The organism is Brachybacterium hainanense (genome assembly GCF_042434575.1).
Classification (GTDB): Bacteria; Actinomycetota; Actinomycetes; order Actinomycetales; family Dermabacteraceae; genus Brachybacterium; species Brachybacterium hainanense.
The window spans coordinates 1-82,987 of the sequence record NZ_JBHLSV010000017.1 but is presented as its reverse complement, the minus strand read 5'-3'; the positions used below and the strand labels follow the sequence as shown (position 1 = coordinate 82,987).

The following is an 82,987-nucleotide window of genomic DNA, read 5'->3' as shown; positions in this document are numbered from 1 at the left end:
GCAAACATTTTCGATTGAGAAGCGCGTGCCCGTCAGAAACGATTCTCCGAAGCGAGGATCTCTCCCCGTTCCCGTCCCGTTCACCGGGGCACGAGGAAGTACATTACGCCGAAGCGGAACCCCGCGCAAGTCGGAGCCGGGGTCATCCGGCGTGGTCTGCGCCACGTCACCGCTGGTGGCGAGCGGATCCGGTCCGCGGTCCCCGCTTCCGCGCTTCCGCACCCTGTCGTACCGTGCAGGCACCGCCCGCGCCGCGCAGGTCCTGCCGGTGCCGGCGTCGCACGCACCGACCCGAGGAGCCTCCGTGACCCCCAGCCCCGCATCGCTGCTCCTGGAGGACGGCGCCCGACTCGAGAAGGTCGCCTCCGGGGCGCAGTGGGCGGAGGGCCCCCTCTGGATCCCCGGCCGCCGGGCGCTGCGGTACAGCGACATCCCCGGGGACCGCATCCTCGAGTACTCCGAGGAGAGCGGGGAGCTGAGCGTCCACGCCACGGGCGTCGGGTTCACCAACGGCCGCACCCTGGACCTCGACGGCACGGTGCTCGAGTGCTCCCATGGGATGCGCGCTCTTCTGCGCGACGCTGCGGAATCCGCCGGCGGGATCCGGGAAGCGAGCGTCGTCGTCGACCGCTACGGGGACCATCGGCTCAACTCCCCCAACGACGTCATCGTCTCCTCCGACGGGACCATCTGGTTCACCGACCCCTCCTACGGCATCAAGCGGCCCGCCGAAGGGCACCCCGGGGAGGAGGAGTACGGCGATCGGTACGTGTTCCGCCTCGACCCGCGCACCGGAGTCCTCGCCCCGGTCGTCATCGACGTCGAGACGCCCAACGGCCTCGCCCTGTCCCCCGACGAGTCGGTCCTCTACGTCTCCGACTCCTCCCTGCAGCCCTGCGACCTCGCGAACCCGAACCCGGCCCGGCCCCGGGGCCATGCCATCCACGCCTACGACGTGGTCGAGGGCCGGCACGCCAAGAACGGCCGCCTGCTCGTCGAGGTCGACCCCGGCCTGCCCGACGGGATCCGGGTCGACGTCGACGGGAGGCTCTGGAGCTCGAGCGCCTCCGGGGTGCAGGTCTTCTCCGCCGCGGGGGAGAAGCTCCTCGACATCGCCGTCCCCGAGATCGTCGCGAACCTCGCCTTCGGCGGCGAGGACGGCCGCACCCTCTACATCACGGCGACCACGAGCCTCTACCGCATCCGCACCACCACGCGCGACGCCGCGGCCGCTCTGCGCTCCCGCCTGGAGGATTGAGCGGTGCCGACCTGGTCCCGCGCGGTCCATGGCGTCGTCTTCGCGGTCGCCGCCCTGACCCTGATCCTGCAGTTCGCCCTCACCGGCACCGGACCGGCGGACCCGACCCTCCCCGACCCCGGCGTGCTGCCCTCCGTGGTCCGCTTCTTCTCCTTCTTCACGATCCTCTCGAACATCATGGTCGCCGCGATCTCGCTGCTGCTGATGCTGGACCGCCCTCTGAGCCTCCCGGTGCGGGTGCTGCGCGTCGACTCCCTGGTCGCCATCGTCATCACCGCGGTGGTGCACTGGTTCCTGCTGCGGCCGCTCGGCACGCCCGAGGGTTTCCTGGGCATCCTCGACGACTCGCTGCACGTGGTCGTCCCCCTCCTCGCCGTGCTCGCGTGGCTCGTCGCCGGACCGCGCACCGCCGTGGACGCCGCGCCGGGCACGAGCGTCGCGGTCCTGCTGGGCGCCCTCGCCTTCCCTCTCGTCTACGCGGCCTGGACCTTCGCCTACGGTGCGATCTCGAGCTGGTACCCGTACGGCTTCATCGACGTGACGGTGATCGGGTACGGGCCGGCGCTGCGGATGGCAGGGATCATCCTCGCCGTGTTCGTGGGTCTCGCGGCGGCCGTGGAGGGTGTCGAGCAGGTCCGGGCCCGGATGCGCCTCGGGTAACGCACGCCCGGGCTTTTGAAAAAGCGGGCGCTTTTGAAAAACGAACCCCTTCCCTTATGGAATCAGGCTTTCCTTCCTAGCGGAGAGGCGGAACGGGAGTTTATGGTGGGGCATCCGCCGCGGCCCGCCCGGGCCGGATCCCCGAAGGAGGACCCCATGTCCGTCGTCGATATGACCCCCGTGACCGAGTGCACCGTCACCGACTGCTCCTACAACCACGACGGCTGCCACGCCTTCGCCGTCACCGTCGGCCAGGACTCCCGCTGCGCGACCTTCGTGCCCCTGGACGTCAAGGGCGGCCTGTCCAAGGTCGTCTCCCAGGTCGGTGCCTGCCAGCGCACGGCCTGCCTGTTCAACAAGGACCTCGAGTGCAGCGCGGCCTCCGTCCGCATCGGCGGCATCGGCTCCGATGTCGCCAACTGCCTGACCTACACCGAGGCCTGAGCCCCACTCGAGGACCGGCGGAGGCGCGCATCGCCCCCACCCGGCCCGGGAGCGGATACGGTCATCGCCGCCTCCCGGTGCCCGCCTCCCACCAGTCCAGGACCCGGCGAGCGTGGAGAGTGAGCCAGGGCGAGGGCTCGCCCTCGGGGACGTCGACCTCGAACCACACCGCTCCGGGCAGGACGGGCCCCTGCAGCCAGGTGCCGTCCGCCTGCCGCGCGGCACGGACCATCTCGACCGCCTCGGCCGCGCGAGCATCTGGCCGGGTGCCATCCAGCGCCGATGCCCGACGAAGGTGCTCCAGCGCCCGCAGCACACTGTAGGCCCAGCGGAAGGGGTACCGGAAGCGGTCGACGAACGGGCCGACGCTCTCCCCGGTCGAGAGGCGCCGGTGCAGGCGGCGCCGCAGCAGGTACTCCTCCCCTCGGCGGCGCGCCGCCCGGGTGGCCGCCGTCCCGCCGGTCGTCTCCTCGAGCGCCAGCAGCCCGCCCAGCGCGTTCACGGTCGAGTGGAACGATGAGCGCTCCGCCCCCTCGACCCAGTCGCAGTTCCAGCCGCCGTCCTCCAGCTGATGCTCGACGAACCAGTCCGCGATCGCCCCGACCTCCGCGCCGAGCCACAGGCCGTTCGCGAGCGTCATGGCGTTGATGCAGCAGTCCACCTCGCCTCCCCAGTAGGGCAGGTCGTCGTACTCCCAGCGTGCGGTGCGGGCGAGCCGTTCGACGGTGCCGTTCTCCTGCAGAGGCGCAGGGTCCGCGCCCCACTCGCGCAGGGCGGTGAGGCTCCAGGTGGTCGCGGTCCACGGCTGGCCGGGAAGGTCCTGGTTCGCCGGGTCCTCGAAGAAGCCACCGGGGAAGTACGCCCCTCCCGCCCACATGCCGTCCTCGCCCTGCAGACCCAGGAGCCGCGCGCCGAAGCCCTCCAGGACGACACGACGGCGCGTCGCCTGCCACTGCTGCGGCGGAGCGCCGAGCAGGTCGCGCTCGACCTGCCACCTCAGGGCGGGATCGGTCGCCAGGAGCCAGGCGTCCACGTCGTCGGCGGCCATGGGACTCCTCCTGCTCCTGGTCAGGCCCGGTGGACGTAGAGGTCGCGCAGCAGCGCGATCTCGGACAGGTGATGGATGAGCTCGCGGTTGATGTGTGCGACGAGGGTGGCACGCGGCTCCTCGGCGAAGGGTCCCTCCGCGGGCCCGGTGGGCGCCGCGAGGTCCTCCGTGCTCCAGGTGCGGACCCCGCGCATCCAGCGGGCGTACTCCGCGTCGAACTGCGCGAGCGCTCCCGCCGCCGTGCCGGCGTACTCCCAGGTCATGTAGTCGGCAGGAGGCCCGTCGTGGTGCCCGTGGCTGCGGGCCGCGAGCACGCCGACGATCACGTGCCCAAGCCGCCAGGCGATCGTCGTGAACGGGGCCGGTCGCGGCTCCGGGAACTCGACGTCGATCACGAACTCACCGCTGCCGCCCTGGATCGCAGCCCGTGAGGACTCCGCGCGCGGATGCACGCTCCACACCGGGCTCCGGTCGGTGGTGGGGTCGTAGAAGTACTCCTCGTCCGTGAGCCCCTCCAGCCGCGGACGCAGGTGCTCGGTGACGTGCCAGTCGATCTGCTCGATGAGGACCCGGGGGACGTCCAGGGTCTCGTCATGGGTCGTGGTCATCGCCCTCACCATCCTTCCGGCGGCCAGGTGCCGCCCTCTGCCCGTGCGTTCAGCTCGTAGGTGCCCTTGCCGTCGATGCTCTCGCGGATGATGTCCGCGTGCCCCGCGTGGCGGGCGTGCTCCTCGATCTGGTGCAGGGCGTACCAGCGCACGGTCCACGTCTTCCGGCCCTCGAACCAGGGCTGGTCCGGGTACGGGCCGATGGCGTCGAGGTCCGCGGCGCGCAGTACCTCCGCGAGCTTCTCCGCCGCGGCGTGCAGCTCCGCGATGAGGACCGGCGCCGTGTCGTCCTCGCGGACCGCCTCCGGGGCGATGGTCCCCTCCGCCTGGCGCTGCTCGGGCGTGCGCGGCGCCTCCGGGCCGTACTCGGGCGCCGCGGCGATGTGCAGCGCCGCGCCCTCCGCCATCAGGATCGCGTGCCGGGCGAGCGCGCCGAGGCTCATCGCCGAGGCGCTGGGGGTCTCCCGGATCTGCTCCGGGCTCAGCCCGTGGAGGGCCGTGGCGATCTGGACGATCTGCTGCGAGGCGAATGTCGCGAGGGAGTCGTTCTCTCCGGTCGAGACTGCGGTCAGGAAGCCCATCTCGTACTCCTTCATCGGTGTGGTCCTGCGGATGCCACCGATCCTGCCGGAGGATGCGGACAGGATCTGTCCGCTGACTCCGGCACACTGGTCCCATGAGCGACGTGACGAGGCGTGCCCTCCGGCTCCTGTCCCTGCTGCAGTCCCGCAGCGTGTGGACCGGGCCGGAGCTGGCCGACGAGCTGGGAGTGACCACGAGGTCGGTGCGGCGCGACATCGACCGCCTGCGGGAGCTGGGATACCCCGTGCTGGCGTCGAACGGGCACGGCGGCGGCTACCAGCTGGGGGCCGGCAAGGCACTGCCACCGCTCGTGCTCGAGGGGCAGGAGGCCGTCGCCGTCGCCGTGGGACTTCGCCTCGCGGCCGGCTCCGGCATCGACGGGCTCGAGGAGCAGGCGCTGCGGGCGCTCACCGCGATCGACCGGATCCTGCCGCCCACGGTGCGCACCGAGGTCGCGGCCGTCAGCGACGTCCTCGACGTGCTCGACTCGGGTCCCGGCGGGGTCACCTCGCCGACGCTCCTCACCCTCGCCCGCGCCGCCCGCGAGAACCTCGAGGCGCGCATCGACTACGAACGGCGCGACGGCGAGCGCATGACCCGGCGCGTCGAGCCGTACCGGGTGCTGTCCGTGTCGCACCGCTGGTACCTCTTCGCCTGGGACCTCGACCGCGAGGACTGGCGCACCTTCCGCCTGGACCGGATGCATGCGGCGCGCACCACGACGTTCCGCTTCCCACGACGCCCTACCCCCGACATCGCGGCCCACGTGCGGGAGTCCCTCTCCCTCGGCGCCTACCAGACGCAGGCGCGAGTCCGGGTGCTGCGCCCGGCGGAGGAGGTCGCCCCGCACATCCCGGCGATGGTCGGCACGGTCGCGGCCGACGACCCCGATTCCTGCATCCTGCGGATCGGCGCCTGGGATCTGCGCTGGGTCGCCGCACATCTCGCATACCTCGACCTCCCGGTCGAGGTCCTCGATCCGCCCGAGCTCGCCGCGGAGATCGAGAACATCGCGCAGTGGGCAGGACGCGGAGGCAGGGGCCGGTAGCGCGGTCCGGGGTCAGGTGCTCCCCCGGCCCAGCGCGGCACCCAGGAACCCGCGGGCGAGGGCGATGACCTCCTCGGGCCGGTCGTAGGTGACGATATGACCGGCGTCGGGGATCGTGACCAGCCGCGAGCCGGGGACGACGGCGGCCGCCTCCCGCATGACGGCGTCGGCCACCAGCGGATCGTCCCCGCCCCGCACCCACAGCGTGGGCACGGAGAGCCTCGGCAGCAGGGGAAGCAGGTTCAGCCGCATCCGTCGCGGACCGTACGCCTCGACCTGCCAGTCGTCCAGGGCCCGTTCGCCGTGCACGTGCTTCGCGCGCGCCTCCTGCGCCGCGAGCCCGAGGATCTGCTCCAGATCAGGAGTCCGCTCCCCCGCGCTCAGGCTCCCGATCATCGACCGGCGCACCACCCCCGGGAAGCGGGCCAGGATCCAGCTGCAGGCGCGCAGCAGCCCGGGCGTGCGCAGCATCATCCAGGTCGTCAGCTGCGCCGGGCGCCGCTCCTCGATCCCGCCGGGGGCGATCGCGAGCAGCGCGCTCACCCGGTCGGGACGGCGCAGCGCGAAGCTCGTCGCGAGCCCTGCTCCCATCGACAGCCCCAGCAGGCCCACCCGCGGCAGGCCCAGCACGTCCAGGAGCTGCTCGAGGAGCCGGCCCAGACGCTCGTCGTCCAGGACGCCCTTCCAGGGCCTGCTCCCACCATGGCGGGGCAGGTCGATGACGTGCACGTCATACGCCTCGGCGAGCGCCGGCGCGACCCGACGCCACACGCCCTGCCCCGTGTCGAGCATCGCCCCGTGCAGGAGCAGCAGGGGCGGGGCGCCCACGGGACCGCCGCGGAACAGCCGCACCGGGCCTCCCCCCACGTGCAGAACGACCGGGGCGTCGAAGAATCCGGACATCGGGCGTCCTCCAGGGTCGGGGCGGGGCGTCCTGCCGTCCTCGCAGGCTACGCGGCAGACGCGGAGGTGTCGACACCCCGCCGGCACGGGGCCCCGGAGGCGCCTTCGCGGAGCCGCGGGCGTCAGGGCAGCGGACCGCAGCTCTGCCGCAGCAGCACGTCCACGGGCAGGCGAAGCTCGCAGGCATCGGCCCCCGGGTCTGCGAGGCGGCGCAGCAGCAGCTCGATCGCCCGGATCCCCAGATCGACCATCGGCTGACGCACCGTCGTGAGCGTCGGCGTGGCGTACCGCGACTCGTCGATGCCGTCGAAACCGGTCACCACGCAGGTGCCCGGCACCTCCACGCCGCTCTCGCGCAGCGCCGCAAGCGCTCCCAGCGCACTCTGGTCGTTCGCCGCGACGACCGCCGCCGGCACCTCGCGGGCAAGATGCGCGGCCATCACGTCATGGCCCGCACGCCAGGTGAAGTCCCCCAGCAGCGCGCTCCACACGACATCCCTGTCCGCGACCGCGTCCCGGAACCCGGCCTCGCGGGCGGCCGCGTCAGGAGAGTCCGGCGGCCCGGCCAGGTACAGCACGGGCCCGCGAGGCTTGACCGCGAGGACGTGGCGCACGAGCGCGGCCATGCCGCCGCGGTTGTCCGCGCGCACCGCATCGGACCCCGCCCCCGCCTCCCCGGCGATCGTGACCAGGGGGGTCCGCCCTGCGCTGCGCAGGAGCAGGTCCTCCGGCACGGTGCGCGCCACCGCCGCGAGGCCGTCGACCCGGCCGGCCAGATCATGCACGACCACGTCCCGGCTCACGCTCGTGCCCGCCGCGACCAGCAGCGCGTAGCCGGCCTTCCAGGCCGCGGCCTCGGCGCCGCGCACCAGCTGCTCGAAGTACCGGTTGCGGTAGGGATCCGCCTGCCGTCCGTCGCGGTCGTCGAGGAAGGCGACCGTGCCGCCCTCCTCGCCGACCGGTTCGCGCAGGCTGGTCGTGGGGATGTCGTGGCCCGGGATCAGCAGTCCCAGCACGCCCGTCCGGCGGCCCGCGAGGCCGCGCGCGCTCGCGTTGGGGACGTAGCCCAGCTCTTCGACCGAGGCGAGGACCCGGCGCCGCGTCGTCTCGCTCACCTTGTCGGGGTGCCGCAGCACACGGGAGACCGTGGCGATCGACACCTCGGCGTGACGCGCGACGTCGTAGACGGTCGGGGACCTGTCATCGAGCACGGCGAGCCTGGCCTTTCACGGGACACCGGTCGGAGCCGGCCACGGAGGGGACCGTCGCACAGTACCCGACCGCGGCCCGCGCCCGAGGGCGGCCTCAGAAGTGATACGGCCCGAACCGCATCCAGGCGACGAACACGGACAGGACCCCCAGCACGATCGAAGGCAGGGCGGCGCCGATGCCGTCGTCCTCACGACGCAGATGCACGAGAGCCGCGAACACCATCGTCACGCCGAGGCCCGCCGCCGCGAAGGCGCTCAGCCAGGGCGCGATGCCCAGCGCCGCCGGAACGATCAGACCGATCGCCCCGAGCACCTCGAGCGCCCCGATGCCGCGCACCGTCGGATGTGGGAAGTCTTCCACCCAGGGCGTCCGCTCGATCAGACGCTCCCGGGAGTGGACCAGCTTCGTCACCCCCGAGAACGCGAAGACCAGCGCGAGAAGTCCGGCCAGGGTCCACAGCAGGATCTCCATACGACCATCTCCTTCGACGATCCGACGCGGGCGCGCGCCGGTCCTCCCCAGTATCGCCCCCCTCTGCGCCGCTGTCATCGGGACCGCTCCCAGCGGGGGTCGAGCCGGCGGACAGCTCCCGCGGAGGCGTGACCGGGAGGATCACCCTGACCCATCGACGATCGGAAGGACCGTCATGAGCACCCTGAACAGGCTCGTCGGCATGGCGAAGAAGGCCCTCGGCTCCGCGCACGGCGCCTCCTCCCACGGCACCTCCTCCGGGACCGGGGACTGGCGCACGATGGTGCGCTCCGCGGCCGATGCGATCACCGGCGACGGAGGCGGGAGCGGGAGCACGCATCCGGGAGGCCCGACGCGGAGCGCGCCGGCCGCACGGACCTCCTCGACCCGCGGCGGGGCGACCCTGTCCGGCGAGGACCAGCGGGCGATCGCCCGCTACGACTACCTCGTGCGCACCGCGGATCCGCAGCAGCTCGAGCAGGTCCATCGCGAGGCCTTCGACCGCCTGACCCCGCAGCAGCGGGCCCAGGTGCAGGCGCGGATGCGGGAGGAGCTCCCGCCCGCCGAGCAGCCCCGCTCCGATGCGAGCGCGGACCTCGCCCGCAGCGCGACCCGCCTGGGCGCGATGGATCCGCGCCGGCTCACGGGGCTGCTGTCCCGTGCAGGCCGCTCGGGCACGGGCCGCTCGGGGGCGGGGCGCGCGGCGGCGATCGGCATGGCGGGCGCGGCCGGCGGGATGCTGGCCGCGGTCGCGGGCAGCGCCGTCCTCACGAGCATCGGCGGCTCGCTGCTCGCCTCTGCGATCGGGGAGGGGATCGACGTCGATGCGCTCATGCCGGACCTGCAGCTGGACCTCGGCGAGCTGGGCGCTCTCGGCGATCTGAGCGCGAACGACCTGGCCGACGGGGTGTCGGGGCTCGGGGACGTGAGCCTGAACGACGCTCTGGGCACCGACCTCGGCGAGATCGACCTGGGCGACCTGGGCGGCTTCCTCGGCCGCTGAGGGACCTCCCGCCTCCCGCAGGTGGGCTAGGGTTCATCCGTGACACGGGGTGCCGCGGCATGCGGCTGAGATGACACCCGTCGAACCTGATCCAGTTCATGCTGGCGGAGGGAATGTCGCAGCGGCCGCGTGCCGCCATGCCCTCGCGCCACCCGTCGAGAGGCACCCGATGCGCACCGTCCCCCTGTCCGAGCAGATCGTCGTCGTCACCGGCGGCGCCCGCGGTCTGGGCCGCGCGATCACCGAGGCGTTCCACCGCGAGGGCGCCCGCGTCGTCATCGACCATCACCGCAGCACCGAGGCCGCCCGCGCCCTCGCCGAGCACCTGGGCGAGCGGGCCCTCGCCGTGCAGGCCGACGTCCGCGACCGCACCGCTCTCGACGCGCTCATGGCGCGCGCGCAGGAGCACTTCGGAGCACCCGTGACGACGGTCGTCTCCAACGCGCTCCCGGACTTCTCCTTCGACGGGGACGCCCGGGCGAAAGCTCCGGACATCGGCTACGAGGCCTTCGCCGCCCAGTTCGCGGGCACCGTGCAGGGCACCGTGAACCTCGTACAGGCGGCCCTGCCCCATTTCGCGGCCGCGGGCGGCGGGCAGGTCCTCACCATCGGCACGAACCTGTTCCAGAACCCCGTGGTCCCCTACCACGACTACACCGCCGCGAAGGCCGCTCTTCTGTCGCTGACCAGGACGTTCTCTACAGATCTGGGGCCGATGGGCGTGCGGGTGAACATGCTCAGCGGCGGGCTGCTGCGCACCACGGACGCGAGCTCCGCCACCCCGGAAGCGGTGTTCGACGCGATCGCCGCGGGCACACCGCTGGGGACGGTGACCACTCCGGAGGAGTTCGCCGACGCGGTGCTCCTGCTCGCCTCGCCGTGGGCGCGGGCGATCACGGGGCAGAACCTGGTCGTCGACGGCGGGCTGGTGAAGGGGTGATGGCCGCAGAGGGTGATCCGTCCGTGGCTCCCCGCACCGTCACCGCATCGTGATGTCGATCACCATCCGGGAAAGTAGGCTGGTGAGACGCCGCGCAGCTGCTCGGCCGGGGGCGACACACGACGGGATCTGACCATGACGTCTGCGACACGCACTCGACGACCACGGCTCGCCCTCATCACGGTCTGGGGAGCACTTGCCGTGCTCGTCGCCTGCGGCGGCCAGGAGCTGGAGCCGGCCGCTGACATCACCCTCGTCACCTCTCAGCCGCGCGGGCCGGAGGACCTGCACATGGATGCGCTCTGGAGCGGGGTGGTGAGCGAGAACTCAGGTTGCGTGGTCGTCACGGGTGGCGGTGACGTCGCCATTCTCGTCGCCCCCGACGGCTCCGAGGTCGGCAGGGACGAGGACGGGACGCTGTTCCTCGTGGTCGCTGGCGAGGCGTATCCCTTCGACGAGAAGTACGGAGGCGGCGGATTCCATCTATCGGATCTGCCCGCGAACCCCGACGCCCTCCCCGGCGCGAAAGAATGCGTCAGCGCCACGGGGGCGACGGAGCTGACGGTGATCTACGACATCGAACCGGCGTAGCGCGCCACCGGCGCGGGAACATCACGCTCCGGGAGAGGGTGACGAGCCGAGCGCGGCGTCGAGAACAGAGACATATGCGGGGTGCGCCAGCGGAACCGATGGCAGCTCTGCGGCGGTGAACCATCGCAGCCGCAGATGCTCATGAGGCGCACGGTTGCTGATCTCGCCGTGCCACCGCCGGATGCGCCACAGCGACAGGTCGATGCCCAGACCGTCGTCGATCTGGCGCTGCCACGGCTCCTCGAGCACGACATCGACGCCCAGCTCCTCCCGGAGCTCCCGGCGCAGCGCCGCTCGTGGCGACTCGCCCGGCCGGCGAGGGGAACCGTTCCAGAACCGTCCGACCGGAGGTGTCGGTCAGCGTCCACAGCACCTCGCGCACGAGGAACGGCACGTCGAGGCCGCCGCCGCGAAGGTGCTCCCAGCACTCCGGCAGGGAACTCGAGGTGTGCGGGTGGGCGATGGTGGAGTGGAACGGGTATCCGCTGAACCGCTGGGGAGGCAGGAGGATCCGGTCCCTCAGGGTCTCCAGGCCTCCGGTGCGGTCCTCGACCATGGCGAACACCCCGCCGTGACCATCGTCCTCGCAGGCGAAGACGCCGAGCCGGATGGGGAACGCCGACATCTGGTCCGCCTCGCGCGCCACGCGCTCCACCATCCTCGAAGCATATGGACCGCTCTCACCTCGTACGCCGGGCGGGGGCGTAGTGGTCAGGCGCGGTCTCCAGGACGCCCTCGCCGTGGGCGGCGGTGTGCAGGCCGGTGCGCAGCGCGTCGACCTCGGCGGCGGGCACGGTCCCGAGGATCGTGGCGATGCCTCCGGCGGTGCGCGAGGTCTCGGGGACGGCGCCGTGCCGGCCCAGGAGACCGAAGACGCCGGAGAGCGTCGTGTCCGGGGTCTCGAGCTCGAAGCGGTCCACGGGTTCGCACACGATCGTGCCCGCCCGCCGGATCGCCGCGCGGACGACGAGCTCGACGGTGCGCCGGACCTCGACCGCCCGCGGTCCGGCCGGCGGGTAGCCGCTCTCCTGGACCGTGACGCGCAGGTCGGTCACCGGCCAGCCGTGGAGGCCCTCCGTGAGCGGCGCCGCGAGATAGCCCAGGAGGGCCGACCGGTAGCCCTGGGGCGTGCCGTACACGTGCATCGGCAGCGTGAGCAGGGGCGCGGAGACCACCAGGTCGACCCCGCTGCCCGGGGCGGTCGGCTCGACGAGGACGCCCAGGCTGTAGCCCAGCAGGTGCCCGGGATCGCCCATGCGGGCCGCGGCCTCGGCAGCGCGGGCGGGACGTTCCACGCAGACGACTCCCGCGCTGTGGACCTCGACCTCGATGCCGTACTCGGAGGCGAGCGTGTCCACCAGGACCTCCTGCTGCACCACGCCGTAGAGCCGCACGCGCGTCGCCCCGCGATCGGGGCGGACCGCGATCAGCGGGTCGATGTCGGCGAGCTCGGCGAGCGCCCGGTGCAGGTCCGCCTGCTGCTGCGGGTCGGCGGCGACCATCCGGGCCTCGAGCCCCGGCGCGGGCATGCTGGACGCCGCCGGGGACCTCCGTGCCCCGATCCAGTCGCCGATGCGGGCGTCGTCGAGTCCCCGCACCCGCGCGACCTGCCCGGCGGCGACCATCTCGCGGCGCACCGTCCCGCCCGGGGCGAACACCTCGATGCCGGTGACGGTGCCGGCCCGGTCGGTGCCGAGGTCCACGCGGTCGCGCAGGCACAGGGTCCCCTCGCGCATCCGGATCGTGCAGACCCGCTGAGCCGCCGGGGAGCGCTCGATCTTGAACACCTGCGCGACCGCGGGCCCCGCATCGTCCGCGGCCGTGGGCGCCGGCAGGATCTCGGTGATCGTCCCGATCAGGTGCTCCACCCCCTCCCCCGTCCGCGCCGAGCCGCACAGCACGGGGTGGACGGCCCCGGACCGGGTGGCCTCCGCGAGCGAGGACCTCAGGAGCGGCTCGTCCGCGGACCGGGCAGGGTCGACCCATGCCTCCAGGACGGACTCGTCGTGCTCGGCGAGCACGGCCGTGGCCTGCTCGATCCAGTCCGCATCGGCGCCCGTGCACGGCTCCGCCGCGGCTCCCGGGGTGCCGGGGTCCCGCACGCGGGCAAGGGGGACGAGCGCCGGCGTCAGCCTCCCGGCGATCGCGGCGAGCACCCGCTCGGGAGCGGCGCCGGAGCGGTCGATCTTGTTGAGGAAGAGGATCGTCGGGACGCCCAGGCGCCGCAGGGCGCGGAACAGCACGATCGTCTGCGCCTGGACGCCCTCGACGGCGGAGACGACGAGGACGGCACCGTCGAGGACCGCGAGAGAGCGGTCGACCTCGGCGATGAAATCGGGGTGCCCGGGCGTGTCGATCACGGTGACGTCGACGTCGCCGGAGGCGAAGGTCGCCACAGCGGCGCGGATCGTGATCCCGCGCTGCCGCTCGAGGGACATGGTGTCGGTCCGGGTGGTGCCGTCGTCGACGCGGCCCAGGCGGTCGATGGCTCCGCCGCGCAGCAGCAGGGCCTCGGTCAGGCTGGTCTTGCCGGCGTCCACATGGGCGAGGATCCCGAGGTTGACGCGGCGCCGCGGGGCGGCGCCGGAGGGATCAGGTCGTACGGGGGCGGGCTCGTGGGCTGGGTTCATGGCTCCTCATGTGCTGGACGGACCGGGGGTCGCACATGGGTCGGCGCATGATCAGTTCCTTCGTGCTCGGCGGGGACGCGAGGTCCGGGTGCGCCGATGGTCCCGCGCGGCGGCGGGTGGGTCAACCGATTTCCGAGGACGCAGGCGCTGCTCCCGTTGGGGATCGGCGACGCCGCTGCTCCGACGGGTTCCCCGGGGCTAGCGTCCGGGCACGGTCCGCTCCACGATCTCCCGCATGGCCGCGGCTGCGGCGGCCGCCTCCCCGGCGACGACCGCGCGGCACACCTCGGCGTGGAGGGCGACGTCCCGGGCATCGGGAGCGAGGTCGGCGCGCTCGAGCAGGGCCCGGTCGCGCAGGCCCTCCTCGATCACGCGGCGCAGGCGCGCGAACAGGGTGTTCCCGGACAGAGCGAGGACGGCGGCGTGGAGCTCGGCATCGGCTGCGAGGAAGCCCGCGGAATCCGGGGCGCGGCCGAGCGCCTTTCCCGCCGCGACGAGGCGCTCCGCCTCCCCCTCGCGCGCCAGACCTGCGGCGACGGTGCGCGCCGCGGCCGCGGCCGCTTCGGGCTCGACGGCCCGGCGCAGGGCGCGGAGCTCGTCGATCTGGACACGGCGCCCCTCCCCTCCCCGCGCGAGGCGCCAGCGGATCACCCACGGGTCCAGGGTGTCCCAGTGCTCCGCCCCGCGCACCCGCAGGCCGACCCGGCGCCCGGCGCTGAGCATGCCGAGGGAGCCGAGCACCCGGGTGGCCTCGCGGACCACGCTGCGGGAGGCCCCGGTGCGCGCGACCAGGCCCTCCACGGTGTCGGCGTGGCCCTCCGGCAGCTCCCCCGCGACGATCGCGCGGCCCAGCTCGTCGAGCACCCGGTCGAAGGCGGAGGGGCTCATGCCTGCGAGACGGGCGAGATGACCAGCTCGTCGACGCGGACGTGCGCCGGTGCATCGAGCACGAAGCAGGCCGCGCGGCCGATGTCCTCCGGGGTCAGCATGACCGCGCGGGCCTCGGCCCCGGGGACCTCGGGGCGCTGCTGGAGGAAGTCGGTCGCGACGTCGCCCGGGCACAGGTGGCAGGCGCGCACGCCGTGAGGCGCCTCCTGCTGGTTGAGGGTCCTCACCAGGGAGCCGAGCGCCGTCTTGGAGGCGGAGTAGGCGACTCCGGCGCCGGGCTGGAAGGACCATCCCGCGTAGGAGGAGATCACGACGGCGACGCCCCGGCGCGCGCGCAGATGCGGCAGGGCCGCGTCGAGGGTGCTGGCGGTCGCGGTGAGGTTGGTGGCGAGGATGGCGTCGAACTCGGCGAGGTCCTGGTCATCCCACCGGCGGCGCGGCGCGTTCAGGCCCGCGGAGATCACGAGGCCGTCGATGCCGCCGTGCTCGGCGGCGATACGGGCCGCCGCCGCGCGCACGGCCGAGCGGTCCTGCACGTCCAGCGCCACGGCGGAGGCCTCCCCACCCGCGGCCGTCACGAGCGCGACGGTCTCCCGGAGGGCATCGGCCCGCCGCCCGCTGACCACGACGCGCCAGCCGCTTCCCGCGGCGGCGAGCGCGGCGGCGCGCCCCATGCCGCTGCCGCCGCCGGTGATCCAGAGGGTCCGCATGTCATCTCCCGTCCGGCACCCGGTGGTCGAGCGCCCTCCCCAATAGTATGTTTATTGCGGTGCCCGGCGTCGAGTGCACGCCGCATCGAGGAGCGATCGATGGAGCTGGACCTGAGGAGCAGGGTCGTCGTGGTGACGGGAGCGGCGCGCGGCATCGGGGCGGTGATCGCCCAGCGGTTCGCCGCCGAGGGCGCGCGCGTGGTCGCGCTGGACCTCGCCTTCCCCGAGGAGCCGGACGCACGCCCCGTGGACCGCGTGACCTGCGACGTCGCCGATCCCTCCTCGGTCGAGGCGGCGGTCGCGGAGGTCGTCTCCCGCCACGGCACGATCGACGTGCTGGTCAACAACGCGGGCATCAACGTCGAGGGCGCGGTCGCGGACCTCGACTGGGAGCGCTGGCGCACCTGCTTCGACGTCAACGTGGGCGGCGTCTTCCTCATGAGCCAGGCCGTCGCTCCGGTGATGCAGAATGCCGGCCGCGGGCGGATCATCAACGCCGCGTCCTTCGCCGCGATCATCCCCAGCGTGGGCAGCGCCGCGTACGCCGCTTCGAAGGCCGCGGTCGTCCAGCTCACGCGCGTGCTGGCCTCGGAGCTGGGGCCCTTCGACATCACGGTGAACGCCTATGCGCCGGGCATGGTGCCCACCGCGATGAACGGCTTCGCCGACATGCCGCAGGAGGCCCAGGATCGCCTGCTGGACACCCTCTCGCTGCGCCGCTGGGAGAGTCCGGACGACGTCGCGAACCTGCTGCTGTTCCTCGCGAGCGACGCCGCCTCCTACATCACCGGCACGCTCGTGGACGTCTCCGGGGGGAAGCTCGCCACGCAGATCCCCGCTCGCGCGCACGGCCGCTGATCCCGCTACACCGCGGGAGCGAGCATCTCCAGCAGGAGCACCGCCGGGACGTCCGCGCCGTCGCCGCGGCCGGTCAGCGAGCTGATCACGCCGACCGGCCAGTCCGGGGCGGCCGCGCCCGGCAGGGCGATCGTGCGCAGGCTCGCCGCCTGCGGCTTCGCGGCGACGTGCCGCGGGACGATCGCGATGCCCAGGCCCCGCACGACGAGGTCCAGCAGGGTGTGGACGTCGTTGACGCTGCAGCGGATGCGACGGGTGACGCCGTGCGCGGCGAGCAGGTCGTCGTTCAGGGTGCGCACCCCCCAGCTCGACGAGAAGTCGACGAAGTCGCGCCCGTCGAGCATGTCCCAGCGCAGCCTCGGCGCCTGCGCGAGCTCGTGGTCGGAGGGCACGACGAGGACCAAGGGCTCCTCGCCGAGCGGGGTGTGCCGCAGCGAGCCGAGGTGGCGGGTGGTCGCCACGAAGGCGACGTCGAGGCGACCCGTCCGGACGGCGTCGACCAGCTCGTGCGAGCCCGCCTGCGCGAACTCGGTCGCGATCCCCGGGTAGCGCCGATGGAACTGCTCGAGCAGCCGGGTGACGTCCACCAGGCCCAGGCACTGCTCCGCGCCGACGCGCAGGGAGCCGCTGACCGTGCTGCTGACCCGCACCACCGCATCGCGGGCCCGGGCGGCCTCGTCGAGCATCGCGCGGGCGTGCGGGACGAGCGCCTCCCCGGCCGGGGTCAGCTCGACCCGCCGGGTCGTGCGATCGAACAGCGTCGCACCGAGCTCCGCCTCGAGGCTGCGGATCGCGCTCGAGAGGCCGGACTGCGAGATCCCCGCGAGCTCTGCGGCCCGCGTGAAGCTGCGCTCGTCGGCGAGCGCGGTCACGTACTCCATCTGCCGCAGCTCCACTGATCGGCCCTCCTCATGAATTCCATCGCCGTGACATGTTGGACTTATATATCGCGGAGTCCCTAGGCTAGCGGCATGACTGTTCCCACCATCACCCTGAACTCCGGCCACGTCATCCCTCAGCTGGGCTTCGGCGTCTTCCTGGTCCCCGCGGACGAGGCGGAGGCCGCGGTCTCGAGCGCCCTCGAGGTCGGCTACCGCCACATCGACACCGCCGCCATCTACAAGAACGAGGAGGGCGTGGGCGCCGCGATCGCGAAGAGCGGCATCCCGCGCGACGAGCTGTTCATCACCACGAAGCTGTGGAACGACCGCCAGGCCGGCGAGGAGCCGCACGCCGCGATCCGCGAGAGCCTCGACAAGCTGGGCCTGGACCACGTGGACCTCTACCTCACGCACTGGCCGACCCCGGAGAAGGGCACCTTCGTCAACGCCTGGGAGAAGCTCGTCGAGATCCGCGACGCGGGTCTGGCCCGCTCCATCGGCGTGTCGAACCATCTGCCCGAGCATCTCGACGCGGTCGTCGAGGCGACCGGGGTGGTCCCGGCCGTCGACCAGATCGAGCTGCACCCCGCCTACCAGCAGCGCGACGTCCTCGCCTGGGGCGCGGAGCACGGCATGCACATCGAGTCGTGGGGCCCGCTGGGCCAGGGCAAGTACCCCCTGTTCGAGAACCCCGCGGTCGCCGCCGCGGCCGAGGCCCACGGCGTCACCCCCGCCCAGGTCGTCATCCGCTGGCACCTGCAGCGCGGCTTCATCGTGTTCCCGAAGTCCTCGAGCCCGCAGCGCCAGGCCCAGAACTTCGACGTGTTCGGCTTCGAGCTCACCGCCGACGAGGTCGCGGCGATCGATGCCCTCGACACCGGGGACGGCTCCGGCCGCGTGGGCACCCACCCGCTGGAGTTCAACTGATGCGCACCTTCACCCTGCCCGGGACGGACATCACCGTCCCCAACGTGGTCCTGGGCCTCATGCGCATCCAGGACAAGTCCGACGAGGAGGTCCGCACCCTGGTGCGGACGGCCCGCGAGGTGGGAATCGACTTCGTCGACCACGCCGACATCTACGGCTCCGAGCTGCACGGCTGCGAGCGCCGCTTCGCCGAGGCCATGCGGCTGAGCCCCAGCGAGCGCGAGCAGTGGACGATCCAGTCGAAGGCCGGGATCGTCTACGGCAAGGGCTACTTCGACTTCTCCTACGAGCACATCGTCGCCGAGGTCGAGGGCTCCCTGCAGGCGCTGGGCACGGACTACCTGGACATACTCCTGCTGCATCGACCCGATGCGCTCGTGGAGCCGGAGGAGGTGGCCCGCGCCTTCGACGACCTGCACGCGGCCGGGAAGGTGCGCGCCTTCGGCGTCTCCAACCACACCCCGCGGCAGATCGACCTGCTGAAGAAGCACGTGAACCAGCCGCTGGTCGCGAACCAGGTGCAGCTCTCGGTCACCCACTCCCCGCTCATCGCGCAGGGCGTGGCGGCGAACATGCAGGGCCTGGACCAGTCCGTCAGCCGCGACGAGGGCCTGATCGACTACGCGCGCCTGCACGACATCACGCTGCAGGCGTGGTCGCCCTTCCAGGCCGGGTTCTTCGACGGTCCGTTCCTGGGCTCGGAGCGGTTCCCCGAGCTGAACGCCGTGATCGAGCGCCTCGCCGCACAGTACGAGGTCACGCCGACCGCGATCGCGGTCGCCTGGATCACCCGGCACCCGGCGAACATGCAGGTCGTCCTCGGCACCACCACCCCGCAGCGGGTGGCCGACGCGGCCGCCGGCTCCGACCTGCCGCTCACCCGGGCGGAGTGGTACGAGATGTTCCGCGCCGCGGGGTACACGGTCCCCTGAGCGGAGCGGCCCGGGCGACAGTTCCCCGCAGGGGCGCTGTTCGCCCGGGCCCGGCTCAGACCGGCAGGCCGAGCCGCCACGCGCGGACGGAGACTGTCGGCTCGGCCTCGAGGCGATAGGCCTCCCCCTCCGCCGGATAGGCGCGCAGCGTCGTCGCGGGCCCGCCGCCGCGGTGCACCTCGATGATCGAGGCGTCCACGAGCACGCGCACCTCCTCTCCCGGGGTGAGCACGCCCTCCCACACCGCCGGGCCGTCCTCGCCGTGGGGTGCGAGGAGCAGACGCGCGGCGCCGGTGCCGGTCAGGAGGACCTCCGCCTGGTCCGGCAGGGCCGCGGCGTCGCAGGGCTCGGCCCGCAGCGCCGTGAGCTCGCGCGCGGGGGCGAGCCAGGCGATGTCGTCGGTGACGAGGAGCTCGCGCGGGAAGGACATCGCCCCCGACCAGCCGGCCGCGTCGCTCTCCTCCTGCGTCCTGCCGGGGAGCCCCGGGGCCGGCAGCTCCTCGACCCAGCCCCAGACGAGGACCCGCTCGCCCTGGCCATCGGCCCCGGTCGACTGCACCGCCTGCGGCGCGTAGAAGGCGACGCCGTCATCGATGATCCCGGCGCTGCGGGGTGTGAAGACGGGCAGGCCCGTGCCCTCGTCGATCGCGAGGGAGCCCACGAGGCTGCCGACGCCGACATGCGGATCCTCGCCGTACCGCAGGTGCGAGACGAGCACGACCCAGTCCTCACCGCTGCGCACGAGCTGCGGGCACTCCCACACATCGCTCGCGGGCCAGCGGGAGGCGACCTCGTCGCTCGCCTCGAGGAAGACCCCGTGGTACTCCCACTGCTCGAGATCCTCCGCCCCGTAGAGCAGCAGCGCGCCGCGCCCGCCGGTCAGGCCCGCGCCCTGCAGGGCCCAGCGCCGCCCGCCGAGCTCGAACAGGAACGGATCGCGGATCGCGGTCACCGCGGGGTCCTCCGGGATGCCGGCCGCGACCAGGCCCTCCTGCGTCCAGGTCTCGGCATCGGCCGTGCCGCGGGCGAGGAGGACCTCGGCCAGCGGGGCGTGCGGGGCCCGCACGCCGGAGTACACGGCGGTGGGCACGCCCTTCTCGAGGACGCCCACCCCGCTCCAGCATCCCGCCGAGTCCGGGCCGCCCCCCTGGGGCCGCAGCGCGACGGGATGCTCGGTCCAGCCCAGCAGGTCCGGGGAGCTCATGTGCCCCCAGCAGATCCGGTCGTGCCGGGCCGAGTCGGGGTTGTTCTGGAAGAACAGGTGCCAGCGGTCACCGATGCGCATGATCCCGTTGGGATCGTTGACCCAGCCGCGGGCGGGACGGGGATGCAGGCGGGGGAAGCTCCGGTCCGCCTGGCCGATGGCGGCGGGGAGGATGTCGTCGGTCATGAGAGGTCCTCACTGGTCGAGGCGGGGGCATCGCAGCGATGCCGGAGGGAGGTCGGCGGCCACCCGGGACGGATGCCCGGGCGGCCGCCGGCCGATGGCGCGTCGCTCACTTGCCGGAGCCGGCGGTGAGCCCTTCGCGCAGCGGCTTCTGGCCGAAGATGAACACGAGCACCGCCGGGATCATCGAGAGCACGACGCCCGCGAGGACCGTGGAGATCGATCCGGTGCCGAGGTTCCCCTGGAGGGTGACCAGGCCCAGCGGCAGGGTGAAGTTCTCCTCGCTGATCGTCATGATGAGAGGTCGGAAGAACTCGTTCCAGTGGAAGTTGAACGCGAGGATCCCGACGATCGCGAGGCTCGGCGTCGCCAGCGGGAGGTAGACGCCGAAGAACACGCGCCATGGTCCGGCGCCGTCGATCTCCGCCGCCTCGGCCAGCTCATCGGGCAGGCCCGTGAAGTACTGCCGCATGAGGAAGGTGCCGAAGGCGGTGGGGAGCATCGGGACGATCAGGGCGAGCAGCGTGTCCGCCATGCCCAGACCGCGGACGATCATGAACACCGGGATGATCGTGACCTGCATCGGCACCATCATCGTGGCGAGGATGAGGCCGAACATGAGCTTCTTGCCGCGGAAGTCGAAGCGGGCGAACACGTAGCCCGCCATCGCGGCGGTCAGCATCTGGCCGAGGGCGATGATCAGCGTCACGAGCGCGCTGTTCCAGGTGTAGATCCATACCGGGATCTGGGCGAAGACGTCGCGGAAGGCGCCGAGCCCGACCTGGGTCACGCCGGTCTCCGGATCGGAGGGCGCCAGGGCGGTCACGAGCGTCCAGACGACGGGCGCGAGGGTGAAGAAGGCGGCGACGCCGAGGACCGCGAACTTCCCGGCGGTGGCGAGGCCGCCCCGCGAGCTGCGGGGCCTGACTGCGTGGATTGTCATGATCGGAACCTCACCCGTAGAACACGTAGCGCTTGCTGAGCTGGAACTGCAGGGCAGTGACCAGCATGATCAGGATGGTCAGCACGATGCCGATCGCCGAGGCGAGACCGAAGTCGAGCTGCCGGAAGGCCGATTCGTAGATGACCATGATCGCGGTGCGGGTCTCGTCGCCCGGGCCTCCGCGCGTGAGCACGTAGGGCTGGTCGAAGATCTGCAGGGCGCCGATGATCGCCATCACCGAGGCGACCAGCATCGTCGGGCTCACCAGCGGCAGCGTGATCTGGCGGAACTGCGTCCACCCGGCGGCGCCGTCGATCGAGGATGCCTCGTAGACCTCCTTGGGGATCGCGGAGACCCCGCCCAGGAACAGCAGGAAGGTGAAGCCGAAGTTCTGCCAGACGTACACGAACAGCACGACGACCTTGGCGCCGAAGCCCGTGGTCAGCCAGCCGACCGGGGAGATCCCGATCAGGCCGAGGATCTGGTTGACCACGCCGAACTCCTGGTTGAACAGGTAGGACATGACCAGCGAGACCGAGGCCGCGGACAGGACGAGCGGGAAGAACAGCGCGGAGCGGAAGAACGTGCGCACCCAGGTCGGCATCTTCGACTGGACGAGCACCGCGAGGAACAGCGCGACCGCGAGCTGGACCGCGACGGCGACGACCACGAAGCCGATGGTGTTCAGGAAGGAGACGCGCACGGTCGGGTTCGCCGCGAGGGAGACGAAGTTGTCGACGCCGACGAACTGCGGCGGCGTGATGATGTCCCAGCGGAAGAACGCCAGCAGCAGCGATCCGAGGATGGGGATGACGTTGAAGATGCCCAGCCCGATCAGGGTGGGGGCGAGGAAGACCCAGATCAGCAGCTTGCTGCCGCGCCGGCGCTGCGGCACGGGGGTCGTGGTCCGGCCGACGCCGGTCGTGACGGGGGTCGGTGCAGCCATCACAGTCCCTTCAGGGCGAGGTCGAGGTCCCGCTGCATCGTCTCGAGGCCCGGGCGCACGCCGGAGGGGCCGCGGGTGATGGTCGCGGTGACGTTCTTGATGAGGGCGGCTTCCACCTTCGCCTGCTGAGGCGGAGCCGGGATCGCGCCCGTGGTCGGGTGCTGGTCGAGGGTGTCGTAGAAGATCTCCCAGTGGGCGGGGCCCACGCCTGCGCCGTAGAGCTCGGCGTTCAGGGAGCGCCGGGCGACGGAGGAGTCGGGCTTGTTGCGCAGCAGACGCATCCCCTCGGTGGAGACGCAGTACTTGACCCATTCCCAGGCCTCGTCCTTGCGCTCGGAGCTGCCCACGATGCAGTGGCCGGCGGCGCCGAACTGGTGGCGCTGGCTGCGCATCTTCGGGAAGTAGGTGACGTCGTACTCGTCGCCCGCGAACCCGGCCTCCTTCAGGCCGTGGACCCAGAAGCCGCCCGCGGGGGTCATGCCCACGGAGCCCCGGGCGAACAGGGACACCAGCTCGTTGCCGCCGCCCTGGGCGGGGTTCGCCGCAAGGCCCTCGCTGACCATCCGCTCGAGCACCTCGAAGCTCTCGATCGTGTGCTCGTTCAGGGCATCGGCCTGCCGCCACCGGTAGCCGCCGCCGCGGGGCTCGTGGTCCGGGTAGAAGCGCTCCCACAGCCAGTCGCCGCCGGGGAACTTCTCCTCGCGGATGATGTTGGCGTCGTTGACGTAGAGCCAGGGGATCGCCCCGCCCCAGAGCCGGTTGTTCCAGAAGTAGGGCAGGAACGAGCCGTCCGCGGAGGCCTGGAGGCGGCGGCCGATGTCGAAGAAGTCCTCGATGGTCCAGTCGTCGGCGGGACGCTCGATGCCGGCCCGCTCGAAAGCGGCGGTGTTGTAGTAGATGTTCGCGGCGTTGAAGTTGTCCGGGAGCTGGAAGAGGCTGCCCTGGTACATGAAGGACTCGATGAGCGAGGGGTGCACGTCGTCGAAGTACTCCTGCAGCTCCGCGGCGTCGCGGCGCACGTACTCGTCCAGCGGCGCCGCCATCCGCTCGGCGAACAGCTGCGTTCCCTCGGTGGCGAGGTGGACGACATCGGGCGCGTTGCCGGCGGCGACCATCGACAGGATCTTGGCGAAGAAGTCGCCGTCCTGCCCCTGGATCGCGACGACGCGCACCGGGATGTCGGGGTGCCGCTTCTGGAAGCCGTCGACGAGTCCCTGCCGGGCGGCGGCGTCCTGGGCGGTCCCGCCGACGGCGACCGTCAGCGCGTCCTCCCCGCGCCCAGGGATGTCGCCGCCGGTCAGGCGCGGCCATGAGATGGCCGTGCCCACGGCGCCGAGACCGAGCAGGCCGACCATCGCCCTGCGTCTGAGTTCAACCACGGTGTTGCTCCTATCGGGTGGTCCGGCCGCCGAGCCGGGTGACGGCATCGGCGGGAGGCTGGTCTGAGGAGTGCTAAACGCATTCAGCACGGGAACGCTAGCACTGCCCGAGCGCCGACGGCAAGAGATGTGCTGAAATGGTTCAGCGCACCACGACCACCGGCGTCGCCGACCGGTCGGCGCGCATCGCCGACGGGCACGAACCGAGGAGCACACGATGACGCCCACCAGACGCGGAGCACGGCCCACGCTGGCCGATGTCGCGGAGCGCTCGGGTATGTCGAAGGCGGCGGTCAGCCTGATCCTCAACAACCGCCCCGGCTCCCGGCTCTCCGAGGAGGCCGCGGAGCGGGTCCGGGCGGCCGCCGCCGAGCTCGGCTACCGCCCCAACCCCGCCGCACAGAGCCTGCGCCTGGGGCGGACGCGCACCATCGGGCTCGTCTCCGACGAGGTCACGCTCACCCGGCACGCCTCCGGGATGATCAGCGGAGCCCTCGAGTCCGCGAAGCGGCACGACCACACGGTGCTGATCGCCGAGACCGGAGGCGATCCGGCCGGGATCGCGGACGCCTTCGACGCGATGCTGGACCGGCGCGTCGACGGCATGGTGGTGTGCCTGATGGCGGCCCGCATGATCGACGTGCCGGAGACGACCGCGGACATCCCGGTGGTCCTCGTCAACGGGACCTCCCCCGCCGACCATCCGCACGTCCTGCCCGACGAGCGGCCTGCCGGGCACGCCATGGCGCAGATGCTCCTCGACGCAGGGCATCGCCGGATCGGGATCCTCGGCGACCTCCCGGAGGAGATCTGGGGAGATCCCCGCCGCAGCGCCACCATCGCGCTGCGCTTCGCCGGCATCGACCAGGCGCTCGACGCCGCGGGGATCACGCCCGCGCGCTCCCCCATCCCCGAATGGACCCCGGAGGCGGGCCACCGGCAGACCCACCGGCTGCTCGAGGCGAACCCCGACCTCACCGCGATCCTCGCCGGGAACGACGCCGTCGCCTTCGGCGTCTACCAGGCCCTGCACGAGCGGCAGCTGCGGGTGCCGGAGGACATCTCCGTGGTCTCCTTCGACGACGAGGAGCTCGCGACCTACCTGCGCCCCGGCCTCACGACCGCCCGCCTGCCCTACGACACGATGGCCGCGCTCGGGGTGGACATGCTCCTGGGAGACCGGGAGCTGAGCCATGAGCTGGTCCCGATGCCCGTCATCCGCCGCGAGTCCGTGGCGCCCGCCCCCGCTCCCACCGCACACGGAGACACACCATGACCGCCTCTTCCCCCCTGTCCCCCAGCACCGACGTCCATCGCCCCGCGTTCCACCTCACGCCGGTCGCCACCTGGATGAACGACCCCAACGGCCTGATCCGTCACGACGACGTCTGGCACGCGTTCTTCCAGGAGAACCCCTTCGGCAGCACCCATGCGAACCTCTCCTGGGGGCACGCGGTCTCCCGCGATCTCGCGACCTGGGAGAACCTCCCGGTGGCGCTGCCCTGCTCGGAGACGGAGCAGATCTTCTCCGGGAGCGCCGTCCACGACGCGCAGAACTCCTCGGGCCTGGGCGCGGAGGGCGGGCCCGGCCCGCTCGTGGCGATCTACACGAGCGCCTACGCGCCGGACCACGCCACGCATCCCGGCATCCAGGCGCAGTCCCTCGCCTTCTCCGAGGACGGCGGCGCGACCTGGACCTACGCCGCGGACAACCCGGTGCTGGACCGCGGGTCCTCCGACTTCCGCGACCCCAAGGTGTTCCTCCATGCCGAGACGGGCCGCTGGGTCATGATCGCGGTCGAGGCCCTCGACCAGAAGGTCATGATCCACACCTCGGAGAACCTCCGCGATTGGGAGCTCGCCTCCGAGTTCGCCTTCCCGGATATCGACGGCGGGGTCTGGGAATGCCCCGACCTGGTGCGCGTCCCCGGCCCGGACGGCGACCCCGTCTGGGTGCTCATCCTCAGCACCAACCCCGGCGGTCCTGCGGGCGGCTCCGGGACCTGGACCCTGATCGGCGACTTCGACGGCCGCACCTTCACGACCTCGGCCCGGCCGGCGCCGCTGGACCTGGGCCAGGACAACTATGCGGCGGTCTCCTTCTCCGGCGTCGAGGGGCGACCCGTCATCCTGGGCTGGATGAACAACTGGGACTACGCCCAGCACACTCCGACGGGTCCGTGGCGCTCCTCGATGACGCTGCCCCGCGAGCTGGATGTCGTCCCCGGCGCAGACGGCCGCCTCGAGCTGCGAGGACGTCTTCGCGTCCCCGCAGCGATCCCCGCGATCGACGTCTCCGTCCCGGCGGAGCCGGGTCCCGTCGGGGAGGTCCGCGTACCGTCGACGGAGCCGTTCCTCCTGCAGGGCACGCTGCGGACCGATGCCGCGCACCGGATCGTGCTGCGCTTCGGCACGGAACCCGCGGCGCCGGAGCTCGTCGTCGAGGTCGACGGGGAGGGCAGCATCACGCTGGACCGAGGGGCGGCGCATCGGCAGGAGTTCGCTCCCGCCTTCGCGCGCTCCCTCCCGTACCAGCCCGCGGCACCCGGGGATCCCGTCGCGTTCCGCCTGGTCGTGGACCGGTCCACGGTCGAGCTCGAGCTCGAGGACGGGCGTGCGGTCATCTCGCAGCAGATCTTCCCCGGCGGCGGGGAGGTCACGCTCCGGGTGGATCCTCCGCGCTGACGACTCCCGGGCCGGGGAAGACGTCCCCGGCGGAGGTGCGAGCGGCGGAGGAGGGCCAGCGCCGGGAGATCCAGGCGGCCCATCCCTCCGCCGGCTGGGGTTCGGAGTAGATGCCGGAGAGCTCGGCCGCATCGGGCTCCTGCAGCATCGTGCGCCACCGGTCGAGGTCCGCCTGCGTGACCTCCCACGTCTGCTCCGGCGTCTCCTCCCAGCGCCGCGCGACCTGACGGGACTGGGTCTCTCGGTCGACATCCACGTGCTCGGTGCGAACCCGCGCGCCGAGGCGCCCGGCGGCCCAGGCGAGGGCGGCCCGTTCGTCGCGTCCCCAGAATCCGAAGTCGAGGATGACGTCGGTTCCCGCGCGCAGCATCTCGAGCGCCGTCCACACCAGCCGCCCCTCGAGGACATCGCGCATCCCCTCCGGATCGTGGTGCCGGAACAGCGGGCCCATCCATTCGTCCGGGGTCAGGCGCACCGCCCCGGTGTCACGGGCGAGGCGCGTCGCACGGGTGGTCTTCCCGGCGCCGACATGGCCGACCATGAGGATGAGCTGCGTCATCGGACCAGCGTAGCGATCGGGGCGTCGCGGTCGCTGCGGGTGGATCGGGGGTTCAGCGGCCGGCCGGACCCTCGCGCCGTGCCCGGCGATGCCGCTGTGCGCGCAGCGCGCGACGGCGGCGCCTGTTCAGGCCGGGCAAGGGGGCGAACGCCGATGTCCGGGAGGTGCCGGTGACGCCGTAGCGGCTGCGCCACCGGATGCGGGTGCCGGCGGGATCTCGCGGATCACCGACGAGCGTGGTGGTCCAGTCGCCCTCCTCCTTGCCGTGGTTGCTGCGGATGCAGACGCCCTGGGCGTTGCGGTAGCTGGTGGGTCCGCCGTCCGCGTGGCGCTGGACGTGATCGACATGGCGCGTGACGGCGTTGCACCAGGGGGTGCGGCAGACCTGGTCCCGCCAGAAGACGAGACGCCGCAGATTCAGGGGGAAGGCGCGGGAGCGGGACTGCATGGCCATGAGCTCCCCGCTGGCGGGATGCCGGTACAGGACGCGGTAGAAGGTGTTCGCGATCGCGGCTTCTGCCGCCGCGTCCTGCTCCTGCGGAGTGAGGTCCGCATCGTCGATCTGGTGCCCGTAGGGGCGTCCCTCGAGGTGAGCGCGCAGCACGGCGACCGGCAGCTGTCCGTAGCCGGTGAGGGTGGCGAGCTCCCTGTCATCCTCGCGCCCTTCCAGGAAGCGGTCGGTGACGACGATGCCGATCTCCACCCGGGGTCCGAGCGGCGCCCCGTCCGGCACCCGCAGACGGCGCCGCCACCCGCCGGATACGAGGTCGAATCCGGTCGCGGCCCCCAGAGGCCCGAACGCACCGTGCCCCGGCTGACCTGCCGGCCGCCCGACCGGCCGGGTCCCGGTCAGATCAGCCGCGGCGGCGAGCTCCGCCTCGAGACCGGCGGCTGCGTCGGCATCGACTTCGGAGGCGGAGAGAGGAGCGCAGAGCTCATCGGGGTCGAGATGGGCGTGCTGGTCGTAGAAGCGGTGCACGGCCTCGGCGAGGACATCCGCCCGCAGCGCACCCAGGGCGATCCGGCTGCCGGCCGCTCGCTCGGACTCCGCCGCGGCCTGCAGCGTGGCGTCCATCTTCGCCGCGTCCAGGCCCGGCAGGACGGCGCTCAGCCGTGCCATCCCGTGGGGGAGGGGCCGCATCCTCACGTACCGGCCGCGGGCAGCGCGCTCCGCCTGGTCCCGGAGCTCCTGCGGCGGCGTGTGCTGATGAATGATCCCGCGGACCAGCTCGCCGACCTTGGCGGTGCCCAGCCCGTCCAGACGGCTCAGGTCCCGGCCGAGCTCCCGGTCGACCCGCGCGCACGTCTGCGGCGAGGCGTTCGCGACCGCGGCATCGACCGCTGCCACGGTCTCCTCACCCAGGCGCGCCCCGGCCTGCGCCCTGTGCAGGGCGGGCATGGAGGTGTGGCGTCGCCTCGCAGCGGCGAGATCCCTGCCGGTGCGGTGCGCGCTGGTGCGGCGGGCGAGGGCGAGGTTCAGGACCAGGCCATGCTCGAGCCCTCGCCCGGCGGCGCCACGCGCGGCATTGTCCGCCCGCACCAGGTCGCGCGCACGGAGCATCGCCTGGTCCTCGAGAGCCGTGATGCGGGTGCGGAGGTCCGCGAGCGCGGCCACCGCGGCGAACGCCTCGTCCGCGCTGCCGGGTTCCGCGTCCACGAGCGGGCGCTCGGTGGACCGGCTCACCGACATGCTCGCCAGGGTCGCGTCCAGCATTGAAGCCGCGAGCTCCCACGCCTCCGCGTGCACGGCCGACCCCGCCGATGGTCCGGACGAGGACGCCGCGGACCGTGCCGCTCCGGCCAGCCGCTCGAGCTCCACACGGACCGCGTCAATCCGTCCTCGCGCCGCCACCCGGGCGAGATCCGCGGCACGGGCGCCGTGCGGATCCGGTGGGGACGAATGCGAGGAGGACATATCTCGATCATACGTACGAAACGATCGAGAAGAAAGAGGTTCATCGGATCCGAACAATATTGTGGATATCCACGACATGGGGAGGACAAGCGCCTGCGCATCGTCCGTGAAATCACGTTCGATGGGGAGAGCGCATTTCTCCGCTCATCGGGCCTGCGGTCATCTGGCGACACACGGTGCGGCTTCCGGTCCGGGTCGGGCTAGCGTGCAGGGGGAGGTGCCCATGGATGACCAGGCTCGGACGAAGCAGCTGTTCAGCAGCTTCCCCACCGGCATCGCGGTGCTCGCGGCGATCGAGGACGGCGAGCGCTTCGCCATGCCCGTCGCCGCCTTCAGCGTGGGGGTGTCGCTCGATCCCCCGCTGGTCAGCGCGGCCCTCACCCGCACGTCGACGACCTGGCCGCGTCTGCGCTCCGCCGCACGCATCGGCGTGTCGATCCTCGACGAGGCGCAGGCGGGGATCCTGCGGCAGCTCACCGCCCCCGATCGCAGCCGGCGCTGGGACGGCATCGACCCCGTCGTGCGCGAGGGCTCCGCGCTGATCCTGCCGGGGGCCGCGGCCTGGATGGTCGTCGAGCTCGCGGCCGTGCACTCCGCGGGCGACCACGAGCTCGCTCTGCTGCGCCTGCACGACCAGGGCCTGCGCGAGGGTTCGGACCCGCTGGTCTACTACCGCGCTCGCTCCCACGGCCTCGGCGAGAGCCTCGAGCCCCGCTGAATCCACGGCTCCCCGGGCTCTCGGCCCCTCAACCGACAGATCGACCAGGAGGCTCTGCATGTTCGAGGCCGATGTTCTCGATGTGACCCAGGAGGCCCGCACCGGCGACCTTCCCCCACATCTCCGGGTCGACGAGCTCCTGCACGAGGCGTACGGGCGCTATCGCGGTCTGCGCACCGGCACCGTCGCGGACTACATCCCGGCCCTCGCCGGAGCCGATCCCGACCTGTTCGGGCTCTCCCTCATGGCCGTCGACGGGGAGGTCCACGAGGCCGGAGCGGTCGCCGCCCCGTTCTCCCTCCAGTCGATCTCCAAGGCATTCGTCTTCGCGCTCGTGTGCGAGGAACTGGGTCATGAGGAGGTCCACGAGCGGATCGGCGTGAACAACACCGGACTCCCCTTCAACTCCGTGATGGCGATCGAGCTCAACCACGGAAGCCCGATGAACCCCATGGTCAACGCCGGCGCGATCGCGACGACCGCCATGGTGCCGGGGCCCAGCGCGGCCGAGCGCTGGGAGCATGTGCGCCATGGGCTGTCCCGCTTCGCCGGACGTCCCCTCACGCTGGACGGCGCCGTGTACCGCTCGGAGGCGCTGACCAACCAGCGCAACAGGGCGCTCGCCCGGCTGCTCGAGAGCTACGGCCGCCTGGTCGAGGATCCGCTGGAGACCGTCGACATCTACACCCGCCAGTGCTCCCTGTCGGTGACCGCCCGCGACCTCGCGGTGATGGGAGCGACGCTCGCCGCCGGGGGCGTCAACCCGCTCACGGGAGAACAGGTGGTCTCCGCGGAGGTCTCACGGGACACGCTCGCGGTCCTCGCTTCCTGCGGCGTGTACGAGCGCTCGGGCGAGTGGATGTTCGAGATCGGACTGCCCGCCAAGTCCGGGGTCTCCGGCGGTATCGTCGCGGTCGCCCCAGGGAAAGGCGCCCTCGGCGCCTTCTCCCCTCCGCTGGACGACGCCGGGAACAGCGTCCGCGGCGGCCGGGCCTGCGCCTTCCTCTCGAGGGCGCTCGGACTGAACCTCTTCGCCTCCTCCCCGCCGCCGAGCACCGCTCCCGGACCCCGGTGATCGTCCTGTTCCTCGCGCTGACCTGCCCCCGCACGGCCTCCACGAAAGCCTCCCTCGACTTCCGGCGTTCCGGGGACGGCCCGGGATCCGGCGGCGCACGATGGGGGTCTGCGCCGGGATATGGGATGGTCCCGGGCACGCATGCGCTGCCGGCGCAGGGGAAAGGGTGATTCATCATGGCTGTGATCCGTACCCGTCCGCTTGTCCTCCCTCTCATGCTCCCCGCCCTCGCGGCTGTGCTCGCGGGCTGCTCCTTTTCCTTCGGCGGCGACGTGTCGGTCGCGCAGGAGGAGGCCGAGAAGCAGATCATCGACCTCATCGGCCCCCAGCTCCCGGAGGAGATCGAGAGCGCCGACTGCCCCGGTTCCCTCGCGGGCGAGGTCGGGACGACGATGACCTGCACGATCACCGTCGGCGGGGCCAGCTACGACACGATCCTCACCGTGACCTCTGTCGAGGGGAAGCAGGTGAACTTCGACATCGACGTGCCCGAGTACGGGGCCTGAGGGACGCTTCGATCGCGTCGATGGGGACCTGTCCCCATGGACGGGGGCCGGAGACCCCGGGCAGGCTGGCCCGCGAGCGCCCGCCGGCGGGGCACCCGGCCCCATCCTGGACGGTCGCCGCGAGAGGTGATCCGCATGTCCGCACGCCGCATCCGACCCGCCGCCCTGCTCCTGCTGCCGGTCGCGACGCTCGCCCTGGCAGGCTGCTCGATCGGCGGCGCCTCCGCCGTCTCGCAGGCCGATGTCGAGCAGCAGGTGACGGACACGCTGACGCAGCAGGTGGGTCAGGCGCCCGATTCCGTGGACTGCCCGGGCGACCTGCCGGCCGAGGTCGGCGCCTCCCTCACCTGCGTGCTCTCCGCGGGCGGGCAGACGATCGACGTCGCCGTCACGGTCACCGGCGTCGAGGACGGGACCGTGAGCTTCGACGTGCAGGTCGCCGACGCGGTGAACTGATCCCGCCCCCGCTCACGACAGCATGTCGCGCACGAGGGGGACCACCTGCGTGCCGTACAGCTCGATCGAGCGACGGAGGTCGTCGTGGCGGACCCCGCCCTGGTCGTACTTGAGATCGAAGCGGTCCACACCCAGGGTGCGGACGGTCCGGGCGATCTTCCGCGCCACGGTCTCAGGGGAGCCGACGTACTGGGCGCCCTGCTCGACCTCGATCTCGAAGTCGCCCTGGGCGGGCGGCGGCCAGCCGCGCTCGCGGCCCATGCGCTCCCGCATCGCGTACCAGCCGGGACGGACGATGTCGCGGGCCTGCTCATCGGTCCGCGCGATCAGTCCCGGGGAATGGACGGCGACGGGCTGCCGAGGCGTGCCGAGCTCGTCCTGGGCGCGGGCGAAGAGGTCGACATAGGGGGCGAAGCGGGCCGGGGCTCCCCCGATGATCGCGAGGAACAGGCCCATGCCGTGGCGCGCCGTGCGCACCACGGACTCGGGACTCCCACCGACGCCGACCCAGGCGCGGATGCCGTGCGCGGTGCTCGGGAAGACACGCTGCTCGTGCAGGGGCGCGCGGGTGGTCCCGGACCAGGTGACGGGCTCCTCACGCAGGAGCTGGGCGAGCAGCCCCAGCTTCTCCTCGAAGAGCACCTCGTACTGGGAGAGGTCGTAGCCGAACAGGGGGAAGGACTCGGTGAAGGAGCCGCGGCCGGCGACGATCTCCGCACGCCCTCCGGAGACCGCGTCGAGGGTCGCGAAGCGCTCGTAGACGCGGACCGGGTCGTCGGAGCTGAGCACCGTCACGGCCGACCCCAGGCGGATGCGGGTGGTGCATCCGGCGATCGCGGCGAGCACCATCTCCGGACTCGAGACGGCGAAGTCGGGCCGGTGGTGCTCGCCCACCCCGAAGAAGTCCAGACCCGCCTGGTCGGCGAGGACGGCGTCCTCGACGAGGTCGCGGATCACCCGGGGGTGCGGGAGAGGCCTTCCCTGGTCGTCCTCGGTCACGCCGCCGAAGGTGTCCAGGCCGAGCTCGAGGATGCCGGGGTCGCTGTGCGTCATGGCCGCTCGAACGCCGCGGATGCCGGTCCGATTCCCGGCGCATCGGGAGCACCGCGGGCATTGACAGGAGTGTGCGTCGCGTCACAGGCTTGTGCCATGGTGAGCGTGAAGACCTGGCTCTGGTTCAACGGCGGCGTGGATGATGCGGCGGCGTTCTACGTCTCGCTGCTCCCGAACTCCCGCATCGTCGGGACGATGCCGTACACCCCGGCCGAGGGCGATCCCGCGCCGGGCGGCCCCGCGGACGGGCAGTCTCTCGCCGTGGAGATCGAGCTCGCGGGCGTGCCGTACGCCCTGCTGAACGGCGGACCCCACTTCCCGCAGACGGAGGCGGCCTCGATCGAGGTGCGCGTCGACTCGCAGGAGGAGGTGGACCGGCTGTGGGCGGCGCTCACGGCGGACGGCGGCGCGGAGTCGCAGTGCGGCTGGTGCAAGGACCGGTGGGGCGTGTCGTGGCAGATCACCCCGAACCGGCTCTACGAGCTGCTGCAGGGACCGCACGCCTCGGCCGTGACCGCGGAGATGTACACGCAGCAGAAGCTCGACATCGCTCGTCTCGAGGCCGCGGCGCAGCGCTGAGGCGCCGGGACGGTGCGGCCGGGGCCGCGACCGCACCCCGATTTCTTGACTCGTTCAAGATAAGCGGGCAGACTGGTCCCATGCCCACGGCGCCGCACCCCGCGAACCCGCTGGCCGGCTCCTCCCCGGAGGCCGCCGCCCGGCGCGAGCAGGTGCTGCGCGACGCCCGGCTGCGGGTCACCCGCCCGCGCCTCGCCGTGATCGCGGCGCTCGCCCGGCATCCCCACTCCGCCGCGGCGGAGGTCCTCGAGACCGTGCGGGCCTCGCTCCCGCAGACCTCGCACCAGGCGGTCTACGACTCTCTCCACGCCCTCACCGAGGCCGGGATCCTGCAGTGCATCCAGCCCTCCGGATCCCTCGCCCGTTACGAGACGCGGGTCGGCGACAACCACCATCACCTGGTCTGCACCCACTGCGGGACCATCGTCGACGTCGACTGCGCGCTCGGCGAGGCGCCCTGCCTGCGCCCCGACCACGACCACGGATTCCAGGTGGAGACCGCCGAGGTCGTCTATCGAGGTCTGTGCGCGGCCTGCGCCGCGGAACCATCGTCCCCCTCCCCGAACGCTTGCCCCACCACGGAAGGAAACCCCTGATGACCGACACCTCGATCGGCGGCTGCCCCGTCCCCCACGGACAGGCAGGCCAGACCGCGAGCGCCCCGGCCACCCCCGACCTGGCGGTTCCCGCCACCGGCGACGCCAACAGCCACTGGTGGCCCAACCGCCTGAACCTGCGGATCCTCGCCAAGCATCAGCCGGTCCGCTCCCCCATGGACGCGGACTTCGACTACCGGCAGGAGTTCCTCAGCCTGGACCTCGCCGAGGTCAAGGCCGACATCGCCGCCCTCATGACCGAGTCCCAGCCCTGGTGGCCCGCGGACTTCGGCACCTACGCCCCCTTCTTCATCCGCATGGCGTGGCACAGCGCCGGCACCTACCGCGTCCAGGACGGCCGCGGCGGCGGCGGTGCCGGCCAGCAGCGCTTCGCCCCCCTGAACTCCTGGCCGGACAACGTGGGCCTGGACAAGGCCCGCCGCCTCCTGTGGCCCGTGAAGAAGAAGTACGGCAAGAAGCTCTCCTGGGCGGACCTGTTCATCCTCGCCGGCAACGTCGCGCTCGAGCAGATGGGCTTTGCGACCTTCGGCTACGCCGGCGGACGCGAGGACGTCTACGAGCCGGACTCCGACGTCTACTGGGGCTCGGAGACCGAGTGGCTCGGCACGGAGAAGCGGTACGCGGGCAACCGGGAGCTGCAGAAGCCGCTCGCCGCGACCACGATGGGCCTCATCTACGTCAACCCCGAGGGCCCCGAGGGCGTCCCGGACCCGGTCGCGGCCGCGCACGACATCCGCGAGACCTTCGCCCGCATGGCCATGGACGACGAGGAGACCGTCGCCCTCATCGCCGGCGGTCACACCTTCGGCAAGACCCACGGCGCCGGACCGGAGTCCCACAAGGGCCCCGATCCCGAGGCCGCCCCGCTCGAGGACCAGGGCCTGGGCTGGAAGAGCGATTTCGGCACCGGCCACGGCAACGACGCGATCGGCTCCGGCATCGAGGTCACCTGGACCTACCACCCCACCCGCTGGGACAACGAGTTCTTCCACATCCTGTACGCCTACGAGTGGGAGAAGTTCGAGAACGAGGGCGGCCACGTCCAGTGGCGTCCCAAGGACGGCGGCGGCTCCGACATGGTGCCGATGGCGCAGGGCCACGAGCGCCGCGAGCCGCGCATGCTCACCACCGACCTGTCGCTGCGCTTCGACCCCGAGTACGACAAGATCTCCCGGCGGTTCAAGGACGACCAGGCCGCCTTCGCCGATGCCTTCGCCCGCGCGTGGTTCAAGCTGACCCACCGCGACATGGGCCCGCGCGAGCGCTACCTGGGCGCCGAGGTCCCCGCCGAGGAGCTGCTGTGGCAGGATCCCGTCGGTCCGGGCACGCCCCTGTCCGCGGCCCAGCTCGCCGCCGTCAAGCAGGCCGTGCGCGGCTCCGGGCTGAGCGTGGCCCAGCTCGTCTCGACCACCTGGGCCGCCGCCTCCTCGCATCGCGTGAGCGACAAGCGCGGCGGCGTCACCGGTGGGCGTTTGCGCCTGGAGCCCCAGCGCTCCTGGGAGGTCAACGAGCCGGAGAAGCTCGCCCCGGTCATCGCGGTGCTCGAGGGCATCGCCGCGGAGCACGGCGCCTCCTTCGCCGATGTCGTGGCGATCGCCGGCGCGGTCGGCGTGGAGATGGGCGCGCAGGCCGCGGGCTTCGAGGTCACCGTCCCGGTCACCACCGGACGCGGCGACGCGACGCAGGAGCAGACGGACGTCGAGTCCTTCGGCTACCTGGAGCCCACCCATGACGGGCTGCGCAACTACCTGCAGCCGGGCCTGCCGATGCCGGCCGAGTACCTGCTGATGGACAGGGCGAGCCTGCTGGGGCTCAGCCCCGTCGAGCTGACCGTGCTCATCGGCGGTCTGCGCGTGCTGGGCGCGAACTACGGGGACTCGGAGGTGGGCGTGCTCACCGATCGCCCGGGCGCGCTGACGAACGACTTCTTCGTCAATCTGCTCGAGCTGTCCAACACGTGGAAGCCGGTCGACGGCCCCTCGGAGTCCGCGAACACCTACGTGTGCGAGGGCCCCGACGGCCAGCAGCGCTGGACCGGCAGCCGGGTCGACCTCGTGATCGGCGCGAACACCGAGCTGCGCGCGATCGCCGAGGTCTACGCAGGTGATGACGCGCAGGAGAAGTTCATGCGCGACTTCGTGGCCGCCTGGTCCAAGGTCGTCGAGCAGGACCGCTTCGACATCTGACCCTGACCCGGCCCCGGCGGGCCGGGCCCGATTGATATGACCGTGGCGAGCCGAGAACGGAGATTCTCGGCTCGCCACGGTCATCTGTCGTCTCCGGACGGACGGGCGGGGTCGGGCCGCGTCAGGCGCCCGCGGGGAAGGAACCGGAGGCGGTGGAGACGAGCTCCCGCGCCGGATCGGATGCATCCGGCTCTGCCGGAGCCGGCGCGGTCTCGGGGCGAACGGCGGGGTCCTCGACCGGCTCCCGCTCCCCCGCAGCGGGCGCCGGGTCGGAGAGAGCGGGGGACGACGCCTCCCCGGCGAGGGCCGGCACCGCAGGGAACGCCCCGGTCACGGCGGGGACCGCCCCCGTGAGCGCCGGCATCGCACCGGTGATCGCGGGGAAGGACCCGGTGACGGTCGGGAACGATCCCGTGACCGCGGGGATCTGGCCGGTGACGGCGGGGATCTGGCCCGTGACCGCCGGGAAGGAGCCGGTGACCGCGGGGCCGTCCGGCAGCGCGGCGAGCGAGCGGTGGGCGCGCATATAGGCGGGCACGAGCAGCGCCACCGCGCCGGCCCATGCGAGCGGGGTCCCCCACACGACCCCGGCGAACCCGAACATCGCCCCGAGCACGATCGCCGTGCCCAGGCGCATGACCAGCTCGATCACGCCGGTGACCATCGGCACCGCCGGCTGGCCCAGACCCTGCAGGGCCCCTCTCAGCACGAACAGCACGCCCAGCACGCTGTAGAGCGCGGCGTTGATGTGCAGGGGAAGCATGGCCATCTCGACGACCGCATCGGATCCCTCGCCCACGAACAGGCGCACCAGCGGGCGTGCGGCGAGCACGAGCACGAGGCCGATCGCGAGCGAGGACGCGACCGCGAGGCCCAGCGCCTGCACGATGCCGCGGCGGATCCGCCGCCCCTGCCCGGCCCCCAGGTTCTGGGCCGCGAACGTCGTGGCGGCCAGACCCAGGGACTGCAGCAGCGCCACCCCCAGGCCGTCCACGCGCGCGTACGTCGTGTAGGCGGCGACCGCATCGGGCCCCAGCGTGTTGATGCGGATCTGCACGGCGAGGCTGCCGATCGCGATGATCGAAGCCTGGAAGCCCATCGGCAGACCGATCCGCAGATGCTCGGCGAGCGCGGCCCGGTCGATGCGCCAGTCCTCGCGGGCCACGTGCAGGGCCGGGACCTTCGCCCGCACGTGCGCGAGGCACAGCAGGGCGGAGGCGAGCTGGGCGAGGCAGGTCGCGAGCGCCGCGCCGGCGATGCCGAGGCCGGCCCCCATGACGAGCGCGACGACGAGGACGACGTTGAGCACGCAGGCGATGACGAGGTAGCGCAGCGGGGTGCGGGAGTCGCCGATCGCGCGGATGATCGCGGCGAGGTAGTTGAAGAACATGACGGTGCCGGCGCCCAGGAAGCTGACCTGCGCGAACACGGTCGCCTCGGGCAGCAGTTCGGCGGGGGTCCGCAGCAGGGAGAGCATCGGGCCGGCGGCGAGCGCCCCGCCGAGGGAGACGACGATGCTGATCGCGGCGGTGAGGATCGTGCCGGCGACGACGGAGCGGGCGACGCCGCGGCGGTCGCCGGCGCCGAAGGCCTGCGCGGTGGGGACCGCGAAGCCGCTGCTCACGCCGATCGCGAAGCCGAGCAGCAGGAACAGGAGCCCGCCGGTGGCGCCGACGGCGGCCAGGGAGGTGACCCCGAGGTGCCGGCCGATCACGGCCGCATCGGCGAACTGGTACAGCTGCTGGACGATGTTGCCGATCAGCAGCGGCACGGCGAACAGGAGGATGACGCGCCAGGGGGCGCCGCGGGTCAGGACGACGGGCATGGGAAGAACAGCTCCGGAGGGTGGGGGTGGACGATCCGGCGCGCGACGACGGCCCCGGAGCATGCCGGGGCCGCGTCCATCGCGTCGGGAAGTGGTGGGGCGGGCGCTCGCGCCTCTGCCAGAATCTCCATGCTCTCCGATCCCGTGCCCGGGCGGAAGGGGGTCGTGCGCGCCGTTCCCTGTGATGTCCGTCCTGCCGGTCCATGGCACGATGGCGGACGGCCCGCCGATGGCGATCACAGGAGGACTCCGGCATGGCACCGCGCTCCCTCGACGTCTCGGCGCTGCGGCGCGGGGGCGGGCCGCGCACCCGGATGCACGTGCTGCGGACGAACCCGCAGCTGGTGGTCGCCGCGACCATCACCGCGGCGCTGATCCTCGTCTCCGCGATCGCGCTCGTGGCCGTGCCTCTCGCGGAGGGCCCGGCGGATCCGGGCCTTCTCGCTTTCCTCTGCATGCTGCTCCTGATGGGGCTCGCCCTGCTCGTCAGCGTGGTGCGCCGCACCGGGAGCACGGGCGGCCTCGCCGTGTTCGCGCAGGTCAACGACCTGGACTTCCAGCAGTCGGTGCAGGCGAGGGACTATGCCTCCGCGCGCTTCCGCAGCGGCTCGTGGATCGTGCAGCAGAGCGTGCGGACACGGGAGGAGCGCTTCGTCGAGATCGGCGACGCCTGGCCGATGTCACCGGACATGCCGGTCCGGGCGCAGCGTCGGTCGGAGCTGTTCGTGCGGATCCGGCTCAGCCGTCCCGTGCGGGAGGAGGCGCGGGCGGACCCGCGCACGGGGTTCGTGACCCCGGAGGTCGACGAGGCCCTGCGCGGATTCGCCGGCGCATACGTGCTCGAGGCCGAGGGCGCCGAGCTCACCCTCTGGGGGAGGCGGCCCCTGGACCCCTCCCGCCCCGAGCGGGTCGAGGAGGCGTTCTTCCTGGCGGATGCCCTCGCCGCGCGCGCCGAGGAGCTCCTCGTGGACCGGTCCGCGCCGCCCGCGACCCCCTGGGGCACCTCGCTGCTGAACGAGGCCGATGCCCGGAGCCCCCGGCGCGGCGCGAGCGCGCTGCGGGTTGTCGCGGTGGTCCTGGGGCTGCTGATCCTGCTGCCCGTCGGCATCGCCCTGGTCATGTCCGTGCTCGACGACCACCTGAGGGGGAACGCCACGGCGGCGAGGATCGTGGTGGCGGTGATCGTGCTGATCGTCGGGCAGATCGTGGTGCGGGCGATCCGTCGTCTCACGGCGCGCCGCCGCTGACGCCGCCGGCACCCTGGCCGTTCCGCGCAGGCGGGCGCATGATGGACGGACGGGGCCGTGCACGCGGCCGGACGCATCCGCAGGAGGCATCGATGGACGAGGACATCCGCAGCATCGTGATCATCGGAGGCGGCCTCGCCGGGGCCCACGCCGCGCAGGCGCTGCGCGAGCGGAGCTACGACGGCGCGCTCACCCTGCTGGCGGCGGAGCAGCATCCGCCGTACGAGAGGCCGCCGCTGTCCAAGGGGATCCTGCTGGGCGAGGCGACGGCGGACTCCGCCGTCGTGCACCCGCTCTCCTGGTACGACGAGCAGGGCATCGACCTGCGATGCGGGGTGCGGGCGGAGTCGATCGATCGCGAGGCGCGCGAGGTGCTCCTCGCGGGCGGGGAGCGCCTCGGCTACGACCGGCTGCTGCTGGCGCCGGGCGCGAATCCCCGACGTCTGCGGTCCCTCGAGGTCGAGGGCGCCGATGTGCGGTATCTGCGGACCCTGGATGACTCGGTCGCCCTGAAGGAGCGGCTCTCCGGCCGGCTGCTGATCATCGGAGGCGGGTGGATCGGTCTCGAGGTCGCCGCCGCGGCGAGGGCCGCCGGCGGGACCGTGACGGTCGCGGTGCGCGGGGAGCTTCCGCTGGTGCAGGTGCTGGGCCGGGAGGTGGCGGAGGTGTTCGCGGGGCTGCACCGCGAGCACGGCGTGGACCTGCGCACGCAGGTGGAGGTGAAGGCGGTGCGCCGCGAAGGCGAGGTGACCATCGCGGAGCTGTCCGACGGATCCGTCCTCGAGGTCGACACGATCCTGGTCGGCATCGGCGCCGCGCCCGCGATCGAGCTCGCCGCGGCGGCGGGCCTTCCCGGGACGGAAGGGATCGAGGTCGACGCCGCCCTGCGCACCGTGGATCCGCGGGTCTGCGCCGCCGGCGATGTCGCCCTGCACGATCATCCGCGGCTGGGGAGGATGCGAGTCGACCACTGGGATGCCGCGATCGAGCAGGGCAAGCACGTGGCGGGGACCCTGCTGGGGTCTGAGGAGCCCTACGAGCGCCTGCCCTACTTCTTCACCGACCAGTACGACCTGGGCATGGAGTACGTGGGACACCCCGGGGAGCGGGCCTGCGAGGAGGTCCGTCTGCTGGGTGATGTGCCCGGGCGGGTGTTCCGGGCGTACTGGCTGCGCGACGGGACGGTCGTCGCCGGCATGCACGTCAACGACTGGGATGCGATCGAGGAGGTCCGGAGGCTGGTCGGCGGGGACGCCGCGGACCTTCCGGGGTGAGGCGCGGATCGTCTCCTCCGAGAAGGTGGGCCGCGTCCGCACCTGCCAGCTGGTGCCCGATGCGATGGTCCCGGCGAACACCTGGATCACCGCCCGGCGCCGCGACCGGAAAGCGGTCCGCCGTGCTCAGGACGCGGCGGCCCGCGCCACCCCGGTGAGCGAGCGCAGATACCGGTCCGTGTAGATGCGCTGCATCAGGAGCACGGCCGGGTACCCGAGCCGGAAGATCCAGCTCGCAGGGCGGGAGAACGCCCGGATCCGCAGCCAGACGGACCCGTCCGGCTCGTGCTCGAGGAGGAACACCTCCTCGCCGCGCTCCGGATGCCCCGGAAGCGTTCCGTAGGCGAAGCCGCGCACCGCGGTCCCTCCGGGGCCGGGCTCCTCATCGACGGTCAGCACCACGCGGCACGGGACGTCGCGCGGCCACAGCGGGACGCGCATCACCACGTCGTCCCCCAGCTCGAGCGCACCCGGGCGCGCCGGGGCGACTCGGATCCCCGAGCGCCGCTGGATCCCCCAGCGCAGCGCCTCCTCCGCGGCGGCACGCCAGGCCGCCTCGCCCTCGCCGATGCGGACCCGCCGCTCGACCGCCCGGCAGCCGGGCGGCGGCCGGTCGACCAGGTCGGCGCGGAGAGTCCCGCCGACCTCGGGATAGGTGAGGGGCTCCCGCGGCTGCATGGACGCATCGTGCCATCCGGACCTGCGGTCCGCACGGCATCGGCGCTCCCCGGGACGGACGCGCCGGCTCGCGGACAGGCGGGTAGGGTCGAGGGACCTCTGCCCAGGAGCTGCCCGGTGGTCCTCAAAGTCCTCGCCCTCACCCTGATCGTCCTGCTGCTCGCGCTGCGCCTGCTGCGCGGGCGCTTCGGCAGCGCGCTCCTCGGCGTGTCCGAGACGGTGCTGGACCTCACCTACGTCGGGCTGCTCGCGATCACGCTGGGCGTGTCGATCTGGGCCGAGCAGTGGCTGCTCGTCGTGGTCTGCGGGGTGCTCCTGGTCCTGCGGGGCATCGAGGAGCTCCGCAGGCGGGGCCGCGAGCGGCGGGCCTGAGCCCGGCGGGAGGCTCCGCCTCCGTGCGTCACGGCCCGTTCCAGGGGACACTGACGCCATGCGATCCACGCTCACGCAGACCCTGGCGGGCATCGTCGCCGTCGCCGCCGTCCTCGCCGCGTCCTCCTGCACAGCCGTCCCCGGGAACCTCCTCGGCGCCGGCGGAAGCGCGCTCGAGACAGCCCTTGCACACGTCCCTGCAGGCCAGGGCGCCGAGGCCGAGCTGCTCTTCTCCGACATGGCGGCAACCCGGACCCTGCAGGAACTCCCCGCGAACGAGGATCCGAACCCCTTCTCGCAGCTCGCCGGCATCGGGCTCGGCCCGCTGCGCGCGGAGGCGGCCTCATCGCCGGGTCTCGTGCCGGCGGTCGGCGCCGAGGACGCGGTCGCGCTCTCGATCGGCATGCCGCCGCAGACGTCGTTCCGCTTCACGGGGATGGACGAGGGCGCCGTGGTCGCCGCCTTCGGCGAGGGCGGCGAGCGCAGCACGGTCGGCGAGGGGGAGCTGGTGGAGCGCCGCGGCGCGCACGAGCTCGACCCGGACGACGAGCTCGGCCACGCCGCGAGCCTGGGCAGCCTCAACACGGTTTGGTACCACGACGACGTCCTCGTGGGCAGCTCGGACCCGGCGACAGTCCGCGCCTGGGCGCAGCCGGAGCAGACCCTCGCGGAGACCGGAACCTACGACGCCCTCGCCTCGTGCCTGGGTCCCGATGCGGTCAGCGCCTACCTGACCGCCGAGGGCGCCGCCGACCTGCCGGGGGGCGCGACCGGCCTCGCCATCGCGACGACGGGCACGAGCATCGAGGACTGGTCCGAGGTGCTGTGCGTCGAGACCGGGGACGAACAGGAGGCCCGCGACCTCGCCGCGGCCGCGGAGGCGCAGATCGCCGACGGCACCGATCCGTGGACCCTCGAGGCCTGGACCGAGATCCTGGGGCCGGCGGAGGTCACGACGGACGGAGCGATGGTCCGGATCACCTCGACCCAGCGCGGCGGGATCTTCCTGGACATCCATCAGAAGCGGTCGCTGCCCGGGCTCCTGGGCGCCTCCGGCTGACCGGGCGCAGCCAGCACCCTCAGCCCGTCCCGGCTCGCGGGGCGCGACGCTGCAGACGGACGCAGGCGAGCGTCATGATCACCTCGAGCACGGTCGCGATGGTCGCCAGCAGCGGGATCTCCAGCGCCATCCCGACCCCGATCGCGACGGCTCCCAGCACCAGCAGCGGCGTGAGCAGCACGACGATCCGGTTGCGGCCCAGATGCTCGGGCGCGTCGTCGAGGCCCGCCTCCCGCACGGCCTGCGCAGGCCGCAGCAGCGCCTGCAGGGGGAGCAGGACGAGCACGAAGAACGTCAGGGCCAGCAGGAGACCGGCGACGTAGCCCAGCAGCGCGAAGGGGAGGAACGGGGCGGCCGGACCGTCGACGGGGAACCAGTAGTGGTACGGATCCGCAGCGCGCGCGGCGGGCAGCGCGCCGCTGGCGCGCGCGGCGAGCTCCGCGGCGCCCAGGGTCATCAGCGCGCCGATCGCGCCGATCACGGGGAACAGGAACCAGCGCCGTGCGACCCGTTCCAGGGATTGGTCATGACGCGGGTCCCAGGCGAGCTCGAGGGTGGGGAAGGCACCGGCGAGCGCGGGACCGGCGAACATGAGGGCGCTCCACGGGTTCTCGCCGTCCGGGTCGCCCACGGCGACCACGAATCCGACGGCGCCCAGCAGAGCACCGAGCACCGCGACGATCCGCGCGGGCAGGCTCCAGCTGCGCGCGGATCCCGCACGGGGACGGTCCGGCGACGGCAGGATCGGGGTGGACGGGTCGGGGGTCATGCGCGGGCTCCGCTCGTCGGGGCGAGGAGGGATCCCCGAGCCTAGACCAGCCGGATCGCGCGGCGGTCGACATCGGGACGGACCCGGTGCGCACCCGAGGGATCTGATTCTGTATTTCATCATCCAAAAATAGGGTAGGGTGCCTCCCATGGCCCGACCCCGCGCATTCGACGAGACCGCCGTCCTCGACGCCGCCGCCCGCGAGTTCCGGGTGCACGGCTTCGCCGGGACGTCCACCGAACAGCTGTGCGGGGCCGCCGGGGTGCGGCGCAGCAGCCTCTACAACACCTTCGTCTCGAAGGAGGAGCTGTTCCTCCGCGCCCTGCGGCGCTACGTGGAGGTCACGGGGGCGCGCCAGCGCTCGGTCCTCGCCGACGAGTCGGTCTCCGGGGCACAGCGCCTGCGCGACCTGCTCGAGCTGATCATCGGCGAGGAGCAGGAGGCGCGGTCCCGCGGTCATGCGGCGGGCTGCATGGTCGTGCAGTCCCTCATGGACCCGGATCTGCGCGGGCGCGACCCGCGCGTGGCCGACATCCTCGAGGGCGACCTGCGGGCACGGATCTCGCAGCTCGAGGGCGCGATCCGGGCCGGACAGTCGGACGGCTCCGTCTCGAGGCGCATCGATCCGGCCGAGGGGGCACTGCTGGTGACCACCGTCATCTCCGGTCTGCGGGTCACCGCCCAGACCGGCACCCCTCCCGAGGCCCTGCGCAGCATCGCCCTCGCAGGCCTCGCCGCCCTCCTCCTCCCGAGGGCGTGAGCAGAAGGCCGCGCAGCGGCACCTGACGCGCCCCTGCGCATGCGAGGTGCCGCTGCAGCACCGTCTGCTCCCGCCCCACAGCCGATCGCACCCTCGGCCCCCGCGCGCCCAGATTTTGGATCTCCCGATACAGAAAGAAGTCCATGACCCTCCCCGTCGCCCGCACCGCACCGATCCCTCCCGCCGTCCTCATCCTCGCCGCCGGGGTCTTCGCCATGGTGACCAGCGAGTTCACCGTCGCCGGGCTCATGCCGCAGCTCGCCGCCGGCCTCGGCACCGGGATCGAGCAGATCGGCTACCTCGTGACCGTCTTCGCCGCCGCGATGGCGATCGGCGGCCCCCTGCTCGCCCTCGCCCTCCGACGCGTCCCGCCGCGGGCCGCCCTCATGGTCGTGTTCGCGATCTTCCTCGGCGGCAACGTGCTGGCGGCCCTCGCGACCGGATACCCGATGATGGTCCTCGCACGGGTGATCGGCGGCGCCGCCTCGCAGGCGTTCTTCGGGATCGCCGTCTCCCTCGCCGTCCAGCTCGTCGACGAGCGGACCCGCGGCCGGGCCGTCGCCGTCGTGATGAACGGATTGATGCTCGGCACCCTGCTCGGCCTGCCGCTCGCGACCTTCGTCGGCGGCCAGCTGGGATGGCGTGCCGCCTTCTGGGCGATCTCCGCGATCACGGCGGCCGCCGCCGCGCTGACCCTCGCCCTCGTACGCCTGCCCGCCGCACCGGCCGATGCCGCCCCCGCCCCCGCCCTCGGCTCGGAGCTCGCCGTCCTGCGTCGTCCCCAGCTGCTGCTCGCCCTGGCCTCCAGCACCCTCATCATCGGCGCCACGTTCTCCGTGTTCAGCTTCCTGACCCCGATCCTCACCGACGTGACCGGGCTCCCGGCATCCGCCGTGCCGGTCCTCCTTCTGGCCTACGGGGCGGCGACGCTGCTGGGGAACATCGTCGTCGGACGGCTCGCCGACCGGCACACCGTCTCGACGCTGCTGCTGGGCACGGGCCTGAACGCGCTCTTCCTGACCGGGTTCGCCGTCTTCGCGGACGCGCCTCCGCTCGCGCTCGCGGCGATGCTCGGCATCGGCCTGGTCGGGGTCACGATGAATCCGGCGATGGCCGTCCGGGTCCAGCGCGCCGGGAGCACCGCGCCGATGGTCAACACCATCCACGGATCCTTCATCACGCTCGGGGTGATGATCGGCTCCGCCGCCGGAGCCGCCCTCATCCCGCTGCACGGCCTGCGCGCCCCGATCGTGCTGGGCATCGGCCTGGCGGTCCTCGCCCTGGTCACCATCGTCCCGGCTCTGCGCAGCCCGTACCTGCGCCGCGGCATGCACGATCCCGATCCGACCGTGCAGGACCCCGACCGGACCGCCCTCTCCCCCACCGCCCGCTGAGACCCCAGGAGCACATCATGATCCACCGTCCTCTCTCCGACCTCGCCGCACGCCGGGCCGGGATCGTCCGCGAGTACTTCCGGATGGTCGATGCCGGCGACCCCGCTCTGCTCGATCTGTACACCGAGGACGTGGAGCTGTTCTTCCCCAAGTTCGGATCCAGCCGCGGGAAGGAGGCGATGGCCGAGTTCGCCCGTCGGCTGTGGCTGGACCTCGGGAGCATCGGCCATGACATCGACGGCCTGGACATCATGGTCAGCGGCGACCGGATCATCGTCGAAGGACGGGAATGGGGGACGAGCGCGGACGGGACCCCATGGCCCGACGGCCGGGTCTCCACCGGACGGTTCTGCAACGTGTTCACCTTCCGGGGGATGTCGATCAGCGCCGTGCACATCTACGCGGACCCGGACATCATGAGCGAGCACGCGGGAAAGGTGCGCCAGCTGCACGAGGGCCTGCCCTCATGACGCGGCGCGGCAGACGGCGCCCGCGGGGTTCATCCGACCCGGGCGCACGGCCAGGGCGATCCCGCCGGCGAGCGCGATGGCGAGCACCGCCGGCACCAGGGCCCAGCCCGGGAGGTCGCCCGGACGGGTCCCGGCCGTGAGGAGCGCCCCGCCGAGGGCCGCGCCGACGGCGGAGCCGAGGTACATGGCCGCCATCTGGAGGGCGATGATCGGCATCGCCCGGTCGGATCGGTCCGCAGTGAGCGCCTGCTGGAGCGTGGGGACGACGGCCCATCCGGAGGCTCCCCACACGGCGGCGGCGAGCAGCCACACCGGAGGGGAGGCCGCGGCCCAGACGACGGCGAACGCCGCCGCGAGCAGGAGGGGCAGGACGGTCAGCAGCGGTGCGGGGCCCCAGCGGTCCAGCGGCCGGCCGATGAGCGCGGAGCCCGCGACCCCGCCGATGCCCCAGGCCCAGACGAGCGCGAAGCCCCAGGCGCCGAGCCCGCGGTCCTCCGCCATGGGCAGCAGGTAGGTGTACAGGCCCAGGCTGGCGACACCCAGGAGGAAGGCGGCCAGCACTCCGACGGCGGTGCGCCCGCTGCGCAGCGCCGCGAACGCCGAGCCGCCGCCTCCCGCATCGAGCAGGGGCAGGGTGCGGCCGCGGACGGCCACCGCGATCATGCTGACCAGGCCGATGACGACGACGAGCCCCATCGTCCAGCGCCATCCGGCGGCGTGTCCGATGAGCATGCCCAGCGGCACGCCGGCCACGGTCCCGGTCGACAGTCCGAAGGTCACGAGCGACATGGCCCGGCCGCGCTCGTGATCGGCCGCCATGGCGGCGGCGGTCGCGGTCGCGACAGCGGTCAGCACCCCGGCCCCGGCTCCGGCGAGGATGCGGGCGCCCAGGAAGATCTCGATCCCCGGCGCGAGCGTCGTGATCAGGTTGCCCAGGTTGAACAGGCCGAGGGCGAGGAGCAGGGCACGACCCGTGCCGCCGCGGCTCAGCCGCCCGGACAGGAACGGTCCGGAGATCGCGTACGCGGCGGTGAAGGCCGTGACGCCGAGCCCGATCATCGCGAGCGTCGTCGTGAGGGAAGCGGCGATCTGCGGGAGGACCCCCGCGAGGACGTAGGCGTCGATCCCCAGCGCGACCGCGGCGAGGACCAGGGGCCACAGCCGCCGGATCATGCGTCCTCCTCCGGGGCGTAGCCGGCGAGCACCGACCCCAGCAGACCGGGGAAGCGATGCTCGAGGTCGTCCTCGCGCAGCCGGATCATGCACTTGCGTCCCTCGGCGCGGACGAACACGATCCCGGACTCGCGCAGCAGGCTCGTGTGATGCGTGAGGGTCGATCGCGGCAGGTCCGGGCCGAGCTCCAGGCTGTCGAGCTCGCCGCGCTCCGCGAGCAGGCGCACCATGTCCAGGCGCAGCGGCTCGCTGAGGGCGAAGAGGACGCGGGGGATCGCGATCCGGTCCGCATCGGGGTGCTCGTAGGTCCGCGGGGTCACGGGGGCTCCTATCGTTCGAGAATAGTTGCACATTGACTGTGCGAACATTGTTGCACGAACGCTGCCGCTCCGGAGGCTGCCCCGCCCAGCAGGCCGCGAGAGCGCGTCATGCCTGGTCGGTGACGGCTTCCGGATCGCTCGTGGGGCGTCTGGTGCACACCGGTCGCAGACGACGCCGCACGCATCGGCGGGATCCGCCCCCGAGCCGGGACAGCACGAAGGCCCCGCCGCATCCGGCGAGGCCTTCGTCACGAGTCACTGTCTCACGGTTTCTCGAGTGGAGACTAGGGGGGTCGAACCCCTGACCTGAAGCTTGCAAAGCTACCGCTCTACCAACTGAGCTAAGTCCCCGTATTGAGTTGTGCCCCGGAGGGCGATCCTCACTTCTGCGAGGCGGACTGCGCATCCTGCTGGGCGGAGATCGCCTCGGCTTCGCTCCAGAGGTCGTTCTCGAGGCGATCCGCCTCGATCTTCCGCCAGACGAGGAGGCCGGCCGCCGTGGCACCGAGCAGGAATGCGGTGGTCTTGACGAGCTTCTTCACGGATCCTCCCAACCTCGAAGTGGGCCTAACTGGACTTGAACCAGTGACCTCTGTCTTATCAGGACAGCGCTCTAACCGACTGAGCTATAGGCCCGAGGGGCGTGCGATCCGCGGGAACCGCGAACCTCTGCCGACGCACAACTGTACAGCGATCCCCGTCCCGGGCCAAACCCAGGGGGCGCACTGTCCCGCAGGTCACAGCCCGTCGTCGTCGCGCCAGTGCTCCTGCCAGCGCCAGTCGATCGGCTCGGAGGCCCGCTGGTACCGGATGTCGGTGGACAGGCGCATGACCCCGCCGGCATCGACGTTGTCGAGCGCGGCATGGATGATGTGCGCCGAGTGCACGACGACGTCGCCGGCCGCGTAGTCCGTCACGAGCCAGCGCGCGTCGTGCTCCTCGGCGAGGCCGGGCAGATCCGCGGTGATCGAGGCGGCGGGCCGCCGCAGCCGCCCCTCGGCCTCCTCCCGCATCACGCGGCGATGGCTGCCCTCGAGGTAGGTGAGACCGCCTCGGCTCCTCGGGCAGTCCCCCAGCGGGATCCAGATCGACAGCACCCGATCCGTGCCCTCGCGCAGGTAGACGAGGTCGTAGTGCGCCTGGGTCGCGGTGCCGATGCCGGTCTGTCCGGGGCGCGTGTGCCGGATGATCCGTCGCCGGTGCAGATGCACCTCATCCGCCAGCAGCCAGGCGAACCAGCCGCGGATCCGGGGGTGGGTGCACAGACGCTCGTACTCGGGCGAGGGGACGATCTCGTCGAACAGCCGACGTCGCAGCAGGGCCCGGTCGATCTCTCCGCCGCCGGCGACGCCCGGCTCGCCCTCCGCCGGGATGCTCGGCTCCGCCACGACCCCGGTGCCGCGCAGGCGCGCGAAGTAGAAGCGACGGAAGTCCTGCACGACCTGCGGCTCGAGGTGGCCGGGCAGGAACAGGTAGCCGTCCCGCCGCAGCCGTCGCCACAGCGCGCCCCGGTCGCCGCGCTCCGCATCCGGCACGGGGTCGAGGGCGCCCAGCCGATGCGGCCGATCATCGAGGGTGTAGCCGTTGGAGGTCAGCGCGGCCGAGGGAGCGTCGAGAGACATGCCCCCAGCCTCCCGGCCGTGCTCCGGTCCGACCAAGGACTTGTCGCTCGCGGATACCAGGATTATTCTTCCCCACATGCCTGACGAGGACCGCAGGTCATGGGCTCACTATCCTCCGCTCTCGCACTCTCTCCGGGACGCGGCGCTGTGCTGCCGCGGTGCCGGCGAGCAGTCCGGCCCCCTTCCCGAGGTGCGGGGACGGCGTCTCTCGCAGCATGCGCTGGTCCTCGTCACGGCTGGATCCGGCACCCTGCGCATCGGGCCTGCGACGGCGCCCCCGCAGCCGATCCGCGAGCCCTCCTGGTTCTGGCTCGATCCCGGCACCGTGCACTCCTACGGTCCCGATCCCGGCGGATGGTCCGAGCACTGGGTGCTCTTCGAGGGGATCTCGACGCGCGCGTACCGACCTCACGCCCCGGGCTCGGGGGCGGACGGCTGCGAGGTCCGTCCCCTCGAACCCGGGCCCGGCATCGCGCGCATCGGGACGATCTTCTCCGAGCTGCGCGCCGCGACCGCCAGGCCAGGGCCGCGCGCGCAGCTGCATGCCGCGAGCCTGGTTCACCGGCTGCTCGGCGAGCTCATCGGCCTGGGCGGCCCGGAGCCGGAGGAGACGAGCCTGGCCGATCTCCTGGTGCGCACCGCCGCGGAGGACATCACGATCCCGCAGCGCGCGCGTCGGGCCGGGGTGCGCGAGGCGGAGCTGCGCGCCGAGGTGCGCTCGAGCACAGGCCTGACCCCGCACGAGCTCGTGCTCACCACCCGCCTCGCGCAGGCGCAGTCCCTGCTGGCCGGAACGGACCTGCCGATAGCCCGCGTCGCGGAGCAGACCGGCTTCGCGGACCCCTCCTACTTCACCCGTCTCTTCTCCCAGCGCATCGGCCTGGCCCCGCGGGACTTCCGCGCCCAGCAGCGCCGCGGCACGCACGCCCGGTGACGCGCACGGGCCCCGTGGAGCGATTCCACGGGGCCCGTGACGGACGGCGTCGAGCTCAGTCGTCCGTGAAGGTCATGGTCAGTCCGCCCAGCAGGGCCGCGACGATGTTGTACAGGAACGCGAGGAGCGTCCCCAGCGCGGTGATGATGACGACGTTGACCGCCGCGATCACGGTGCCGTAGCTGACGAACTTGGAGAAGGTGAAGAACTCCATGAACGGCAGCGGGTCCCCGCCGGTGAGGTCGCGTCCCAGCGAGTCGATCGACGCCCAGATGCCCATCGTGTTCACGATGTTCCACAGCAGCACGATCGCGACGACGGTCGCGATGCCGATCGCGATCGCGATGAGGAAGCTCAGCTTCATCACCGAGAACGGGTCGATGCTCGCCAGGGTCAGACGCACCCGCCGCACGGTGCGGCCGGCGTCGTCGTCCTCGGCCGGCTTCACCTTCGGGCTGCGGCTGGACCCCTTGGAGGCGTCGCCCTTCCCCTGGACGGGCAGCGTGTGGTCGGCCTGCGCCTCATCGGGGCTCGCCGGCGCCTCCGGCTGCTGCGTCTGCTGGTCATTGCTCGCCACGGGTCACTCCTCGGGATCGTCGTCGCCTGCGGGCAGGGCGTCGGACTCGTCCGAGCCTAGAGCATCCGCCTGGCCGTCCGGCACGGCCTCCACGGCCGCGTCGGCACTCGCCCCCCGCGCGGCCTCATCGCCCTCCTCGCCGGCCGCGTCCACGTCCTCCTCCGACTCGGCGGAGGTCGTCACCAGCATGATGTGGTCGCCCTTGTCGGGCTTGGCGAAGATGACGCCCATGGTCGTGCGGCCCTTCACGGGGACCTCCGACACCTTCGAGCGGACGACCTTGCCCTTCTCCATGACCACGAGCAGCTCGTCGGACTCGGCGACGACGGCCGCACCGACCAGATGACCGCGGTCGTCGGGCAGCTTCGCGACCCGGATGCCCAGGCCGCCGCGGCCCTGCACGCGGTACTCGTCGATGTCGGAGCGCTTGGCGTAGCCTCCGTCGGTCACCGTGACCACGAAGGTGTCGGGTCGGATCACGTCCAGGGCGAGCAGCTCGTCCTCGCCCCGGAACTTCATGCCGGTGACGCCGCTGGTGGCGCGGCCCATCGGCCGCAGGACCGCGTCCTCGGCCGGGAAGCGGACGGACTGGCCGCCGCGGGAGACGAGCAGCAGGTGATCGTCGCTGTTCACGACGCGCGCCCCCACGACCTCGTCGGTGCCGACCCCGTCCGGGCCCTCCACCTCGCGCAGGTTGATCGCGATGATGCCGCCCTGGCGGTTGGAGTCGAAGGCGGTCAGCGCCGTCTTCTTCACGAGCCCGGAGCGGGTCGCGAGGACGAGGTACTCGGCGTCCTCGTAGGACGAGATCGCGAGCACGGAGGCGATGCCCTCGTCGGGCTGGAAGGCCATGAGGTTCGCGACGTGCTGGCCCTTCGCGTCGCGCGGCGCCTCGGGAAGCTCGTATCCCTTGGCCCGGTAGACGCGGCCCTGGGTGGTGAAGAACAGCAGCCACTGATGCGTCGTCGTGGTGAAGAAGTGCTCGACCACGTCGTCGGCGCGCAGGCTCGCCCCGCGCACACCCTTGCCGCCGCGCTTCTGAGCACGGTACTGGTCGGTGCGGGTGCGCTTGACGTACCCGCCCTTGGTGATGGTGACGACCACGTCCTCCTCGGGGATGAGGTCCTCCATCGACATGTCGCCGTCGAAGGGGAGGATCGTGGTGCGGCGCTCGTCGCCGTACCGCTCGACGATCTCGCCGAGCTCCTCGGAGACGATCTGCCGCTGCCGCTCCGGGGAGGCGAGGATCGCCTGGTACTCCTCGATCAGGGCCTGGAGCCGGTCGTGCTCCTCGATGATCTTCTGCCGCTCGAGGGCCGCCAGGCGCCGCAGCTGCATGGCGAGGATGGCGCCCGCCTGGACCTCGTCGATCTCCAGCAGCTCCATGAGGCCGGTGCGGGCCTGGTCGGCGTCCGGGGAGCGGCGGATCAGCGCGATGACCTCGTCGAGCGCGTCGAGCGCCTTGAGGTACCCGCGGTAGATGTGGATCTGCTCCTCCGCCTTGCGCAGCCGGAAGCGGGTCCGTCGCACGATGACGTCCACCTGGTGCCGGGTCCACTCGCGGATGAACGAGTCGATCGACAGGGTGCGCGGCACCCCGCCGGCGAGGGCGAGCATGTTGGCGGAGAAGTTCTCCTGCAGCTGGGTGTGCTTGAACAGGTTGTTCAGCACGACCTTGGCGACCGCATCGCGCTTGAGGGTGAGCACGAGGCGCTGGCCCGTCTTGCCGGAGGTCTCGTCGTTGATGTCCGCGATCCCCTGCAGCTTGCCGAGCTTCACGAGCTCCGCGATCTTGCGGGCCAGGGTGTCGGGGTTGACCTGGTACGGAAGCTCGGTGACGACGAGCGCCATGCGTCCGCCGATCTCCTCGGTGGAGACGACGGCGCGCTGGGTGATGGAGCCGCGCCCGGTGCGGTACGCCTCCTCGATGCCCTTGGTCCCCACGATCGTGGCGCCCGAGGGGAAGTCCGGGCCCTTGATGCGCGCCAGGCACGCCTCCAGCAGCTCCTCCTTCGTGGCCTCGTAGTTGGTCAGCAGCCACTGGACCGCGTCCGCCACCTCGCGCAGGTTGTGCGGGGGGATGTTCGTGGCCATGCCGACGGCGATGCCGGCGGAACCGTTGACCAGCAGGTTCGGGAAGCGAGCCGGGAGCACGACGGGCTCGGCGATGGTGCCGTCGTAGTTGTCCTGCATGTCGACCGTGTCCTGGTCGATGTCGCGGACGAGCTCCATCGCGAGCGGCGCCATCTTGCACTCGGTGTACCGAGGGGCGGCCGCGCCGTCGTCGCCGGCGGAGCCGAAGTTGCCCTGTCCCAGGATCAGCGGGTAGCGCATCGACCAGGGCTGCACGAGGCGGACCATGGCGTCGTAGATCGCGGAGTCGCCATGGGGGTGGTAGTTGCCCATGACGTCGCCGACGACCTTCGCGCACTTGGAGAAGGAGCGCTCGGGGCGGTAGCCGCCGTCGTACATGGCGTAGATGATGCGGCGGTGGACGGGCTTCATGCCGTCGCGGACGTCGGGCAGGGCGCGGCCCACGATCACGCTCATCGCGTAGTCGAGGTACGACTTCTGCATCTCCTGGTTGAGATCGACCTGGGTGATGTGGTCGCCTTCGCCCGGGGCGAGGGGATCGACCAGGGTCTGCTCGGCGCTGATCGCCGCGGAGCCGTTCAGCTCGGGGTCCTGCGGGGTGCTGGGGGTGTCGCTCATGGCGCCGCCTTCCGGGATGTGGGGCGTGGTGGCCGATGGATCAGATGTCGAGGAAGCGGACGTCCTTGGCGTTCTCCTGGATGAAGCGGCGCCGGGCCTCGACGTCGTCGCCCATCAGCACGGAGAAGATCGCGTCGGCATCGGCCGCCTCGTCGACGGTCACCTGCTTCAGCGTGCGGGTGCCGCGGTCCATCGTGGTGGTCTGCAGCTCGCGCCAGTCCATCTCGCCCAGGCCCTTGTAGCGCTGGATGCCGTTGTCCTTGGGGATCCGCTTGCCGCTCGCGCGGCCGGCGGTGAGGTGCGCGTCGCGCTCCTCGTCGCTGAACACGTACTCGTGCGGGGCGTTGGACCACTTCAGCCGGTACAGCGGCGGCATGGCGATGAAGACGTGGCCCAGCTCGATGAGGGGACGCATGTAGCGGAACAGCAGGGTCAGCAGCAGGGTGCAGATGTGCTGGCCGTCGACGTCCGCGTCCGCCATCAGGATGATCTTGTGGTAGCGCAGCTTCGCGGCGTCGAAGTCGTCGCCGATCCCGGTGCCGAAGGCGGTGATCAGCGAGCGGACCTCCTGGTTGTCCAGGGCCCGGTCCAGCCGCGCCTTCTCGACGTTGAGGATCTTGCCGCGGATCGGGAGGATCGCCTGGGTGCGGGGGTCGCGCCCGGAGACGGCGGAGCCGCCGGCGCTGTCGCCCTCGACGATGAAGATCTCCGACTCCGCGGGGTTGCGCGAGGAGCAGTCGCGCAGCTTGCCGGGCATGCCGCCGCTCTCGAGCGGGGACTTGCGGCGGGTCGCGTCGCGGGCCTTGCGCGCGGCCTCGCGGGCGAGAGCGGCCGATTGCGCCTTGCGGATGATGTCTCGGGCCTCGTTCGGGTGGGACTCGAACCAGGCGCCGAGCTCCTCCGTCATCACCTTGGAGACGAAGGTGCGCGCGATGGTGTTGCCGAGCTTGGTCTTGGTCTGCCCCTCGAACTGGGGCTCGCCAAGCTTCACGGAGACCACGGCGGTCAGGCCCTCGCGGATGTCCTCGCCGGTGAGGTTCGCCTCCTTCTCCTTCAGGACCCCGTTGGCGCGTCCGTAGCGGTTGACGATGCCGGTCAGCGCGGAGCGGAAGCCCTCCTCGTGGGTGCCGCCCTCATGCGTGTTGATCGTGTTGGCGTAGGTGTGCACGGACTCGGAGTAGGCGCCCGTCCACTGCATCGCGATCTCGACGGAGATCATGGAGGAGGTGTCCTCGGACTCGAAGCCGATGATCTCGGGGTGGATGACCTCGGCCCGCTTGGCCTTGTTGAGGAACTCGACGTAGTCGGCGAGGCCGCGCTCGTAGCGGTAGGAGACCGTCTTCGGACCCACGGGCTCGGCGGCCTTCTCCGCGGCGAGCTCGACGTCGAGGGCCTCGTCCTCCTCGACCTCGGGCGCGCGCTCGTCGGTGAGGCTGATGCGCAGGCCCTTGTTGAGGAAGGCCATCTGCTGGAAGCGCTTGCGGAGGATCTCGAAGTCGTAGACGGTCGACTCGAAGATCTCCGGGTCCGCCCAGAAGGTGATGGTGGTGCCGGTGCGGTCGGTCTCCTCGCCCTGGGCCAGAGGTGCCTCGGGCACGCCGCGCAGGTAGGCCTGTCGCCACACGTGGCCGTCGCGGCCGATCTCGACCTCCATGCGCGTGGACAGGGCGTTGACCACGGAGGAGCCCACGCCGTGCAGGCCACCGGAGACCGCGTAGCCGCCGCCGCCGAACTTGCCGCCCGCGTGCAGCACGGTGAGCACCAGCTCGACCGCGGGCTTGTTCTCGGTGGGGTGCATGGCCACGGGGATGCCGCGGGCATGGTCGACCACGCGCACGCCGCCGTCCTCGAGCAGGCTCACCTCGATCGAGTCGCCGTAGCCGGCCATCGCCTCGTCCACGGAGTTGTCGACGATCTCCTGGACCATGTGGTGCAGGCCCCGCTCCCCGGTGGAGCCGATGTACATGCCGGGCCTCTTGCGCACCGCCTCGAGGCCCTCGAGGACGGTGATGTCCGATGCCTCGTAATGCTCGGGGGAATGGGCGGCTGACTGGGATGCGCTCTCGCTCACGGAAGAATCCGCTCCTCGGGGGTCCGACGTCCCCGTGCGGAATGCCGCAGGGGGTGGTCCGCACCTGCCGAGCGCACAGGTCGCGCCCGCGCGGGCGAGCGAACCGGGGCCGCTCGAGGACGGTGACCGAACCTGGTCCAGGATACCGGAAACCGATCCCGATTACACCTTCCCGCGCCGCCGTTCTGGACCCTCTGCGCCGCGTCAGATGCCCCTGGGAGCCTCGGGAGGGCCGCTGCGAGCGATTCGGGGAGCGGGACACGAGGGCGGGTACGCCCGTGGGGCCGCGAGCGCGCCTGCGCGCCGCTGGCGCGTCCGCCTCAGGCCCCGCGGCGAGGCTCCGCGACAGGGTCCGGATCACGCCGCGCGGGGCCCTCGGCCGGGGAGCGTCGGTGCTAGCGTGCGGGGGTGACCGCACCGGATCCCCGCACCCACGCCACGACGATTCCTCCAGCATCCTCTCCGGGACCGGGGGCCCGCGGCGTCGGCTTCGACCGCGAGGCGTACATCGCCCTGCAGTCCCGGCACATCCAGGAGCGCCGCGAGCAGATCGGCGGCAAGCTCTACCTCGAGATGGGCGGGAAGCTCTTCGACGACCACCACGCCTCGCGGGTGCTGCCCGGGTTCCGGCCCGATGACAAGATCGCCATGCTCGAACGGCTGCGGGACGAGCTGGAGATCCTCGTGTGCCTGAACGCGAAGGACCTCGAGCGCCAGAAGGTGCGCGCGGACCTCGGCATCACCTACGAGGACGAGGTGCTGCGCCTGGTCGACGTGTTCCGCGAGCGGGGCTTCCTGGTCCAGAACATCGCGCTCACCCAGCTGGAGCCCTCCAACCAGGTCGCCCTCGCCTTCGTCGAGCGCCTGCAGAAGCTGGGCCTGACCGTCTCGCGCCACAGCGTGATCCCCGGGTACCCGCAGGACGTGGACCTCATCGTCTCCGAGCAGGGGCTGGGAGCGAACGAGCACGCGCCCACGCAGCGCGACCTCATCGTGGTCACCGCTCCCGGACCGGGCTCCGGCAAGCTCGCCACCTGTCTCTCGCAGATCTACCACGACCATGCCCGCGGCATCCCCGCCGGGTACGCGAAGTTCGAGACCTTCCCGATCTGGGACCTGCCGCTCGAGCATCCGGTGAACCTCGCCTACGAGGCCGCGACCGCGGACCTGGACGACATCAACCTCATCGATCCGTTCCATCTGGCCGCCTACGGGGAGCGGGCCACCAGCTACAACCGCGACGTGGAGGTCTTCCCGCTGCTGCGCACGCTGCTGGAGCGGCTCACGGGCGATTCCCCCTACGCCTCGCCCACCGACATGGGCGTGAACATGGCCGGACGCTGCGTGGTCGACGATGCGGCGTGCCAGGACGCCGCCCGACAGGAGATCATCCGCCGCTACTACCGAGCCGCGGTCGACGAGCGGATCCACGACCAGGACGACGTCGTCTCCCAGAGGGTCGCCCTGGTCATGAGCAAGGCGGGCTGCCGCGTCGAGGACCGCGCCGTGGTCGCGCCCGCCCTCGCCGTCGAGGAGACGACCGGCGAGCCCGGCTCGGCGCTGCAGCTGGCCGACGGCACCATCATCACCGGCAAGACCTCGCCGCTGCTGGGCTGCTCGGCCGCGATGCTGCTGAACGCGCTCAAGCACCTCGCAGGCATCGACCACACGGCGCATCTGCTCTCGCCCAGCGCGATCGAGCCGATCCAGACCCTGAAGACCGAGCATCTGGGCTCGCGCAATCCGCGCCTGCACACCGACGAGGTGCTCATCGCGCTGTCGGCATCGGCCGCCGCGGACGAGCGGGCGCGGCGGGCGCTGGAGGAGCTGCGCAGCCTCGCCGGCTGCGACGCGCACACCACGACCATCCTCGGCACCGTGGACGAGCACATCTTCCGCAGCCTCGGGATCTCGGTGACCTCCGAGCCGCGCTACCAGCGTTCGGCGCTCTACCACAAGCGCTGAGCAGCGCGCGGGTCGAGGACATGGGCGGGACGAGCCGGGAAGCACCGTCCCGGGCTCGTCCCGCTCACATCGTCTGCTCTGCCGGGAAGGCCGGGCCCGGGCGGTGTCAGGGCAGGTCGGCGAGCGTCCGCGCGGTCATGATCGCGGCCGAGGCCGCCTCGTGGCCCTTGTCCTCCCGGGAGCCCGGAAGACCCGCGCGGTCGAGGGCCTGCTGGTCGTCGTCGCACGTCAGCAGTCCGAATCCGACGGGGACCCCGTGGCGGGCAGCGACGCGGGAGAGGCCGTCCGTCGCCGCCCGGCACACGTACTCGAAGTGCGGGGTGCCGCCGCGGATCACGACGCCGAGGGCGATCACCGCGTCATGCGAGGCGGCCAGGCGATCCGCGATCACCGGCAGCTCGAAGGAGCCGGGGGCGCGCACCAGCAGGGGCCGGTCGACGCCGGCCTCCGCACAGGCGCGCAGGGATCCGGCGATCAGGCCGTCCATCACCTCCTCGTGCCAGGAGGAGGCGACGATCGCGACACGCAGGGCAGGCGCATCGGTCGCGGGGGCGAGGTCCAGGTGGGGGCTTCCGTGTCCGCTCATGCGGTCTCTCCGTTCGTGAGGGGCGCGGCCGGCAGGTCGACCAGCCGGTGCCCCATCCGATCGCGCTTGGTGGTGAGGTAGGCGAGGTTCTGCGCCGTGGGATGCAGGTCGAGGTCCACGCGGCCGGCGACGTCGACGCCGCCCGCCCGCAGCGCCGCGACCTTCTCGGGGTTGTGGGTGAGCAGGTCGATCCGGCCGACGCCCAGATGCGCGAGGATCCGGGGGACGACCGCGAAGGAGCGGGCATCGACCGGCAGGCCCAGGTCCAGGTTCGCCTGGACCGTGTCGCGGCCCCGCTCCTGCAGCGCATAGGCGCGCAGCTTGTCGAGCAGGCCGATGCCGCGGCCCTCGTGCCCGCGCAGCAGGATCAGCACCCCGCGCTCCGCCTCCGCGATGCGGGCCAGGGACTCCTGCAGCTGGGGCCCGCAGTCGCAGCGGAAGGAGCCGAGCACGTCGCCGGTCACGCATTCGGAGTGGACGCGGGTGAGGACGGGCTCCGCGCCGGTGACGTCGCCGCGGACGAGGACCAGGTGCTCATCGGCGCCCTCGCGCACCGCGATCGCCCGGAACTGCCCGTGCGGGGTGGGCAGGCGGACGGGAGCGGTCGTCTCGAGCGGCGGCTCCTGCCCGCCGCACGAGCGTCGGTGGGCGACGAGGTCCTCGATGGAGACCATCGGCAGGGAGTGCTCGTCGGCGAAGGCGCGCAGGGCGGGCGCCCGCATCATCGTGCCGTCGTCGTGGCACAGCTCGACGAGCGCGCCGGCGAGGGGTCGGGCGGCCAGGCGCATCAGGTCGAGCGCCGCCTCGGTGTGCCCGCGCCGCTCGAGGACGCCGCCGGGCCGCGGCCGCAGGGGGAACACGTGGCCGGGCCGGCTGAGGTCCCGGGCCCCGGCCGCGGGGTCGGCGAGGACCTGCAGGGTGCAGGCGCGGTCGGCGGCGCTCACGCCCGTGCTCACGCCCTCGCGGGCGTCGACGGTGATCGTGTACGCGGTGCGCAGGGGATCCTCGGGGTCCGGCACCATGGCCGGCAGCGCGAGCTCGTCGAGCCGATGCCCGGGCAGGGACACGCAGATGATGCCGGTCGAGTGCCGCACCGCGAAGGCGATCAGCTCCGGGGTCGCATCGGCCGCGGAGAAGATGATGTCGCCCTCGTTCTCGCGGTCCGCGTCGTCGACGACGACCACGGGGCGGCCCGCAGCCACGGCGGCGACCGCCGCCTCGACCGGGTCGAGCGGGACGGGAGCATCGGGCCCGGTCATCGGGGAAGCCCCGGCAGCAGGCGCTCGACGTGCTTGGCGAGGATGTCGACCTCCACGTTCACCCCGGACCCGGCGGTGCGCAGGCCCAGGGTCGTGCGCGCGAGGGTCTCGGGGAGCAGGCCGATGGTGATCTCGTCCCCATCGAGCGCGGCGACCGTGAGGCTCACCCCGTCCACCGCGATCGAGCCGCGGTCCACGACGTAGCGGCCGGTCCCGGCGGGGAGGGTCACGCGCAGGAGGTGCCCTCCCTCGCCGTCGCCGCGGGAGAGCACGGTGCCGACCCCGTCGACATGGCCCTGCACGATGTGCCCGCCCAGGCGGTCGTCGGCCCGCAGGGAGCGCTCGAGGTTGACGCGGTCGCCGGGGGCGAGGGTCCCGAGGGTCGTGGCGGCGAGGGTGGTCGCGATGACGTCCGCGGTCCAGACCTCGCCGTCGTGCCCGGCCACGGTGAGGCAGCAGCCGTTCACGGCGATCGAGTCGCCCAGGTGCACGTCCGCCAGGACGTGGGGGGCGCGGATCCGCAGGCGCGCGCTCGGGGCGGCGCCGGGCTCGGCCCCCGCGCCGGGGACGGGCTGGGTCGCCGGGCGGTCGACGGCGACGACGGTGCCCAGCTCTTCGATGATTCCGGTGAACATCCGGTCCTTCTTCCTGGTCGGGATTCGGTGGTGAGGGGAGGGCGGGGCAGCTCAGCGCGGCGGGGACCCGGCGCCCGGCAGCGGGCGGAACCGCAGCTGGGCGTCGGACTGCCCGCCGGGGCTGCGGAGCATCGCGACGCCCTCGAGCTCGAGCTCGAGCGCCTCGTCGATGCCGGTGATGCCCAGGTCCGCGACGGTTGCGGGGCCGGCGCCCAGGAGCTTGGGGGCGAGGTGGAGGATCAGCTCGTCCACGAGTCCCTCCCGCAGGAAGGCGGCGAGCAGGGTCGGTCCGCCCTCGAGCAGCACATGGCGCAGGCCGTGGTCGAAGAGCTCGGCGAGCGCGGCCCGCGGGTCCCGGGTGGCGAGCACCCTCGCGGGCCCGGCGCCGCGGATCTCCGGGAGCGGCGGGACGGGCCGGAGCCCCATGACGGCCCGGACCGGCTGGCGCGCGGCGAGGCGCCCGTCCTGGTCGCGGGCGGTGAGGCTCGGGGAGTCGACGAGCGCGGTCCCGGTGCCGACGATCACCACGTCGGCCTCCTCGCGCAGGCGGTGGACCTCGGCGCGGGCGGCGGGACCGGTGATCCACCGGCTGCTGCCGTCCGCGGCGGCGGCCCGGCCGTCGAGGGTCGCGGCGACCTTGGCGGTGACCAGCGGCCGTCCCGCCCGCAGGCCGTGCTCCCAGGCGCGGTTCAGCTCCGCGGCGCGGCCGGCCAGGTCTGGGGGGACGTCGAGGCCGACGTCGATCCCGGCGTCCCGCAGGCGTGCGGCGCCGCCCGCGGCGACGGGGTTGGGGTCGCGGCGGGCGATCACCACCCGGGCGATGCCCGCGGCGATCAGGGCCTGGGTGCAGGGACCGGTGCGTCCGGTGTGGGTGCAGGGTTCGAGGGTGACCACGGCGGTCGCGCCGGTGACGTCGCGGCCGGTCCGGGCGGCGCGGGCGAGGGCATCGGCCTCGGCGTGCGGGGTGCCGGCGCCGCGGTGGAGTCCCTCGGCGAGGATGCGGCCGCCCGCGTCCAGCAGCACGCAGCCGACCCGGGGATTCGGGCCGAGCGGCACTGTGGGATCCGCGGCGATGTCCAGGGCGCGCGCGAGGGCGGCGCTCTCCTGCAGGTCCTGCATCCCGGTCCTCCTCCGGTCCGCGCTCGCGGGCGCAGGCAGGAAGGGTTCGCAGATGCACGTCCGTGGGGTCGGCTCATGCGGCGGCGCCCGGACGGCGCGCGGCATGAGCCGTCCCGCAGGACGTGCTCGCGTGCTCTTCCCATCCGGACTCTCACCGTCGGTCCAGGAGTTCCACCTGGTCAGCCGATGCCTCACGAGGAGGCATCGGGTCGCGGACTGTCACCGCCGGCTCGGAATTTCACCGACCCCAGTGCACGCGAGCTTCTCAGCTCGTCGGCGCCACCGTAGCACCGCGGCCCGTCCCGTGTCCGCCGACGATGTCCCCGCGTGACGCACGGGACGCCGGCGGCGGATCAGCCGTAGGTGTCCCGCGGCCCGCGCCAGGTGACGGTGCGCCGGCCCTTCTTCCAGGAGCGGGCGGCGGGACCGGTCACCTTCAGCTCGGTGATGACGTGGGCGCCGATGTGGTCCTCGATGGTCGTGATGAGCTGGGAGGAGATCATCCGCAGCTGCGTCGCCCAGGCGGAGGAGTCGGCGCTCACGACGAGGGTCCCCTCGTCCAGGGACACGGGACGGCAGTGCTGGGACACCTGCTCTCCCACGATGTCGTCCCATTCCTCCAGGACGCGCCCCGCGTTCATGCCCTCGTTCCAGCCGAGGTCCCCGAGCACGCGGCGCAGCACCCGCTCGATGCCCTGGGGGTCGCGGGCATCGGGCCGGGCCCCGGAATAGCCGGGCGCCCGCGTGGATCGGTCGCGGAGGTCGCGGGCCTGGGTGGCCCGGGAGATCGGGAACAGGCCCCGGTCCCGGGCTGCCGCGCGGGAGCGGTTCACGGTACGGCGGGCGAGCTCGAAGGGATCATCGACTCGGGGGAGCTCCGGCGGGTCCACGGGGTCCGGATCGTGATCGGCGTCTTCCTCCGGCTCGGGACGGCGGGGCTCATGCGCATGCGGGTCGATCCGGTGCGGCGCCTCCCGCTCCCGCACGGGGGGCGCGGCCTGCGCGGCGAGCTGCTCCCATCGGCGCGGGGCGGCGTGCTCGCGGCGGACCGGCGCGGGGCGGGGAGCCGGATCGGGCGCCGCAGGGACCTGCTCCGAGGGCCGCTGCGGATCCTCGGCGGCACGGGTCCAGGTCGAGAGGTCGTAGGGGTCCGGGGCGCGCCCGCGGCCGGTCACCACCCCGAGCTCCCGATGCTCCCGGCGCCGATGCCTCCGCTCCCGCCCTCGCGCGGGACGGCGCTGCCGCGGCTCACGTCGACCAGCCGGATCCCTCCGCTGAGGGAGGCCGGGATGTCGGAGTCGTTCGCCGTGGTGATGAGGACCTGTCCGGCGCCGGTGACGATCCGGCCCAGGCGCTCGCGGCGGTGGACGTCGAGCTCGCTGAACACGTCGTCGAGGATCAGGATCGGCTCGCCGTCGCCCAGGTCGCCCTCCTCGAGGCGGAGCAGGTCGTAGGAGCCCAGCCGCAGCGCGAGGGCCAGGGACCAGGACTCCCCATGGCTCGCGTAGCCCTTCGCCGGGAAGTCGTGCAGACGGATCTCGAGGTCGTCGCGATGCGGTCCCACGAGCGAGACCCCGCGCTCGACCTCCTCGTCGCGGCGGTCCTGCGCGAGACGGAGGATCCCGTCGTGGATCTCCTGCAGGCCGGGCAGCTCCCCGGGGCCGGCGCCGATCGCCTCGAGAGCAGCGGAGGTGTAGGCGATGTCCGCGGGCGAGGTGACCTGGCCCCGGTCCTGCGGAGGCAGGTCGAGGGCGGTGTCGGCCCCTTCCTCCGTGGCCACCCGCAGGTAGGAGTAGCCCATGTGCGGGCGCAGCCGGTTCACCAGGTGCAGGCGCGCCCGGGTCAGCTCTGCGCCGAGACGGGCGAGCTGCGCGGTGAACACCTCGAGGGTGGTCTCCGCGGCGTCTGCGGGATCGAGCCCGCCGACGGGCCGTCCCGCGCCGCCGCGCCGCATCTGGCGCATCTGCTTGAGCAGGCCGGAGCGCTGCTTGAGGACCCGGTCGTAGTCGGCCTTCACGCCGGCGAAGCGGGGGGCGATCTCGAACAGCAGCTCGTCCAGGAATCGTCTCCGCCCGTCCGGGTCGGCCTTGACCAGGCCCAGGTCCTCGGGCGCGAACAGGACCGCGCGCACCTCGCCCAGGAGGTCCCGCAGGCGCGGCAGGTTCTGTCCCTGTCGCCGGGCCCGGTTGGCCCGGCCCGGGGTGATCTGCAGGTCGATCTGCAGCTCGCGTCCGGCGCGGAGGAAGCTCGCGCGGACGATCGCGGTCTGGCTGCCCCGATGCACGAGCGCGGCGTCATGGGGGACGCGGTGGCTCGACAGGGTCGCGAGGTACCAGAGGGATTCGACGATGTTCGTCTTGCCCTGTCCGTTGGGGCCGACGAACACGGTGATCCCCGGCTCGAAGGCGAGCTCGAGTCGCGGGTAGGAGCGGAAGTCGGTGAGCTCGAGGGCGGTCAGCTGCACGCAGGACCTCGCCCGGCTCAGATCCGCATGGGCATGATCAGGTACTTGTACGAGCTCTCCGGGGATCCCTCGAGGGACTCCTGGCCGCTCATGACGGAGGGCTTGATCGAGTCGGTGAAGGTCAGGCGCGCGAAATCGGAGCCCAGCGCGCCGAGCCCGTCGAGCAGGAATCCGGAGTTGAAGCCGACCACGAGCTCCTCGCCGTGGAGATCGGCCTCGAGGACCTCGGAGGCCTGGGCGTCGTCCCCGGCGCCGGCCTCGAGGGCGACCTGGCCGTCGCTGAAGGACAGCCGCACCGGGGTGTTCCGCTCCGCCACGAGGGAGACGCGCTTGACGGCATCGATCAGCGGCGCGGTGGCGACCACGGCGGCGATCGGGGAGGAGTCCGGGAACAGGCGCCGCACCGGCGGGTAGTCGCCGTCCACGAGCGTCGAGGTGGTGCGACGGCCCGCGGACTCGAAGCCGATCAGATGCGCCCCGGCCTCCTCGGACAGGGCGATGTCCACGCTCGAGCCGGTCGAGAGGGACCGGGCGACCTCGTGCAGGGTGCGGGCGCGGACCAGGGCCGTCAGCTCGATCCCCGGGTTGGTGGGCTGCCAGGTCAGCTCCCGCAGCGCGAGCCGGTAGCGGTCCGTGGACATGAGGGTCATCTTCTCGCCGGAGATCTCGACGCGGACGCCGGTCAGCAGCGGGAGGGTGTCGTCCTTCGAGGCGGCGACCGTGACCTGGGAGATCGCCTCGGAGAAGACGTCCGCCGCGACGGTCCCGGCGACCGGCGGCATGGCCGGCAGCTGCGGGTACTCCTCGACGGGCAGGGTCGCGAGCGCGAAGTGCGCGCTGCCGCAGCGGACCTGCAGCTTCGTGCCCTCGAGGGCGATCGACACGTCCTTGTTCGGCAGCGCTCGGACGATGTCGGAGAGCATCCGGCCCTGCACGAGCACCTCGCCCGGGGCCTCGACCTCCGCGGCGATCGTGATCTGGGCGCTGACCTCGTAGTCGAACGTCGAGAACTGCAGCTCGCCCGCGGGATCGGCGATGATCCGCACTCCCTGCAGGATCGGCATCGCCGGACGGACCGGGAGGGTGCGGGTGGCCCAGGAGACGGCATCCCCGAGGACACCGCGATCGAGGTGGAACTTCACCGTGGCCACTCCTTCGCAGTGGTTGAGCATCACATCGGGCCCTAGCGTATCCGCAACTTTCCGAGGCCCGCGACGCGCCGGGCGTGTCGAGCCCGTCCCCGGCAGCTCCTCCGGTCGTCCTCGGCCCCTCCCGCGGTCCCGGGGACCGCCGCCGCGCTGCAGATCGCGCCCCGCCTCCTCCACAACCGACGCGCAATCACCAGAGAAACACTCTTCTTCACGGCTGTGCATTCCGGGGACAACCTGCATCCGTGCAGGTCACATACGACAACCGGTCCGTGGACCCGTCGTGGAACGGATCAGAGGGCCTGTGGGCGCTCTGTGCATATCCTCCTCCGCCGCGTGAGAACCGCTCGAAGCGTTGTGCACATCGACTCCTGCGGGGACGCCCTCCGGTCCACAGTGTCCACAGAGTTGTCCACAATTGGGGATCACCTGCGATGTCGTATCCCCAGGGCCTCGGATGTGATCCGCGACCGATCCGGGCCGACCGACGTCAGCGACCCTGGTCGGCGCTCGAGTTCTTGATCCGCGCGGTCAGCTCGGTGACCTGGTTGAAGATCGCACGACGCTCCTTCATGAGCTCCGCGATCTTCTTGTTCGCATGCATGACGGTGGTGTGGTCGCGTCCGCCGAACTCCTTGCCGATCCGCATGAGCGGCATGTCCGTGAGCTCGCGGCACAGATACATGGCGATCTGCCGAGCCGTCACCAGCACCCGGGTGCGGGCGCCGCCGGTGACCTGCTCGACGGTCAGGCCGAAGTAGGCGGCCGTCTGCGCGATGATCGTCGCCGCGGTGATCTCCGCCCCCGAGTCATGGGTGAGGAGATCCTTGAGGACGCTCTCGGCGAGCGAGACGTCCATCGGCTGCCGGGACAGCGAGTGCAGGGCCTGGACCCGGATCAGCGCTCCCTCGAGCTCGCGGATGTTCGTCGAGATCCGGGAGGCGATGTACTCCAGGACGTCGCGCGGCACCTCCTGCGTGCCCTCCATCTCGACCTTCTTGCGGAGGATCGCGATGCGGGTCTCCAGATCCGGCGGCTGGACGTCCGTCATCAGCCCCATCTCGAAGCGGGAGCGCATCCGGTCCTCGAAGCCGCCCAGCTGCTTGGGCGGCAGATCGGAGGTGATGACGATCTGCTTGTTCTCGTTGTGCAGCGTGTTGAAGGTATGGAAGAAGGCTTCCATGGTCTCCGGCGCCCGCTGCAGGAACTGGATGTCGTCGATCAGCAGGATGTCGATGTCCCGGTAGCGGCGGTGGAACTCCTGCGCCTTGCCGAACTGGCCGGACTGGACCGAGTTGATGAAGTCGTTGGTGAACTCCTCGGAGTTGACGTAGCGGACCTCGATGCCGGAGTAGAGGGACTGGGCGTAATGGCCCACCGCATGCAGCAGGTGCGTCTTGCCGAGCCCGGAGCCGCCGTAGATGAACAGCGGGTTGTAGGCCTTCGCCGGAGCCTCGGCGACAGCGGAGGCCGCGGCCTGCGCGAAGCGGTTGGAGGCGCCGATGACGAAGGTCTCGAAGGTGTACTTCGCGTTCAGCTTCGAATCAGAGCCGAGCGTCGTCTCGCCTCCTTCCGCCGCGCGGGGCGCCGGCGAGGGGGAGGGCATAGGGGTGAGGCGCTCGTCCGCGCGGGGCTCGAAGTGCCGGCGGTCGATGTAGGCCGGCTCCTCGGGGCGCTCGGGATCCGCCTCCGCGTACTGCTCGGCGAGGTCCTGCGTGCTCAGGCGGCGTCCGGGGGTCTCCCGCAGCTCGGGACGCCGGGCGGGCTCGCCGTCCACAGTGTCCACAGCCTTGTCCACAGGGCTCTCCCGGCGGGGGGCGGGGCTCGGGGAGGTGGTCCGCGGGCGGTCCTCGTCCTCGGCCCCGGCCATCAGCAGGGACTCGTCGATCGTGATCGCGAAGCGCGTGTCCTGCCCCACGGCCTGCGTGAGCGCATAGCGCAGCGCGGTCGCGTAGCGCTGCTCGAAGACGTCCTTCGCCCAGGTCGAGGGCACGGCGAGCAGCGCGGTGTCCGCGACGACGGCCATGAGCCGCGACAGCGTCAGGAACGCCATCGCCCGCTCGTTGACCTCGTTCTCGCGGCGCAGGATGCGCAGGGTCTCGTCCCAGGTCGCGGCGAGATCGAGGGGGGCGTCGGCCATGGTGCACTCCGATGGAAGCGGGCGGTTGTCCACCTAGTTTTCCACATGGGCCCCGATGCTGGGGACGCCGAGGGCCTGCCGCGCGGCAGGTGAGAATCCCGCCACAGTCGGCGCCCCCGCCGCCGTCGTGATTGACCCCGCTGAGGTGCGCTCCTAGACTCGGGCAGTCAGTCCTGTGCGTCGACCGCGTCCCTGCGGTGGTCGGCATGCGGTAGCCGCCCCGTCCCATGACGGGTGCGCCCCGGCCGTTCCCGCTCGCACAGGCGACCACCAGCCACCGTGGGGGCACGCCCGTGCCCACGACCGAGGAGATCCGATGTCCAAGCGCACGTTCCAGCCGAACAACCGCCGCCGCGCCAAGAAGCACGGCTTCCGCGCCCGCATGCGCACCCGCGCCGGCCGCGCCATCATCAACGCCCGCCGCTCCAAGGGCCGCGCCGAGCTCTCGGCCTGAGCCTCGGCGAGCCCGGACGGGTGCGGCCCATGACCTGGGCTCGGCACCGGCTCCGCACCGGCGACGACTTCCGCCGGGTGACCCGCACGGGCACCCGCAGCGCACGATCCCACGTGGTGGTGCATCTGGCCCTCTCCCCGGAGAGGGGACCCGAGCCCCGCGTGGGATTCGTCGTGTCCAAGAAGACCGGCAATGCCGTGGTCCGCAACCGGGTCGCACGGCGCCTGCGGGAGATCTTCCGCGCGCGTCTCGCGCGGCTGCCGGACGGGGCCGACGTGGTCATGCGGGCGCTTCCGGGGATCGACCAGGTGCCCTTCGCGCAGCTCGAGGGGGAGGTCGGCTCCGCCCTGGACTCCGCCGCCGCCAAGCTCGCGCGACGCCGGGAGGCACGGCGCGAGCGGCCGGAGCGGGAGGACCGATGACGACCCTCCCTCCGCCCTCCGCGGCACGCCGCCTCCTGCGCCTGCCCCGCACCCTGCTGCTGCTCCCGGTGCGCGCCTACCAGGTCGGCGTCTCGCCGTACACCCCTCCGGCCTGCCGCTACTACCCGGTGTGCTCCCAGTACGCCGTGGACGCCCTGCACGTGCACGGCGCGCTCAAGGGCACGCTCCTCGCGGCGGCGAGGATCCTCCGCTGCAACCCCCTCAGCCGCGGCGGCACCGATCCGGTGCCGGCGCCCGGCATGTGGAGGAATCCACGCCGATGGCGGGCACCCAGGGCCTAGGCCCTACCCTTGACCCAGACCCCGACCCTCAGCTGTCACATCGCATGGACGTCATGCGCGTACCGGCAGCAGGAAGACCAGGCCGATGAACATCCTCTACCCCATCGAGTGGGCCGTCGCATGGATCATGGTGCGCTTCCATGACCTGCTCTCGTTCTTCATGGATCCCCATTCGGGATGGACGTGGCTGCTCTCGATCGTCGGTCTGACCGCGGTCGTCCGCACGCTCATCATCCCGCTGTTCGTCAAGCAGATCCGCTCCTCGCGGGCCATGCAGACCGTCTCCCCGCAGCTGCAGGCCGTGCAGAAGAAGTACAAGGGCAAGACGGATCAGGAGTCCCGGCAGAAGATGGCCGAGGAGACGATGGCCATCTACAAGGAGGCCGGGGCGAGCCCCCTGTCCTCCTGCCTGCCGATCCTGCTGCAGATGCCGATCTTCTTCGCCCTGTTCCGGGTGCTGTTCTACAAGCTGCCCGAGGCGGCCGACCAGAACGTCGCCTTCGGCCCGCTCACCGCCGAGCTCGCCGACAGCGCGCACGATGCGATCCTCATCGGCACCACCACCATCTCCCACAGCTTCCTGGGCGGGGACATCTCCGCGAAGATCGTCGCCGGCATCATCATCGCCCTGATGTGCTTCATCACCTTCATCACCCAGAAGGAGCTGACGATGCGCAACATGCCGCCGGCGGCCCTCGAGGGGCCGATGGCGAGCACCCAGAAGATGATGATGTACATGCTCCCGTTCATCTACGTGATCACGGGTCCGGGCATGCCGATCGGCGTGCTCATGTACTGGTTCACCACGAGCGTCTGGACCCTCGTGCAGCAGTGGATCGTGATCCGCTCGACTCCGACCCCGGGCTCCGCGGCGGAGACGGCGAGGCACGAGCGCATCAACGCCAAGCGCGCGAGGAAGGGTCTCGAGCCCCTCGACTTCACGCCCAAGAAGCAGGTCGTGAAGGAGCCCGAGGAGGACGCCCCGATCCGCGTCCAGCCCACCGGGAAGAAGCGTTCCGGAGGGAAGAAGCTCTCCGACGAGGAGCGCCTGGCGCTGGCCCGCGAAGCCCGGGCCAAGGCCGCGGAGGAGCGGCGCGCCAAGGCCGAGGATGCCCGCAGGAACTCCGACTCCGAGTTCCTCTCCGGCGACTCGAACGCCCTCGGCAAGAACAGGAAGAACACGAAGAAGCGCGGCAAGTAGCCGCCGCCGATCCCTGGGCGCACCGATGCTCCCGGGGATCGATCCCCGGTCGTCGACCTTCTCCCGACGCTCACCCCGAGCACTCCCCTTGGAGGACCCTCTCATGAACGACACCACCGCACCCGCCGCCGCTGCCGAGGAGACCGCTCCCCCGGAGCCCTTCGCCGACCAGGATGCCCCTGCCCCCGAGGCGCCCCAGGCCGCGTCCGGCGCCGAGAACGAGGACGAGGCGCAGGAGAGCCGACCGGCGGAGTCCCCCGCGGAGCGCCTCACGCGCCTCGAGGAGGAGGGCGACATCGCCGCCGACTACCTCGAGGAGCTGCTGGACATCGCCGACCTCGACGGCGACATCGACATCGACGTCGACGGGGACCGCGCCTCCGTCGAGATCCGCGGCGCCGATCAGCTCGCGAAGCTCAACAAGCCCTCGGGCGAGCTGATGGACGCCCTGCAGGAGCTCGCCCGCCTCGCGGTGCAGACCCGCACCGGGGAGCGCTCGCGGCTCATGCTCGACATCGGCGGCTTCCGCGCGCAGCACCGCACCGACCTCGAGTCCCTCGCGGCGGCGGCGATCGCGGAGGCGAAGGACGGCGGCCAGGCCGTCCCGATGCGCCCGATGAACCCCTTCGAGCGCAAGGTCGTCCATGACGTCGTCAAGCGCGAGGGCCTGCGCTCGGAGTCCGAGGGCGACGGCAAGGGCCGCCACGTCGTCATCTACCCGGCGTCCTGAGCGGGATCGCCGAGACGATGCCCGGACAGCTTCCCGATCCCCTGCGCCCCCTCGCCGAGCGCCTCTTCGCAGGCCGTCTGCCGCTCGCCGAGAGGTACACCGCCCTGCTCGCCGAGGCCGGTCCGGAGCGCGGCCTCATCGGCCCGCGGGAGGTCGACCGCCTGTGGGAGCGCCACGTGCTGGGCTGCGCGCTGCTCGTGGAGGCCATCGGCCCGCAGGCGCGCACCCTCGCGGACGTCGGCTCGGGGGCCGGCCTGCCGGGCGTGGTGGTCGCGATCGCCAGGCCCGATCTGCAGGTCACCCTCATCGAGACGATGCAGCGGCGCGTCACCTGGCTCGAGGAGGTCGACGCGGAGCTGGGGCTCGGCATGGAGATCATCCGCGCCCGGGCCGAGGAGCTCCACGGGACGCGCACCTTCGACGTGGTCACGGCCCGCGCGGTCGCAGCCCTCGACAAGCTCGCCCGCTGGACCCTGCCGCTGGTCGCCGAGGGCGGGGAGCTGGCCGTCCTGAAGGGCTCGAAGGCCGCCGAGGAGATCGAGCAGGCCCGGAGCACGCTGCGGAAGCTGGGCGGCGGCGAGCCCCGGATCGAGATCCATGGAGGACCCGAGGTGGAGGTTCCCACTACAGTGGTCAGGGTGCAGCGCCGTGCCGCTGGTTCGAGGAAGGGAGATGTCCGTGGCTGAAGTCCGCGACCGTTCCTCCGGCGGAGGAGATTCCATGGAGGACACCCCCCTCATGCGGCAGCTCACACGGGACCATGCCCGTCGTCAGGAGCTGGAGGGACTTGTGTTCTCGATCCCGGAGCAGACCCGCATCATCACCGTCGCCAACCAGAAGGGCGGGGTGGGCAAGACCTCCACGACCGTCAACCTCGCGGCGGCGCTCGCGCTGGGCGGGCTGCAGGTGCTCGTGGTCGACGCTGATCCGCAGGGCAACGCCTCGACGGCGCTCAGCATCGAGCACCACAGCGAGGTCGCGAGCATGTACGACGTGCTCGTCGACTCGGTGCCCCTCATCGAGGTGGTCCAGGACGTGCCGGACTTCGAGACCCTCCAGTGCGCTCCCGCGACGATCGAGCTCTCCGGCGCGGAGATCGAGCTGGTCTCGATGGTCGCCCGCGAGAACCGCCTGCGCAACGCGCTGCGCGAGTACCAGGAGGCGCGCGAGGAGGCCGGCCAGCCGCGACTGGACTACATCCTCGTGGACTGCCCGCCCTCGCTCGGTCTGCTGACCGTCAACGCCCTGGTGGGCGCGCGGGAGGTGCTGATCCCCATCCAGGCGGAGTACTACGCCCTCGAGGGGCTGTCGATGCTGCTGCGCAACATCGATCTGCTGCGCCAGCACCTGAACCCCGACCTGGTCGTCTCCTCGATCCTGCTGACGATGTACGACGCGCGTACGCGGCTCGCGGCCCAGGTCGCCCAGGACGTGCGCGACCACTTCCCGGATCAGACCCTCGAGACCACGATCCCGCGCTCGGTGCGCATCTCCGAGGCGCCGAGCTACGGGCAGACGGTCGTGGCGTACGATCCGCACAGCACCGGTGCCCTGGCCTATCGGGCGGCGGCGAAGGAGCTGACGACGAGGCCCGCACCGTGATCTCCTCCCGGGCGCAGGGCGTCCGCCGCCGGGGAGACGCACATCTGACACACGAAGGACGAGCATGACGCAGAGACGAGGTCTGGGGCGCGGACTGGGCGCGCTGATCCCCGGAGCGGGCGCGCCCTCGCCGCAGGCATCCCAGCAGGATCCCGAGCTGCGCACCCGTCGCACCGCCGCACCGGCCGAGGACGAGCCCGGTGCCGAGAGCGGCCCCCGTCCGGTGGACATGTTCTTCTCCGGTGATCCGCTGCCCGCGGCCTCCGAGCCGCGACCGCGGCGGCGGGCCGGCGGCAGCACCGACCTCGCCGGGGCGATGGCCCGCGCCGCCGCGGAGCGTCGCTCCACGTCCCGCGGCTCCTCGCGGAGGAAGACCACGAGCGGGGCGACGCCGGCAACCCCGACGTCGCCGGCCTCCGCAGCCGATGCCTCGCATTCCGATCCCTCGAGCACGGGAGCGGAGCGCGCAGCGACGGATGCCGCCAGCCCCGAGGAGACCGCGACCGCTCCGACGCCCGCCACCCCGAAGGCGTCCGCTGCAGCGAAGACGGCGAAGAGCCGCACCGCGTCCTCCAGCCGATCCTCGACGAAGACGCCCCGGTCCGGCGGGGCGAAGGCCGGGACGGGGACGGCCAGGACGACGAAGACCAGGACGACGAAGAGCAGGACGGCCGGGACCGGCAGAGCCCCGGCGAAGGCGGCCGCGTCCGGCGAGACCACGAGCAGCAGCTCGACATCGGCCCCTGCGGCGCGGGCGACCCCGGTGGAGGAGCCGGCCTCGCGAGCCGCCGCGACGGCATCGGCGAACCGCTCCTCGACGACCGCCTCCGAGGCGGCGGACTCCCCGGCGTCCGGCCGCACGGGTGCCGCCTCGGCACGCGAGGCCCTCGCGCCGCGTGCCGATGCCGCTCCCGCAGCGGCACCCCGCGAGGACAGCCCCGTCGTCGACGTCGACCCCGCCGAGCTGGTGCCCGCGCGGCCCGATGCCGCGGCAGAGGCTTCCCCCGCCCCCGCCCCCTCGGCAGAGGCCTCGGCCTCCGCTCCCTCGGAGGAGGATCCCTCCACCCCTGCTCCCTCGGCGGGATCCGCCGTGGAGGACACCGCCCTGGACGCGCCTGCGACGCCTGCGAGCCCTGCGGAGCCGGTCGAGGAGACGCCGACCCCCGCGGATGAGCAGGTCGCCGCAGCGGTGGAGTCGCCCGAGGCCGATCCGCCCTCGCCGATCCCGGCAGAGCCCGCTGTGGCAGATGCTGGGGAGCCGGAGGAGGCCGCGGCCTCCGAGGAACGAGACCTCGTCAAGGTCCCCGGCGCCGAGTTCGCGGAGATCCCGATCCAGGAGATCCGGGAGAACCCGCGCAATCCGCGCACCATGTTCGACGACGACCAGCTGGACGAGCTGGCCTTCTCCCTCCGCGAGGTCGGTGTCCTCCAGCCCGTGGTGGTCCGGTCGATCCCGGTCACGGACGACGGAGAGTCCTTCGAGCTCGTCATGGGCGAGCGTCGCTGGCGCGCCGCCCAGCGCGCGGGTCTCACCTCGATCCCCGCCATCATCCGGGAGACGAGCGATGACGACCTCCTGCGCGATGCTCTGCTCGAGAACCTCCACCGCTCGCAGCTGAACCCCCTCGAAGAGGCGGCAGCCTACCAGCAGCTGCTCGAGGACTTCGGCTGCACGCAGGACGAGCTGTCCTCTCGCATCGGCCGCTCGCGCCCGCAGATCTCCAACACGCTGCGTCTCATGCGGCTGCCCGCTCTCGTGCAGCGGCGTCTCGCGAGCGGCGCTCTGAGCGCCGGGCACGCGCGCGCACTGCTCGCCCTCGAGGATCCGAGACTCATGGAGGAGCTCGCCGGCCGCGTCGTCGCCGAAGGCCTCTCCGTGCGTGCGGTCGAGCGCCTCGTCGCCGGGGGCGCCGCCCCCACGGGGGCGAAGTCCACGCCCCGTCGCACGACGTACAACCCGCGGGTCGTCGACATCACGAGCCGGCTCTCCAACCAGCTCGAGGCTCCTGTGCGGATCGATGTCGGCAAGCGCAAGGGCAAGATCACCCTCGAGTTCACCAACCTCGACGACCTCGAGCGTCTGGTCGAGCGGCTCGGGATCGAGCAGGACGCCCTCGCGTCCGAGGACTGACCGACCTCATCCGTCCGGCGGCCCCCGCGGTCCCGGTATCACGGACACCGGCAGCGCCCCGCTCTCCCAGGAGAGCGGGGCGCTCTCGTCGGTCCCGCTCTCGCCCCGGGCCCCCGCGAATCCCGTGGAGGCCCTCACAGGCACCGCGAGTGGGGCGCCGACGTTCCAGCCTCGACGCCGATCGTCCAGCTCCGTCCGCGGGCGCTGAACGGGCCATGGACGCGGCCGCGATGCACGAAGGAGCGGGAGACGGGACACAAGCCCGATAGCCGCTTCGCCGTCTCAGGACGCGCGCGGTGCCCGGGCAGGTCTGAGGTCATGTGCACGGCGGTCATGTGCACGGCGCGCCGTGCCTCTGATGCAGATCCTCTCGCGCGCCGAACTCGCGGACCGTCCGGGCCCGGCCTCGTCGAATCCCACCGGGCAGGGAGCGACAAGGCCGGCCGTCCTACGGTCCGTGGACCGGGCGACTCGGAGTCCCGGGAGACAGCTCCGAGGAGAAGGGGAAGATCGGGGCAGGACCGCGGGAGCCACCGGTCGGAGCCGGTGCGGTCAGCACGGTGTCATCCAACGGTGGTGCATGTTATCAATGTTTGCATCCCGAGTGTCGGCGCATCGACCTCGTCGCGCACCGCTGTGGACGCACGGGGAATGGATCGGGGTTCGATTGCTGGTGCTGTCCACAGTGTTGACAGATCTGTGGACAGTTCTTCGACGCTCCTCGGCGAATCATCCTTCCCTGGTGTTCTCGCTGGTCATGGGCACGGCAGCGGTGTGTGCGAGACGGGTGCGTGGGTCCGCTCCGAGTGCGATCACTGCTGGGACGACGGGCGCGACGACCGCGGGAGCCGATTCTGACTCGCTGGCATCAGGGGCCGAGGAGGTCCTGGACCTCCCCGAACCGGGATGACTCGACCCGAGACAAGGTGGCACTGCACCGCGGAACCAGTCACCTCCGATGGGAGATCGAGCGGCTGTTCCACGTGGAACCCAGGAGTATCGTCCCGCCTCTGCCTCGCGATGATCGCCAGCGTGGCGCATGGTTCTCAGATGCTGCCCCATCCCGGGACGCGCCAGCGATGCACCTGCGATCGATCCTCCCACCAGGCATGACGCGGTCTTGCCGGCGGTGCCGCCGTTTCCCGTGAAACAGAGGCGAGCGCTTCAGATGTCCGGGTACGGCTCCGATCGGGGTGGGGGGTCAGAAGGATCCGCAGATCGGGCGCAGGTACCCTACCTCTGCATCTGCGGCGCGCTGCGCGTATGAAGGACGCGGCTGGGATGATGACGTGGCGGCGATCTCTTGCGCGCCTCGCGTTTCACGGGAAACAGACCCTGGGCGGAGTCATGGGAAGAGTATCAGCGCGGAGCCCCGGACTCTCCTCGACACCGCTGCATCGCGCAGGAGCATGGGCCGATGATGAGACATCAATGCGTCTGCACCAGTCGGCCGGCCAGCGACGTCAGCAGCACGTTCGCAGACCATCTTTGCCATGACGGCCGACGTTTCACGGGAAACGAGCGGAGCCGGCTGTGCACGCTGCCCATGACATCATCGCGCGCGCGATGAGATCCGCGTTGAGTGCTCCCTGGGCGCGAGGCACTTCGTAGCCAATGCGCGTCGGAGTCAGCCCTCTGTGGGAATCGGTGTCCTGTCAGACTCATCGCCGGACTGGCGGGACCGGGGAGGTTACACGTGAAACACGACGGTCGATGATGTGCGCGAGACGAGTCTCGATGGCGGCACACCGCAGGGAGAGACGAAGCGTGAGCCACACGCACGGACGGCTCGGAAGATATCTAGGGAACCTCGGTCGCCCAGTGACGGTTGCACGTGAAACACGGATCTGAGGATCAATAGTCGGCGTGATGACTCGTGGCCCGAAGCTGCACGCTCGCGCGGCCGGTGGTGCCGCAAGAAGTGTTCCAGAGCCGATCGTGCAGGCCTCGCGCTCCCCGCGCAGGCACCGCGCCACCGGAAGGTGGCGCTTCCCCGCGTTCCACGTGGAACACGATGATGTCGCCGGGAGGAGGCCTGACAGCAGGCGATATGTATGCCCGTACTCCTCCGAGGCATCTTGGAGATGAGGGAGCGCGCCGACGATGGGACATGGGGACACTTTCCTGCGGTGCGATGTTTCCCGTGGAACGAGGGTACGTGCGAGGCACGGCACGAGCCGTCGTCGTGTGGCCGTTTTCCGCTTCTGCGACCCGTCGAGCCGCGGACGTGGCGTCAGAGGCCAACCAGTAGCGTGCTTCCCGTGAAACACGGATCTCAGCACGCGCGGCGCGCTGCAGGTGGGATCGCGGCGCGCCGAAGTCGTCGCTGAGCGTCATGCCGACCGTGGTTTCTCGTGAAACATCGCTCCCGGAGGAGGGCGATGCGACGCGGCAGTTCGGGTACCGTCCCCACGCCAGCACCACGGCCGCTTGTCCACGTCATCGGACCAGGCGGGGATGCTTCAACCAGGAATCGCGTCGAGCAACGGGGCAGGTCGGGCTCTTGACGATGAACGTGGTGAGCATACTTCTCGTTCCACGTGGAACCGCGCACCGCGTAGCCCGGAGAACGGCATGGCTGAGGTCCGCCGAGGTCTGCGTCCCCGGCCCTGATATTCGCCGTGGGCCGCGCCATTCACAAGGATGGCGTGCCACAGAGTATCAGCCCATCAGTCCGTGGACTCCTGCGATATCTCCGTGAGAGCCAGGCGCATCGGGCGCCCCGAAGCTCTGTGTACGCTGCCGATGGTCGCCCATGGGTGCTGCGTGCGATGCGTCGACGTTTCACGTGAAGCTGGATGCGCTTCGTCGACGCGCGGTGTCCGGAAGCTCGTCCGAGAACCGGGCGAAGACCGTACGGGAGCTCCCTGATACGCGCCGAGCACGGGGCCTGCGCGGATACGGTGCAGCTCCGGTTCGGGAGATGGCGGGACCGGAGGTCGGAGGACCGTCTGGAGGCACGAGGAACAGTCAGAGAGCCGTTCTCCGCGGAGCTGTGCTGGCTCGCGCGCGGCGTGTTTCCCGTGGAACGGCGGGGAGTGAACGGCGAGACCGGACGCATGCCGACGAGAGATCCCATGGTTCTCCTGGGGCGAAGGGGGTCCCGACGAGGTGTCCGTGCTCGAGGAGCGGCTGCCGCGATGACCGGGCTCCCCGCGCCCGTGGCGAAGCGGTTCCCCGTGAAGCCGGCAGATCTGACGTACTGCCCGGCCGAAAGATCGGGTCACGACGTCGGTCAGGGCGGGTCCTGGCCTCGGCATGCTTCGATCGGGCGCACCATGAGGAGGCGGGGAGGTGGAGCCGCGTCCCGCGGGCGTCGCGACGCCGCGAGGTCACCACGTGAAACCGTGAGCGGCCCCCACGAGCTCCACGAGCGTGGGGCGGATCCGGCCCACGTCGACGGCTGTGCACTGCTGTGCGCAACGTTGTGGATATCGTCCACCGGAAGCAGCAGGCGATGTGGACATCTGCAGGTTGCCTTGCCGGCCGCTCACGGGAAGCATCCCGCAAGAAGCACGATCGACGGTGCATCACTGCAGGTCAGGGGCATGTTGTGGGTGGACGTGCTGGTCAGAGAGATATCCCCATCATCCACAGATCGTTGTGGATAACCCTGGGGATGGAGGCGGCGACCCTTGTGGACAACGGTGTGGATGTCTGAGGATCCTCGCCGTGACCGGGGCCGATGCACCGTTGCCCCGCCGACTTGACAGAGTCGGACCGCACACCCGGGAAGGCGGCACCCGAGGACTGGACGCGCGACCTGGCCCCGGTTCGCATCCTCGTCCGCACTCCCCTCGGCGGGACCGGACGGTCGACACGTCGGCAGCTCCGATGGCGGCAGATGCGGATCGCGTCGCATTGCGCGGGGCCGTCGGGACCCCTGCAGAGATCCGATGACAGGCGCCGTCGAGGAAGTCAGTGCTCGCCGCTGACTCTTGGACGGGCAGAGGCAGCGCAGAATGCAGCGCCCATCGGCGCGGGAGGCCGAGCGCCGCTCTCAGCGGGCCGTGCCCGGTGCGTGTCCGGGGAGGAAGGGCGCGCTCGCGTACACCCCGGTCGCGATCTCGTGCTTGGGCGCGGCCCCGCTCACGCGCACGGTCTCGACCCACCGCCCGGGCCTCTCAGACCCGGACCGATCCTCGAGCAGGAGGGCGGAGGGCAGGTCCTCGGCATCGGGATCGGCCGGCAGCAGGCGTGCGGTGTCCACGGCGTCCAGGACTGCGGGCGGCGGAGCGGCGCTTGGCGCTGCGGCGCTCCTCGCCTCGTCCGCACAGGAGGCGCCCGACGGTGTGGCCGCAGCATCGCCTGCCGGGTCCGGAGCTTCCGCCTTCTCGAAGCAGAGCCAGGTCGGCAGGACCTCGAGGTGCCAGGCGGTCAGCTCCTCGTCGGAGGGCGCCGGGAGCTGCCAGGACGAGACGGGCCTCCCCTCGCGCCGCGCGCGTCGGTCCAGCTCGCGCAGGACGGTCACCCCCGGTCGGGACGGCGTGGCCCAGGGAGCCCAGACGAGGACCACGATCCGCTCCCTCGCCCCCGCCGCCGCGTCCAGCGCGCTGTCGGCCTCAGAGGCGGCCCCGCTCCCGGCGTCGTCTCCGGCGGCCCCTGGACGGCCTCCGTCACCCCCGGTCGAGCCGGACGCAGGCTCGGGAGCCGGACGGCGGTCGCCGCGCGACGAGGGCCCCTCCTGTGCCCCCTCTCGCGGACGCAGGGAGACGGCAGGGGCCCCGAGGACCGCAGCGGTCCCCGGGGCCCTCCTGATCCGCTCAGAGCGCGGCGTCACCGGCGGCCACCGGCACGCGCTGACGCTGCGTGTCATCGGTCGCGAGCGCGGCCTGATCGGCGAGCCAGCGCTCCGCATCCAGAGCGGCCTGGCAGCCGGAGCCGGCCGCGGTGATCGCCTGCCGGTAGGTGTGGTCGACGACGTCGCCGGCGGCGAACACGCCCTCGACGCTCGTGCGGGTGCTGCGGCCCTGGACGAGGACGTAGCCCTGGTCGTCGAGCTCGAGCTTGCCGCGGAACAGATCCGAGCGCGGCACGTGCCCGATCGCCTCGAACACCGCGGAGGTCGGCAGGGTGCGCTCCTCGCCGGTCACCGTGTCGCGCAGCGTCACCGACTCGACCTTCTCCTCGCCGTCGATGCGCACGACCTCGGCGTTCCAGGCGAAGCCGAGCTTCGCATCCGCCTCCGCGCGGCGCGCCATGATCTTCGAGGCGCGCAGCTCGTCGCGACGGTGCACGAGGGTGACCTTCGTGCCGTAGCGGGTCAGGAAGGTGGCCTCCTCGACGGCGCTGTCGCCGCCGCCGACGACCACGATCTCCTTGTCCTTGAAGAAGAAGCCGTCGCAGGTCGCGCACCAGCTGACGCCCTTGCCCGAGAGCCGCTTCTCCCCCTCGACCCCCAGCTCGCGGTACGCGGAGCCGGTCGCGATGATCAGCGACTTCGCGCGGTACACGGTGCCGTCCTCGAGGGTGACGGTCTTGACCGGCCCCTCCAGCTCGACGGAGACGGCGTCCTCGAACAGGATCTCCGCACCGAAGCGCTCGGCCTGCTCCTGCATGGTCGCCATCAGCTCCGGTCCCTGCACGCCCTCGGCGAAGCCCGGGAAGTTCTCGACATCGGTCGTGGTCATCAGCGCACCCCCCGCGTCGAGCTGGCCGGCGATCACGATCGGCTTCATCTCCGCGCGCGCCGCGTAGATCGCCGCCGTGTAGCCGGCGGGTCCAGAGCCGACGATCACGACCTCATGGACGGGAGAGTCGGACGCATCAGCGGCGACGGCCGCGGGATCGGGCAGGGGCTGCGGGGCGGCCGAGGGCGCACCGAGGATGTTCAGAGCCTGGATCGGCTGAGTCATGAGGGAAGACCTTCCTGAGGGCGAGAGGACGAGGGACGAGGGCGGATCACACGCTGCCGACCATGGTGGAGCCGGCCCACAGCCGGTTCGAGGGGCCGCTGTCCGGGGAGCCGAGGCCGCAGCTGGGAAGGACCACGATCGCGTCGACGACCCCGCCGTTGGCGCGCAGGCTCTCGCGATCCACCGGCCCGTGGATGATCAGCCAGGCCCGCGACCCGTCGGGTCCCCATGCGACCTCCTCCATGGTCAGGATCTTGTTCACGGTGATCGACTGCTCGTCGAGGCAGCGCTGGACATCGAAGCTCGCGGTCGAGGCGAGCACCGTCCCGGAGTCCAGGAGGCGCTGCACCTCGATGCCGAGCGTGCTCTCCGATATAACGGGCAGGCCCGCAGAATTCTTCCCGGGCCCGCCGGAGGCGTCGATCGAGCCGCTGCCGATGCTGTCGGTGCCGGTCGTGGACAGCTCCAGAGCCTTGGACAGCATCATCCCCATGCTCACCGACAGGACAAGGCCGACGACGATCAGGGGGACGGGCAGCCCCATCACCCGCGGCATCGGCCGCGGATCCCGCCGACGCGGCCCGGAGGACGTCACTGGACGCGCACCTCGGCGATCCGGGCGCGGAAGCCCTCCGGATCGGCGGGGAGCTCGGGGATCCACACGATCACCGAGGACACCTCCGTCAGGGGCTTCTCCGGCGCGAGCGTCACGTTGCCGTCGCCGGCGAAGGGCGCGCTCGCCAGGACCTCGCCCAGCTCGCCGTCCCCGGCATCGGCCCGCAGCTCGATGAGCCCGCCGCTGTTCTCCGCGGTGGTCACGACGAGCTTGTTGAGGGTGCCGGGCTCGGCGAAGCTCACGCGGATGCCGAGACCCTCCTTGAGGTTGCCGTACTGGGCGCTGTTGTAGCGCTGGGTGGACCACACCGAGGACGGGTCGCCGTCGGTGAGGCGGCTCTCGCGGTCCAGATGGTCCGGCTCGCGGTCCGTGCCGCGGGCGAACAGCTGGGCTCCGGAGATGGCGACGACGGGCTTCGCCTCCGGGGTGGTCTCCTCGGGGGTCGTCGGCTCCGCCGACGGCGATGGCTCCGCGCTCGCGGAGGTCGTCTCCGCGGGAGCGGGGCTCGCCGTGCCGCCGCGCAGCGTCGAGGTGATCGAGGTGACCGCGAAGACGAGCGCGACGATGACGCCGAGCACCGCGAGCACCAGCACCCACTGGGCGGTGCGGGAGCGCTGCTCCTTCGGGATCGCGGTCTGGGCATAGGAGACGGTCTCCTCGCGGTCCATCGCGACCCCGACCACGTCCCGCAGGAGGGAGCTGTGCTCGCCGACCGGTCGGACCTGGGTGGGCTCGGAGGAGCCGGCGAGTGAGCGGTCGCGGCCCTTGACGATGATCGGCCCGGACGGGGCGGGGATGTCGCCGGTGTCCGGCTCCGAGCCGGATGCCTCGGGGCCTGCGGCGGCGACCGGGGCGATGCGGGCAGTCGCGGGCTCCTCGGCGACCGGGGCCTCGGCCGGCTCGTCCGCCGCAGGCCCGTCCTGCGGCGCCGGCGCGGCCTCGTCCCCGTGCTCGGCCGCTCCGTGCCCGTTCGAGGCGGCGGCGATCGAGGCGATGCTCGCCCGGGCCTTCTCGTTCACGGCGAGCCGGTGCACGTCCGCGCCGCGTTCCTCGACGAGCTCCGCGACCGCGTCCTTCGCGCTGCTGCCCGAGGTCCCGCCGCTCTCGCCGCCGTTGCCGCCGCGGGAGCGCCCCCGCCTGCGGGAGGACCGCGAGGGCTGCTCGTCCTCGCCCTGCGCCGACCGCGCGGGCGTCGCATGGCCGTGCCCGTCGCCGCCGTCGATGTCGATGATCGCTCCGCGCCCGTTGCAGGCCTCGCAGGTGGTCGAGAAGGTCTCCACGAGCCCCTGGCTGACGCGCTTGCGGGTCATCTGCACGAGGCCCAGCGAGGTGACCTCCGCGACCTGATGCTTGGTGCGGTCGCGGCCCAGGCATTCCACGAGTCGGCGCAGCACCAGGTCGCGGTTGGCCTCGAGGACCATGTCGATGAAGTCGATGACGATGATGCCGCCGATGTCCCGCAGGCGCAGCTGGCGGACGATCTCCTCCGCCGCCTCGAGGTTGTTGCGGGTGACCGTCTCCTCGAGGGAGCCGCCCGAGCCGGTGAACTTGCCGGTGTTGACGTCGACGACGGTCATCGCCTCGGTGCGGTCGATCACGAGGGATCCGCCCGAGGGCAGGTACACCTTGCGGTCCATCGCCTTGAGCAGCTGCTCGTCGATCCGGTGCTTGGCGAACACGTCCTTGTCGCCCACGTGACGGGTCAGGCGCTCCAGCAGGTCCGGGGCGACGGAGGAGACGTAGTCGTGGACCTCCGCGTAGGCGCTCTCGCCCTGGACGATCAGCGAGGTGAAGTCCTCGTTGAACACGTCGCGCACGACCTTGATCGCGAGATCCGGCTCGGTCGACAGAGCGGAGGGGGCGTTCTTGGACTTCTGGGCCTTCTGGATCTTCGCCCACTGGGCGCGCAGGCGCTCGACGTCGCGGGTGAGCTCCTCCTCGCTCGCGCCCTCGGCCGCGGTGCGCACGATGACGCCGGCGTCCTCGGGGATGACCTGGCGCATGATCTTCTTCAGCCGCGAGCGCTCGGTGTCGGGCAGCTTGCGGGAGATGCCGGTCATGGAACCGCCGGGGACGAAGACGACGTAGCGGCCCGGCAGCGAGATCTGGCTGGTGAGGCGGGCGCCCTTGTGGCCGATGGGGTCCTTGGTCACCTGCACGAGGACCGGGTCCCCGCTCTTGAGGGCGAGCTCGATGCGGCGCGGCTGGCCCTCGAGGCCCGCGGCGTCCCAGTTGACCTCGCCGGCGTACAGGACCGCGTTGCGGCCCTTGCCGATGTCGACGAAGGCCGCCTCCATCGAGGGCAGCACGTTCTGGACCTTGCCCAGGTACACGTTGCCGACCATCGAGGTCTGCGACTTCTGCGCGACGTAGTGCTCGACCAGGACGTCGTCCTCGAGCACGGCGATCTGGGTGCGGCCGGGGCGCTCGCGCACCACCATGGACCGCTTGACGGACTCGCGCCGGGCGAGGAACTCCGCCTCGGAGATGACGTTGCGGCGACGGCCCTGGTCCCGGCCCTCGCGGCGACGCTGCTTCTTCGCCTCGAGCCGGGTCGAGCCGCGCACGGCCTTGACCTCGTCGCGGGCCTCGCGGACCTTGACCACCGTGTTCGGCGGATCATCCGGCGAGGAGGAGTCGTTCCCGGAGGAGCCGCCGGAACGGCGACGGCGACGGCGACGGCGCGAGCTCGAGGCCCCGCCCTGCTCCTCTCCGCCGTCCTCGGCGTCCGAGGAGCCGTCCTGCGCGGAGGACTCGGCATCGGAGGAGTCCTGCTCACCGGCGTCCTGCGCGGAGTCGTCCTCGCTGCGCTCGGCGGCGCGCTCGCCGCGGCGACGGGAACGGCGCGAGGAGGGAGCAGGCTGCTCCTCGGACTCGTCCCCGTCCTCGCCCGCGCTCTCCGCGCCGTCCTCGTCCTGGCGTCCGCGCCCGCGGCGACCCCGTCCCCCGCGACGGCGGCGGCGACGGCTCGCCGAGGAGTCATCGTCGTCCTCGGACGCATCCCGGGAGTCCTCGGAGGTGCCTGCGGAGGCCGGGGCGTCCCCGTCCTGCGCCTCGTCCTCGACGGAGGTCCGTGCGCCCTGGTCCGGGCCGACGGTCGTGCGCGGCGCCGCCGGGGCGGGGGCCTGGAAGAGGAGGGAGGCGAAGTCGATCTGCGCCTGGGCGCGCCGGTCCTCCTCGGCCCGAGGACGCGTGCCGCCGGCGGCACCGCGTGCGGTCGCCAGGGCCTCGAGGTCGGCGGCGATGCCGCCGCCGCTGCGCGGCGCGGCCGCGTCCTCGGTCGGCGCGGCGTCCTGCTCGGGGGCCTCTTCCTCGTCCTCCTCGACGTCGGCGGCGGGGCTCGGCGTCTGCGCGTCCGTCTCCGGGGCGGCGGGCGACGGCTCGGCCTCCCGGTCCTGCTCCGAGGCCTCGGCGGACTGCTCCGCCGTCCGGCTCTGCTCGGGCTCCTCGGAGACGGCGGGCTCGGCCGCCGGTGCGGGGGCGCCCGCCGGGGCTCCGGCGC

Annotated in this window: 75 protein-coding genes, 2 tRNA genes, 1 pseudogene and 2 riboswitches; of the genes and pseudogenes, 36 read left to right on the top strand and 42 right to left on the bottom strand. The window is 72.1% G+C overall.

What is annotated here, in order from left to right:
• Nucleotides 1-304 precede the first annotated feature (304 nt).
• From ACFFF6_RS13740 to ACFFF6_RS13730, 3 genes are all read left to right on the top strand, one after another.
• The gene (locus ACFFF6_RS13740; RefSeq protein ID WP_376981662.1) at nucleotides 305-1,258 is read left to right on the top strand and encodes an SMP-30/gluconolactonase/LRE family protein; all 954 of its coding nucleotides are present in this window, start codon (nucleotides 305-307) and stop codon (nucleotides 1,256-1,258) included.
• A gap of 3 nt (nucleotides 1,259-1,261) precedes the next feature.
• Nucleotides 1,262-1,918 (top strand): Pr6Pr family membrane protein, encoded by a 657-nt coding sequence (locus ACFFF6_RS13735; protein WP_376981660.1) that lies wholly within the window; start codon nucleotides 1,262-1,264, stop codon nucleotides 1,916-1,918.
• Between the two features lie 156 nt (nucleotides 1,919-2,074).
• A complete protein-coding gene (locus ACFFF6_RS13730; protein WP_376981658.1) occupies nucleotides 2,075-2,362 on the top strand; it encodes a DUF1540 domain-containing protein in 288 nt (95 codons plus the stop codon).
• Nucleotides 2,363-2,423: 61 nt separating this feature from the next.
• Here the strand turns inward: ACFFF6_RS13730 and ACFFF6_RS13725 are convergent, their stop codons facing one another.
• The 3 genes from ACFFF6_RS13725 to ACFFF6_RS13715 are packed head-to-tail and all read right to left on the bottom strand — an operon-like array spanning nucleotide 2,424 to nucleotide 4,614.
• On the bottom strand, nucleotides 2,424-3,410 hold the full coding sequence (locus ACFFF6_RS13725; RefSeq protein WP_376981656.1) for a prenyltransferase/squalene oxidase repeat-containing protein: 987 nt from the start codon (nucleotides 3,408-3,410) through the stop codon (nucleotides 2,424-2,426).
• 20 nt (nucleotides 3,411-3,430) lie between these two features.
• Nucleotides 3,431-4,018 carry a DinB family protein gene (locus tag ACFFF6_RS13720; RefSeq protein WP_376981654.1) on the bottom strand — a complete coding sequence of 196 codons (588 nt, stop codon included), beginning with the start codon at nucleotides 4,016-4,018 and terminating at the stop codon, nucleotides 3,431-3,433.
• Nucleotides 4,019-4,023: 5 nt separating this feature from the next.
• Nucleotides 4,024-4,614: a mycothiol transferase gene (locus ACFFF6_RS13715; RefSeq protein ID WP_376981652.1), complete on the bottom strand. Its 591-nt coding sequence runs from the start codon at nucleotides 4,612-4,614 to the stop codon at nucleotides 4,024-4,026.
• Between the two features lie 80 nt (nucleotides 4,615-4,694).
• On the opposite strand from ACFFF6_RS13715, the gene ACFFF6_RS13710 reads away from it, so the two are divergent.
• Nucleotides 4,695-5,648, top strand: a complete 954-nt coding sequence (locus ACFFF6_RS13710) for a helix-turn-helix transcriptional regulator (protein ID WP_376981650.1) — start codon at nucleotides 4,695-4,697, stop codon at nucleotides 5,646-5,648.
• A gap of 12 nt (nucleotides 5,649-5,660) precedes the next feature.
• Here ACFFF6_RS13710 and ACFFF6_RS13705 read toward each other — a convergent pair whose 3' ends face one another.
• The 3 genes from ACFFF6_RS13705 to ACFFF6_RS13695 form a co-directional block, all read right to left on the bottom strand.
• Nucleotides 5,661-6,551, bottom strand: a complete 891-nt coding sequence (locus tag ACFFF6_RS13705; RefSeq protein WP_376981648.1) for an alpha/beta fold hydrolase — start codon at nucleotides 6,549-6,551, stop codon at nucleotides 5,661-5,663.
• 122 nt (nucleotides 6,552-6,673) lie between these two features.
• Nucleotides 6,674-7,762 (bottom strand): LacI family DNA-binding transcriptional regulator, encoded by a 1,089-nt coding sequence (locus ACFFF6_RS13700; protein WP_376981646.1) that lies wholly within the window; start codon nucleotides 7,760-7,762, stop codon nucleotides 6,674-6,676.
• Nucleotides 7,763-7,856: 94 nt separating this feature from the next.
• Complete coding sequence (locus ACFFF6_RS13695) at nucleotides 7,857-8,234, bottom strand: DoxX family protein (protein WP_376981644.1); 378 nt, start codon at nucleotides 8,232-8,234, stop codon at nucleotides 7,857-7,859.
• 175 nt (nucleotides 8,235-8,409) lie between these two features.
• Between ACFFF6_RS13695 and ACFFF6_RS13690 the strand changes: the two genes are divergently transcribed.
• The 3 genes from ACFFF6_RS13690 to ACFFF6_RS13680 all read left to right on the top strand — a co-directional run bounded on the left by ACFFF6_RS13690 (nucleotide 8,410) and on the right by ACFFF6_RS13680 (nucleotide 10,768).
• Nucleotides 8,410-9,237: a cation-transporting ATPase gene (locus tag ACFFF6_RS13690; RefSeq protein ID WP_376981642.1), complete on the top strand. Its 828-nt coding sequence runs from the start codon at nucleotides 8,410-8,412 to the stop codon at nucleotides 9,235-9,237.
• 35 nt (nucleotides 9,238-9,272) lie between these two features.
• Nucleotides 9,273-9,368, top strand: a riboswitch (TPP riboswitch).
• Nucleotides 9,369-9,406: 38 nt separating this feature from the next.
• Entirely contained in the window at nucleotides 9,407-10,177 is a 771-nt protein-coding gene (locus tag ACFFF6_RS13685) for a 3-oxoacyl-ACP reductase (protein ID WP_376981640.1), read from the top strand.
• 135 nt (nucleotides 10,178-10,312) lie between these two features.
• Nucleotides 10,313-10,768 (top strand): hypothetical protein, encoded by a 456-nt coding sequence (locus ACFFF6_RS13680; protein ID WP_376981637.1) that lies wholly within the window; start codon nucleotides 10,313-10,315, stop codon nucleotides 10,766-10,768.
• 21 nt (nucleotides 10,769-10,789) lie between these two features.
• Here the strand turns inward: ACFFF6_RS13680 and ACFFF6_RS13675 are convergent.
• From ACFFF6_RS13675 to ACFFF6_RS13660, 4 genes and pseudogenes are all read right to left on the bottom strand, one after another.
• Nucleotides 10,790-11,071: pseudogene (locus tag ACFFF6_RS13675) on the bottom strand (NUDIX domain-containing protein); the annotation flags it as partial.
• Nucleotides 11,072-11,448: 377 nt separating this feature from the next.
• Nucleotides 11,449-13,398, bottom strand: coding sequence for a GTP-binding protein (locus ACFFF6_RS13670; protein ID WP_376981635.1), 1,950 nt, complete (start codon nucleotides 13,396-13,398; stop codon nucleotides 11,449-11,451).
• A 198-nt stretch (nucleotides 13,399-13,596) separates the two neighbouring features.
• Nucleotides 13,597-14,286, bottom strand: coding sequence for a FadR/GntR family transcriptional regulator (locus ACFFF6_RS13665; RefSeq protein ID WP_376981633.1), 690 nt, complete (start codon nucleotides 14,284-14,286; stop codon nucleotides 13,597-13,599).
• Nucleotides 14,283-14,996, bottom strand: coding sequence for an SDR family oxidoreductase (locus ACFFF6_RS13660; RefSeq protein ID WP_376981631.1), 714 nt, complete (start codon nucleotides 14,994-14,996; stop codon nucleotides 14,283-14,285). Before ACFFF6_RS13660 ends, ACFFF6_RS13665 begins: the two co-directional genes overlap by 4 nt.
• A 99-nt stretch (nucleotides 14,997-15,095) precedes the next feature.
• Between ACFFF6_RS13660 and ACFFF6_RS13655 the strand changes: the two genes are divergently transcribed.
• Nucleotides 15,096-15,854 (top strand): SDR family NAD(P)-dependent oxidoreductase, encoded by a 759-nt coding sequence (locus ACFFF6_RS13655; RefSeq protein WP_376981628.1) that lies wholly within the window; start codon nucleotides 15,096-15,098, stop codon nucleotides 15,852-15,854.
• A 5-nt stretch (nucleotides 15,855-15,859) separates the two neighbouring features.
• Here ACFFF6_RS13655 and ACFFF6_RS13650 read toward each other — a convergent pair whose 3' ends face one another.
• A complete protein-coding gene (locus ACFFF6_RS13650; RefSeq protein ID WP_376981626.1) occupies nucleotides 15,860-16,735 on the bottom strand; it encodes a LysR family transcriptional regulator in 876 nt (291 codons plus the stop codon).
• Nucleotides 16,736-16,825: 90 nt separating this feature from the next.
• On the opposite strand from ACFFF6_RS13650, the gene ACFFF6_RS13645 reads away from it, so the two are divergent.
• A complete protein-coding gene (locus tag ACFFF6_RS13645) occupies nucleotides 16,826-17,662 on the top strand; it encodes an aldo/keto reductase (RefSeq protein WP_376981624.1) in 837 nt (278 codons plus the stop codon).
• Nucleotides 17,662-18,594, top strand: a complete 933-nt coding sequence (locus tag ACFFF6_RS13640) for an aldo/keto reductase (RefSeq protein ID WP_376981622.1) — start codon at nucleotides 17,662-17,664, stop codon at nucleotides 18,592-18,594. The genes ACFFF6_RS13645 and ACFFF6_RS13640 overlap by 1 nt, the downstream gene beginning before the upstream one ends.
• A 55-nt stretch (nucleotides 18,595-18,649) precedes the next feature.
• Here ACFFF6_RS13640 and ACFFF6_RS13635 read toward each other — a convergent pair whose 3' ends face one another.
• The 4 genes from ACFFF6_RS13635 to ACFFF6_RS13620 form a co-directional block, all read right to left on the bottom strand.
• Nucleotides 18,650-19,984, bottom strand: coding sequence for a glycoside hydrolase family 32 protein (locus ACFFF6_RS13635; protein ID WP_376981620.1), 1,335 nt, complete (start codon nucleotides 19,982-19,984; stop codon nucleotides 18,650-18,652).
• 106 nt (nucleotides 19,985-20,090) lie between these two features.
• Entirely contained in the window at nucleotides 20,091-20,924 is an 834-nt protein-coding gene (locus tag ACFFF6_RS13630; protein ID WP_376981618.1) for a carbohydrate ABC transporter permease, read from the bottom strand.
• Between the two features lie 10 nt (nucleotides 20,925-20,934).
• Nucleotides 20,935-21,870, bottom strand: a complete 936-nt coding sequence (locus ACFFF6_RS13625) for a carbohydrate ABC transporter permease (protein WP_376981616.1) — start codon at nucleotides 21,868-21,870, stop codon at nucleotides 20,935-20,937.
• On the bottom strand, nucleotides 21,870-23,249 hold the full coding sequence (locus ACFFF6_RS13620; RefSeq protein ID WP_376981614.1) for an extracellular solute-binding protein: 1,380 nt from the start codon (nucleotides 23,247-23,249) through the stop codon (nucleotides 21,870-21,872). The genes ACFFF6_RS13625 and ACFFF6_RS13620 overlap by 1 nt, the downstream gene beginning before the upstream one ends.
• Before the next feature lie 217 nt (nucleotides 23,250-23,466).
• On the opposite strand from ACFFF6_RS13620, the gene ACFFF6_RS13615 reads away from it, so the two are divergent.
• Together ACFFF6_RS13615 and ACFFF6_RS13610 are read left to right on the top strand one after the other, a co-directional pair.
• A complete protein-coding gene (locus ACFFF6_RS13615) occupies nucleotides 23,467-24,525 on the top strand; it encodes a LacI family DNA-binding transcriptional regulator (protein WP_376981612.1) in 1,059 nt (352 codons plus the stop codon).
• A complete protein-coding gene (locus ACFFF6_RS13610; RefSeq protein ID WP_376981610.1) occupies nucleotides 24,522-25,934 on the top strand; it encodes a glycoside hydrolase family 32 protein in 1,413 nt (470 codons plus the stop codon). The genes ACFFF6_RS13615 and ACFFF6_RS13610 overlap by 4 nt, the downstream gene beginning before the upstream one ends.
• On the opposite strand, the gene ACFFF6_RS13605 is transcribed toward ACFFF6_RS13610, so the two are convergent.
• Nucleotides 25,906-26,493, bottom strand: a complete 588-nt coding sequence (locus tag ACFFF6_RS13605) for a P-loop nucleotide/nucleoside kinase family protein (protein ID WP_376981608.1) — start codon at nucleotides 26,491-26,493, stop codon at nucleotides 25,906-25,908. The two genes, ACFFF6_RS13610 and ACFFF6_RS13605, sit on opposite strands and share 29 nt — an antisense overlap.
• A gap of 52 nt (nucleotides 26,494-26,545) precedes the next feature.
• Nucleotides 26,546-28,408, bottom strand: a complete 1,863-nt coding sequence (locus ACFFF6_RS13600) for a hypothetical protein (protein WP_376981606.1) — start codon at nucleotides 28,406-28,408, stop codon at nucleotides 26,546-26,548.
• A gap of 223 nt (nucleotides 28,409-28,631) precedes the next feature.
• On the opposite strand from ACFFF6_RS13600, the gene ACFFF6_RS13595 reads away from it, so the two are divergent.
• The 4 genes from ACFFF6_RS13595 to ACFFF6_RS13580 all read left to right on the top strand — a co-directional run bounded on the left by ACFFF6_RS13595 (nucleotide 28,632) and on the right by ACFFF6_RS13580 (nucleotide 31,163).
• Nucleotides 28,632-29,126 (top strand): flavin reductase family protein, encoded by a 495-nt coding sequence (locus ACFFF6_RS13595; RefSeq protein ID WP_376981604.1) that lies wholly within the window; start codon nucleotides 28,632-28,634, stop codon nucleotides 29,124-29,126.
• Between the two features lie 58 nt (nucleotides 29,127-29,184).
• Complete coding sequence (gene glsA / locus ACFFF6_RS13590; RefSeq protein WP_376981602.1) at nucleotides 29,185-30,201, top strand: glutaminase A; 1,017 nt, start codon at nucleotides 29,185-29,187, stop codon at nucleotides 30,199-30,201.
• 176 nt (nucleotides 30,202-30,377) lie between these two features.
• Complete coding sequence (locus tag ACFFF6_RS13585) at nucleotides 30,378-30,707, top strand: DUF4333 domain-containing protein (RefSeq protein WP_376981600.1); 330 nt, start codon at nucleotides 30,378-30,380, stop codon at nucleotides 30,705-30,707.
• Nucleotides 30,708-30,842: 135 nt separating this feature from the next.
• Nucleotides 30,843-31,163 (top strand): DUF4333 domain-containing protein, encoded by a 321-nt coding sequence (locus ACFFF6_RS13580; RefSeq protein WP_376981599.1) that lies wholly within the window; start codon nucleotides 30,843-30,845, stop codon nucleotides 31,161-31,163.
• A 12-nt stretch (nucleotides 31,164-31,175) separates the two neighbouring features.
• Here the strand turns inward: ACFFF6_RS13580 and ACFFF6_RS13575 are convergent, their stop codons facing one another.
• The gene (locus tag ACFFF6_RS13575) at nucleotides 31,176-32,216 is read right to left on the bottom strand and encodes an LLM class flavin-dependent oxidoreductase (protein ID WP_376981597.1); all 1,041 of its coding nucleotides are present in this window, start codon (nucleotides 32,214-32,216) and stop codon (nucleotides 31,176-31,178) included.
• A 96-nt stretch (nucleotides 32,217-32,312) separates the two neighbouring features.
• On the opposite strand from ACFFF6_RS13575, the gene ACFFF6_RS13570 reads away from it, so the two are divergent.
• The 3 genes from ACFFF6_RS13570 to katG all read left to right on the top strand — a co-directional run bounded on the left by ACFFF6_RS13570 (nucleotide 32,313) and on the right by katG (nucleotide 35,598).
• Nucleotides 32,313-32,795 (top strand): VOC family protein, encoded by a 483-nt coding sequence (locus tag ACFFF6_RS13570; RefSeq protein WP_376981595.1) that lies wholly within the window; start codon nucleotides 32,313-32,315, stop codon nucleotides 32,793-32,795.
• Nucleotides 32,796-32,875: 80 nt separating this feature from the next.
• A complete protein-coding gene (locus ACFFF6_RS13565; protein WP_376981593.1) occupies nucleotides 32,876-33,391 on the top strand; it encodes a Fur family transcriptional regulator in 516 nt (171 codons plus the stop codon).
• Nucleotides 33,391-35,598: a catalase/peroxidase HPI gene (katG, locus tag ACFFF6_RS13560; RefSeq protein ID WP_376981591.1), complete on the top strand. Its 2,208-nt coding sequence runs from the start codon at nucleotides 33,391-33,393 to the stop codon at nucleotides 35,596-35,598. The genes ACFFF6_RS13565 and katG overlap by 1 nt, the downstream gene beginning before the upstream one ends.
• Before the next feature lie 121 nt (nucleotides 35,599-35,719).
• Here katG and ACFFF6_RS13555 read toward each other — a convergent pair whose 3' ends face one another.
• Nucleotides 35,720-37,423 carry an MATE family efflux transporter gene (locus ACFFF6_RS13555; protein ID WP_376981589.1) on the bottom strand — a complete coding sequence of 568 codons (1,704 nt, stop codon included), beginning with the start codon at nucleotides 37,421-37,423 and terminating at the stop codon, nucleotides 35,720-35,722.
• Between the two features lie 254 nt (nucleotides 37,424-37,677).
• Between ACFFF6_RS13555 and ACFFF6_RS13550 the strand changes: the two genes are divergently transcribed.
• The gene (locus ACFFF6_RS13550) at nucleotides 37,678-38,670 is read left to right on the top strand and encodes a hypothetical protein (RefSeq protein ID WP_376981587.1); all 993 of its coding nucleotides are present in this window, start codon (nucleotides 37,678-37,680) and stop codon (nucleotides 38,668-38,670) included.
• Nucleotides 38,671-38,762: 92 nt separating this feature from the next.
• On the top strand, nucleotides 38,763-39,944 hold the full coding sequence (locus ACFFF6_RS13545; protein ID WP_376981585.1) for an NAD(P)/FAD-dependent oxidoreductase: 1,182 nt from the start codon (nucleotides 38,763-38,765) through the stop codon (nucleotides 39,942-39,944).
• Nucleotides 39,945-40,070: 126 nt separating this feature from the next.
• Here the strand turns inward: ACFFF6_RS13545 and ACFFF6_RS13540 are convergent, their stop codons facing one another.
• Nucleotides 40,071-40,622 carry a DUF1990 domain-containing protein gene (locus ACFFF6_RS13540; RefSeq protein WP_376981583.1) on the bottom strand — a complete coding sequence of 184 codons (552 nt, stop codon included), beginning with the start codon at nucleotides 40,620-40,622 and terminating at the stop codon, nucleotides 40,071-40,073.
• 117 nt (nucleotides 40,623-40,739) lie between these two features.
• Between ACFFF6_RS13540 and ACFFF6_RS13535 the strand changes: the two genes are divergently transcribed.
• Nucleotides 40,740-40,994: a hypothetical protein gene (locus tag ACFFF6_RS13535; RefSeq protein ID WP_376981581.1), complete on the top strand. Its 255-nt coding sequence runs from the start codon at nucleotides 40,740-40,742 to the stop codon at nucleotides 40,992-40,994.
• Nucleotides 40,995-41,052: 58 nt separating this feature from the next.
• Nucleotides 41,053-42,054, top strand: coding sequence for a hypothetical protein (locus ACFFF6_RS13530; RefSeq protein WP_376981580.1), 1,002 nt, complete (start codon nucleotides 41,053-41,055; stop codon nucleotides 42,052-42,054).
• A 19-nt stretch (nucleotides 42,055-42,073) separates the two neighbouring features.
• Here the strand turns inward: ACFFF6_RS13530 and ACFFF6_RS13525 are convergent, their stop codons facing one another.
• A complete protein-coding gene (locus ACFFF6_RS13525) occupies nucleotides 42,074-42,823 on the bottom strand; it encodes a hypothetical protein (RefSeq protein ID WP_376981578.1) in 750 nt (249 codons plus the stop codon).
• Between the two features lie 148 nt (nucleotides 42,824-42,971).
• Between ACFFF6_RS13525 and ACFFF6_RS13520 the strand changes: the two genes are divergently transcribed.
• From ACFFF6_RS13520 to ACFFF6_RS13510, 3 genes are all read left to right on the top strand, one after another.
• Nucleotides 42,972-43,583, top strand: coding sequence for a TetR/AcrR family transcriptional regulator (locus ACFFF6_RS13520; protein WP_376981576.1), 612 nt, complete (start codon nucleotides 42,972-42,974; stop codon nucleotides 43,581-43,583).
• 143 nt (nucleotides 43,584-43,726) lie between these two features.
• Nucleotides 43,727-44,977, top strand: a complete 1,251-nt coding sequence (locus tag ACFFF6_RS13515) for an MFS transporter (RefSeq protein WP_376981574.1) — start codon at nucleotides 43,727-43,729, stop codon at nucleotides 44,975-44,977.
• A gap of 17 nt (nucleotides 44,978-44,994) precedes the next feature.
• Complete coding sequence (locus tag ACFFF6_RS13510; RefSeq protein WP_376981572.1) at nucleotides 44,995-45,447, top strand: nuclear transport factor 2 family protein; 453 nt, start codon at nucleotides 44,995-44,997, stop codon at nucleotides 45,445-45,447.
• On the opposite strand, the gene ACFFF6_RS13505 is transcribed toward ACFFF6_RS13510, so the two are convergent.
• The 6 genes from ACFFF6_RS13505 to ACFFF6_RS13480 form a co-directional block, all read right to left on the bottom strand.
• Nucleotides 45,442-46,620: an MFS transporter gene (locus ACFFF6_RS13505; RefSeq protein ID WP_376981570.1), complete on the bottom strand. Its 1,179-nt coding sequence runs from the start codon at nucleotides 46,618-46,620 to the stop codon at nucleotides 45,442-45,444. The two genes, ACFFF6_RS13510 and ACFFF6_RS13505, sit on opposite strands and share 6 nt — an antisense overlap.
• On the bottom strand, nucleotides 46,617-46,940 hold the full coding sequence (locus tag ACFFF6_RS13500; RefSeq protein ID WP_376981568.1) for an ArsR/SmtB family transcription factor: 324 nt from the start codon (nucleotides 46,938-46,940) through the stop codon (nucleotides 46,617-46,619). The genes ACFFF6_RS13505 and ACFFF6_RS13500 overlap by 4 nt, the downstream gene beginning before the upstream one ends.
• A 278-nt stretch (nucleotides 46,941-47,218) precedes the next feature.
• Nucleotides 47,219-47,291 (bottom strand) — tRNA-Ala (locus ACFFF6_RS13495).
• A gap of 29 nt (nucleotides 47,292-47,320) precedes the next feature.
• Entirely contained in the window at nucleotides 47,321-47,482 is a 162-nt protein-coding gene (locus tag ACFFF6_RS13490; RefSeq protein WP_376981566.1) for a DLW-39 family protein, read from the bottom strand.
• Between the two features lie 20 nt (nucleotides 47,483-47,502).
• Nucleotides 47,503-47,576, bottom strand: a tRNA-Ile gene (locus ACFFF6_RS13485).
• A gap of 101 nt (nucleotides 47,577-47,677) precedes the next feature.
• Complete coding sequence (locus ACFFF6_RS13480; protein ID WP_376981564.1) at nucleotides 47,678-48,562, bottom strand: phytanoyl-CoA dioxygenase family protein; 885 nt, start codon at nucleotides 48,560-48,562, stop codon at nucleotides 47,678-47,680.
• A 76-nt stretch (nucleotides 48,563-48,638) separates the two neighbouring features.
• Between ACFFF6_RS13480 and ACFFF6_RS13475 the strand changes: the two genes are divergently transcribed.
• Entirely contained in the window at nucleotides 48,639-49,496 is an 858-nt protein-coding gene (locus tag ACFFF6_RS13475) for an AraC family transcriptional regulator (RefSeq protein WP_376981561.1), read from the top strand.
• A 55-nt stretch (nucleotides 49,497-49,551) separates the two neighbouring features.
• Here ACFFF6_RS13475 and ACFFF6_RS13470 read toward each other — a convergent pair whose 3' ends face one another.
• From ACFFF6_RS13470 to gyrB, 3 genes are read right to left on the bottom strand one after another with little or no spacing between them, the layout of a single operon-like run.
• The gene (locus ACFFF6_RS13470; RefSeq protein ID WP_376981559.1) at nucleotides 49,552-50,073 is read right to left on the bottom strand and encodes a DUF3566 domain-containing protein; all 522 of its coding nucleotides are present in this window, start codon (nucleotides 50,071-50,073) and stop codon (nucleotides 49,552-49,554) included.
• 3 nt (nucleotides 50,074-50,076) lie between these two features.
• A complete protein-coding gene (gene gyrA, locus ACFFF6_RS13465) occupies nucleotides 50,077-52,785 on the bottom strand; it encodes a DNA gyrase subunit A (RefSeq protein ID WP_446680631.1) in 2,709 nt (902 codons plus the stop codon).
• Between the two features lie 40 nt (nucleotides 52,786-52,825).
• On the bottom strand, nucleotides 52,826-54,856 hold the full coding sequence (gene gyrB, locus ACFFF6_RS13460) for a DNA topoisomerase (ATP-hydrolyzing) subunit B (protein WP_376981557.1): 2,031 nt from the start codon (nucleotides 54,854-54,856) through the stop codon (nucleotides 52,826-52,828).
• 408 nt (nucleotides 54,857-55,264) lie between these two features.
• Here gyrB and ACFFF6_RS13455 point away from each other — a divergent pair, with 408 nt between their 5' ends.
• Nucleotides 55,265-56,821, top strand: a complete 1,557-nt coding sequence (locus ACFFF6_RS13455) for a DUF1846 domain-containing protein (RefSeq protein ID WP_376981554.1) — start codon at nucleotides 55,265-55,267, stop codon at nucleotides 56,819-56,821.
• 106 nt (nucleotides 56,822-56,927) lie between these two features.
• Here ACFFF6_RS13455 and ribH read toward each other — a convergent pair whose 3' ends face one another.
• From ribH to dnaA, 8 genes are all read right to left on the bottom strand, one after another.
• Complete coding sequence (gene ribH, locus ACFFF6_RS13450; RefSeq protein ID WP_376981553.1) at nucleotides 56,928-57,407, bottom strand: 6,7-dimethyl-8-ribityllumazine synthase; 480 nt, start codon at nucleotides 57,405-57,407, stop codon at nucleotides 56,928-56,930.
• A complete protein-coding gene (ribA, locus tag ACFFF6_RS13445) occupies nucleotides 57,404-58,666 on the bottom strand; it encodes a GTP cyclohydrolase II (protein WP_376981551.1) in 1,263 nt (420 codons plus the stop codon). Before ribA ends, ribH begins: the two co-directional genes overlap by 4 nt.
• Nucleotides 58,663-59,301 carry a riboflavin synthase gene (locus ACFFF6_RS13440; RefSeq protein WP_376981549.1) on the bottom strand — a complete coding sequence of 213 codons (639 nt, stop codon included), beginning with the start codon at nucleotides 59,299-59,301 and terminating at the stop codon, nucleotides 58,663-58,665. The genes ribA and ACFFF6_RS13440 overlap by 4 nt, the downstream gene beginning before the upstream one ends.
• A gap of 51 nt (nucleotides 59,302-59,352) precedes the next feature.
• Complete coding sequence (gene ribD / locus ACFFF6_RS13435; RefSeq protein ID WP_376981547.1) at nucleotides 59,353-60,420, bottom strand: bifunctional diaminohydroxyphosphoribosylaminopyrimidine deaminase/5-amino-6-(5-phosphoribosylamino)uracil reductase RibD; 1,068 nt, start codon at nucleotides 60,418-60,420, stop codon at nucleotides 59,353-59,355.
• Between the two features lie 126 nt (nucleotides 60,421-60,546).
• Nucleotides 60,547-60,680, bottom strand: a riboswitch (FMN riboswitch).
• Between the two features lie 93 nt (nucleotides 60,681-60,773).
• Nucleotides 60,774-61,598 (bottom strand): DciA family protein, encoded by an 825-nt coding sequence (locus ACFFF6_RS13430; RefSeq protein WP_376981545.1) that lies wholly within the window; start codon nucleotides 61,596-61,598, stop codon nucleotides 60,774-60,776.
• Nucleotides 61,592-62,884, bottom strand: coding sequence for a DNA replication/repair protein RecF (recF, locus tag ACFFF6_RS13425; protein ID WP_376981543.1), 1,293 nt, complete (start codon nucleotides 62,882-62,884; stop codon nucleotides 61,592-61,594). The genes ACFFF6_RS13430 and recF overlap by 7 nt, the downstream gene beginning before the upstream one ends.
• A gap of 17 nt (nucleotides 62,885-62,901) precedes the next feature.
• The gene (dnaN, locus tag ACFFF6_RS13420) at nucleotides 62,902-64,026 is read right to left on the bottom strand and encodes a DNA polymerase III subunit beta (protein WP_376981541.1); all 1,125 of its coding nucleotides are present in this window, start codon (nucleotides 64,024-64,026) and stop codon (nucleotides 62,902-62,904) included.
• Between the two features lie 496 nt (nucleotides 64,027-64,522).
• Entirely contained in the window at nucleotides 64,523-66,172 is a 1,650-nt protein-coding gene (dnaA, locus tag ACFFF6_RS13415; RefSeq protein ID WP_376981539.1) for a chromosomal replication initiator protein DnaA, read from the bottom strand.
• Nucleotides 66,173-66,488: 316 nt separating this feature from the next.
• Here dnaA and rpmH point away from each other — a divergent pair, with 316 nt between their 5' ends.
• The 8 genes from rpmH (at nucleotide 66,489) to ACFFF6_RS13375 (ending at nucleotide 73,014) form a co-directional block, all read left to right on the top strand.
• Complete coding sequence (rpmH, locus tag ACFFF6_RS13410) at nucleotides 66,489-66,626, top strand: 50S ribosomal protein L34 (RefSeq protein WP_376981537.1); 138 nt, start codon at nucleotides 66,489-66,491, stop codon at nucleotides 66,624-66,626.
• 29 nt (nucleotides 66,627-66,655) lie between these two features.
• The gene (rnpA, locus tag ACFFF6_RS13405; RefSeq protein WP_376981535.1) at nucleotides 66,656-67,048 is read left to right on the top strand and encodes a ribonuclease P protein component; all 393 of its coding nucleotides are present in this window, start codon (nucleotides 66,656-66,658) and stop codon (nucleotides 67,046-67,048) included.
• Nucleotides 67,045-67,350 (top strand): membrane protein insertion efficiency factor YidD, encoded by a 306-nt coding sequence (yidD, locus tag ACFFF6_RS13400; RefSeq protein ID WP_376981533.1) that lies wholly within the window; start codon nucleotides 67,045-67,047, stop codon nucleotides 67,348-67,350. The genes rnpA and yidD overlap by 4 nt, the downstream gene beginning before the upstream one ends.
• An 85-nt stretch (nucleotides 67,351-67,435) precedes the next feature.
• The gene (yidC, locus tag ACFFF6_RS13395) at nucleotides 67,436-68,551 is read left to right on the top strand and encodes a membrane protein insertase YidC (RefSeq protein WP_376981531.1); all 1,116 of its coding nucleotides are present in this window, start codon (nucleotides 67,436-67,438) and stop codon (nucleotides 68,549-68,551) included.
• Nucleotides 68,552-68,654: 103 nt separating this feature from the next.
• Nucleotides 68,655-69,281 carry a Jag family protein gene (locus ACFFF6_RS13390; RefSeq protein ID WP_376981529.1) on the top strand — a complete coding sequence of 209 codons (627 nt, stop codon included), beginning with the start codon at nucleotides 68,655-68,657 and terminating at the stop codon, nucleotides 69,279-69,281.
• 17 nt (nucleotides 69,282-69,298) lie between these two features.
• Nucleotides 69,299-69,967, top strand: a complete 669-nt coding sequence (rsmG, locus tag ACFFF6_RS13385; RefSeq protein WP_376981527.1) for a 16S rRNA (guanine(527)-N(7))-methyltransferase RsmG — start codon at nucleotides 69,299-69,301, stop codon at nucleotides 69,965-69,967.
• Nucleotides 69,968-70,001: 34 nt separating this feature from the next.
• A complete protein-coding gene (locus tag ACFFF6_RS13380) occupies nucleotides 70,002-70,883 on the top strand; it encodes a ParA family protein (RefSeq protein WP_376981525.1) in 882 nt (293 codons plus the stop codon).
• 64 nt (nucleotides 70,884-70,947) lie between these two features.
• Complete coding sequence (locus tag ACFFF6_RS13375; protein ID WP_376981523.1) at nucleotides 70,948-73,014, top strand: ParB/RepB/Spo0J family partition protein; 2,067 nt, start codon at nucleotides 70,948-70,950, stop codon at nucleotides 73,012-73,014.
• Between the two features lie 4,000 nt (nucleotides 73,015-77,014).
• Here ACFFF6_RS13375 and ACFFF6_RS13370 read toward each other — a convergent pair.
• From ACFFF6_RS13370 to ACFFF6_RS13355, 4 genes are all read right to left on the bottom strand, one after another.
• Complete coding sequence (locus ACFFF6_RS13370; protein WP_376981521.1) at nucleotides 77,015-77,530, bottom strand: hypothetical protein; 516 nt, start codon at nucleotides 77,528-77,530, stop codon at nucleotides 77,015-77,017.
• Between the two features lie 247 nt (nucleotides 77,531-77,777).
• Nucleotides 77,778-78,869 (bottom strand): thioredoxin-disulfide reductase, encoded by a 1,092-nt coding sequence (gene trxB, locus ACFFF6_RS13365; RefSeq protein WP_376981519.1) that lies wholly within the window; start codon nucleotides 78,867-78,869, stop codon nucleotides 77,778-77,780.
• A gap of 46 nt (nucleotides 78,870-78,915) precedes the next feature.
• Nucleotides 78,916-79,425 carry a hypothetical protein gene (locus tag ACFFF6_RS13360; RefSeq protein WP_376981517.1) on the bottom strand — a complete coding sequence of 170 codons (510 nt, stop codon included), beginning with the start codon at nucleotides 79,423-79,425 and terminating at the stop codon, nucleotides 78,916-78,918.
• Between the two features lie 35 nt (nucleotides 79,426-79,460).
• A partial coding sequence (locus tag ACFFF6_RS13355) for an Rne/Rng family ribonuclease (RefSeq protein WP_376981516.1) occupies nucleotides 79,461-82,987 on the bottom strand: 3,527 nt, incomplete at its 5' end.

Excerpts from the sequence above, each read along its gene's own strand:
- ACFFF6_RS13655 (WP_376981628.1), top strand. The coding sequence starts at position 15,096 with ATGGAGCTGGACCTGAGGAGCAGGGTCGTCGTGGTGACGGGAGCGGCG.
- ACFFF6_RS13725 (WP_376981656.1), bottom strand. The coding sequence starts at position 3,410 with ATGGCCGCCGACGACGTGGACGCCTGGCTCCTGGCGACCGATCCCGCC.
- ACFFF6_RS13710 (WP_376981650.1), top strand. The coding sequence starts at position 4,695 with ATGAGCGACGTGACGAGGCGTGCCCTCCGGCTCCTGTCCCTGCTGCAG.
- trxB (WP_376981519.1), bottom strand. The coding sequence starts at position 78,869 with ATGACTCAGCCGATCCAGGCTCTGAACATCCTCGGTGCGCCCTCGGCC.
- ribH (WP_376981553.1), bottom strand. The coding sequence starts at position 57,407 with ATGAGCGGACACGGAAGCCCCCACCTGGACCTCGCCCCCGCGACCGAT.
- ACFFF6_RS13505 (WP_376981570.1), bottom strand. The coding sequence starts at position 46,620 with ATGATCCGGCGGCTGTGGCCCCTGGTCCTCGCCGCGGTCGCGCTGGGG.
- ACFFF6_RS13555 (WP_376981589.1), bottom strand. The coding sequence starts at position 37,423 with ATGCCCGTCGTCCTGACCCGCGGCGCCCCCTGGCGCGTCATCCTCCTG.
- yidD (WP_376981533.1), top strand. The coding sequence starts at position 67,045 with ATGACGACCCTCCCTCCGCCCTCCGCGGCACGCCGCCTCCTGCGCCTG.
- rnpA (WP_376981535.1), top strand. The coding sequence starts at position 66,656 with ATGACCTGGGCTCGGCACCGGCTCCGCACCGGCGACGACTTCCGCCGG.
- yidC (WP_376981531.1), top strand. The coding sequence starts at position 67,436 with ATGAACATCCTCTACCCCATCGAGTGGGCCGTCGCATGGATCATGGTG.
- ACFFF6_RS13540 (WP_376981583.1), bottom strand. The coding sequence starts at position 40,622 with ATGCAGCCGCGGGAGCCCCTCACCTATCCCGAGGTCGGCGGGACTCTC.
- ACFFF6_RS13720 (WP_376981654.1), bottom strand. The coding sequence starts at position 4,018 with ATGACCACGACCCATGACGAGACCCTGGACGTCCCCCGGGTCCTCATC.
- ACFFF6_RS13610 (WP_376981610.1), top strand. The coding sequence starts at position 24,522 with ATGACCGCCTCTTCCCCCCTGTCCCCCAGCACCGACGTCCATCGCCCC.
- ribD (WP_376981547.1), bottom strand. The coding sequence starts at position 60,420 with ATGCAGGACCTGCAGGAGAGCGCCGCCCTCGCGCGCGCCCTGGACATC.
- ACFFF6_RS13550 (WP_376981587.1), top strand. The coding sequence starts at position 37,678 with ATGGCACCGCGCTCCCTCGACGTCTCGGCGCTGCGGCGCGGGGGCGGG.
- ACFFF6_RS13730 (WP_376981658.1), top strand. The coding sequence starts at position 2,075 with ATGTCCGTCGTCGATATGACCCCCGTGACCGAGTGCACCGTCACCGAC.
- ACFFF6_RS13360 (WP_376981517.1), bottom strand. The coding sequence starts at position 79,425 with ATGCCGCGGGTGATGGGGCTGCCCGTCCCCCTGATCGTCGTCGGCCTT.
- ACFFF6_RS13695 (WP_376981644.1), bottom strand. The coding sequence starts at position 8,234 with ATGGAGATCCTGCTGTGGACCCTGGCCGGACTTCTCGCGCTGGTCTTC.
- ACFFF6_RS13705 (WP_376981648.1), bottom strand. The coding sequence starts at position 6,551 with ATGTCCGGATTCTTCGACGCCCCGGTCGTTCTGCACGTGGGGGGAGGC.
- ACFFF6_RS13575 (WP_376981597.1), bottom strand. The coding sequence starts at position 32,216 with ATGACGCACAGCGACCCCGGCATCCTCGAGCTCGGCCTGGACACCTTC.
- gyrA (WP_446680631.1), bottom strand. The coding sequence starts at position 52,785 with ATGAGCGACACCCCCAGCACCCCGCAGGACCCCGAGCTGAACGGCTCC.
- ACFFF6_RS13630 (WP_376981618.1), bottom strand. The coding sequence starts at position 20,924 with ATGACAATCCACGCAGTCAGGCCCCGCAGCTCGCGGGGCGGCCTCGCC.
- ACFFF6_RS13685 (WP_376981640.1), top strand. The coding sequence starts at position 9,407 with ATGCGCACCGTCCCCCTGTCCGAGCAGATCGTCGTCGTCACCGGCGGC.
- ACFFF6_RS13605 (WP_376981608.1), bottom strand. The coding sequence starts at position 26,493 with ATGACGCAGCTCATCCTCATGGTCGGCCATGTCGGCGCCGGGAAGACC.
- ACFFF6_RS13570 (WP_376981595.1), top strand. The coding sequence starts at position 32,313 with ATGGTGAGCGTGAAGACCTGGCTCTGGTTCAACGGCGGCGTGGATGAT.
- ACFFF6_RS13585 (WP_376981600.1), top strand. The coding sequence starts at position 30,378 with ATGGCTGTGATCCGTACCCGTCCGCTTGTCCTCCCTCTCATGCTCCCC.
- ACFFF6_RS13580 (WP_376981599.1), top strand. The coding sequence starts at position 30,843 with ATGTCCGCACGCCGCATCCGACCCGCCGCCCTGCTCCTGCTGCCGGTC.
- ACFFF6_RS13660 (WP_376981631.1), bottom strand. The coding sequence starts at position 14,996 with ATGCGGACCCTCTGGATCACCGGCGGCGGCAGCGGCATGGGGCGCGCC.
- ACFFF6_RS13475 (WP_376981561.1), top strand. The coding sequence starts at position 48,639 with ATGCCTGACGAGGACCGCAGGTCATGGGCTCACTATCCTCCGCTCTCG.
- ribA (WP_376981551.1), bottom strand. The coding sequence starts at position 58,666 with ATGACCGGGCCCGATGCTCCCGTCCCGCTCGACCCGGTCGAGGCGGCG.
- ACFFF6_RS13665 (WP_376981633.1), bottom strand. The coding sequence starts at position 14,286 with ATGAGCCCCTCCGCCTTCGACCGGGTGCTCGACGAGCTGGGCCGCGCG.
- ACFFF6_RS13625 (WP_376981616.1), bottom strand. The coding sequence starts at position 21,870 with ATGGCTGCACCGACCCCCGTCACGACCGGCGTCGGCCGGACCACGACC.
- ACFFF6_RS13440 (WP_376981549.1), bottom strand. The coding sequence starts at position 59,301 with ATGTTCACCGGAATCATCGAAGAGCTGGGCACCGTCGTCGCCGTCGAC.
- ACFFF6_RS13615 (WP_376981612.1), top strand. The coding sequence starts at position 23,467 with ATGACGCCCACCAGACGCGGAGCACGGCCCACGCTGGCCGATGTCGCG.
- ACFFF6_RS13670 (WP_376981635.1), bottom strand. The coding sequence starts at position 13,398 with ATGAACCCAGCCCACGAGCCCGCCCCCGTACGACCTGATCCCTCCGGC.
- ACFFF6_RS13380 (WP_376981525.1), top strand. The coding sequence starts at position 70,002 with ATGGAGGACACCCCCCTCATGCGGCAGCTCACACGGGACCATGCCCGT.
- ACFFF6_RS13390 (WP_376981529.1), top strand. The coding sequence starts at position 68,655 with ATGAACGACACCACCGCACCCGCCGCCGCTGCCGAGGAGACCGCTCCC.
- glsA (WP_376981602.1), top strand. The coding sequence starts at position 29,185 with ATGTTCGAGGCCGATGTTCTCGATGTGACCCAGGAGGCCCGCACCGGC.
- ACFFF6_RS13545 (WP_376981585.1), top strand. The coding sequence starts at position 38,763 with ATGGACGAGGACATCCGCAGCATCGTGATCATCGGAGGCGGCCTCGCC.
- ACFFF6_RS13515 (WP_376981574.1), top strand. The coding sequence starts at position 43,727 with ATGACCCTCCCCGTCGCCCGCACCGCACCGATCCCTCCCGCCGTCCTC.
- ACFFF6_RS13595 (WP_376981604.1), top strand. The coding sequence starts at position 28,632 with ATGGATGACCAGGCTCGGACGAAGCAGCTGTTCAGCAGCTTCCCCACC.
- rsmG (WP_376981527.1), top strand. The coding sequence starts at position 69,299 with ATGCCCGGACAGCTTCCCGATCCCCTGCGCCCCCTCGCCGAGCGCCTC.
- ACFFF6_RS13645 (WP_376981624.1), top strand. The coding sequence starts at position 16,826 with ATGACTGTTCCCACCATCACCCTGAACTCCGGCCACGTCATCCCTCAG.
- ACFFF6_RS13530 (WP_376981580.1), top strand. The coding sequence starts at position 41,053 with ATGCGATCCACGCTCACGCAGACCCTGGCGGGCATCGTCGCCGTCGCC.
- rpmH (WP_376981537.1), top strand. The coding sequence starts at position 66,489 with ATGTCCAAGCGCACGTTCCAGCCGAACAACCGCCGCCGCGCCAAGAAG.
- ACFFF6_RS13715 (WP_376981652.1), bottom strand. The coding sequence starts at position 4,614 with ATGAAGGAGTACGAGATGGGCTTCCTGACCGCAGTCTCGACCGGAGAG.
- ACFFF6_RS13510 (WP_376981572.1), top strand. The coding sequence starts at position 44,995 with ATGATCCACCGTCCTCTCTCCGACCTCGCCGCACGCCGGGCCGGGATC.
- ACFFF6_RS13650 (WP_376981626.1), bottom strand. The coding sequence starts at position 16,735 with ATGGAGTACGTGACCGCGCTCGCCGACGAGCGCAGCTTCACGCGGGCC.
- ACFFF6_RS13640 (WP_376981622.1), top strand. The coding sequence starts at position 17,662 with ATGCGCACCTTCACCCTGCCCGGGACGGACATCACCGTCCCCAACGTG.
- katG (WP_376981591.1), top strand. The coding sequence starts at position 33,391 with ATGACCGACACCTCGATCGGCGGCTGCCCCGTCCCCCACGGACAGGCA.
- dnaA (WP_376981539.1), bottom strand. The coding sequence starts at position 66,172 with ATGGCCGACGCCCCCCTCGATCTCGCCGCGACCTGGGACGAGACCCTG.
- ACFFF6_RS13680 (WP_376981637.1), top strand. The coding sequence starts at position 10,313 with ATGACGTCTGCGACACGCACTCGACGACCACGGCTCGCCCTCATCACG.
- ACFFF6_RS13375 (WP_376981523.1), top strand. The coding sequence starts at position 70,948 with ATGACGCAGAGACGAGGTCTGGGGCGCGGACTGGGCGCGCTGATCCCC.
- ACFFF6_RS13635 (WP_376981620.1), bottom strand. The coding sequence starts at position 19,984 with ATGACCGACGACATCCTCCCCGCCGCCATCGGCCAGGCGGACCGGAGC.
- ACFFF6_RS13525 (WP_376981578.1), bottom strand. The coding sequence starts at position 42,823 with ATGACCCCCGACCCGTCCACCCCGATCCTGCCGTCGCCGGACCGTCCC.
- ACFFF6_RS13520 (WP_376981576.1), top strand. The coding sequence starts at position 42,972 with ATGGCCCGACCCCGCGCATTCGACGAGACCGCCGTCCTCGACGCCGCC.
- ACFFF6_RS13600 (WP_376981606.1), bottom strand. The coding sequence starts at position 28,408 with ATGTCCTCCTCGCATTCGTCCCCACCGGATCCGCACGGCGCCCGTGCC.
- ACFFF6_RS13480 (WP_376981564.1), bottom strand. The coding sequence starts at position 48,562 with ATGTCTCTCGACGCTCCCTCGGCCGCGCTGACCTCCAACGGCTACACC.
- ACFFF6_RS13690 (WP_376981642.1), top strand. The coding sequence starts at position 8,410 with ATGAGCACCCTGAACAGGCTCGTCGGCATGGCGAAGAAGGCCCTCGGC.
- ACFFF6_RS13565 (WP_376981593.1), top strand. The coding sequence starts at position 32,876 with ATGCCCACGGCGCCGCACCCCGCGAACCCGCTGGCCGGCTCCTCCCCG.